The following is a 102434-nucleotide window of genomic DNA, read 5'->3' as shown; positions in this document are numbered from 1 at the left end:
AGTGCGCCCCTATGGGGCGAAATCAATGCCACCTGCTATGCAGGTGGTTTTTTACGGCTAATCCGTTACAACCTTACCGGATCGATATGCCAGATATGGTCGGCATACTCCTTAATCGTGCGGTCGGAAGAGAAGTAGCCCATATTGGCGATATTCAGCATCGCTTTATTGGCCCACTCCTCCGGATGACGGTACAGCTCATCCACCTTATCCTGACAATCCACGTAGCTACGGTAATCCGCCAGAACCTGATAGTGGTCGCCGAAGTTAATCAGCGAATCCAGCAGGTCACGGTAGCGTCCCGGCTCCGATGGGCTGAACAGGCCGGTGCCGATCTGCGTCAGCGCCTGGTGCAGCTCTTCATCCTGCTCATAGTAATCACGCGGTTTGTAGCCGTTAGCCCGCAGGGCTTCAACCTCTTCCGCCGTATTACCGAAGATAAAGAAATTATCCGCCCCGACGTGCTCCTGCATCTCAACGTTAGCCCCGTCCAGGGTACCGATGGTTAACGCGCCGTTAAGCGCGAACTTCATGTTGCTGGTACCGGACGCCTCCGTCCCCGCCAGCGAGATCTGCTCGGAGAGATCCGCTGCCGGAATGATGAGCTGCGCGAGGCTTACGCTGTAGTTAGGAATGAACACCACTTTCAGCTTATCGCCAACGTCCGGATCGTTATTCACCACCGCCGCGACGTCATTGATTAAATGAATAATATGCTTCGCCATGTAGTAAGCCGAAGCCGCCTTGCCGGCGAAGATATTCACGCGCGGTACCCACTCGGCGTCGGGATCGGCCTTAATGCGATTGTAGCGGGTGATCACATGCAGCACGTTCATTAGCTGGCGTTTGTACTCGTGAATACGCTTGATCTGCACATCGAACAGGGCTTTCGGGTTGACCACCACGTTAAGCTGCTGGCCGATGTAGTTCGCCAGCCGCTGCTTGTTTTCCAGCTTGGCCTGGCGCACCGCCTGGTTAACCTTCGGAAAGTCAATATGCTGCTCCAGCTCCTTCAGCTGGCTTAAATCCGTACGCCAGGTGTGGCCGATATTTTCATCCAGCACTTTCGACAGCGGCGGATTCGCCAGCGCCAGCCAGCGGCGCGGAGTGACGCCGTTCGTGACGTTGGTAAAGCGCATCGGGAAGATTTTGGCAAATTCGGCAAACAGCGACTCGACCATCAGCCGGGAGTGCAGCTCCGACACGCCGTTGACCTTGTGGCTTACCACCACCGCCAGCCACGCCATGCGTACGCGACGCCCGTTAGACTCGTCGATAATCGACGTACGGCCCAACATCGCCGTATCGTTGGGATACTGCTCCTGCAGGGTCTTCAGGAAGTAGTCGTTAATCTCGAAAATAATCTGCAAATGGCGCGGCAGGATTTTACCTAGCATATCGACGGGCCAGGTCTCCAGCGCTTCGCTCATCAGGGTATGGTTGGTATAGGAGAAGACCTGGCAGGTCACCTCGAACGCCTCATCCCAGCTAAACTTATGCTCATCAATCAGCAGGCGCATCAGCTCCGGAATCGACAGCACCGGGTGCGTGTCGTTGAGGTGAATCGCGATTTTGTCCGCCAGATTGGCGTAGGTTTTATGCAGCTGGTAGTGACGGCTGAGGATATCCTGTACCGTCGCCGACACGAGGAAATACTCCTGGCGCAGGCGCAGCTCGCGCCCGGAATAGGTGGAGTCGTCCGGATAGAGCACCCGCGACACGTTCTCAGAGTGGTTTTTATCTTCCACCGCCGCGAAGTAGTCGCCCTGGTTGAATTTACCGAGGTTGATCTCGCTGCTGGCCTGCGCGCTCCACAGACGCAGCGTGTTGGTAGCGTCGGTGTCGAAACCCGGGATGATCTGATCGTAGGCTTCGGCAATAATCTCTTCGGTCTCCACCCAGCGGGAATGTTTACCTTCCTGCTGAATGCGGCCGCCGAAGCGCACTTTGTAGCGCGTATTGTGGCGCTCGAACTCCCACGGGTTGCCGTACTCCAGCCAGTAGTCCGGGGACTCTTTCTGCCGCCCGTCGACGATATTCTGCTTAAACATCCCGTAGTCGTAGCGAATACCGTAGCCGCGGCCCGGCAAACCCAGCGCCGCCAGCGAGTCGAGGAAGCAGGCAGCCAGACGACCAAGACCGCCGTTGCCCAGGCCCGGGTCGTTCTCTTCGTCAATCAGCTCTTCAAGATTCAGCCCCATCTCTTCCAGCGCGCTGTTCACGTCCTCATAAATACCGAGCGATAGCAGCGCGTTGGACAAGGTACGGCCAATCAAAAACTCCATCGACAGATAGTAAACCTGGCGCACTTCCTGAGAGAGCTGCGCCCGGTTTGAACGCAGCCAGCGCTCGACCATGCGATCGCGAACGGCGAACAGCGTGGCGTTGAGCCATTCATGTTTGTTAGCGATAGCCGGATCTTTGCCGATGATAAACATCAGCTTATAAGCAATAGAGTGCTTTAACGCCTCAACGCTCAGGGTGGGTGATGAGTAGCTAAAAGGTACATTCATAGCTTTGGCTCCTGGTTACAGCAAGCGTTGATAAAGTTCGCGGTAAGAATTTGCGGCAACCTGCCAGCTAAAATCCATATTCATCGCCTGACGCTGGACGTAGCGCCAGAGCGACGGGCGCGACCACAGGACGAATGTACGTCGAATAGCCCGCAGCAGCGACAAAGCGTTGCTATCTTCAAAAACAAAGCCGGTAGCCATACCGTCGGCGAGATTCTCCAGCGAGCAATCGGACACGGTGTCCGCCAGTCCGCCGGTACGCCGCACCAGCGGTAGCGTGCCGTACTTCAGGCCGTACAGCTGGGTTAAGCCGCACGGTTCAAAACGGCTGGGCACCAGAATCACATCGGCGCCGCCCATAATGCGGTGCGAGAAGGCTTCATGGTAGCCAATCTGTACGCCGACCTTGCCCGGATGCTCGGCCGCGGCGGCCAGGAAGCCCTCCTGCAGCACCGGATCGCCCGCCCCCAGCAGCGCCAGCTGACCGCCCTGCTCCAGCAGGCCCGGCAGCGCCTCAAGCACCAGGTCGAGCCCCTTCTGGCTGGTCAAACGGCTGACAACGGCAAACAGCGGCGCTTTGTCATCCACCTTCAGCCCCATGGCGATTTGCAGCTGGCGTTTGTTTTCCGCTTTTTCTTCCAGCCGATCGCGATCGTAGCGCGCGGCCAGCAGCAGGTCGCTTTCCGGATTCCAGATATGGTCATCCACCCCGTTGAGGATCCCGGAGAGGCGGCCCTCATGCTGCCGCTGACGCAGCAGCCCTTCCATGCCGTAAGCGAACTGCGGCTCGGTGATTTCGCGCGCATAGGTCGGGCTGACCGCCGTAATATGGTCGGCGTAGTAGAGCCCCGACTTCAGAAAGGAGATCTGGCCGTTAAATTCAAGGCCATGAACGTTATAGAACGACCACGGCAGCTCAATGTCGTTCATATGCCACGAGTAGAACATCCCCTGGTAGGCCAGGTTATGCACCGTAAAGACCGACTTAGCCGGGTGGCCGCGCGCCGCCAGGTAGGCCGGGGTCAGGCCCGCATGCCAGTCGTGGGCGTGAACAACGTCAGGGCGCCAGAAAGGATCCAGGCCGCAGGCCATCTCGCTACCGACCCATCCCAGCAGCGCAAAGCGCAGCACGTTGTCGGTATAGGCGTGCTGATTAGTATCGTGATAAGGGCTCCCTGGGCGATCGTAGAGATGCGGGGCATCAATCAAATAGATGCCCACGCCGTTAAAGTGACCGAACAGCAGAGTGATGCGCCCGGCAAACGTCTCGCGGCGCGTCACCACCTGCGCATCCGTCACGCCGCGGCGGATATCAGGAAACGCGGGCAGCAGTACGCGCGTGTCGACGCCCCCGGCAATTTGCGCTGCAGGCAGCGCGCCGATCACATCCGCCAGTCCACCGGTTTTTAACAGCGGGAACATCTCTGAACATACATGTAATACCTGCATTAGCGCTCCTGTGGATACCCCAATTTCCGCAGCATGTCGCGGGTGACCAGCACGATACCTTCCTCCGAGCGGTAGAAACGGCGTGCATCCTCTTCCGCGTTCTCCCCAACAACCATACCTTCAGGGATCACGCAGGCGCGGTCAATAATGCAGCGACGCAGGCGGCACGAACGGCCAACCCAAACCTCTGGCAACAAGACTGCCGAATCAATATTACAGAATGAATTCACCCGCACGCGCGGGAACAGCACCGACTGCACAACCACCGATCCGGAGATAATACAGCCGCCTGAAACCAGCGAGTTCAGGGTCATCCCGTGGCTGCCCGAGCGGTCCTGGACGAATTTTGCCGGAGGCAAAGGCTCCATATGGGTGCGAATCGGCCAGTTCTGATCGTACATGTCCAGTTCCGGGGTCACCGAAGCCAGATCGAGGTTGGCTTTCCAGTACGCTTCCAGGGTCCCGACATCACGCCAGTAGGGCTCAGACTGCGGATCGGACTGCACGCAGGAGAGCGGGAAAGGATGTGCATAAGCCATGCCAGCTTTGGTGATTTTCGGAATGATGTCTTTACCAAAATCGTGGCTGGAGCTTTCATCGCTGTCGTCTTCTTCCAGAAGCTCATAAAGGTAATCCGCGTCAAAGACATAGATACCCATACTCGCCAGCGATTTGCTGGCATCGCCCGGCATCGCAGGCGGATTAGCCGGTTTTTCGACGAAATCGATAATCTTATCGCTCTCGTCCACCGCCATGACCCCGAACGCCCGTGCTTCTTCAATAGGCACCGGCATACAGGCCACGGTGCAACGCGCGCCTTTTTCGACGTGATCGATAAGCATGCGCGAGTAGTCTTGTTTGTAAATATGGTCGCCCGCGAGGATAACGACGTACTCCGCCTTGTAACGACGAATGATGTCGAGGTTCTGCGTCACCGCATCCGCCGTGCCGCGATACCAGTTTTCCCCCTGCATCCTTTGCTGGGCGGGCAGCAGGTCAACAAACTCGTTCATCTCTTCATTGAAGAACGACCAGCCGCGCTGGATATGCTGCACCAGCGTATGCGATTGATACTGGGTGATGACGCCGATGCGTCGAATGCCTGAGTTAATACAGTTAGATAACGCAAAATCGATAATGCGGAACTTGCCGCCGAAATGGACAGCAGGTTTCGCGCGTTTATTGGTCAGATCCTTCAGACGGGTACCACGTCCCCCGGCAAGGATCAGCGCAACGGATTTGATCGGCAACTGACGCGCCAGCATCAATGGATCGTTCTTTTCTACCCCAACCATAATTAACTCCTTTTTTACTCCCCAGCTTGCCTGCCCTTCTCGTCGCGCCGCCGCTTCGAGACCAACCGGAAGCCCCGAGGTTACGACCTTTGAAATACGCACACTCCGTGCGCGGGCCCATGCCAGACAGCTATAGTGACCGGATTATCCTCTCCGGCGAAAGGTGGAATGGCGCGCCATTCCCCCGCGGGTAAAACCATCTCTGCCACCTCGGCGGTGGCGTTGAGCGCCATCAGCCAGCGATCGGACAATATGATCTGCATACGCGGCGCACCGTGCTGCCATTCATCGGCGGACAGCGGCTGCGCATGTTGGTTTAACCAGCGAACGCTGCCGTCTCCCTCCTGCCACCAGCGATTCTCGGTTAAAGCCGGAACGCGCTGGCGCAGATGAATTAACGCGGCGGTGAACGCGGTCAGCCCGCGGTTAGTATGGTTCCAGTCCAGCCAGGTCAACGCATTGTCCTGACAGTAAGCATTGTTGTTGCCATGCTGGCTGTGACCGTGTTCGTCACCCGCCAGCAGCATCGGCGTTCCCTGCGCCAGCAGTAAAGTCGCCAGAAGAGCGTGAACGCTGGCACGGCGCCGTTCAATCACGGCAAGACTCCCTTCTAATCCTTCTATACCATGATTGTTGCTGTAGTTATTGTTAGTCCCATCGCGATTCTCCTCCCCGTTTGCCTCATTATGTTTCTGATTGAAACAAACGCAGTCGCGCAGGGTGAAACCATCGTGCGCGGTGACCAGGTTAACCGCCGCCGAAGGCGCTCTGCCGTTACGCTGAAAAACGTCGCTGGATGCGGCAAAACGCTGAGCGAAGTCGCCCAGCGAGACGTTCTGCTGCAGCCAGAATCGACGCGCGGTATCGCGGAAATGGTCGTTCCACTCGGCGAACAGCGGCGGAAAGTTACCCACCTGGTAGCCGCCCGGGCCGATATCCCAGGGTTCCGCGATCAGCTTGACCTCAGCCAGACGCGGGTCGTTACGGATGGCCTCAAACAGCGGCGCATCCTGACGAAACGCCGGCGTCCGCCCCATCACCGAGGCGAGGTCGAAACGAAAGCCGTCAACGTGGCACTCGTCAACCCAAAAGCGCAGGCACTGGCGGGCATACTCCACCACGCCGGGGTGGCTGAGGTTGAGGGTGTTCCCGCAGCCGGTCCAGTTGTGGTAATCGCCGTCTTCCCTGATCCAATAATAGCTACGGTTATCGATTCCGCGCAGGGAGAAGGTCGGCCCTTCCAGGTCTATCTCCGCGCTATGGTTCAGCACCACGTCAAGGATCACTTCGATGCCCGCCGCATGCAGCGCTTTTACCGCATCGCGAAACTCGTTTAACGCCTGCTCCGGCGCGATGGCGTAGCGCGTGTCGAGGGCGAAAATCGCCAGCGGGTTGTAGCCCCAATAGTTGCTTAACCCCATCCGCTGAAGGCGCGGTTCGCTGGCGAACTGCGCCACCGGCATTAACTCTAGTGCAGTAATGCCCAGCATGCGGAAGTAATCGATCATCACCGGATGACCGAGCGCTTTATAGGTGCCGCGGACATTCTCCGGCAGATCGGGGTGCAGATACGTCAGCCCCTTGACGTGGGCTTCATAAATCACCGTCTGGCCCCACGGCGTGCGCGGCGGCTTATCGCCGCGCCAGTCGTAATGCAGGTCGATCACCCGCGACTTCGGCGCTATCGCCGCGCTGTCGCGACGATCGGGAACGCGATCGCCGCCGTGGAGACGTTCATCGTCAGGCAACCCGCCGTCTACCTGATGGCAGCAGGGGTCAAGCAGCAGCTTCGCCGGGTTGAAGCGGTGCCCTTGCGTTGGGTCCCAGGGCCCGTGGACGCGGTAGCCGTAGCGCAGGCCAGGCCCGACATCGGCGAGCCAGCCGTGCCAGATATCGCCGCTGCGCGCGGGCAGGTCGACGCGTCGCTCATTGCCCTGCTCGTCAAACACGCAGAGTTCCACCCGCTCCGCGTGGGCGGAAAAGAGCGCGAAATTCACGCCCTTACCGTCGTAGCTGGCCCCTAAAGGCGCGGGCTGTCCTGCCGCGAGTGCGATCATTGCGCCTCCCGCACCAGCCACACCGTCGCCAGCGGAGGCAGCGTAATGGAGAGGGAGTGTTCACGACCGTGGCTGGCGATCGGGTCGCTCTCAACGACGCCGCCGTTGCCGGTGTTGCTGCCGTGGTAATGCATGGAGTCGGTGTTGAGCTCTTCACGCCAGCGGCCGGGCTGGTTGATGCCAAAACGGTACTCATGACGCGGGACCGGGGTGAAGTTGCTGGCGACGATAATTTCATTGCCCGCCCTGTCGCGACGAACAAAGATAAATACCGAACGCTCATGGTCGTCCACCACCAGCCATTCGAAGCCGTAGGGATCGAAATCCAGCTCGTGCAGCGCTTTATGGTGACGATAGGTATGGTTGAGGTCGCGCACCAGCCGCTGGACGCCGTGGTGCCAGTTATCGCCGCCCTCCAGCAGATGCCAGTCGAGGCTTGCGTCGTGGTTCCATTCGCGTCCCTGAGCAAACTCATTGCCCATAAACAGCAGCTTTTTACCCGGGAAGGCAAACAGCCAGCCGTAGTAGGCGCGCAGGTTAGCGAACTTCTGCCAGGCGTCGCCCGGCATGCGGTCGAGTAACGATTTTTTGCCGTGCACCACTTCATCATGAGAGAGCGGCAGGACAAAGTTTTCGGTGTAGTTGTAGAGCATACCGAAGGTCATCTTGTCGTGATGATGACGGCGATGCACCGGGTCCAGCTTCATGTAGTCGAGGGTGTCGTGCATCCAGCCGAGGTTCCACTTGAACCAGAAACCCAGCCCGCCGGTGGAGGAAGGACGGGAAACGCCGGGAAAATCGGTCGACTCTTCCGCCATGGTTACCGCGCCCGGCGTCTGTTCGCCCAGCACGCGGTTGGTATTGCGCAGAAACTCAATCGCTTCAAGGTTTTCCCGACCGCCGAATTCGTTCGGCACCCACTCGCCCTGCTTGCGGCTGTAGTCGCGATAAATCATCGACGCCACCGCATCAACCCGCAGCGCGTCAATGCCGAAGCGTTCGATCCAGTACAGCGCATTGCCGACCAGGTAATTGCTGACCTCGCGGCGGCCGTAGTTGTAAATCAGGGTGTTCCAGTCCTGATGGTAGCCTTCGCGCGGGTCGCTATGTTCATACAGCGAGGTGCCGTCAAACGAGGCGAGCGCAAAATCATCCGCCGGGAAATGACCGGGCACCCAGTCCAGAATAACGTTAAGCCCCGCGGCGTGCGCGGCGTTGATAAAGTAGCGGAAATCCTCCCGGGTACCGAAGCGACGGGTGGGCGCGTACAGCCCGGTCGGCTGGTAGCCCCAGCTGCCGTCAAACGGATGCTCGTTAACCGGCAGCAGTTCGAGGTGGGTAAAGCCCATCCATTTGGCATACGGGACCAGCTGGTCGGCAAGCTCGCGATAGCTCAGCCAGAAGTTATTATCGGTGTGGCGGCGCCAGGAGCCGAGGTGTACTTCATAAATCGAGATCGGCGCATCAAACTGGTTAGCCTGCTTGCGCTCCGGCGGCTGTGCGACCTTTTCCGGCAGCCCGCAGATGAGCGAGGCGCTCTCCGGACGCATTTGCGCTTCAAAAGCGTAAGGGTCGGACTTCACCCGCAGGTTGCCGTGGGCATCGATAAGCTCGAATTTATACAGCTGGCCGTTCAGCGCGCCGGGAACAAACAGCTCCCAGATGCCGGACTCTTTACGCAGGCGCATCGGGTGGCGGCGGCCGTCCCAGTAGTTAAACTGGCCGACGACCGATACCCGGCGGGCATTCGGCGCCCATACGGAGAAACGCGTACCGACCACGCCGTCCATGGTATCGGCATGCGCGCCCAGCGTTTCATAAGGACGCAGATGCGTGCCTTCCGACAGCAGCCAGACATCGAGATCCTGCAACAGCGGACCAAAACGGTACGGGTCATCAATCAGGTTCTGCTGCCCGTGCCAGGTGACGGCCAGCTGATAGCGAAAAGGATTTTTACGACGCGGCAGAACGCCGCTGAAGAAACCGCGCGAGTCGAGGCATTCCAGCTTGCCGACTTTGCGTCCGGTTTTTGGTTCAATGACCCACACATCGGTGGCATCGGGTAATAATGCACGAACTTCCAGCCCGGCGTCGGTGTAATGCATGCCAAGCACGGAAAAAGGATCCGCAAAATGGCCGGCGATAAGCGCATTAATCACGTCCTTATCAATACGATTAGACATGGTTTCATCCTGTTGTAGGTGTCGCCCTTTCCTGTATCCGGCGACTTTTTTTTGACCTGAACGGCGCAGCACGTTATGCGTCCCCCTGCTCCGTCCCACCTTCAGGTAAGGAGACATCGTGACTCCTTACTTAAAGCATAGCCAAGGCTGAGTTACCTCCGTTGGGAAAAATCTAACATTCGCGTTTACTCCTTGTATTACGCAAAAAAAAGGGGTGTTTCAACACCCCTTTTCTCATCTTGTGACGACTACGCCAGCTGTCTTAGCATGCGGCGGAGCGGCTCGGCGGCCCCCCACAGCAGCTGGTCACCAACGGTGAAGGCCGACAGATACTCCGGCCCCATGTTCAGTTTACGCAGGCGACCCACCGGGGTGGTCAGGGTGCCGGTAACGGCAGCCGGAGTCAGCTCACGCATGGTGATATCACGATCGTTCGGTACCACTTTGGCCCACGGGTTATGCGCGGCCAGCAGTTCCTCAACGGTCGGAATAGAAACATCTTTTTTCAGCTTGATGGTGAACGCCTGGCTATGGCAGCGCAGCGCGCCAACGCGAACGCACAGGCCGTCTACCGGAATCGGTGAGGCGGTCGCGAGAATTTTGTTGGTCTCCGCCTGGCCTTTCCACTCTTCACGGCTCTGGCCGTTATCCAGCTGTTTGTCGATCCATGGGATCAGGCTGCCCGCCAGAGGAACGCCAAAGTTGTCTACCGCCAGCTCGCCGCTGCGGGTCAACGAGGTGACCTTGCGTTCAATATCCAGGATCGCGGAAGCCGGATCCGCCAGCTCAGCCGCAACATGGCTGTGCAGCTGGCCCATCTGGGTCAGCAGCTCGCGCATATGCCGCGCACCGCCGCCGGAAGCCGCCTGATAAGTCGCCACGCTAACCCACTCAACCAGATCCTGAGCAAACAGGCCGCCGAGAGACATCAGCATCAGGCTGACGGTACAGTTGCCGCCGACAAAGGTTTTAACGCCGTTGTTCAGACCGGCGGTGATAACGTCCTGGTTCACCGGGTCGAGAATGATGATGGCGTCGTCTTTCATGCGCAGCGAAGAGGCGGCGTCAATCCAGTAGCCCTGCCAGCCGCTTTCACGCAGCTTCGGGTAAATATCGTTGGTGTAATCGCCGCCCTGACACGTGACAATAATGTCCAGCGCCTTCAGTGCTTCCAGATCGAATGCATCCTGAAGCGTGCCACCGGTACTGCCACCAAAGGATGGAGCAGGTTGCCCCAGCTGGGAGGTGGAGAAAAAAACAGGGCGAATGGCATCAAAATCGCGCTCTTCAACCATGCGTTGCATGAGGACAGAGCCGACCATTCCGCGCCAGCCGATAAAACCAACATTTTTCATAACGTATTCCTGCGAGGTGTGTGCTGTTTGTTCCAGGCCAGTTTCCTACTGGTTAGTCCTTCACATTACAAAATGCAGCTAAAGTCGCAAGTGAAATTAATCAATGATTGCCAGGCAATCAGTAACGTAACTAATTTTGCATAGCGGCAGCCGTCGCTGGCCCCCCGGAATACCCTAATAATTATCAGGGAATTTATATCGCGAAGGAAATATTTTCCGCCGCTATTTTATTGATCAGGATTATGGATTACGGCAGAAATTCGGTTGTTTTGCTCTTGCTAACCAAACCGGTTAAAGCCAGGCGTGGCGCGGGTTTGTGAGCCGTATGACGTTTATCGTATTTCTGATAGTGGCAGATCGGGAGAGGGGTAAAGCTAAGGGTTTTCGATATAAGTAGAGCGGAAAAATTAACCCGGCATCGCCTCGCTCCGCCGGGTGTTTCACTTTGTCGTTTAGCTCAATAGCGTAAACGCAATCATGCCGACAATCGCCCCGACGGTGCCGAGGATGGTTTCCATCATCGTCCAGGTCTTCAGCGTTTGCGCTTCGGTCGCGCCGGTAAACTTACCGAACAGCCAGAAGCCCGCGTCGTTAACGTGGCTGACGACAATAGAGCCGCCGGCGATGCAGATAGAGAGCGCCGCCATCTGCGCGCCGCTGTAGTGCAGCTGTTCGATAACCGGCATCACCAGCCCAACGGCCGTCAGACAGGCAACGGTCGCGGAGCCCTGAATAATACGCACCGCCGCCGCCAGCACGAAGCAGGTGATAGCAATCGGCAGGCCCATGCCGGTCAACGCTTCGCCGAGGGCAGGACCGACGCCAGAGTCGACCAGCACCTGTTTGAACACGCCGCCCGCACCGATGACCAGCAGGATAATGCCCGCAGGCTGGAGCGCATGACCGCAAATCTCCATCACCCGATCTTTGGCCATCCCCTGACGTACCGCAAGGCCATAGATAGCCACCAGGCACGCCACCAGAATCGCGGTAAACGGATGGCCGATAAACTCAAACCATTCGTAGGCGGTAGAGCCTTCCGGCACAAAGCGCGCGGCGATGGTTTTCAGGCCAACCAGCACCAGCGGCAGCAGAATCAGCGACAGGCTGAAGCCGAATGACGGCATTTTGCCTTCGCCGAGGTGCGGCTCGCTAATATCGTCCGGAATATGCAGCTCAACGTAACGGCTGATAAAGTTACCCCACAGCGGTCCGGCGATAATCATCCCCGGGATCGCGGCGCACAGGCCAATCAGGATCATCCAGCCAAAGTCGGCGTGCATCTGCGAGGCCAGCAGCATCGGCGCGGGCCCCGGCAGCAGGAACGCGGCCGCAGCGGCTACGCCAGCAAACAGCGGGATCACCAGCTTCACCAGGTTGGTGCCGGTGTGGCGCGCCATTGAGAAAGCCACGCTGATCAGCAGCACGATCGCCACTTCGAAAAACAGCGGCAGCGCGCAGATAAGTCCGGCCAGGCCTATCGCATAGTGGGCGCGATTGTGGCCGAAAGATTTCAGCATCTTCACGGCAATCTGGTCGACCGCGCCGGTTTCATGCAGGATCTTACCGAACATAGCCCCCAGCGCGACGACGATAGCCAGAAAGCCCAGCGTGCCGCCCATGCCTTTTTCCATCGTCGCCGCGATCTTGTCCAACGGCATTCCGGAAAAAAGCCCTGCTCCAATAGAAACCACCATCAAAGCCACGAAGGCATGCATACGCGCCTTCATCACTAAAAACAGCAGCAGCAAAACGGAGCCGACTGCTGTTAAAACAAGCGTTAATGTACTCACTATTTACTGCCTTTGTTGATCACCTCAATGGTGCTGGCGACCACGCCTTCCAATGACTGGTCGATATCGACGATTAAAACATCGTTTTCATCCGCGCCCGGTTCCTGCAGCGTTTCAAACTGCGTGACCAGCATCTGAGTTTTAAAGAAGTGGCCTTTACGCGCCTTCAGACGTTGTTCGATAACCTCGAAGTCGCCTTTCAGGTAGATAAATGAGAGGTTCGGGTTACCTTTACGCAGGATGTCGCGGTAGCTCTTTTTCAGCGCGGAGCAGACAATCAGCGACACTTTATTGGTACGCTGCATGGCAAACGCGGCATCGTTCAGCGCCTGCAGCCACGGGGTGCGGTCATCGTCATTTAACGGTTCGCCGGAAGCCATCTTGTTGATGTTGCTGCGCGGATGCAGAAAGTCGCCGTCGAGAAACGCGGCGTGCAGTTGATGCGCCACTTCGCTGGCGACAGCGGATTTGCCGCTGCCGGAAACGCCCATCAGGACATAGATGTGGTGATCATGGTTAGTCGTGCTCAAAGCTTCCTCCCACTGGACACATACGCGCAGCCTGGCAGCGTTTAACGGCGTGGAATACTGGCGTACAGGTTAATTGTTACGGGTAACTGTTATCGGTAACATTGTCATGCCGGAGTTGTGGAGAAGCAATAACCATTCGTGCCAGATGTGAATATGTGTGATCTACTTCAAATTTGTCAGTTTAAATAGATCCGCCCGGTGACAATGTGAAACCTAAATCTAACATCTTAGGCGTCACCGCTTCACCGCGAATACGCGCCAGCAGTCGTTCAGCACCAATCCGCCCCATCCGCTCGCGCGGCGTCAGCACGCTGGCCAGACGCGGCTCCATCACCTGGCCGATATCGTGGCCGTGGAAACCGGCAATCGCCATATCGTCAGGGATTTTAAGCCCCAGCCGCTGGCACTCAAACGCCGCGCCGACCGCAAGGTCATCGTTGGTACAGAAAATGCCGTCAAGCTGCGGATATTCGCGACGCGCCTGGCGCATCAGCTCAATCCCCGATGAATAAGAGGAAGACTGCTCAACCATCACGCTGTAGGGCGTCATTCCGGCATCAAGCATCGCCTGCTCATACCCCTTCTGTTTGATGATAGTACGTTCATCAAGACGTGCGCCAAGATAGGCAACGTGACGATGGCCATGATTGATAATCGCCGCGGTCATCTGCCGGGCCGCTTCAAAGTTATCAAAGCCGACGGCGATATCGAGGCACGGCGACTGGCTGTCCATCAGCTCCACAACCGGGATACCCGCCACTTCAATCATCTTCAGGGTGCGCGGCGTATGGGTTCGTTCGGTAAGGATCAGGCCGTCAATATTCCAGGAAAGCATGGATTCCAGGCGTTTTTCTTCCATTTCCGGCTTATAGCCGTAGTGCGCCAGCATCGTCTGGTAACCGAAAGAGTCGGTCACGCTTTCAATACCGCGCAGCACTTCTGAGAAAACCTGGTTAGTTAACGAGGGCAGCAGCACGCCAATAGCGCGGCTGGTGGCATTCGAGAGGATGTCGGGGGCGCGATTAGGAATATAACCCAGTTCATCGAGAGCAACGGCTATCTTGCCACGCAGCGCTTCGGAAACCTGTTCCGGGTTACGTAAGTAGCGACTGACCGTCATTTTGGTCACGCCGACAAGATCGGCTACATCCTGAAGTACGGGTCTTTTCTTTTTCATCGTCCTGACTGCGATCAACGGGGAAACATTTTCTCAGTTTATCACGGACAAAGCGCAACCTTCCCTAACATCAGGGAAGGTTGCGCAATTTATTTAGACCCGATCGGAGAACGATCAGACGGGCGGCAGATCGAACAGCAGAATTTCGCTATCGCCGTCGGCGTGTACGGAAATCGCCTGCTCGTCCCAAATGGCCAGGCCATCGCTGGTGGTGGCCTTCGTTCCGTTGATGGTGACGTCACCTTTCACCACCTGGATCCACACCCGCCGTTCAGCGGCAATCTGGTGCACCGACTGCTCGTCTTTCAGCAGCGCCCAGCGGTACAGTTCCATATCCTGGTACACCTTCAGCGAACCTTCGCGGGCATCCGGCGAAAGTACCAGCTGTTTGCCCTGCGCGGCGTCAAAGCGGCGCTGTTCGTAGCGCGGCGTGATGCCATTTTTTTCCGGCATAATCCAGATCTGGTACAGATGCAGTTTTTCCGTGTTGCTTGGGTTGTACTCCGAGTGACGAATCCCGGTACCCGCACTCATGATCTGGAACTCACCCGCCGGCACCTGCTCTTTATTCCCCATGCTGTCCTGGTGCTCAACGGCCCCTTCCAGCACGTAGGTCAGAATTTCCATATCTTTATGCGGATGGGTACCGAAGCCCTGGCCTGCATCAATCACGTCGTCATTGATCACCCGCAGCGCCGAGAAGCCCATAAAGTTAGGGTCGTAATAGTTCGCGAAAGAGAAAGTATGCCAGGAATCCAGCCAGCCGTGGTTAGCGTGGCCGCGTTCGTTAGCTTTGCGTAAGTAGATCATGTTGCACCCCCGTATGTTTTCGATGGGATAAGTGTGGACCCAATCCCCTGGCGATCATAGAGGGTGAAAATTGACTCCTCTGTTCAAAAAATATGAACGAGTGCAGAGGAGCCATGAGGGCTTATCGGGTAAGGGTAATTGTGGCCGGAGATGGCTGTTCAAAGCCGCGTTCGAGGATCTCCAGATTCGTGAGAACGTCAGATTCCTTGACGAAATTTGGCTGACCGTTAACGAGGGTTTCATACAGCGAATCATAGACCCGCCCATAGTCGCCGGTTTCAAGCGGGATCTCTTCCCGTACGGTTTCGCCCGCCTCATTGACGTACTCCAGCAGACCAACCGTCTCGTCCGCGCCGAATCCCGGCTCGCCCGGCATAATATTGGCCTTCAGGCTGGTCTCCTGCTGGTCGATACCGTATTTAATAAACGACCCTTTATGACCATGGACGATGAATTTTGGATAGGGCAGCTTCACCAGATGGCTGGTTTTGACAATCGCCTTCAGGTTGCCGTAGAACAGCTGGGCCTCAAAGGTATCGTCCGGATTGGCCTTGTTGCGCAGGCTACGGATGTCGTAAGAGACATGGTCAGGGCGACCGAACAGGGAGATAATTTGGTCCAGGGTATGGACGCCCAGGCCGTAAAACGTGCCGTCCTGAGGCAGGCCGGGTTTCCCTCCATCTACCGGGCGATAGTTGTCAAAATGGTTTTCAATCTCGACGATCTCGCCCAGCTTTCCGCTCTCAATCACTTTCTTCGTGGTCAGGAAGCAGGAGTCGAAGCGACGATTCTGGTACGGCGTGACCGTCAATCCCTTGCTTTTCGCCAGGGCGAATAGCGTTTTTGCCTCATCAAGGGTCGGGGTAAAGGGCTTTTCGACCAGTACATTTTTGCCCGCCTCCAGCGCCCTTTTGGCATAGGCAAAATGACTGTCCGCGTGGGTGCACACAATCACCAGCTTGACCTGCGGATCGTTAAGCACTTCGTCGAGGTCGCTGGTGAAGTGAATATGCGAGTATGCCGGTGCCTGTTCCTCTGGCTTTGCGCTGCGGCGAAAGATATGCGCCACGTGCCAGCGGTCTTTTCGGTGCAGGACATAGGGAAGATGATAGCGGGTGGTGCTTTTGCCGAATCCAATAAATGCGCAGTGCAAAGTCATAACGCGGTCCTTTGTTAGGTCTCTGCTATTAACCATAGCGCAAGCTGGCTGCGAACTTAACCCCTTCAATAAGTGTGCCAAATTCTTAAATGTAAAATTTAACGCTCAAATTCATTGACCCTACGGCCTGAATTCTGGATAAGAGGGCCCTCGGGAAAAGAACGTTTTTTATCCAGCGCGTGGGAGCATGACGCCGCATCGCGCTCGCCGTTTCCCAAAACACGATGACTAAAGGAGTAGCCATCTCGTTCGTATGGAAAGCAAGTATATCGCCCTGAATAGCGCCCTTCTCTTTTGGCTGCTTGGCCTGATGGCCTGGTGCTGCGAATCCACGTATCTGGCCTGGCTATCGGGCTCTTTCTCCTTGTCATCTTTCGTTTTTCATTTTCAATATCATCGGATTAACCATATGTTTAAAAAGAATAAAAACGTTGAAGCGACGCCACAGACGGTGGCTACGCCGGTACTCAACAGCGCATCCCCGTTAGCCGTTTCCCGCAAACCTGCCGCCACGGTTATCGCCAGCGGCATCCGCTTTGACGGCAATATTATCGCCGAGGGAGATGTCGATATTTACGGTACCGTAAGCGGCAATATCGACGCCGAAGAGAGCCAGATTAAGATTATGGCCGGAGGCCTGGTCGAGGGAAATATCACCTGCCGCGAGCTGATTATCGACGGCTGCATCCTCGGTCAGTGCCGCAGCGAGACGATTGAAATCGATAAGAACGGCCAGGTCACCGGCACGTTGGCCTACCGCACGCTGGCCATTAACAAGGGCGGCGTTTTTTCCGGCCAGGCAGAGCTGCTGCCTGCGGCGGCAGATAAGAGCAACGTGGTGGGGTTTATCGCGGATACCGCGGCTGAAACCAAAAACAGAGCAGACAGACACGCCGCAGAAGCGGCGCAGTAGCGTCTTCGGGTGCAGGCTGAAAAAAAGCAAAAAAAAAAGCCAGCACCCGGCTGGCTAAAGTAATACTGGAAGCAATGTGAGCAATGTCGTGCTTTCAGGCTTTCCGCAAGGGTCTCCCTGAATGCAGAGCAATAATAATCATTCTCATTCGCACTTGTCCACCTCTTTTTGCAAAAAATAGGCGTTGCTCCCTTTTTTAAAGTCAGCGATCTTTAAGGGGACGATTAACTCAAAAAGGAAAATGAAGAATGAGCGACATAGTGATACGCCATGCCGAAGCCAAAGATTACGACACAATCCGTCAGATCCATGCTCAGCCGGAGGTATATCACAATACGCTACAGGTTCCTCATCCTTCCAGCCATATGTGGCACGAGCGACTAACCGACCGACCGGGCGTCAAACAGCTGGTCGCCAGCATAGATGACCAGGTCGTGGGACACCTCGCCATTGAGGTTATCCAACGCCCGCGCCGGAGCCACGTCGCCGATTTCGGCATTTGCGTGGATTCACGATGGCACAATCGCGGCGTTGCCAGTGAGCTGATTCGCACCATGATCGACATGTGCGACAACTGGCTCCGCGTTGACCGTATTGAGTTGACGGTGTTTGTGGATAACGCTCCCGCGGTGGCGGTGTATCAGAAATTAGGCTTTGAAATTGAAGGGACGGGGAGAAAGTATGCCCTGCGCAACGGCGAATATGTCGATGCCTACTTTATGGCGCGGCTGAAGGGGTGACGCTCAACTAACCCTCTCCCGGCAGGGAGAGGGTCGGAGTGAGGGTAAACCTAATACCCTGCCGTTAAATCATCCGGGGAACGCGGATCGGATGCGCCGTACAGCGTGCCGTCCGGGCCAACCATAATACTCTGGGTGCTGCCCATCGCCTCTTTCACCGCCACTTTCTGCCCTTTGCTCTCCAGCAGCTTCAGCGTATCCGGGCTAAATCCCTTCTCTACCCGCAGTTCGTCCGGCAGCCATTGATGATGGAAGCGCGGGGCGTTGGTGGCTTCCGCGACGTTCATTCCGAAATCAATGGTATTCACCACCATCTGCAGGACGGTGGTGATAATGCGGCTGCCGCCGGGGCTACCGGTCACCAGCCAGGTTTTGCCATCTTTCACCACAATCGTTGGCGACATCGACGACAGCGGACGTTTTTTCGGCTCGACGGCGTTGGCGTCACCGCCCACCAGCCCGTAGACGTTTGGCACGCCGGGTTTAGCTGAGAAATCATCCATCTGATTATTCAACAGAATGCCGGAGTTCCCCGCCACGATGCCGGTTCCAAAGGTCGTATTCAGCGTATAGGTCACGGCAACGGCGTTACCGTCCTTATCCACCACCGAGAAATGGGTGGTCTGATTGCTTTCATACGGCGCCAGCTTACCGGGGCGAATCTGGCTCGACGGCTTCGCCTTATTGATATCAATCTGCTCAGCAATCGATTTGGCGTACGCTTTGCTGGTCAGCGCCTGCCACGGCACCTTGACGAAGTCCGGATCGCCAAGGTATTCCGAACGGTCGGCATAGGCGTGCTTTTCGGCTTCCGCCATCACCTGCATGGCGTCGGCGCTGCCGAAGCCGTACTTATGCATATCGAAGTTTTCGAGGATATTCAGGATCTGCACGATATGAATGCCCCCGGACGATGGGGGCGGCATTGAGAACACCTGATAGCCGCGATACTCGCCGCTCACCGGCGTACGTTCGACCGCTTTGTAATTCGCCAGATCCGCTTTGGTGATAAGCCCGCCGTTATTCTTCATCTCAGCGGCAATCTGGTCGGCAATCGCGCCTTTATAGAAGGCATCCGGCCCCAGCTCGGCAATCAGCTCCAGGCTTTTCCCCAGCTGTTTTTGCACCAGCTTATCGCCCTTTTTCAGCGGCTCGCCGTTTTTCCAGAAGATAGCCCGGCTGTTGGCATGGTCGGGGATCACTTCGCTGCCGTAGGTTTTCAGGTCGTCGGCCAGCGCATCATTTACCGTGAAGCCCTCTTCGGCCAGCTTAATCGCCGGGCGAATCACTTTGTTGAGCGGCATTGTGCCGTATTTTTCCAGCGCGAGGGAGAACCCGGCGACGGTGCCCGGCGTGCCGGAAGCCAGATGCGAGGTCAGCGATTTCTTGCTGTCCGGGTTGCCCTGATCGTCGAGAAACATATCCCGGGTGGCCTGTTCCGGGGCCATCTCGCGGAAGTCGATCGCCGTGGTATTACCGTCTTTGGTCCGCAGCATCATAAACCCGCCGCCGCCGATATTACCGGCCTGCGGATGGGTGACCGCCAGCGCGTAGCCCACCGCCACGGCGGCATCGACCGCGTTGCCGCCCTGACGCAGAATATCCACGCCTACCTTCGTTGCCAGCGCGTCCACCGAGGCCACCATCCCCTGCTGAGCGCGGACCGGGTGAAAAACATCTTCCTCTACGCCATAAGATACCGGCGGAGGGGCGGGATCTGCCGCGACGGTAAAACTGCCGCCCGCCAGCAACGCAGCGATGACCACCTGACGCCAGAGCGTTGTTTTTATCATTGTCATACTCCTGAATGATGTTTTTATTTATCCATAATCCTGGATGATAAGTCTTAAAAAATCATTGTTGCGCCGGAAAGGGAGTAAACTTAAGCGATCCCACGAAGTGAGGAGAGAACAATGAAAGCAATGTTATATCTGGCGGCGCTGCTGCCGCTGAGCGTCATGGCGCAGCCGATCAATATCGACAATAACCCCAATCAGCCGGGGTACGTGGTGCCCAGCCAGCAGCGGATGCAAAATCAGATGCAGACCCAGCAAATGCAGCAGCAAAACAATCTTAAGCAGAGTATTCAAAGCCAGTCGCGCGCGCAGCAGCAGCATCTTCAGACGCAGTTGAATAACGATCGGCAGCGGGTACAGCAGAATAACAATCTGACCCGTGAGCAGCCTCTCCCTAACACCAACGGTGGGATGCTGCAGCGCCAGACGACCCCGTAAGGGCCGCCTGACGCAGAAGCGGATTACGCCGGGAAATTGGGGCCGATGACGTCAATCGCATCGGTGCAGATGCTGTCCACGCCCCAACGCAGCAGCTCGGCGGCGCGCTGCGGTTTGTTAACGGTATAGACCAGAATATGCAGGCCCGCGGCCTTCAGGCTCGCCACGTGCGCTTCATCCAGCAGCTTATGGTTGAGGTGAATAGAGACGCAGCCGAGACGCGCGGTCAGTTCGCGCCAGTCGTTGCGCCACTCATCCAGCAGCAGCCCGCGCGGCAGTTCGGGCACCGCCTCCTGCGCGGCTTCCAGCGCATCAACGTCAAACGATGAGAGCAGCGGCGGCGTCATCTCCTGCCACAGCTCACGCGCCGCCAGCGCCACCGCTTTGCCGGTCAGCGGCCCGGTGCCGGTGGTCGGTTTAATTTCGATATTGGCCATCATGCCGTGCTGACGGCAGCGGTCGGCCACCTCGCTCAGCAGCGGCAGCGGCTCGCCTTTGAACTCGCCGCTGTACCAGCTGCCGGCATCCACTTTTAGCAGATCGTTCCACGCCAGTTCGCCCGCCACGCCCCAGCCGTTGCTGGTGCGTTCGAGATTGTCATCGTGCAGTAAAAAAATCTGCCCGTCTTTCGATAACTTAGCGTCAAACTCAATCATCGTATGGCCGTAACGAGCGCCGGTATCGATGGCCGCCAGGGTATTTTCCGGGGCCAGTTTACCGCCGCCGCGGTGGGCGACGATATGAGGATAAGGCCAGTGACTCATGCGCGTTGTCCTGTTTCACTATCAAAAAGATGCAGACTTTCCTGCGGCAGATGCAGCCACAGGGTGCTGCCCGCCTGCGGACGCTGCTGGTGCGGCAGCCGGACCACCAGCTTTTGCTCGCCCCAGCGCCCGTGGGCGAGGTTATCGGCACCTAAAATTTCCAGCGTATCCATCACCAGCGGTACGCCACCTTCCGCCTCGGAGCTTAATGCAAAATGTTCCGGACGGATACCCAGGGTCATCTTACGCCCGGCATAGCGGCGATGCTCGCTGTTGATGGGTAAAAGCATCCCGCCCTCAAGCTCGAAGCGGCTACCGTCGTCGCTGACCCGGCCTTCCAGCAGGTTCATTGCCGGGCTGCCGATAAAGCTCGCCACAAAGCGGCTGGCCGGTTTTTCGTAGACCTCGACCGGCGTACCAATCTGCTCGGCGATACCTTTATTCATCACCATCACCCGCTGCGCGAGGGTCATGGCTTCCACCTGATCGTGCGTCACGTACAGCGAGGTGGTTTTCAGCCGACGGTGCAGCTGCTGCAGCTCCAGACGCATCTGCACGCGCAGTTTGGCATCGAGGTTGGAGAGCGGCTCATCAAACAGGAATACCGCCGGGTCGCGCACGATAGCCCGCCCCATCGCCACGCGCTGGCGCTGGCCGCCGGAGAGTTCGCGCGGACGGCGCTTCAGCAGGCCATCCAGCTCCAGAATGCGCGCCGCTTCCTGGACACGTTCGGCAATTAATCCTTTACCTAAACCGCGAATTTTCAGGCCCCACGCCATATTCTCTTCCACGCTCATATGCGGGTAGAGGGCGTAGTTCTGGAACACCATCGCAATACCGCGATCTTTCGGTTCCATTTCGGTGACGCGCTTGCGGTCGATCCAGATATCGCCGCTGGTGACCCGCTCCAGGCCCGCCACCATGCGCAGCAGGGTTGATTTTCCGCAGCCCGAGGGGCCCACCATCACAATAAATTCGCCGTCCGCGACGTCCAGCGTCAGCGGCTGGATCACCTGGGTTTTGCCATCCCAGCTTTTGGTTACTGCCTGTAGCTTAAGTCCTGCCATTTTATTTCTCACTATCCACTAAACCACGCACAAACGCGCGCTGCATGGCTAAAACGATGACAACCGGAGGAATCAGCGTGAGCAGCATCGCCGCCATCACCTGATTCCACTGCGTGGTACCCTGGCCGATGGCGATCATCCCTTTGATGCCCGCGACCGCCGTGCCGAGATTCACGTCGGTAATGATCAGCAGCGGCCACAGATACTGGTTCCAGCCGTAGATAAAGGTGATGACGAACAGCGCCGCCAGGTTGGTTATCGACAGCGGCAGCACGATGTCGCGGAAGAAGCGCATCGGCGACGCGCCGTCGATACGTGCGGCCTCTATCAGCTCGTCCGGCAGGGTCATAAAGAACTGGCGGAACAGGAAGGTGGCGGTCGCCGAGGCCATCAGCGGCAGCGTGAGCCCGGCATAGCTGTCGAGCATTTTCAGGTTGGCGATCACTTCCACCGTCGGGAAAATACGCACCTCAACCGGCAGCATCAGCGTGATGAAAATCATCCAGAAGAACAGGTTGCGCAGCGGAAAACGAAACCAGACGATGGCGAAAGCGGAGAGCATCGAGACCGTAATTTTGCCCACCGTGATGCCGAAGGCCATGATGAAGCTGTTGAGCATCATCAGCCAGAACGGCGCGCTATTGGCCCCTACGCCGTTCACCCAGATAAATTTCATATTTTCGAGCAGATGCCCGCCGGGAATCAGCGTCATCGGCGTATCAAAAACCGCTTTACTGTCCAGCGTCGCCGCGACAAAGGCGACATACAGCGGGAACAGAATGACCGCGATCCCTAAAATCAGCATGGTGTGGCTGAAAATCGTCAGCCCGCGTCGATTCTCAATCATTGGTAGCGCACCTTTCGTTCAACGTAGCGGAACTGCACCACCGTCAGAATAATGACGAGGAACATCAGCACCACCGACTGGGCGGCGGAAGCGGAAAGGTCGAGCCCGGCAAAACCTTCACGATAGATCTTATAAATCAGCGTTGTCGTCGCCTGAACCGGCCCGCCGCCGGTTGCGGCATCGATAACCGGGAAGGTATCGAAGAAGGCGTATACCAGGTTCACCACCAGCAGGAAGAAGCTCACCGGGGCGATCAGCGGTAGCGCCAGTCTGAAGAAGCGGCGAACCGGGCCGGCGCCGTCAATCGCGGCGGCTTCTACCAGCGAGCGGGGAATAGATTGCAGCGCGGCGAAGAAGAACAGGAAGTTGTAACTAATCTGCTTCCAGACCGAGGCGAAAACCACAAGGAACATCGCCTGACCGCTGTTCTGCGCGTGGTTCCAGTCGTAGCCCATCTCACCGAGGAGATGCGTAATCAGCCCGCGTCCGGGGTTGAACAAGAAGATCCATAGCACCGCCGCCACCGCGGGCGCAACGGCATAGGGCAGGAGCATCAGCGTCTGATAGAAGCGGCTGCCGCGCACCACGTAATCCACCAGCGCGGCGAAAAACAGCGAGATCAGCAGGCCGCTGACGGTAACCATTGTGCTGAACTTAATGGTGGTCCAGAAGGAGTCCAGGTAGTACGGGTCCTGGAAGAGGGCTAAAAAGTTATCCAGGCCAACAAACTGGCTGGAGAGCCCAAACGGATCGACGCTCTGCAGTGAATACCACAGCGCTTCGCCCGCGGGCCAGATAAAAAAGATGACGGTGATAACCAGCTGCGGCGCGACCAGCACATAGGGCAGCCAACGCGAGCGGAACACCGGACGGGATGATGACATAGTTAAACTCTGAGTTGGTTTCCCCTCATCCCGGCCCTCTCCCTAAACGGACAAGAGTGAAAAAACGGCTCCGGGCGGTCCCCTCTCCCGGCCGGGGAGAGGGTGAGGGGCTGGCTATAAGATTACGACCTGGTTGACTGCTCGAAACGGCGCAGCAGCTGATTACCGCGCTCAACCGCGGCGTCCAGCGCCTGCTGAGGCGTTTTCTTCCCGGTCCATACGCTTTCCAGTTCTTCATCCACGATGGTGCGAATCTGCGGCATATTGCCCAGGCGCAGACCTTTGGTGAACGGCAGCGGCGGCTTGTTCAGCATCTGGCGCGTCGCGATATCGGCACCGGGGTTCTTATCATAGAAGCCCTGTTCGCGGGTCAGGTTGTAAGCGGCGGTGGTAATCGGCAGATAGCCGGTTTTCTGATGCCATTCGGCGGCGTTTTCCGGCTTAGTCAGGAAATCGAGGAATTTGGCGACGCCGGTATAGGTTTCTTTGTCTTTACCCTGCATCACCCACAGGCTGGCCCCGCCGATAATGGCGTTTTGCGGCGCGCCCTTCACGTCGGCGTCGTACGGCATCATCCCTACGCCATAGTTGAACTTCGCGTACTGGCGAATATCCGCGAGGGAGCCGGAAGAGGCGGTGGTAATGGCGCAGTCGCCGTTATAGAACTTCTCGGTGGATTCGTCTTTACGCCCGAAGTAGCTGAAGTCGCCTTTCTTGTTCAGTTCTTCGAGCAGAGCGATATGCTTCACCTGCTCCGGCTTGTTGAACTCCAGTACCGCATCGGTACCGTCGAAGCCGTTGTTTTTGGTCGCCACCGGCAGGCCGTGCCAGGCGCTGAAGTTTTCAATCTGAATCCAGCCCTGCCAGCCGCTGGCGTAGCCGCATTTCATCCCGGCGGCTTTCAGCTTCGCGGTATACGCCGCCAGATCCTGCCAGGTTTTCGGCGGCTGTTCCGGATCTAATCCGGCTTTTTTAAAGGCGTCTTTGTTGTAGTACAGCACCGGCGTGGAGCTGTTAAACGGCTGGGAGAGCAGATGGCCGGTTTTGGAGTCGGTGTAATATCCGGAGACGGTTGGCACGAACTGCGTTTCATCAAACTGAATGCCCGCATCGCTGAACACCTGATAGACCGGCTTAATCGCCTTCGAGGCCATCATCGTCGCGGTGCCGACTTCGTAAACCTGCAGAATAGCCGGCGCGTTGCCGGTACGGAAGGCGGCGATGCCGGCGCTCAGGCTCTGCTCATAGTTGCCTTTATACACCGGAACAATTTTGTAGTCCGGGTTGGCTGCGTTGAAACGTTGCGCCAGTGAATCAACTTCTTTACCCAACTCCCCTTCCATCGAGTGCCAGAACGGGATAGTGGTTACCGCCAGGGCTTGTCCGGCAAATGCCAGGCTGAGCGCCAGTCCTAAAGCTGTATGTCGTAACGATATCATCGGTTATCTCTCTTGTTGTTCCGGATGCGCGATTTCACGCGTTTTATGTTCGCGGGGGTAACATGACATGCTCGAATGACAGAAAAATAACTATTGCATTACAAAAATATTACAATAAATTGGCAAAAACATGATGAAACGGTGAAAAAAAAGTGGCAGGGAAATGGCAAAGCGAAAAAGAGAGGCGGCGCAGGCTACAGATAAGCGGGGATCTGTAGTTAAATAGGGGGCGTTAAACAGCACTCTCCGGCGAGCCGTCATAAGGAAAAATATGAAGACGCTTCATAAACCCACCGAACGCGTTTTACTCATTCTGGAAACCTTAGCCAACGCGGACGGAATGACGCTTTCCGAGCTATCGCTCAAAACGGATATTTCGAAGGGAACCATTTTCCCGATCCTCAAATCGCTGCAGTACCGGAAATATATCAGCCACGACGATCGCAACGGCATATATACGCTGGGGATCTCGTGCGCGGTTCTGGCCAGCTCAACGGTGGAAAAAGAGTTCTGGCTGAAAACGATCAATAGCGAAATGCACGCGGTGGTCAATGAATGCAATGAAGTTTGCCAGCTCGGCATTCTGGATGACGCCTGGGTGCTCTATGTTGATAAAGTTCAGGGCGACCAAACCGTGCAGCTGGTCTCTAAGGTAGGGACTCGCCTTCCGGCAATCTGCTCTGCCCTGGGCAAGGCGCTGCTGCATAAGCACCGCGACGAAGAGATCCTCGAGCTCTATCCGCAGGGTTTTCCTTCCGTTACCGCCCGCAGCGTAACGAATATGGCTCAGCTTCGTCAGCAGCTGGAATGGGTCGCCGCCAACGGTTATGCCATGGACGATCGGGAAATCAACGACGATACCATCTGCTTTGCCGTTCCCCTGCTGCAGAAAGGCATTATTCTGGCGGCGATCAGCGTCTCATTGCCCTCTTTCCGCGCCAGCGATGAAAAAACGCAGCAGGTTATTCGCGCGTTAAAAGAGGCAAAGGGTCGTATCGAAAGCGTGCTGAATAAGCTGCCTGATATTAAAAATTACTGATTTATTCGCCCACGATGCCGTCGGAATTGTGATTACCCACACAATACCGATATTTAATGATCCGCCGTGACGCCCGTCTCTTCTGCATAATTCCCTATTTATTCATTGAGTTAATCAACTATCCATCCGCCTTTTACGCCATTTGACTTCACGTCGATGGCGTGTTTACTTATGTTTAATCGCAAATACAAACAGTGTTTGTATATACGAACAACAAAGAGGTTGAATATGCAAAGTCGTTATATCACCCCGGCAATAACGGTTTTTGATGAGCAGGGCAGGCTGGATCCTGACGGAAATTTTCGCCTGTACGATTTTATTAAAAACAGCGTATCGGGATTTGTCGTCATGGGCAGTACCGGCGAGTTTTTCTCGCTGGATATGAAAACATCCCGTCAGATAATTCAAATGGCGGCAGAGTTCCCGCGCGAGGGAATAAAGGCCTATGCGGGTACCAGCCGCATGGATATTGACGAGTGCGTAGAGCTGGCAAACTATGCAGATGAGTGCGGGCTGGATGGCGTCATGATTATCAGCCCGTGGTACTTCCGCCTGACTGATGAAGGCATTTATACATTTTATAGCCAGATTGCCCGCCGCACCGCCGCCAAAATATTCATCTATAACTTTCCGGAGCGCACCGGCTATTCCGTCTCGCCGGAGGTCTGTTTACGACTCGCCAGCGAGTTCCCAAACATTGTCGGTCTTAAAGACACCATTCCGGACACCAATCACACGTCGCAGGTGATTCGCCAGGTAAAATCTGAACTACCGTATTTTGAAGTCTATGCCGGTTATGACAATAACTTCGCGCACAATGTCCTGGCGGGGGGCGATGGATGTATTGGCGGGTTATCCAATATTTGCCCTGAAATATTCCGCGACTGGATGCAGGTATTTAACGATAACGATGTGCAGCAAATTTCGCGGTATCAGCAAAAAGTGGATGGGTTAATGGATATTTACGCGGTTAACGATCCGTTCATTCCAACATTTAAAAAAGCGTTACAGCTGCGCGGAATTATTCAGTCCGACCGCTGCACGCCACCGTTTAGCTCGCTCGCCACCTGCCAGACCGAAAGTATTCTGCGGATACTTTCCCGCGCTGGTATTGAAATTAATGCCTGACCCCCACGCGGAGGTATTATGAAAACCATCACAGCTTACGACAATCCGGCCCTCAATTCCGCGATTACCAAATCATGGAAGCGCCTGGTGCCACTGATGTTTATTTTGTACTTCATCGCCTTTATCGACAGGGTGAACGTGGGATTCGCCAAAGAGGCGATGCAGGTGGATATTGGGCTCTCCAATTCCGCCTTCGCCCTCGGCGCGGGGATCTTTTTCGCCGCCTATGCGCTGTTTGGTATTCCCGCTAACCTGATTCTGAATAAAATCGGCGCGCAAAAATGGTTAAGCATCACCACCGCGCTGTGGGGCGTTCTCTCTGCCCTCACCGGACTGGTGCAGACGGAAACCCAGTTTATTGTTCTGCGCTTTTTACTGGGGTTAGGCGAAGCCGGTTTTTATCCCGGTATTCTGCTGCTGGCCTCCATCTACTTTCCCAATAAAGTTCGCGCCTCCGTCGTCGGTATCTTCGTGCTCGGCGTGCCGCTGGCATTAACCTTAGGCTCGCCCATCTCCGGGGCGCTTCTGGAAATGCACGGCTTCCTCGGCAAACCCGGCTGGTTCTGGATGTTCTTTATCGAAGGCATTCCGGCGGTCATCATGGGGATCTTCGCCTGGTTCTGGCTTGATGATACGCCGGCCAAAGCGCGATTCCTGAACGACGAAGAGAAAAAGGCGCTGATTGCTCAGCTTCAGCAGGAGCAGCGGCAGACGGAAACCAGCAGCGTCGGCACCGCCCTGAAAAGCCTGAAAGTCTGGCACCTGGCGCTGATCTACGGCACCATCCAGATCAGCGTTTATGGGCTGATGTTCTTCCTGCCTTCGCAAGTCGCCTCGCTAATGGGCTCCACGCTCGGCTTTAAGGAGTCGCTGGTCGCCGCCATTCCGTGGGCCTGCTCCGCCGTCGGCGTCTATTACATTCCGCGTCTGGCGGACAAAATGCCGGCCCGTCGGGTGCTGATTTCAGTCATCTGTATGCTGGCGGCGGCGCTGGGGCTGTTTGTTTCTGCCTGGTCCGGCCCGGTACTCGCCATTGCCGCGCTCTCGCTGTCGGCCATCGGCTTTCTCTCCGTGCAACCTATCTTCTGGACTTTCCCGGCGCAGATTGTGTCAGGCTCGGCGCTGGCCGCCAGTATCGGCTTTTGCACCACCATGGGCGCATTTTGCAGCTTCCTCGCGCCGCTGATTCGCGTTGAGGTCGATGCCTTCTTCGGCAACGATTCGGCGGGTCTGGTCGCCCTGTCGCTCATCACCGTCTGCTGCGCGCTGCTGATTGCCGCCCTTGCCGCTAGAAAAGCGACAAACGGCGTCGCGGTCCCCCATCACTAAGTCCTGATGCGCTTATAACAAAGGATAATGAACATGCAGACCATCTTAAAAATTGACCCTACCGATAACCTGATCGTTGCGCTGCAGGACTTACGCAAAGAGCAGCGGGTTCACTGGAACGATGAAGCCTACGTTCTGCGTAGCGATGTCAAAGCCAAACATAAATTCGCCATCGAAGATATTGCGCCCGGCGATATCGTGTCGCTGTACGGCGTACCGGTCGGCAAAGCGACGCGCCCCATCACCCGCGGCGAAGCCATTACCACTGAGAATATCAAACACTACGCGGCCCCGGTTTCGCTTGACGACGTCGCGCCCTATGACTGGCAGCAGCCGGATGTTTCCGCCTGGCAGCAGCGGACTTTCAAGGGGATCGTGCGCGAAGACGGCCGGGTCGCCACCGCGAACTACTGGCTGGTCATTCCGCTGGTATTCTGTGAAAACCGCAACGTTCAGCGCGTCACCGATGCGCTGAACGACGCCCTCGGCTACGCCAATAACGGCCTGAAAAACTTTGCTCGCCAGGTGACGTCGGCAGGGGCATTAAACGATACCCGGCATCTGCCCTTCCCGCATCTTGACGGCATCCGCTGTATTACCGTCAATTCCGGCTGCGGCGGCGCCACCTCGGACAGCATGACGATGTGCGACGTGCTGGCCGCCTATTCCGATCATCCTAACGTTCTTGGCGTGACGGTCTTCGCCCTCGGCTGTGAAAAAGCGCGAATTGTTGATTTCAACGCCGCGCTGGCGAAGCGCAACCCGAATTTCAACAAACCGATTATTTACTTCAGGCAGCAGGACTGGAGTAGCGAAGAAAAAATGATGCAGGATGCGTTGACCGAAACCTATAACGCGATCCGCGAAGCCCCCGTCGCCGAGCGGCAGGACGTCCCGCTCTCCCACCTCAAAATCGGCGTCAAGTGCGGCGCTTCTGACGGGTTCTCGGGGATCAGCGCTAACCCGGCGATGGGCGAAGTGTCGGATCGTCTTGTCGCCCTCGGCGGCGCGTCGGGGCTGGCGGAATTCCCCGAGCTGTGCGGCGCGGAAGGGGATATCGTGCAACGCTGCGCGACCCGCGAGCTGAAAGAGAAGTTTTTGTCGCTGATGAAAAACTATGAGCATGTCGCGAACTTCTTCGGCACCACCATCGCCGATAACCCCAGCCCGGGAAACATTGCCGATGGGCTGATCACTGACGCCATCAAATCCGCCGGCGCGGCGAAAAAAGGCGGCAGAGCGCCGGTAAGCGCGGTATGCGACTACGCCGAACCGATGGGAGAAAGCGGCCTTTCGCTGGTCTGCACGCCGGGCAACGATGTGGACGCGGTAACGGGCCTGGTCGCGGCGGGGTGCAACGTGGTGATCTTCTCAACCGGGTTGGGTACGCCGACGGGGAACCCTATCGTTCCGGTGCTTAAGGTTTCAACCAACTCCGCGCTGGCGAAAAAGATGCCGGATATTATCGATTATGACTGCGGGCCGATTATCGAAGGCACGCCGCTGGCGGACATCGCCGACGGCCTGTTTGAGAAAATCATCGCTACCGCCAGTGGGACCTGGCGCACCAAAGCGGATGCGCTCGAACAGTATGATTTTATGCTGTGGAAACGCTCTCTGGAGCTGTAGGAATCAAGTAAAACGCCCGGCAGATGCCGGGCGTTTTGTCTTCACTACCCGCCCAGATAGGCGCTGCGTACCGCTTCATTCGCCAGCAGCGCGTCGCCAGTATCCTCAAGCACCACGTGACCGTTTTCCAGCACGTAGCCGCGGTCGGCCAGCTTCAGCGCCTGGTTGGCGTTCTGCTCGACGAGGAAGATGGTCATTCCCTGCTCGCGCAGCTGTTCGATGGTATCGAAGATTTGCTGAATGATAATCGGCGCCAGACCGAGCGAAGGCTCATCCAGCAGCAGCAGGCGCGGCTGGCTCATCAGCGCGCGCCCGATAGCCAGCATCTGCTGCTCGCCGCCGGACATGGTGCCCGCCCGCTGAACCCGGCGCTCATGCAGGCGCGGAAACAGCTCATACACCCATTTGATGCGGGTCTGGAACTGGTCGCGGTCGGCAAAAAAACCGCCCATCGCCAGGTTCTCTTCCACCGTCATCCGCGAGAAAACGCGGCGTCCTTCCGGCACGATCGCCACCGCTTCGCGCATGATTTTCGCCGTCTGCCAGTCGGTAATATCTTTACCGTCGAAAACCACGCGGCCGCTGGAGGCGCGCGGGTCGCCGCACAGGGTACCCAGCAGCGTGGTTTTCCCCGCGCCGTTGGCGCCAATCAGGGTGACAATCTCTCCCTGATTGATATGCAGACTGACGTTGTGCAGCGCCTGGATTTTGCCGTAATGCGCGCTGACGTTGTCAAAAGATAACATCACTTTTTCCATCTTATGCGTCACCACCATTATGCTTCACCTAAATAGGCGCGGATCACGTCCGGGTTGTTGCGGATCTCTTCCGGCGTACCGTTGGCCAGCGGCGTGCCCTGGTTTACCACGTAAATACGATCGGAAATGCCCATCACCAGCTTCATATCGTGCTCAATCAGCAGGATGGTGGTGTTGTGATGGCTGCGCAGCTCGACGATCAGCTCGTCCAGCTCTTTGGTCTCTTTCGGGTTTAGCCCCGCCGCGGGCTCATCCAGCATCAGGATTTCCGGCTGGGTCACCATACAGCGGGCAATCTCCAGACGGCGCTGGTCGCCGTAGGCCAGGTTACTGGCCTGCCGGTTGGCGTGCTCAAGCAGGCCAATACGTTCAAGCCAGGTCGCGGCACGGTCCAGCGCTTCGCTCTGGGCGCGGCGGAAGGATGGCGTCTTCAGCAGGCCGGAGAAAACCCCGGTTTTCAGCTGCTGATGCTGCGCCACCAGCAGGTTTTCAATCACCGTCATTTCGCGGAACAGACGCACGTGCTGGAACGTTCGCACTACACCCATGCGGGCAATCTGCTGGCCCGGCAGCCCTTCCAGATGCTGGTCACGCAGCATAATGGTGCCGCCGGTTGGCTTATAGAAACCGGTCAGACAGTTAAAAACGGTGGTTTTGCCCGCGCCGTTAGGGCCGATAAGCGAAACGATTTCCCGCTCGCGCAGCTCCAGCGACACGTTGTTGACCGCCAGCAGGCCGCCAAAACGCATCATCAGACCGTTTACGGATAATAATGGCTGACTCATGCCTGCTCTCCTTCTTTGGCCTGCCCATTTTTCAGCTTCAGCTGCGGACGGGTCATCGGCAGAAGCCCCTGCGGACGCCAGATCATCATCAGTACCATCAGCGCACCCAGCATCAGCATGCTGTATTCATTGAAATCACGCATCAGCTCGCGCGAGACCACCAGCAGAACCGCCGCCAGGATCACCGCGAACTGGGAGCCCATACCGCCGAGAACCACAATCGCCAGCACAAAGGCCGACTCGGCGAAGGTAAAGGATTCCGGGCTGACGAAGCCCTGACGGGCGGCGAACAGGGTGCCGGCAAAACCGGCAAACGCGGCGCTGATGGTAAAGGCGGTCAGCTTGATGCGCGTCGGGCTGAGGCCCAGCGAGCGGCAGGCAATCTCATCTTCGCGCAGCGCTTCCCACGCGCGGCCCAGCGGCATACGCAGCAGGCGATTAATCACGAACAGGCTTAACACCACCAGCAGCAGAGCGACCAGGTAGAGGAAAATCACGCGATCGGAGGGATCGTACTTCACGCCGAAGAAGTTGCTGAACGTATCCCAGCCGCCTTCGCGGGCGCTGCGGCTGAATTCAAGGCCGAACAGCGTCGGTTTCGGGATCTGGCTGATGCCGTTCGGGCCACCGGTTATTTCGGTGTTGTTAAGCAGCAGGATGCGCACGATTTCGCCAAAGCCAAGCGTGACAATCGCCAGATAGTCGCCGCGCAGGCGCAGGACCGGGAAGCCAAGCAGGAAGCCCGCCGCCGCCGACACCAGCCCCGCCAGCGGCAGGCAGGTCCAGAAGCCCAGACCGTAATAGTGGTTCAGCAGCGCGAAGGTGTAGGCGCCGATGGCGTAGAAACCGCCGTAGCCCAGCACCAGCAGGCCGGAAAGCCCCACCACCACGTTAAGGCCCAGGCCGAGGATGATATAGATCATCGTCAGGGTAGCGATATCCACCGTCCCGCGCGACACCATAAACGGCCACGCCACGGCGATAACCAGCAGGGCGATCAGGAACAGCTTCTGTTTTACCGTCGAACCGTCGATAGCCGGCAGAATAAACTTCGGCCCGGAGACGTTCTTCATGGTTTTCTGGAAAACGGGACGCAGCAGCTGGAAGAAGAAAACCACTGCGGTACCGATATAGATCCACTGCCAGCGGATATCGGCGGCGGTATCCACCACCAGCTTCGTGCCGTCAAGCTCCAGCTGCACGCCCATAAAGACGCCCGCCAGGATAAAGAACATCACCGCGGACAGCAGCGCCATCGCAAAATGCATCGGTTTCATACTTTTTCTACCTCCGGACGGCCCAGGATACCGGTAGGCATCACCAGCAGAACCAGGATCAGCAGCGCGAAGGAGACCACGTCTTTATATTCCGTACTGAGATAGGCAGAAGAGAGCGCTTCGGCGATACCGAGGATCAGCCCGCCGATCATCGCCCCGGGAATGCTGCCGATGCCGCCCAACACCGCGGCGGTGAAGGCCTTCATCCCGGCCATAAAGCCGATGTACGGGTTGATTACGCCGTAGAACTGACCGAGCAGAACGCCGGCAACCGCCGCCATTGCCGCGCCGATCACAAACGTCAGCGCAATCACCCGGTCGGTGTTGATGCCGAGCAGACTGGCCATTTTCAGGTCTTCAGCGCAGGCGCGGCAGGCGCGCCCCATGCGGGAATAGCGGATAAACAGCGTCAGCGCCAGCATGGCGATAAACGTCACGACCCAGATAACCAGCTGCATGGTGGTGATGGTGGCGGTGAAGTTATCGCTGCTGCCTACCGTCCACTGGCCGTTGAACAGGCTCGGCAGCGCGACATCGCGCGAACCTTCCGTCAGGCTGACGTAGTTTTGCAGGAAGATGGACATCCCGATGGCGGAGATCAGCGCAATCAGGCGTTTTGAGCTGCGCACCGGCCGGTAGGCCACGCGTTCGATACTCCAGCCGTAGGCGCTGGCAATCACGATAGCGCCGACGAATCCGGCGGCAACCAGCAGCCAGCTGGTATCGATACCCATCATCATCAGGGCGGCAATGATCATGAAGGAGACGTAGCTGCCAATCATATAGACCTCGCCGTGGGCGAAGTTGATCATACCGATAATGCCGTACACCATGGTATAGCCGATGGCAATCAGCGCGTAGGTGCTTCCCAGCGTGACGCCGTTAAACATCTGCTGCAGAAAATAGAGAAACTGCTCGGACATAAGGTAACCTTTTTCTACCCGCCCGCTTTGCACGGGCGGTGGGATAACTTGTCTTATGGCTTATTTCGCGAGGGTGGATGACCCGTCAGCGTGCCACTGGAAGACACCAAATTCAAATCCCTTCAAATCGCCTTTTTCGTCCCAATTCAGCGGCCCAATCACGGTTTTCGCGCCGTGAGCTTTTAGATCTTTGATTAAATCCAGCGGCTCCTGGCTTCCGGCCCGGTCCATCGCCTGCGCCAGCGACTGCACGGCGGCGTAGGTGATCCAGACATACGGACCGCTCGGGTCTTTCTTCTCGGCTTTGAGCGCGTCAACGATAGCGCTGTTGGCCGGGTCCTGGTCATAGCGTTTTGGCATCGTCACCAGCATGCCTTCCGCCGCATCGCCCGCGATGTTGGACAGCGACGCGTTACCCACGCCTTCCGGGCCCATAAACACGGTTTTCAGGCCCACGGAGCGCGCCTGGCGCAGCATCTGGCCCATTTCCGGGTAGTAGCCGCCGTAGTAAACGAAGTCGATATTCTCTTTTTTCAGGCGCGCCAGCAGCGCGGAGAAGTCTTTTTCACCGGCGGTAATGCCGTCGAAGAAGACGATATTCGCGCCGCCTTTTTTCAGGCTATCCTGGACGGAACGCGCCAGGCCTTCGCCGTACTGCTGCTTATCATGAATGATAGCAATACGCTGCGGCTTGACGGTTTCCATGATGTATTTTGCGGCGGTCGGCCCCTGCGAAGAGTCCAGACCGGCGGTACGCATGATGTACTGATAGCCGCGCTGGGTCAGCTCCGGGTTGGTCGCGCCCGGGGAGATCATCAGAATGCCTTCATCTTCATAGATATCGGATGCCGGCTGGGTGGAAGAAGAGCAGAGGTGGCCGATAACGTACTGAATGCCGTCATTGACGATTTTGTTCGCCACCGCAACGGCCTGTTTCGGGTCGCAGGCGTCATCGTACTCCACGGCAACCAGCTTATCGCCCTTGATGCCGCCCTGGGCATTAATATCTTTGATCGCCTGACGCGCGCCGTTGAATTCCATATCGCCCCACTGGGCTACCGGGCCAGACATCGCGCCAACAACGGCGACCTTAATATCTTTGGCAAAAGCCGCCTGGGACATCGCCAGTGCGACTAACCCCGCGATAACCGTTTTCGCGTTCCTTTTCATGCTGCAGAACCCCGTTCGTGATGTGGTGTAAATATTTTGTATTTTTATGGTTAAAAAGCATTCTGTACTTTTATTAAACAACGCTACTTTTACCATTATCTTTAATGGTTTAGCGAGGTTTTTTGCCTGAATACAGAGTAAAATCTCTATTTTTCAGGCGATTAAGCAAAGATAATATTCTGTATTTGCTGGAAGATAAACAAAAAAAGTCCAGTAAACAGCATAAAATAACGATACATAAGGCGGAATAAAACGCTACATTTTAGGTTAAAATTCTGCTTATTTTTCGATCCATGATGAATTGCTCTACCCTGCTCCTTCCAGGAAAACGAATCCCCTGATGAACAGGCAAAAAACGGCGCTCCGCCTGGCGGGGAATTTGGATACACTAACGCCTCTGTTTTGACTGGACCCTCGCGTATGAAACTGACCATTATTCGTTTACAGCACTTCAGCGATCAGGATCGCATCGACTTAGGTAAAATCTGGCCGTCGCAGGATCTCGCGGCGCTGGCTCTGGATGAGAGCCATCGTATTTATGCCGCCCGCTTCAATGAGCGCCTGCTGGCCGCGGTTCGCGTAACGCTAAACGGCGTTGAGGGCGAACTCAGCGCGCTGTGCGTGCGTGAAGTGACCCGCCGTCGCGGCGTCGGACAGTATTTAGTGGAAGAGGTGCTAAGGGATAACCCGGAAATCAGCAGCTGGCGCATCGCGGATGCCGACGCGGAAGACCGCGGCGTGATGGCGGCGTTTATGCAGGCGCTGGGCTTTAACGCGCAAACCGGCGGTTGGGTAAAAAAGCAATAAATCGGCCGAAAGAAGGCTGAACATTCCCGGGTTGCGGCGTAACGCCTTACCCGGGCTACAAAAAACCAGACCGCACCAGCCTGTAGCCCGGGTAAGCGCAGCGCGACCCGGGAAGAAACCGCACCAATGCATCAACCCCGGCGCATTCCCCGGGTTGCGGCGTAACGCCTTACCCGGGCTACCGACTAAAAAAGGCAACTTACGTTGCCTTTTTGCTTTTACCTTTCTCCTCACCTATGCGAAGAGGCAAGGATCAACTGATTTAACCAAGAATTTCGCGTTGCAGAAAGGCGTCAAGACCCGAAATCCCCGGGAGCTTACATCAGTAAGTGACCGGGGTTGAGGGGCGCAGACAACGCATCTGCGGCGTGAAAGGCGCAGGTTAAATTATTTGGCGTCGGTCGCCGTACCATTAGCATGCCAGGTAAACACGCCGAACTCGAAGCCCTTCAGATCGCCCTTCTCGTTCCAGGTGAGCGGCCCCATTACGGTGTCGACCGTTGCGCCCTTCAGGTATTTAGCGATTTCAGCCGGATCTTCAGACTGATTCAGGCCTGCTTGCAGCGACTGCAGCGCGGCATAGGTGGTCCACACGAACGCGCCGCTTGGATCCTGTTTCTTCGCTTTGATCGCATCCACAATCGGTTTGTTCGCCGGAACCTGATCGTAGTTCTTCGGCTTGGTGACCAGCATACCTTCCGCAGAAGCGCCCGCGATGTTAGACAGCGACACGTTCGCTACCCCTTCCGGCCCCATAAACTGCGTTTTCAGGCCAGCGGCGCGAGACTGACGCAGGATCTGCCCCATCTCCGGGTGGTAGCCGCCGTAGTAGACGAAGTCGATATTCTCTTTCTTCAGACGCGCCACCAGGGTAGAGAAGTCTTTCTCACCGGCGGTGATACCGTCAAAGAACACCACGTTAGCACCGCCCTTCTTCAGGTTATCCTGTACCGCGCGGGCCAGGCCCTCGCCATACTGCTGTTTGTCGTGGACAATCGCGATGCGCTGCGGCTTCACTTTTTCCAGGATGTATTTGGCAGCGGTTGGCCCCTGATCGGAGTCCAGACCGGTGGTGCGCAGAATCAGATGATAGCCGCGAGCCGTCAGCTCCGGCGCGGTGGCCGCCGGGGTGATCATCAGCACGCCTTCATCTTCATAGATATCAGACGCCGGCTGGGTGGAAGAAGAGCACAGGTGACCGATAACGTATTTGATACCGTCGTTAATCACTTTGTTAGCGACGGCAACCGCTTGTTTCGGGTCACAGGCGTCGTCGTATTTTACCATCTGCAGCTTATTGCCTTTGATACCGCCTTTGGCGTTGATATCGGCAATGGCCTGCTCTGCGCCAGTAAACTCCTGGTCACCGTACTGCGCTACCGGACCGGACATCGCGCCAACGACGGCGACTTTGATATCTTCGGCCATTGCCGCACCGCTCATGATTAAGGCAATACATCCTGCCAGTAACGCTTTACCCTTCATATTCATCCTGAGGCTCCCCATTATTATGGTTTTTGCATTTGTTGTGATGTTGTTTATTAGCGCATTATTCTAATTAGACACATAAGAAAAGCATATGATAGTTAGATTAGGGTCTGCCGCCTGCGCTTTTGCAGCACACTATGCTAAACATACCGTCATTCAGGAGAATTGGAAACGATAAAATTGCGGAGTATGTAACAGATAAGTGACAAATAAAAACCCGCGCCGGAATAAACCGAACGCGGGGGCATGAGCAACGCGACTACCAGCCCGCAGGCAGGTAGCCAAAGGCCGAAGCGATGGCGTAGGCGGCGCTGCAAAGATAGAGCAATACGATGAAGATCTGGATTAAGGGATGCGTGATTAGCGCCGGGCAGGTCCAGCCGGGGGTGATGTCACCCTGCCGACGCGAGCCTTTGAGGATCAGGATCGGCATGATAGATAAAATCACCCCGCTAAATACCCCGGCAAAATAGAGCGCGTTCACGAAGGACACCATCCCGCTATAGGCCAGAATAAAAGGCGGCACGGCGACCACTAACAGCACCTTAAAGCGTTTGAACGGCTGCTCGTCGTTGCCCAGGCGAAACTGATCGAAAATATTGGTCAGGAAGCTTCCGCCCAGCCCCCAATAGGAGGTCAGCATCGCGCAGAGCGCAAAAAGATTTGCCGAGAAGAAAGCCCACTCGCCGAGCGCCCTGCCCCAGGAAATGGTTGCCACATCAGAAATATTATCCAGCCCGCTTAATGCAATCACCGAAAGCGGGACCAGCGCCAGCAGGCAAAAGGTTAATAACATCCCCACCATAATGGCCTTCGGCAGCTTCTCCGGTTTATCGGCGAAGCCGCGCGCCATTTCCGGCACGATATACTGCGCGGAGAAGCAGAACGCGACCACATTAAACACTGGCACCATATACAGCCAGTTACCTTCAAGTAAATAACTCACGCTCGCGGTTTCTTTCAGCAACGTCGCGGCAACCAAAATGGTTATCATAACGACCATGCCGATACTGATGAATTTCTCACCCCGGCCAATCGCCTTCAGGCCAAGATAAAGCACCCCGGCCGCCGGAATAAAAAACAGTGCGCTGCCCAGGGCAGGCGAGATGCCGAATAACGAATGCAGGAGTTTACCGCTGCCGGTCATATAAGCCGTCAGCGCGCCGACGCTGTTGACGCAAACGGAGAGGAACATCATCAATGCCCCGAAGCGGCCAACATAACGCTGCGACAGGCCGCTGAGCTGTAAATGCTTGCGGGTACGCAGCGTCGACTCTGCGACATAGAGCATGGTAATAGTCGTCAGGCTACCGACAACAACGAGCCAAAACAGCAGCGGCAGAAAGCCCGCTTTGCTGGAGGCATAGGCGATGGATAGCACCCCAGCACCGATATTGGTGCCGACGATCATCGACACGCCTTCGATGAAACTGAGGGATTTTGCAGGTACAGCGGTACGTTCCCGGCTCGTCAGAACCGAAGAAAAGGTGGAGTTGTCAGACATAATATTTTCCGTTTTATTCCGGCAACGTGCGCCGCCGGAAAAAAGGTGATATCAGGGTGAAATACCACTCACGCTGAGCATGAATAACCAGACTGCGGCTTCCTGTTTCTGTTGGGCTTCCCTACCGCCGCAGATGGATGTAAGACTGACTAGCCCTTCAGCACGCGGGCCAAAATATCCAGCGCCTTCGTAAACTGCGCATCCGGAATCGTTAACGGATAGAGGAAGCGAATAACGTTGCCATAGACGCCGCAGCTCAGCAGCAGCAGGCCGTTCTCCTGGGCTTGTTGCTGGATTTGACGGGTGATCTCCGCCGACGGCTCGCCGGTTTGCGGATCGTTAAACTCCACCGCCACCATCGACCCCTGGCCGCGTACGTCAGCAATCGCCGGGCAGCTTTGACGCGCCTGATTCAGCACCTCTTTCAGATGGCTGCCTAAGCGCTCAGCGCGCTGGCACAGCTGTTCTTCTTCAATCACGTCCAGCACCGCGTGCGCCGCCGCGACCGCCAGCGGGTTACCGGCATAGGTGCCGCCCAGACCGCCCGGCGCAGGCGCATCCATCACCTCGGCGCGACCTACCACGCCGGAGAGCGGGAAACCGCCGGCCAGGCTTTTGGCCATCGTCATCAGGTCAGGCTTCACATCATAGTGCTGCATCGCAAATAGCTTGCCGGTGCGCGCAAAACCGGTTTGTACTTCATCGGCAATCAGCAGAATGCCGTGGGTATCGCACAGCGCGCGCAGCGCCTGCATAAACTCAGGCGGGGCAACGTTAAAGCCGCCTTCCCCCTGAATCGGCTCCAGCACAATCGCCGCCACCTGATCGGCCGCGATATCGGCTTTGAAAATGCGCTCCAGGCTCTTCATCGCGTCGGCGGTGGTAATGCCATGGGCGGCGTTAGGGTAGACGGCGTGATAAACCGAGCCCGGGAACGGGCCGAAACCAATCTTGTAAGGCGCCACTTTGCCGGTCAGCGCCATGGTCATAAACGTACGGCCGTGGAAGCCGCCGCCGAAGGTAATCAACCCCGGACGGCCGGTATAAGCGCGCGCGATTTTCACCGCGTTTTCAACGGCTTCCGCCCCGGTGGTAAAGAACGCCGTTTTTGCCGGACCGTCAATCGGCGCCAGTTCGTTAATCCGCTCGGCCAGCGTGACATAGCTTTCGTACGGGACAATCTGGTAAGCCGTGTGGGTAAAGGCCTGCAGCTGTTGTTCAACGGCGGCAACGATTTTGGGGTGGCGATGGCCGGTATTCAGCACCGCGATGCCGGCGGCGAAATCGATCACCTCATTCCCTTCAACATCCCACAGCGTAGCGTTCTCCGCTTTCTCAACAAAGTAGCTGCACATCACCCCTACGCCGCGCGGAGTCGCCTGCTGGCGACGCTGATTCAGTTCTGAACTTTTCACCGAGAATCTCCTGTCATGTGTGTCACGTTATCGCAACAAATCCGAAACTATGTCGTTTATTTACACAGGATTTGGCCCTATAATCGAGTACCAATTCAGATTATCTGAGGGATCCAATTGCGTTCGCTTATCGCAGACCTGGTGCTGGTCAGATTGCAGAAAGAAACCGATCCGCTCCTGCACAAGCGCCTTTACAAGGCGATTCGCCACGCCATTCTGGATGGTTCTCTCCCGCCCCATAGCCGCCTGCCCCCTTCACGGGATCTGGCGGGAGAGCTGAAAATGTCTCGCAACACAATTTTAACAGTTTACGAACAATTGCTGGCTGAGGGGTATGTCGTGTCCCGTCGCGGCAGCGGAACATTCGTCGCGAAAACGCTGCCCGATATGTTTCTTCCAACCAGCAGCGCCAGTGAAAGCAGCCCTGCGCCAGCAGCCAGCGCGCCCATCTCCCGACGCGGCCAGCATCTGCTGGGGCACATCAGCGCCAGCCCGCGTCAGTGGGGGGCATTTATCCCCGGCGTACCGGACGTCAATGCGTTTCCCCACCCGCTGTTCAGTAAAATCCAGGCGCGTATCAGCCGCCGTCCAAAACCCGAACAGCTCAGCTATAGCTGTAACGGCGGAACGGCCGAGCTGCAGCACGCGTTGGTGGACTATCTGAGAGTAGCGCGCGGCGTTCAGTGCCAGGCAGATCAAATTCTTATTACTGAAGGGATCCATCAGGCTATCGACCTGATCACCCGCATGCTGTGCGACCGCGGCGATCTCGCCTGGGTGGAGGAGCCGTCCTACTGGGGCATTCGCCATGTGCTGGCGATGAATGAAGTGCGGGCCGAGCCCGTGGTGGTTGATGCCAGCGGCCTGTGCCCGCCCGAAAGCATAGCCGAAGCCCCGCGGCTGATCTTCGTTACGCCATCCCATCAGTACCCCCTCGGCGCGGTAATGAGCCTTGAGCGCCGACAGCGCCTGCTCACCCTGGCCCATCAGCACGGCAGCTGGATTGTGGAAGATGATTACGACAGCGAGTTTCGCTTTTCCGGTCAGCCGATCCCGGCGCTACAGGGCTTAGTCCCCGAAGCGCCGGTGGTCTACGTCGGTACGTTCAGTAAAACGCTCTACCCGGGGCTGCGGCTGGGCTACGTCGTGCTGCCTCGACCATTGGCGGCTGAACTCAAAAACGCCCACGCCGAGCTCTACCGCGGCGGCCATTCGCTTATCCAGCTGGCGCTGGCGGAATTTATCAACGCCGGTCATTACTCGGCGCATATTCGCCGCATGCGCCTGCTCTACAGCCGCCGTCGCGTCTTTTTGACCGAGCTGATTCAGCGGCACTGCGGGCCGCACGCGCTGTCGGACTTCAGCGATAATGCCGGACTGCATTTGATCCTGAATTTGCCGGATGAGGCGGATGACGTGGCGATTGCCCGCGATGCCAACGCGCGCCATATTTTAGTGCGTCCGCTGTCGCGCTATTACCTGACGGCGCAGCGGAAGAAAGGGCTGTTGATGGGTTTTGCTTCGCAGCCGGAAACGCAGATGGAACCGGCGTTCAACGTCCTGCTTGAGTGTTTGAAAATGCACTGCCCGCAGGCGCTGGCGGAGGCAGAAAAACAAAACGCCCCATCGTAATGTGGGGCGTTATCGGGGGACTGGCGCTCAGATTAGGCTTCGATAGCGGCGCGCAGTTTTTTCATGGCGTTCTTTTCAAGCTGACGTACACGTTCAGCCGACACGCCGTAGCGGTCTGCCAGCTCCTGCAGCGTGGACTTGTTGTCTTCGTCCAGCCAGCGGGCGCGGATGATGTCCTGGCTACGTTCGTCAAGACCCTGCATCGCGTCGGTCAGCTTGTTTGCCGCCTGCTCTTCCCAGTTATCGTCTTCAATGCCGTCGGCAAAGTTAGACGTTTTATCCTGCAGATAGAGCACCGGCGCCATCGGCTGGCTATCGGACTCGTCATCCGACGACATGTCGAAGGTCATGTCCTGCGCCGCCATACGTGACTCCATCTCACGCACGTCTTTGCTCGACACGCCCAGCTCGCGGGCCACCATTTCGACTTCATCCTGGTTAAACCAGCCCAGACGCTGCTTGGTTTTGCGCAGGTTAAAGAACAGCTTACGCTGTGCTTTCGTGGTCGCGACCTTCACGATACGCCAGTTACGCAGCACGTATTCATGAATTTCCGCTTTGATCCAGTGCACGGCGAAGGAAACCAGACGCACGCCCACTTCCGGGTTAAAACGGCGCACGGCTTTCATCAGGCCAATGTTGCCTTCCTGAATCAGATCCGCCTGCGGCAGGCCATAGCCCGAGTAGTTACGAGCAATATGAACAACAAAGCGCAGGTGAGACAGGATCAGCTTTTTCGCTGCTTCCAGATCGCCCTGGTAATGCAGCTTTTCAGCAAGCTCCCGCTCTTCATCAGCCGATAACATCGGCCAAGTGTTAGCAGCCCGGATGTACGATTCCAGGTTACCAACGGGGGCTAAGGCTAAAGTTTGCATATCTTTGGTCATTCAAATCCTCTCAATCGATATCTTCTGGCATCTTTCTGTCCTCACAACGGAGCAACAAACATGCCAGCATTGATGAGCAACGAGAATATCACTCACATTAGTATCAGACAGTGATTTTATCCACAAGTTCCATGCAATGATGTGAATAGATTACGCACAAAATGTGACATGGTTATGAAGTTTAGGGAAGCGTCGACAGGGACTCTTTCCCTGCAGAGAGATATTCAGTGCAGGGAAAGATTATACCAGATTTTTACTACTCGGGAGTAAAGTGACGTAAATGTTGAACGGTTGCCAGCCAGGCGGCGACCCAGCCAATCATCGAGCAAACAATCAGCATCAGCAGGCACTCGTCAAAGCCTAAGCCGCTGAGTTCAAACTGCGTGCCGAAGACTTTCGCCACTTCGGTGACCGCCGACGACAGGCGCATGACCATAATTTCCGACAGGATCAGCGACAGAAACGCGCCGGAGAACCCCAGCAGCGCCCCACCGTAAAGGAACGGACGCAGAATAAAGCCGTCGGTCGCGCCAATCAGTTTCTGCACGTTAATGGTATCGCGGCGGGCGAAGATGCTCAGACGCACGCTGTTGCCGATCACCAGGAAGACCGCCGCCACCATCAGTACGCCGATCATCGCCGAAACGCGTCCGACCAGCCCGGTCAGCGACGAGAGCCGCGCAAACCAGCTGTCATCCATACGCACTTCATCAACGCCCTGCACGTGGCTCACGCGGTCGCGCAGCGTGTTCAGCGCTTCAACGCTCTGGAAATCAATCTTCGGCACCACGATCGCCACCGCCGGCAGCGGGTTCTCTTCCAGCATATCCAGCGCGCCGCCGAAGCCTGACCAGTTGCGGAATTCGCCAAGGGCTTCATCGCGCGACAGATAGTTAACCTTCTCGACGCCCTGCTCCGCCTGCAGCTGGCCGACTACCCGAGCAGCGGCGTCGTCATCCAGCGTTTTTTCCAGATAAACGGTGATTTGCGGCGTGGGATAATACTGCGACGCCGCGGTGCTGACGTTTTTGTAGACCATGTAGCACACGCTTGGCAGGGTCAACGAAATGGCGATCACCATCACCGTCAGAAACGTCGCCAGCGGCGTGCTTTTCAGATCCTGTACCGCGCCGTGCCAGGCGTAGCGCACCTGTTCATTGAATACGTTGCTCTTGCGGGAAGCCGGATTCGGCGCCGCTTTTGGCCGCTTCGACGCATTGCGCCCGCCGCTACCGCCCGCTCCGCCCGCATTGCGGAAACGGTCGAATCGATTGCCGAATCGGCGAATGTGGTTCATTGCCTCGCGCTTATTCACCGATGTGGCCTCCATGCATATGCCCCTCGCTGAGGGACAGGACGCGGTACGGACGACTGGAGATAAGCCCCAGGTCATGCGTCGCCATCAGCACCGTCACCCCAACGCGGTTAAACTCTTCAAACAGACGTAAGATCCCTTCCGACAGCGCCTCGTCGAGGTTACCTGTCGGTTCATCCGCCAGCAGGACCGCAGGTTTGTTCACCACCGCGCGGGCGATGCCCACGCGCTGTTGTTCCCCGCCTGAAAGCTGAATCGGCAGGTTTTTCGCTTTGTCCAGCAGCCCGACTTTATCCAGCGCCGCCGAGACGCGACGACGGATATCATCCCCGCTGGCGCCGGCGATAATCAGCGGGATCGCTACATTATCGTAAACGGTTCGGTCCATCAGCAGATGGTGGTCCTGGAAAATCATGCCAATCTGACGGCGCAAAAACGGCACCTCGCGGCTTTTCAGGCGGCTAATATCATGGCCGCCGAAAAGGATTTTGCCGGCGCTGGGCCGTTCGATACCGCAGATAAGCTTCAGCAGGGTACTTTTCCCCGCGCCGGAATGGCCGGTCAGAAACGCCATCTCGCCCGCCTGCAGGTGGAACGTCACCCCCTGCAGCGCTTGTCTCCCACCGAGATAGGCTTTGCTGACTTGTTCAAAGCGAATCATTTTTAATCCTCTCGGGCAAAAAGTGCCTCAATAAAGTCGCCCGCATTAAACGGACGCAGATCTTCAATACGTTCGCCAACACCGATGTAGCGAATCGGAATACCGAACTGATCGGCAACCGAGAAGATAACCCCGCCCTTGGCGGTCCCATCCAGCTTAGTCAAGGTAATACCGGTCAGTCCAACCGCCTCATGGAACAGTTTGGCCTGGCTAATCGCGTTCTGCCCGGTGCTGGCGTCAATGGTCAGCATAACTTCATGCGGCGCATCGACATCGAGTTTTTTCATGACGCGGACAATCTTCTTCAGCTCTTCCATCAGGTGCGATTTATTCTGCAGACGACCCGCGGTATCGGCAATCAGGACGTCAATATTGCGCGCCTTCGCCGCCTGGATGGCGTCGAAAATGACCGATGCCGAATCCGCGCCGGTGTGCTGGGCAATCACCGGAATATTGTTGCGCTGCCCCCAAACCTGGAGCTGCTCAACCGCCGCCGCGCGGAAAGTATCCCCCGCCGCCAGCATCACCGACTTGCCCTGCTGCTCGAACTGACGCGCCAGCTTGCCGATGGTGGTGGTTTTACCGACGCCGTTGACGCCGACCATCAGAATCACAAACGGCGTTTTGCCTTCTACGTTCAGCGGCTCATCCACTTTCGCCAGAATATCGCCCATCTCTTCTTTCAGCAGGCCGTACAGCGCCTCGGCGTCGCGCAGCTGCTTGCGGCTGGCGTCGTTGGTAAGACGCGTGATGATCTTACGCGTGGTTTCCACGCCGACATCGGCAATCAGCAGCTGCTCTTCCAGCTCTTCAAACAGATCATCGTCGATTTTCTTACCGCGGAACAGACTGATAAATCCGGAACCGAGGTTCTGTTTGGTTTTTACCAGGCTGCGTTTGAGGCGGGCGAAGAAACCTTCTTTGGTCGGTTTTTCCTGCTCTAACGGCGTCACGACTGTTTCGTCCGGCACCACTTCAACGGCGTTTTCTGCCGCATCGGCCACCGCCAGAGCCTGTGCTTCCAGCTCTTCATCGGTGATATCGGCCTCAGCCTCTTCTACCGTTTCGTCTGGTTCCGGCTGGTCAACGGCGGTTTCTTCAATAACTGCCGTTTCCGGTTCGGTAATGACCTCTTCCGGCGTCTGTTCAGCGACGGCTTCAGCCACTACCGGCTCGGCGATGACCTCTTCCACCAGCGGCGCAGCGACCGTCTCTTCAACCGCGGGCTGCTCCGCTATCTCCTCAACCGCCGGGGAGTCGACAACCGCCTGCGGCTGTTCGCTCTCCACAACCTGCTCGGTCACCTCAACCACCTCGGCGGCAAAGGCTTCGGCATCCTGTTTCTCTGTCGCAGTGGCGTCGACCGTTTCCGGCGCAACCGCAGGCGCTTCGCTTTCCTGAGCCGGTTCTTCAACCTCTTGCTGGGCTTCTACTTTTTGTTCTGTTTCGCTTTCCTGCGCCTGTTCTTTTTGACCAAAGCCCAGCCAGGAAAAGAAGCCACGTTTTTTGTCTTTCGCCATTTGCGACTACACTCCTCGCTGTTAATTCATGGCACAGCTTCGGCCAGTAGGTAGCGGAAGCTGAAAAATGATGAAATTAGTCGGATAGTCTACCACTTAACTTAACTCGCATCACCGCCCCCGGATTAAGGTTTCGTCAACCGCCGCCGATCGTTAGAATAGCAGCCCGGAAGTTGAGACTTGAGCAAAGAGATGAAGAAACCAAACCACGCGGGCAGCGGCCAGATCCGTATTATCGGCGGGCAATGGCGGGGCCGTAAACTCCCGGTGCCGGAGAGCCCGGGTCTGCGCCCGACCACCGACCGGGTGCGCGAAACGCTATTTAACTGGCTGGCGCCGTCGATCGTTGACGCGAACTGCCTCGACTGCTTCGCCGGCAGCGGCGCGCTGGGCCTTGAAGCCCTCTCCCGCTATGCGGCCAGCGCCACGCTGCTGGAAATGGAACGCGGCGTCGCGCAGCAGTTGCAAAAAAATCTGGCGACCCTCAAAGCCAGCAACGCTAAGGTGGTCAATACCAATACTTTAGCGTTTCTTGCTCAGGCGGGCACGCCGCATCACATCGTGTTTGTCGATCCCCCGTTTCGTAAAGGACTGCTTGAAGAGACGCTAAAGCTGCTGGAAAACAACGGCTGGCTTAGCGATGAAGCGCTTGTCTACATTGAGAGTGAAGTCGAAAACGGTTTACCGCCGGTGCCGATGAACTGGCACGTCTATCGTGAAAAAGTGGCCGGACAGGTCGCCTACCGTCTCTATCAACGTGAGGCCCAAGGAGAAAACCATGCTGATTAATTTTGGCCGCTTGCTGATGCTGTGCGTGTGGGCGTTTTTATTGCTGAACCTGTTTCAACCGTTCCCAAAACCGCTGAACATCTTCGTTAACGTGGCGCTGATCTTTATGATTCTGATGCACGGCCTGCAGCTGACGCTGCTCAAGGCGACGCAGACGAAAGAGATGCCGCCGCTGGGGCGCTTCGAGCAGATTCGTATTTTCATCTTCGGCGTGTTCGAACTGGTCGCCTGGCAGAAAAAGCTCAAGGCGACCCTGAAGAAGAAGTAATGCCAGGAAAAGGTTCAGGGGTCTGGCGTAAAGCCCATAAACCGCGAACCTTTATAGCTCAGGACGCCCTTATCGCCGACGCTTAGCGCATGATACTGCGGCGCCTGCAGACGAAAAACCACTTCCAGCCCGCCGCTTTCCGGCCTGAAGCTTGCTTCATAACGCATTTCGCTACCGGCAGGCGCCACCGTCTGCTGGCGCGAACGGCGATCGTTAATCACCTTCTCCCGCTTATTGCTCACCACCACCCGTTTTTGCAACAGCGGCGCGGCATCGTTATCCATTTTTTCCCGACGCTGCTGCACATAGCGATACGACGCGGCAATCGCAATGATGGCAACGGCAACCATAAAAAACAGCGGAACTTTACTCATTCACCTTGCCCCCAGGAATTATCAGGAATAAGCATACTGTGGCTTGATTATCATTGTCATCTTCCTCTGCAAACCACTACACTGAGATTCAGTACTGTAAGTACAATCACTTACGTAATGATAACAGATACAGGGACTTACTATGCTTTGGTCATTTATTGCTGTCTGTTTCTCCGCATGGCTTTACGTCGATGCGTCCTATCGTGGGCCTGCCTGGCGTCGCTGGGTGTTTAAACCCGTCACGCTGATCCTGCTTCTGTTACTGGCCTGGCAAGCGCCGATGTTTAACGCCATCAGCTATCTGGTGCTGGCCGGGCTTTGCGCCTCGCTGGTCGGCGATGCGCTGACCCTGCTGCCGCGGCAGCGGGTAATGTACGCCGTGGGGGCGTTCTTTCTCTCGCATCTGCTCTACACCATCTGGTTTGCCAGCCAGCTGACGCTATCTTTCTTCTGGCCGCTGCCGCTGGTGCTGCTGATCCTCGGCGCGCTGCTGCTGGCGATTATCTGGACGCGTCTGGAAGAGATGCGGATGCCGGTGTTTACCTTTATCGCGATGACGCTGGTGATGGTCTGGCTGGCCGGGGAGCTGTGGTTCGCCCGCCCGACGGATACCGCCCTGTCCGGCTTCGCTGGCGCTGCATCCCTGCTGCTCGGCAACGCGGTCTGGCTCATCAGCCATTATCGCCGCCGCTTCCGCGCTGACAACGCGATCTCCTCGGCATTTTACTTCGCCGGGCACTTCCTGATCGTCCGCGCGCTCTATTTGTAATTAAGCGCTTGACTCTGGAGTCGACTCCAGAGTGTATCCTGCGGGTAATGAGAAAATTATCATTACCCGGAGGGTCCTATGTCGGCTCCAGAATCGCAGGATAAAAAAGTCCCACACTTCTCATCGTTAAAATTTACCCCCGCCGCGCAGCCTTCTGAAAACTGCTGCGCGGACCACGCCTGCAGCAGCGAAACCGCCGCTGAAAACGATGCGCTGAGTCACGCGCGCTTTAGCTGGCTGGTAGAAGGCATGGACTGCGCGGCCTGCGCCCGCAAGGTCGAAACCGCCGTTCGCCAGGTGCCGGGGGTCAGCCAGGTGCAGGTACTGTTCGCCACCGAAAAGCTGCTGGTCAACGCCGAGGGCAATGTCCGCCCGCAGATCGAAAGCGCCGTGCGCGCCGCGGGCTATCAGCTGCGTGATGAAAACGCGCCACGGGCAGAGGAGCCCACCTCGTGGCTGCGCGAGAATCTGCCGCTCCTCACCCTCGTCGCCATGATGGCGCTCAGCTGGGGGCTGGAGCAGTTCAGCCCGCCTCTGGGCGAAATCGCCTTCATCGCAACTACGCTGGTAGGCCTGTGGCCGGTCGCCCGGCAAGCAATACGCCTGATCAAAAGCGGAAGCTGGTTCGCCATTGAAACCCTGATGAGCGTCGCAGCCATCGGCGCGCTGTTTATCGGCGCCACCGCCGAAGCGGCGATGGTCCTGCTGCTGTTCTTAATCGGCGAACGTCTTGAGGGCTGGGCCGCCAGCCGCGCGCGGCAAGGCGTCAGCGCCTTGATGGCGCTGAAACCCGACACGGCAATCCGCGTGCGCGACGGCGTGCGTGAAACCGTAGCCCAGCGCGACCTGCGTCCCGGCGACGTGATTGAAGTCGCCGCCGGAGGCCGCCTGCCCGCCGATGGTCAGTTGCTCTCGCCCTTCGCCAGCTTCGATGAGAGCGCGCTAACCGGTGAATCCGTACCGGTGGAGCGTAACGCCGGGGAACGCGTGGCGGCCGGCGCGACCAGCGTCGATCGTCTGGTACAACTGACGGTGATCTCCGAACCGGGCGACAGCGCTATCGATCGCATCCTTAAGCTGATTGAAGAAGCGGAAGAGCGCCGCGCGCCGATTGAGCGCTTTATCGATCGCTTTAGCCGCATCTATACCCCGGCGATTATGGTCGTCGCGCTGCTGGTGGCCATTGTTCCGCCGCTACTGTTTGCGGGCGCATGGCTGCCGTGGATCTATAAAGGTTTAACGCTGCTGCTGATTGGCTGTCCGTGCGCGCTGGTGATCTCAACCCCGGCGGCGATTACCTCCGGGCTGGCGGTGGCGGCGCGTCGCGGCGCGCTGATTAAAGGCGGCGCGGCCCTGGAGCAACTGGGCCGCGTGCGCCAGGTGGCGTTTGATAAAACCGGCACCCTGACCATCGGCCAGCCGCGCGTCACCGCGGTGATGACGACCGCAGACATCGGCGAAAACGATCTGCTGGCGCTGGCGGCCGCCGTGGAGCAAGGCTCCAGCCACCCGTTAGCCCAGGCCGTCGTACGTGAGGCGGAGCAGCGCCAGCTGGTCATTCCACCGGCAAGCGGCCAGCGCGCGCTGGCCGGATCCGGCATTGAGGCGCAGGTTGAAGGACGTCAGGTGCTGATTTGCGCCGCGGGTAAAAATCGCGATCCACAGTACGATGAACCTATTCAGCAGTTGGAGAGCGCGGGGCAAACCGTGGTGCTGGTGATGCGCGATGAGGCGCTGCTGGGGATTGTGGCGCTGCGCGATACGCTACGCGATGATGCTCGCCAGGCGGTGGATGAACTCCATCAGTTAGGCGTTCAGGGAATCATACTGACCGGCGACAATCCGCGCGCGGCGGCGGCTATCGCCAGCGAACTGGGGCTGGCGTTCCGCGCCGGGCTGCTGCCTGCGGATAAAGTGCAGGCGGTGATGGCGCTCAACACCGAGTCTCCGCTGGCCATGGTCGGCGACGGGATCAACGACGCGCCGGCGATGAAAGCGGCGACCATTGGCATCGCGATGGGCAGCGGCACCGACGTCGCTCTGGAGACCGCCGATGCGGCATTGACGCATAACCGTCTCACCGGACTGGCGCAGATGATTTCGCTGGCGCGCGCCACTCACGCCAATATCCGGCAGAATATCGCTATCGCGCTGGGTCTGAAGGGGATTTTCCTCGTCACCACCCTGCTCGGCCTCACCGGCCTGTGGCTGGCGGTGCTGGCGGATACCGGGGCGACGGTGCTGGTCACCGCTAACGCGCTGCGGCTGTTACGTAAGAAGTAGGGACAATACCCGGGGGCGGCGCTTGACGCGCCTTGCCCGGGCTACAGGTTCGTGCGGTCTGGTTTTTTGTAGCCTGGATCAGTGGCTTTTACGGATCAGATAGCGGTACGGCAGCGCCTCGGTTTCCTGCGCCAGCAGCTCATGCTCCATAAAGCGGCAGAAACCGGGAATATCGCGGGTCGTCGCCGGATCGTCGGCCACGATTAGCAGCGTCTCGCCCACCGGCATCGTGCGCACGGTCTTGCGCACCATCATCACCGGTTCCGGGCAACGAAGCCCCTGCGCATCAAGCGTATGGTCAGGGCTGGAGAAAAGTTCGCTCATTTTCATCTCACATTAACAAAACGGCCCTAGTTTACCCCCAGTTCGCCAGTACGCAAGCCAGGTTAACGTTTGCGCGAAAAACAACCATTGCAATACGCTCGCAACGCAGTATCATGCAGCCGTTTTTATTGGGTTCCCTCACCCCAACCACTAAAAAGGTCACAATATGAGTCCGTTTACTACCGTACAGCGTAAAAAAGCGCTGATCTGGCTATCGCTTTTCCATCTGCTGGTCATCACTTCCAGTAACTATCTGGTGCAGCTGCCGATCTCCATCTTTGGTTTTCATACCACCTGGGGCGCATTCAGCTTTCCGTTTATTTTCCTCGCCACCGACCTGACGGTGCGGATTTTCGGCGCTCCGCTGGCGCGACGCATTATCCTCGCGGTCATGATCCCGGCGCTGGTTATCTCCTACGGGGTTTCCGCGCTGTTCTATATGGGCGAGTGGCAGGGGTTTGCCGCATTAACCAGCTTTAACCTGTTTGTCGCCCGTATCGCCGCCGCCAGCTTTATGGCCTACGCGCTGGGGCAAATCCTCGACGTCCACGTCTTTAACCGCCTGCGTCAAAACCGCCGCTGGTGGCTGGCGCCCACGGCATCCACCCTTTTTGGTAACGTCAGCGATACGCTGGCCTTCTTCTTTATCGCCTTCTGGCGCAGCCCGGACCCGTTTATGGCGGCGCACTGGGGCGAAATCGCCATCGTCGACTACTGCTTCAAGGTGCTGATTAGCATCGTATTCTTCCTGCCGATGTACGGCATGTTGTTGAATATGCTGCTGAAAAAACTGGCAGATAAATCTGATTTATCCGCATTGCAGCCAGGTTAAGAGTACTCACGAAACGATGTGATAAGATAAGCGAATGAGCCGTTAATGGCCGTTTATCGAAAGGAAGATGTCAATGCGCAATTTGGTTAAATATGTCGGTATTGGCCTGCTGGTTGTGGGTCTTGCGGCCTGTGATAACAGCGATACAAAAACGCCGACTGCCGGGGCTGCTGCGGAAAGCAACGCCAGCGGGCAACCTATTAGTCTGCTGGATGGCAAACTGAGCTTCTCCCTGCCAGCCGGTATGACCGACCAGAGCGGCAAGCTGGGCACCCAGGCCAACAATATGCACGTCTATTCTGATGCCACCGGCCAGAAAGCGGTGATCGTGATTGTGGGTGACAATACCAACGAGGAGCTGGCGGTGATGAGCCAGCGTCTGGAAGAGCAGCAGCGCAGCCGCGACCCGCAGCTGCAGGTCGTGAGCAATAAATCCATTGAGATCAAAGGCCACACGCTGCAACAGCTGGACAGCATCATCTCCGCCAAGGGTCAGACCGCCTGGTCTTCCGTCCTTCTCGGCAAGGTTGATGACAAACTGCTGACGCTGCAAATCACATTGCCAGCGGATAACCAGCAGCAGGCGCAGACCGAAGCGGAAAACATTATCAACACCCTCGTCATCCAGTAACTACTGGCCTGACGCCGCGGCCTCCGGTTCACCGACCGGGGGCCGTTTTTTAACCGCCATCCCAGCAGCAGCGCCACCGCAACCAGCCCCGCCGTCGCCAGATAGATCGATGAAATGCCCGCCCACGCCATCAGCAGCCCGGCAAGCGGACCGGTGATCCCCAGCGAGAGATCCATAAATACCGTGTAGGTTGCCAGCGCCGACCCCTGGTTCTGCTGCGGTACGGCCTTCACCGCCACCACGCCAAGCGCCGGGAACACCAGCGAAAAACCGGCTCCGGCAAAGAAAGTGCCGATTTTCGCCATCAGCGGCGTCTCCGCCAGGCCCACTAACAGCAGCCCAATAATTTCGACGACAAAACAGAGCATCGCCACGTTCAGCCCGCCGAGGCGGTTAATTCCGTTGGGGAACAGCAGCCGGGTGCCGACAAAGGCGCAGCTAAACAGCGTCAGGGCGAAGGCCGCGCCGTCCCAGCCTTTAGCATCATAAAACAGAGTGATAAAGGTGGCGATAACGCCAAAACCCGCCGAAGCCAGCGCCAGCGCCATGCCGTAGAGCCAGACGCGCCCCAGCACCGCGCGAAACGACATCGCTTTACCCTTGCCCGCTTTGACCGCCGCCCGCGGCAACGCGCACAGCACGGCCACCAGCGCGACCGCCATAATGGTCAACGCCAGCCCGTGCAGGCCAATCAGCGAGTAACAGAGCACGCCGAGCGGCGCGCCCATCGCCATCGCTCCGTAGGTGACAATGCCGTTCCAGGAGATAACTCGCCCGATATGCAGCGAACCGACTACCCCGACGCCCCACAGCGTGGAGCCGGTTCCCGCGAAGCTCTGCCCGATGCCGAGGATAATCCGGCCAAGGCACAGCAGCGCCAGGCTAACCACGGGCAAGCCGCCGAAGAGCGCCGCCAGCAGATAGCCGAGTCCGCTAAGAAAGCAGCCGCACAGGCCGAAAATGACGATCTTTTTTGGCCCCAGCAGATCGGCATAGCGCCCGGCGTGAGGGCGGCTGAGCAGCGTAGCGAAGTACTGGAGGCTAATCACCAGCCCGGCCCAAAAGGCGCTAAACCCCATCACATCATGAACGTAGCCGGGCAATACCGCCAGCGGCAGGCCAATGGTCAGGTAGCTGGCAAAGTTAAAAATCACGACAGAGACAATCCGCAGATTGAGGCGCAATCCATTAAGCGCCGGTTCGGCGACGGTTTCGGGCATCGGGTTCCACCAGATTTTTACAACTGTGTTTCATTTCTACCACGCCACACGTTATAAATCAGCAGCCAGATTAGGATTCCTGGCAGCAAGCCAGCCGCTACACTTAGAGCCTATCCCACCAGGCGTTATTGTCGCAGGCAGTTTGAACACGGACAGCGCACAGAAACCGGAGCGTACACGGAGTACGTGAGGATTGACTCGCTACGCTCGCCCTCCGGGCCGCCCTGAAGGGCGTTCAAAATACTTTCGTATTTTGTCGAGCACTGCCCGTGTTCAAAATGGCAAGTAAAATAGCCCTAATGGAGTGGGCTCTTAATGAAAATCATAGAAAGGAAGAGTGAATGACAACCCCTCAGCCCGATAAAACGGGCATGCATATTCTGCTCAAACTGGCGTCACTGGTGGTTATCCTCGCCGGTATTCACGCCGCGGCAGATATCATCGTGCAGCTATTACTGGCGCTGTTCTTCGCCATTGTCCTCAACCCTCTGGTCACCTGGTTTATTCGCCGCGGCGTGCGTCGCCCGGTCGCCATTACTATCGTAGTGGTGGTGATGCTGATCGTGCTCACCGCGTTAATTGGCGTACTGGCCGCGTCGGTTAACGAATTTGTCGCCATGATGCCAAAATATAATAAAGAGCTGACGGCAAAAGTCCTGCGGCTGCAGGAGGCGCTGCCCTTTTTGCATATTCATATGTCCCCGGAGCGTATGCTGCAACGCATAGACTCCGACAAGCTGATGACGTTCACGACCACCCTGATGACCGGGCTGTCCGGCGCCATGGCCAGCGTCGTTCTGCTGGTTATGACGGTGGTATTTATGCTTTTTGAAGTCCGGCATGTGCCCTATAAACTCCGTTTTGCCCTCAACAACCCGCAAATCCACATCGCCGGTCTTCATCGGGCGTTAAAAGGCGTTTCGCATTATCTGGCGCTGAAAACGCTGCTCAGCCTGTGGACCGGGGTGATTATCTGGTTAGGGCTGATGCTAATGGGGGTGCAGTTTGCGCTGATGTGGGGCGTGCTGGCTTTTCTGCTGAACTATGTGCCTAACATTGGCTCGGTGATTTCCGCCGTCCCGCCGATGATCCAGGCGTTACTTTTTAACGGATATTATGAATGCCTGCTGGTCGGCGCACTCTTTTTAGTCGTGCACATGATTATCGGCAATATTCTCGAACCCCGCATGATGGGCCACCGGCTGGGCATGTCTACGCTGGTGGTTTTCCTCTCGTTGCTGGTCTGGGGATGGCTGCTTGGACCGGTGGGAATGCTGCTGTCGGTACCGTTAACCAGCGTGTGTAAAATATGGATGGAGACCACCAGGGGCGGCAGTAAGTTAGCCATCCTGCTCGGGCCCGGGCGCCCCAAAAGCAGGCTACCGGGCTAGCCCTGCCGCTTCACCGGCCAGAAGATCGTCAGCACCCCGGCGACAATCAGCAGCACGCCCAGCAGCGATTGCCAGTGGAAAGGTTCATGCCAGCCGGGGAGCCAGATGGCGGCGGCCCATACCAGGATGTAGCTCAGGCTCAGCAGCGCGTAGGCTTTCGCCAGCGGCAGTTGATGCAGAGCGAAGTACCAGCAGACCATCGACAGCAGGTAACCCATAAGCCCGAACGCCAGGCCAAACGTGCCCGCACGCAGATGCAGCAGATGGTTGAGGAAGGTGAATATCTCCGTCAGCGGCGGGAGCTCGACCATCGAGCTGCGCAGCAGCAGCTGCGCGCCGCTCGCCAGGCCGACGCTGAATAACGCCCAGATTAAGCCCATCAGATACGGCTCCCGAGAATAACGATCCCAACGACGATGAGTCCCACGCCAAACCAGTGGCGACGCGCGACCGGCTCGCGCCAGATCCCCCACGCCGCCAGCGTCACCCAGACGAAGTTCAGGCTCAGCATGGGATAGGCGATGCTGACCGGGATCGACTGCAGCACGCTAAGCCACAGCAGCATGCTGCAGCCGAGAGAGAGCAGCGCGAGCCCCAGCCAGCCAAGGATATGGTACCCGCGCCGCCCGGATTTGGGCGGGCGGGTCGCCTGTTTCTGGCACAGCTGTCCGGCGCAGCTCAGCAGGCTGGCGAAAACCAGACAGATCCAGACGCTCATTGCGGCAGATACTGGATATACACCACGCGCCCAAGCTCGTAGGAGCTATCCGGTTTCGGTAGCGCTAAATCAGCCATACTTTCTCCTTTATCCATCAGCAGAACCAGCGAGACGGGGCCCTGTTGGCGGTGCGTCGCTAGCCAGTCAGCAAAATGGGCTTGATCGACAAACTGGTGCTGCGCGTCCGGCCAGGAGAGACCGTACTTCAGCTCGCCCTGCTTGTCGAACAGAATGATATCGCTGCGCTTGAGCTCCCACGACAGCCCGCCGGCGATACCGACGTTATTGGTCAACACGTAGCGGCTCGGGGTCAGCGATTCGCTGACGATATCCACCAGGAACTGCGGCTGCTTGCTGTCGATCACCCGATCCGGGATAGCGAAGCCCACCAGCAGCGCCAGCCCGAGCGGGCAGCAGGCGGCGAGGGTCCAGCGGCGGCCGTTGTCCTTCATCGCCATCCAGCCCATCAGCGCCCAGCAGCCAAATATCAGCGCCGCCAGCAGGCACTTATAGAGCTCAATATGGCTCCATACCGGCTTGTGCATAAAACCCCACGGCGAAACCACCAGCACGGCGACCAGGCCAATCAGGCCAAAGGCCAGGTTGATCGCGCCGTTAATTTTCAGCGCCTTCGCCCCCGCCTTCGCCGCGTCCAGCGCGTAGCGCGCCATCAGAATCGACAGGGGAGCAAAACAGGGCAGGATATAGGTTGGGAGTTTACCCTTAGCAATGCTGAAGAACAGGAACGGCATCGCCACCCATCCGAGCAAATAGAGCGCACCGCGCGACTCATCGCGTTCGGTCCAGCCGCGCTTGAGCGCACCCGGCAGCAGCGCCAGCCACGGCAGGCTGCCGGCAATCAGGAACGGAATGTAGTACCAGAACGGCGCTTTATGCTGGGCATCTTTTTCCGCGAAACGCTGGATATGCTCCACCCAGAAGAAGTAGCGCCAGAAGTCCGGCTCGCGTTTGGCGATGGCAAGACCCCACGGCAGCACCACCAGCGCGCAGACGCCCACCGCCAGCCAGCCGTAAGTCAACACTTCGCGCCAGCGCTTACGCGCAATCACCCACGGTAGTACCCCGACCACCGGCACCGCCAGCGCGAGGAAGCCTTTGGTCATCACCCCCATCCCGCAGGCCACGCCGAGTAAAACATAGCCGAGAATTTTGCCGCCGTGGCTTTGGGCCTGCGCCGCGCCCCAGAAGCTGCACATCGCCAGCGCCATCCACATGGTGATCATCGGGTCGAGCACCGCGTAGGTGCCGATACCGTAGACCAGCAGCGCGGTCAGGAAGATCGCCGGTGACAGGATCGCGACGCGTTTATCGCGGAAAAGACGCCATGCCAGCCAGGCAACCAGCAGAGCGGTGACGGTAATGGAAAACACCACCCCAAAGCGGACGGCAAAATTATTGTGGCCGAATAGCCACTGGCCGATGCTGTTGATCCAGTAACCGGCAATGGGCTTTTCAAAGTAGCGCAGCCCGAGGAAATGCGGCACCACCCAGTCGCCGGTCGCCAGCATTTCGCGGCTGATCTCCGCGTAGCGGGTTTCATCAGGCTGCCAGAGCAGGCGGAAGTTAAGCGGCAGTAAATAGTAGAGGACAAAAAGGGCGACCAGAGAGGCGCCGTAGCGAATGCTTTTCATCAAACACCCGAATTGAGTAATTGTTCACGTCCAAGCCAGCCTTCCCGGCCGGCCAGTTCACCACGAACCACTTTACCTCGCGGCAGCACGCTAAAATCGGCGGGCAGCAGCTGGCTTAGCGGGCAAAACCGGATCTCTTCCTGTGCGGCCATGGTCAGCAGTTCATCAAACTGCTCCGCGAAGGCGATGCCTTCCACTTCGGCATGGATGGTATAGACCGGCATCCCCGCGTCGCGATGGATGCAGTCCAGCAGATAGCGGTTGAAGCCCGCACTATCCACCGCGTTGCCCACCACTTCATCCCAGGTCGGTAAGGTTACCGGGATCTGCACGGTTCCCGGCGCGCCGTTCCCCAGCTGCGGCAGAAAAGGCCCGGTCCCCCGGCAGTCGCTGTTATAAAGGAAATCGAAAGCCTCTTTGGCTTTGATCACCCGCTGATCGGCACGCCAGCCGGCAACGGCGGAACAGGTTACCGGGCGACCGATAATCCGCTCCAGCTCCAGCAGCCCGCGTTCAACCTCCAGCGTCAGCCTTTCCTGCGGCCAGACGCCGCTCCACGCCTGCCAGCTATAGTGATCCCAGGCGTGCAGGCCGACTTCATGCTCCTGCGCGGCGGCGCGGATAACGTCCTCATTCCCGGCGCCGATCCTGCGCCCTGGCCAGGCGGTACCGGCCAGCAGGATATCCCAGCCGTACAGCGACGCGGCCTTTGAGCGCAGCATCTTCCACAGAAACTTCGGTTTTATCAGGCGCCAGATATGGCGCCCCATGTTGTCCGGCCCGACGCTGAAAAAGAAGCTTGCCTGAATCCCGTGCTGGCTCAGCAGAGCCAGCAGCCGCGGGACCCCGTCCCGCGTGCCGCGAAAGGTATCGACATCTATGCGTAAGCCGACCTGTTTCATGATTTTCCGCTGTCCGTCAGCTCAACCGTGCGCAGGAAGAAGTCCAGGGTGTGTTCCACGGTCTCTTCCATTTCCACCGTTGGCACCCAGTTCAGGCAGCGCTTCGCGTTGCGAATGCTCGGCTTACGATGTTCGACGTCCTGGTAGCCTTTACCGTAGTAATCGCTGCTTTCCACTTCGCGGAACCCGGCAAACGGCGGGAAGCGGTCGCGCAGCGGATGGCGTTCAAAGCAGGCCAGCAGCATTTCCGCCAGCTCTTTGATACTCGCTTCGTTATCCGGGTTGCCGATGTTGATGATCTGCCCGTCGCAGCGGCCGTCTTTGTTCTCAATGATGCGGAACAGCGCTTCGATACCGTCGCTGATATCGGTAAAACAGCGTTTCTGCTTACCGCCCTCAATCAGCTTGATCGGCGAACCTTCAACCAGGTTCAGGATCAGCTGGGTGATGGCGCGAGAGCTACCGATGCGCGCGGCGTTGAGGTTATCGAGGCGCGGCCCCATCCAGTTAAACGGACGGAACAGGGTAAACTTCAGGCCGTTCTTATCGCCGTAGGCCCAGATCACGCGGTCCAGCAGCTGCTTGGAGACCGAGTAGATCCAGCGCTGTTTGTTAATCGGCCCGACCACCAGATTGGAGGTATCTTCATCGAAGTTATTGTCGGTGCACATGCCGTACACTTCCGAGGTCGACGGGAAGATGATGCGCTTATCGTATTTCACGCAGTCGCGGATAATCTTCAGGTTCTCTTCGAAATCCAGCTCAAACACGCGCAGCGGGTTGCGGGTATATTCGATTGGCGTGGCAATCGCCACCAGCGGCAGGACCACGTCGCACTTCTTAATGTGGTACTCGATCCACTCGGAGTGGATGCTGATATCGCCTTCAACGAAGTGGAAGCGCGGGTTGTCGAGGAAGCGGCTGATAGCGTCGGAGCCAATGTCCAGGCCGTAAATCTCGTAGTTGTCGTCCTGCAGCAGACGCTCGGTCAGGTGGTTGCCGATAAAGCCGTTCACCCCGAGGATCAGCACGCGGGTACGGCGCTTAATCGCCACCACCGGTTTGCTGCTCAGCACCGCGCCGGCAACCAGGCCAAGCGCCTGCGCCAGCTGCGTACCCTGCATATAAACGCCGCGCTCGGTCTGCCCGGTAACGATTTCTAACGCCCCTTCCTGGCAGGCGACCACCAGCGGCGCAACGGAGATCACCGTCCCCGCTTTGGCGGCGGCCAGATCGTGGCGCACGCGGGATTTCCAGACGATAAACTTGTTCGCGCCGGCGTAGCCGAACGCGCCCGGCCACGGATCGGAGACCGCACGGACGAGGTTGTGCAGCGTCTGGGCCGAGCGTTCCCAGTCGAGGCGACCGTCTTCCGGCGTACGGCGACCGACGTAAGTCGCCTGGCTTTCATCCTGGGCGCGCTCTTCGGTTTTGCCGTCGCGGATGGCGGGCAGCGCCTGAGCCAAAAGTTCCGACGCCGCGGAACAGAGCTTACGGTGCAGCGCCAGCGCCGCGTCATCCGCGCCGATCGCGACGCTTTTCTGCGCCACGATATTGCCGGCATCGGCGCGGTTAACCATACGGTGCAGCGTCACGCCGGTTTCGCTTTCGCCGTTCACCAGCACCCAGTTCAGCGGCGCGCGGCCGCGGTATTTTGGCAGCAGTGAACCATGCAGGTTAAAAGCCCCCTGCGGCGCAATATTCAAAATGTCATCGCACAGCAGGTTGCGGTAGTAGAACGAGAACAGCACGTCCGGTTTAATCTCACGGATACGTTCGATCCACAGCGGATGATTCACATCTTCCGGCGCCCATACCGGGATGCCTTGCTCAGCGGCAATACGCGCCACGGAGCCAAAAAAATGGTTTTCGCCAGGGTTATCCGGATGGGTAAAAATAGCGGCGATGTCATAACCGGCATCCAGCAGAGACTGAATACCTGCACAACCCATATCGTGATAAGCGAAGACTACGGCTTTCATGAACGATCTTCCTCTTGAGATGCCGTTTCCGGCTGGCGAACAACACGTTGAATAAAGTAGCGGGGGCGGGCGCGGACATCGTTATAGATGCGGCCGATATACTCCCCGAGCAGGCCCATCCCGACGAACTGGGCGCCGATAAACATAAACAGCACCGCGAACAGCATGAACACCCCTTCCGCCGCCCACTGGGGACCAAACACCAGACGCAGCACCACCAGCATCAGGCCGAAGGCGAAGCCCAGCAGAGCGATGACGCTGCCGAACAGGCTCAGCAGGCGCAGCGGCGTGGTGGTCAGGCAGGTCACCAGGTCGTACATCAGGTTAATCAGGCGCATAAAGCTGTATTTGGAATCGCCGAATTCGCGCTCGGCGTGCATCACCGGGATCTCAACCGCCCGGCGGGCAAAAGTGTTCGCCAGAATCGGGATAAACGTACTGCGCTCATGGCAGTTGAGCATCGCGTCGATGATATGGCGGCGATAGGCGCGCAGCATGCAGCCATAGTCGCCCATCGCTTTACCGGTGGTGCGCTGGATCAGGCGGTTGATCATCTTCGAGGCGCTTTTACGGAAGAAGGTGTCCTGGCGGTTCTGGCGCACGGTACCGACCACGTCGTAGCCCTCGTCGGCCTTCTCGACCAGGCGCGGGATCTCTTCCGGCGGGTTTTGCAGGTCGGCATCAAGGGTAATGATCAGGTCACCGGTAACGTGGCTGAAGCCCGCCATAATCGCCGAGTGCTGGCCATAGTTGCGGTTCAACAGGACCGCCACCACGTGGCTGCCTTCGGCCTCGGCGGCTTCGGTGAGCATTCGCGCCGAGTCGTCGCTGCTGCCGTCGTCGACCAGCAGAATTTCATATTGCCGTCCGAGCGTCGCGCAGGCGGTGTCGGTGCGGCGGATAAGCTCCGGCAGGCTCTCCTGTTCGTTATACACAGGAATAACGACCGAGACCTTTTTCACGGGAGGATAGCTAAACATATCAACGTCCTGACAGCTGGTGCAGTGCGGAAATGACCCGAGTGACATCGTCATCGGTCATATCCGGGAACAACGGAATGGAACAAATGCGCGCGCTGTTCCATTCCGTATGCGGCAATGAAACTTCAGGGAAACGCTCGCGGTAATACTTTTGCGTATGGGCCGCGCGGAAGTGCAGGCCGGTGCCAATGCCCATGGCCTTCAGTCTTTCCATCAGCGCATCGCGGCTGATGCCGCAGGCGGCTTCGTCAACGCGGATAATAAACAGGTGCCAGGCGTGCTGATGCTCCCACGACGGCGCCACCAGCGGCCTGAAGGGCGTATCCGCCAGCTCGCGCAGATAGCGTTGCGCAATGGCGGCGCGGCGCTGATTGGCGTGGGCGAGCTTATCCAGCTGCACCAGCGCCAGCGCGGCGTTGATATCCGCGAGATTGTATTTAAAGCCCGGCGAAATCACCTCCGCCTGCGGGGCGCGGCCCAGGGTCTGGCGGTCATAAGCGTCAACGCCGAGGCCGTGGAACTTCAGGCTGCGAATGCGCGCGGCCAGTTCGTCATCGTCGGTCACCACCAGCCCGCCTTCGGCGCAGGTCATATTCTTGATCGCATGGAATGAGAAAATGGCGGTACCGCGCCACCCGACGTGGCGGCCTTTGTAGTACGTCCCCGCCGCGTGGGCGGCATCTTCAATCACCGGAATAGCGTGACGCTCGCCAATCGCGCGAATGGCGTCAATATCCGCCGGTGCGCCAGCATAGTGCACAGGGATAATGGCTTTGGTTCGCGGGGTGATTGCCGCTTCAACCGCTTCGGGGGTAATCATCAGGTTATCGGGATCGACATCGATCATCACCGGGGTCGCGCCGAGCAGGCAGATCATGTTCAGCGTGGAGACCCAGGTCTGGGAAGGGGTGATCACTTCATCGCCCGCACCGATACCCAGCCCCATCAGCGTGACGTGCATGCCGCCGGTCGCCGAACTGACGGCGATGGCGTGACGGTTGCCGGTTAACGTGCAGAACGCCTCTTCCAGCGCCTGATTTTTCGGTCCAGTGGTGATCCAGCCCGATTGCAAAACTTCACGCAGCGCAGCCAGCTCTGCGTCGCCCATCGACGGGCGCGAAAACGGCAAAAAATCGCTCATCATGTTCCTGTTCTGTGAATGACCCGCGAAAAACCGGGTCGATAAGAAATATCCTGCACCTGCTGACCTAAACAAAATGAAAATGAAAGCGAAATCAGCCCGATGGCGCATTTCATTATTTTGTATTCAGATGTTATTAAATTTAGTCAGATTTGCTTAGGATAATATTAAGAAATTAATATTAATTAGATATGCATGATGATTTTGTTAAAAATCATTGAGATAGAGTGGGATTTATCGCAGAAAAAGGCGCTATAGCGTTCCCGCCGGACGGAGAAATAGCGGGAACGCATTGGCGAAAAGTAAACGGATGCTCAACCAGATTCCAATAAGCTATCTTTAAACATCGTTCAGCAAATATAAAAAATCCAGTCGAATCACGAAACTATTTCAAAATGATTACAGGTTGGCAGGAAAGTTGTCAGGTAATTCATTAGCCGGGCAATTAATCACTTCGTCATTATCCGCGCCGCAATCGCGCACAAAAGTGATGGTGGCAAACTCATCAATCACTTCTGTCGGATAAGCCGGACCGGCTTCACGATAAGAGACCATCAGCGGAATATGATCGTTCTGGAAGCAGACGGTTTTCTCCGGGTTATTCATTACCCAGCGCGGGAAAAAGATGGTGCCGTGAAACAGTTTGTCGCCGAGGTTAACGATCAGGCTCACGTCGGTACCGGTCGGTTCGGTCCAGGAAATTTTGTAGATGCTTTCGCCGACGCGAACGATGTAAGCCTGCTGATCTTTCACCCAACGATTCGCGACGATACCGCTGTGAATACGATAATCCAGGGTGGTGCCGTTTTTAACGTAAATTTCGTAGTTCCAGCCATTATCGTAGGTATAAACCAGATGTTTGCCGATAAAACCGCTCAGGTCATGTTTGTCGAATGTGCTCATAATCTGTTCTCCTCTGTTTGTTGAGAACAAGCATACTGCTTTAAAAAATCGATGAATAACGCTATGTTTGGATTAAACTCATTCACTTTTTAGATGGATTATGCACAAGACTACGCTGGAACAATGGGCGCTGCTGGAGAAAGTTGTCGAGCTGGGTAGCTTCGCGAAGGCGGCGGACGAGACCCACCGCAGCCAGTCGTCGGTGAGCTATAATCTCGCGCTGTTGCAGGAGCGGCTGGGCGTCACGCTGCTGACGCCATCGGGCCGTCGCGCGGTGCTGACCCCGGCAGGCGAGCTGCTGCTCGGCCAGGTTAAGCCGCTGCTGCAGGCCTTCTCTTATGTCGAAACCCATGCAGCCACCCTGCGAGACGGCGCCCGGACCCGGCTGGATCTGGTGGTCGACAGCATTTTCCCACGCCAGCGGCTGTTCGCCATTCTGCGCCAGTTTCAACAGCGTTACCCGCAAACTCAGGTCAGGTTGACCGAAGTGCTGGAAAACGTTGAGGAAGAGCATCCGGCCCGCACCGAGGCGGACGTGATGGTGCTGACCCGCCGTCAGGATATTACCGGCCGCGGCGAATGGCTGATGAACATTGATTTTGTCGCCGTCGCCCATCGCGATCATCCACTCTCCGCGCTGGCGGGGCCGCTGGACGACAGCGCGCTGGCCCCCTGGCCGCTGGTGCGCATCGCCGACCGCAGCAACGACCCGCAATCTTCCCGCGATGCATGGACGTTTTCCACTATTGATGCCGCCATCGATGCGGTGCTGTATCAGGTCGGGTTTGGCTGGCTGCCGGAAGAGCGCATTGGCCCACAGCTTCAACAAGGGGTGCTGAAGGCGCTGCCGCTGGGACACGGCGCGCGGCGGGCAACGCCGCTGCACCTGATCGTTAAGCGTGATTTAACACCTATTGATGAGCAGGTCGCCACGCTGCTGGATCTGTTCAGAGCGCCCTGATGGGCTTGTTTACCCGGCTCGCGCTGCGCTTAGCCGGGCTACAGATTCACTGCGGTCTGCTCCCGGGGGCGGCGCTTAACGCGCCTTGCCCGGGCTACAGGTTCCCCGCCGTTTGCGAGCCGGTAGCCCGACAGATGCGCAGCATCGCCTCCGGGAAATTCAGCCTCTCTGCGCGCTGCTCCCGGGGGCGGCGCTTATCGCGCCTTGCCCGGGCTACAGGGTCCCCGCCGTCTGTGGTCTGGTAGCCCGGACAGATGCGCAGCATCGCCTCCGGGAAATGTGCCGAAGCTGATGCTTCCCGGCTTGCGCTGCGTTTAGCCGGGCTGCAGGCGGGTTCGTAAACTCATACAGCCAAAAGAGATATACCGTTTTCTTATACTTTCAGGCCCGATATTGATCCAGCTTACGCCGAAAGTATGATGAATCATTAAAATCGTCATACTTTCCTGTCGCTGAGAAAAAGCCTTGTCTATTATCCGCACCACCCTGCTGGCGCTATTCGCCTGCGCCCCGTTGCTGGCCTGCGCCGCGTCCAATGAAATCACCACCGCCTGGCCGGTCAACGTGGGGCCGCTCAACCCGCACCTCTATACGCCCAACCAGATGTACGCCCAGAGCATGGTCTATGAGCCGCTGGTAAAGTATCAGGCGGATGGCTCGGTAAAACCCTGGCTGGCAAAAAGCTGGACCCACTCGGCGGACGGCAAAGTCTGGACCTTCACCCTGCGCGATGACGTGACATTTTCCAACGGCGAAGCGTTTGACGCCCATGCCGCCGCGGAGAACTTCCGCGTGGTGCTCGATAACCGCCAGCGCCACGCCTGGCTGGAGCTGGTCAATCAGATTGTCGATGTCAAAGCGCTCAGCCAAAACCAACTGCAAATCACCCTGAAAAGCGCTTACTACCCGTTCTTACAGGAGCTGGCGCTGCCGCGCCCTTTCCGCTTTATCGCCCCGTCGCAGTTCAAAGACAATGAGACCCTACACGGCATTAAAGCGCCGATTGGCACCGGCCCGTGGGTACTGAAGGAATCAAAACTCAATCAGTACGACGTGCTGGTGCGTAACGATCGCTACTGGGGCGAAAAGCCGCAGATTGAAAAAATTACCGTCAAGGTGATCCCGGACCCGACGACCCGCGCGGTGGCCTTTGAAACCGGCGATATTGACCTGCTCTACGGCAACGAAGGGCTGCTGCCGCTCGACACCTTCGACCGCTTCAGCCACAACCCGGCCTACCGTACCCAGCTTTCCCGCCCGATAGAGACGGTGATGCTGGCGCTGAACTCCGCCAAAGCCCCCACCAACGAGCTAGCGGTGCGCGAAGCGCTGAACTTTGCGGTGAATAAAAAATCGCTGATTGATAACGCCCTGTACGGCACTCAGCAGGTGGCCGATACGCTGTTCGCCCCCACCGTGCCCTATGCCGATATTGGCCTGACGCCGCGCCGGTACGATCCGCAGCAGGCAAAGGCGCTGCTGGAAAACGCGGGCTGGGTCCTGCCTGCGGGTAAGGATATTCGCGAGAAAAACGGCCTGCCGCTGCGCGTTGAGCTGTCGTTTATCGGTACCGACGCGCTAAGCAAATCAATGGCGGAAATCATTCAGGCCGATATGCGCCAGGTTGGCGTGGACGTGGCGCTGGTCGGCGAGGAAGAGAGCAGTATTTATGCCCGCCAGCGCGATGGTCGCTTCGGCATGATTTTCAACCGTACCTGGGGTGCACCCTACGATCCGCACGCCTTTATGAGTTCGATGCGCGTACCGTCGCACGCCGATTTTCAGGCGCAGCAGGGATTAGCCGACAAACCGATTATTGATAAAGAAATCGGCGAGGTGCTGAAAACCACCGACGAAACGCGGCGTCAGGCGCTGTACAAAGACCTGCTGACCCGACTGCACAACGATGCGGTCTATCTGCCCATCAGCTACGTCTCGATGATGGTGGTCGCCAGACCGGAGCTGGGGGCGATTCCCTACGCGCCGATCGCGTCTGAAATTCCGTTTGAACAGATTAAGCCGGTGAAACCCTGATGTTACGTTACGCGATGCGGCGGGTCGCGCTGCTGATACCGATGATCTTCGCCGCCTCGGTGATTATCTTTTTAATGCTGCGCCTGGGCACCGGTGACCCGGCGCTGGACTATTTGCGCCTGTCAAACCTGCCGCCGACGCCGGAGATGGTGGCCTCAACCCGCGCGATGCTGGGGCTGGAGCGGCCGCTTATCGTCCAGTACGGCAGCTGGCTGTGGCAGGCGCTGCATCTGGATTTTGGCGTTTCGTTCGCCACCCAGCGTCCGGTGCTGGATGACATGCTGAGCTTTCTGCCCGCCACGCTGCAGCTGGCCGGCGCCGCGCTGGTGCTGATCCTCCTCACCTCCGTACCGCTGGGCATCTGGGCGGCGCGGCACCGCGACCGTCTGCCGGATTTTATTGTGCGGATCATCGCTTTTCTCGGCGTGTCGATGCCCAACTTCTGGCTGGCTTTCCTGCTGGTGATGTTCTTTTCGGTTTATCTGCAATGGCTGCCGGCGATGGGCTATGGCGGCTGGCAGCACATCATTCTGCCGGCGGTGTCGATCGCCTTTATGTCGCTGGCGATCAACGCCCGCCTGCTGCGCGCCAGCATGCTGGAAGTCGCCGGGCAGCGTCACGTAACCTGGGCCAGACTGCGCGGCCTGAACGACAGGCAAACCGAGCGCCGCCATATTCTGCGCAACGCCTCGCTGCCGATGATTACCGCCGTGGGGATGCATATCGGCGAGCTGATTGGCGGCACGATGATTATCGAGAATATCTTTGCCTGGCCCGGCGTGGGCCGCTACGCCGTCTCGGCGATTTTTAATCGCGATTATCCGGTGATTCAGTGTTTCACCCTGATGATGGTGATCGTTTTTGTGGTCTGTAACCTGATGGTTGATCTGCTGAACGCCGCGCTGGACCCGCGCATTCGCCGCCATGAAGGAGCGCGCTCGTGAACTTTTTCCTCTCTTCACGCGGGTCCGTCCGCATTTCTTTGCTTATCATCGCCCTGCTGGCGGTCGTTGCGCTCACCAGCCAGTGGTGGCTGCCGTACGATCCGCAGGCGATCGATCTGCCTTCGCGCCTGCTGCCGCCCGGCAGCCAGCACTGGCTCGGTACCGATCATCTGGGGCGCGATATCTTCTCGCGTCTGCTGGCGGCGACCCGCGTATCGCTCGGCTCGGTGATGGCCTGCCTGCTGCTGGTGCTGGCGCTGGGACTCCTCGTCGGGGGCTGCGCCGGGCTTATCGGCGGCCGCGTCGATCAGGCCACCATGCGCGTCGCGGATCTGTTTATGACTTTCCCGACCTCAATCCTCTCTTTCTTTATGGTGGGGGTACTGGGAACCGGGCTGACCAACGTAATTATCGCCATCGCCCTGTCGCACTGGGCGTGGTATGCGCGGATGGTGCGCAGCCTGACAATCTCCCTGCGCCAGCGCGAATTTGTGCTCGCCGCGCGGCTTTCCGGCGCGGGACACGTGCGGGTATTCGTCGACCATCTGGCCGGCGCGGTCATTCCGTCGCTGCTGGTGCTGGCGACCCTGGATATCGGGCATATGATGCTGCACGTCGCCGGGATGTCGTTTCTCGGCCTCGGCGTCACCGCGCCAACCGCCGAGTGGGGGGTGATGATTAACGACGCCCGCCAGTATATCTGGACCCAGCCGCTGCAAATGTTCTGGCCAGGACTGGCGCTGTTTATCACCGTCATGGCCTTCAACATGGTGGGCGACGCGCTGCGCGATCGCCTGGATCCTCATCTGATCGCGGAGCACGCCCACTAATGCCGCAACAAATTACACTGCAAAACATCGTCTTACAGGCCGAGCGTCCGCTGGTGCACGGCGTATCATTGACGCTCAAACGCGGGCGCGTGCTGGCGCTGGTTGGCGGCAGCGGCAGCGGAAAATCGCTAACCTGCGCGGCGGCGCTGGGCATTTTGCCTCCCGGCGTACGGCAAACGGCGGGGATGATCCTCGCCGACGGCCAGCCGGTCTCCCCCGGCGAGCTGCGCGGCAGCAAAATCGCCACCATTATGCAGAATCCGCGCAGCGCCTTTAATCCGCTGCACACCATGGCGACCCACGCGCGGGAAACCTGCCGGGCATTGGGTAAACCCGCAGACGACGCCACGCTTACGGCGGTACTGGAAGCCGTTGGGCTGGAGGAGGCGCAGCGCGTCCTGAAGCTTTATCCGTTCGAGATGAGCGGCGGCATGCTGCAGCGGATGATGATTGCCATGGCGCTGCTGTGCGAGGCGCCGTTTATCATTGCCGATGAACCCACCACTGACCTGGACGCCGTGGCCCAGGCGCGCATTCTCGATCTGCTGGCAGGTGTTATGCAAAACCGTGGGCCCGGGATGCTGCTGGTCACTCACGATATGGGCGTCGTGGCGCGGCTGGCGGACGATGTGGCGGTGATGGATAGCGGCTGCATTGTGGAACAGGGGGATGTCGAAAGCCTGTTCAACGCTCCGCAGCACAGCATCACCCGCAGCCTGGTGGCGGCGCATCTCGCCCTCTACGGACTGGAGCTGGCCTGATGACATTACTGAGCGTATCCGCGATAACCCATCAATATACCGATTCAACGGTGCTAAAAGAGGTCTCTTTAGCGCTAAAAAGCGGTGAAACCGTTGCCCTGCTGGGACGCAGCGGCTGCGGGAAAAGCACCCTGGCGCGCCTGCTCGTTGGCCTGGAACCCCCCACTCAGGGCAGCGTCTGCTGGCGGGGAGAACCGCTCTCCCGGCTCAATCGCGCCAAGCAAAAGGCGTTCCGTCGGGATATTCAGATGGTATTTCAGGATGCCATCAGCGCGGTGAATCCGCGTAAAACGGTACGCGAGATTTTGCGTGAACCCATGCGACATCTGCTGTCATTGACGAAAGCGCAACAGCTGGCCCGGGCAAGCGACATGCTCAGGGCGGTGGATCTCGATAATAGCGTGCTCGATAAGCGCCCCCCTCAGCTGAGCGGCGGACAGCTACAGCGCGTCTGCCTGGCGCGAGCGCTGTCGGTTGAGCCGCAGCTGCTGATCCTTGATGAGGCGGTGTCTAACCTCGACCTGGTGCTCCAGGCGGGCGTCATTGGTCTGCTCAAAAAGCTTCAGCGACAGTTTGGCACCGCCTGTCTGTTTATCACCCACGACTTACGTCTGGTGGAGCGTTTTTGCCAGCGGGTGATGGTGATGGATGAGGGGCAAATCGTTGAGACGCAGGTCGTGGGCGACAAATTAACGTTTTCTTCCCACGCCGGTCGCGTGTTACAAAATGCGGTACTTCCCGCCTTTCCCGTGCGCCGTAATAAGGTTTAAAACAGATGCAACGTATCACGATTACTCTTGATGACGATTTACTCGACACGCTGGATAGCCTGAGCCAGCGCCGCGGCTATCATAATCGCTCCGAAGCCATCCGCGATATTCTGCGCGGCGCGCTGGCCCAGGAAAGCGCTCAGGAGCACGGCACCCAGGGCTTCGCGGTACTCTCCTATGTTTATGAACATGAGAAGCGAGATTTAGCCAGCCGTTTAGTCTCCACCCAGCATCACCACCACGACCTCTCCGTCGCCACCCTCCACGTACATATCAACCATGACGACTGTCTGGAAATCGCCGTGCTGAAAGGCGATATGGGCGACGTTCAGCATTTTGCCGATGACGTTATCGCCCAGCGCGGCGTGCGCCACGGCCATTTGCAGTGTTTGCCAACGGAGAAGGAGTCACCCCACTCATAGCCGTGGGATGCGATAAATGACTCTTTAACGCGCGATCGGGGCTAACGCCATTATGGCGACTCGTTGGCCCATGCGCCTCGTATCGGTTTTGCCAGCAGGGCAAGAACGGCAATCATGCTGATTTCAATCGAAAACGACCAGCAAATATGTCCGAGGGTTTCGCTCCACAGCTCGTAGCCATTCAGGTTCCACAGCCACCCGGTTTCCCCGTTTAAATAGGCGGGATGCCTGAAGCCCAGCGCGGGAATGAGGAAGCCGTGCATAACGAGAGTAATAATCAGACCATAGGCCGCGCCGTACCAAAGCCGGATTTTCGGCCAGTACGCGGAAATGAAGACATAGAGAAAGGCAAAAGCAAAGCTGAACAGCCAGTGGTAAAGCATGACGGCGCCGGGGATTGTCACCCCCTGATAAACGTAGTCCAGCGAGTGTGAATTAATGCCAAGCCAGCCGAGCCAGGCATCGATATGCGCCGCCGGGGGCGATATCTCGCCCGCCACGCGGGGCGGCATATTAGCTTCCGTTCCCGACTTCACCAGAGAGCTGATGAACCCTCCAATGAGCGTCGTCCAGATAATAACCTGAAGATTAATCCTGTTTTTCAACATAACAGCGTTCCTCTTAAATATCGCTTATACGATGGGTCACCTCAGTTTTTTCAACCAACAATCTCGCGGGAAATAGCATTTATAACGCATCCATTGCTAAGTATAGTTTGAAAAAATTTTGTTCACCCTAAGAGGGGAAAATCCCCGTATCGCCCTGATCGCAATAAACTTTCGCCTTTTCTCAACAATTAATAAACCACATGAATTATATGCTTGGTTAATCATCTCTCTTCGCGAATAATCAGGCCTCATTTAACGATCTCGTTATGGCGAGGCTCCTGCATAAACATAAGTTACCGCCCTGTTGGTATCGAGAGAGACCACTCAGGGAAATACAGGCTTCCATCGAATCAAGGTGTTGCCAAGGTAACTTCTGACGGCGTTCATGCCGGGCAGATACGTTGTGCAGTGCTAAAACCAGGACGTAGGGATCTGCCTGTGCTCATCCTGTCTTGTTCGCCCCTATGAGTGATTTTTTATAGGGAATTACACCATGTCTTCCATTCAACTGTGCGCCGCACATCAGGCTACCGCAGCGTTCGACGGCGACGCGATCGCCCAGTACATGCGTACCGATTTCATTACCCTGCCGGAACATTTCAGCGTTCATGAAGCGCGTGAGCTGTTCGTTTCTCAGCTGGCCAGCGATGAGATCCCCGGCCAGGTTTTTGTCGTCGCCGGGAAAAAACTGCGCGGCAGTTTATCGATTAAAAAGCTGCTGCAGGAGAGCGATACCGCCCAGTCCATTCGTTATTTAATGGACAGCTGCCTGTTTCGCGTCAGGCCTGACGACCCGCGGCCGCAGGTGGTCGCCGAACTGGCCGAGCGCGGGCTCGACCTCGTGCCGGTGGTCGAAAAGGGCGAGCTGGTCGGCTGCCTGATGGAAAAAGAGATCGCGCATCTGCTGGAAGATGACGTGACCGAGGATGCCCAGCGTCAGGGCGCGACGCTGCCGCTGGAAAAACCCTACCTGGAAACCAGCCCGTGGGCGCTGTGGAAAAAACGTTCGGTATGGCTGCTGCTGCTCTTTGTCGCCGAAGCCTATACCAGCAGCGTGTTGCAGCATTTTGAGGAAGCGCTGGAGTCGGCGATTGCGCTGGCCTTTTTCATTCCGCTGTTGATTGGTACCGGCGGCAATAGCGGGACGCAGATCACCTCCACCCTCGTGCGTTCCATGGCGCTCGGCGAGGTGCGGCTGCGCGATATGGGGCGCGTAATCCGTAAAGAGATCTCAACCTCGCTGCTGATTGCCATTACGCTCGGCCTGGCGGGCTGCCTGCGCGCCTGGATGATGGGCATCGGCATGGAGATCACCCTGATTGTCAGCCTGACGCTGGTATGCATTACCCTGTGGAGCGCGGTGGTGTCTTCGGTGATCCCCCTGACGCTCAAACGCGTCGGCATCGACCCGGCTGTGGTTTCAGCGCCGTTTATCGCCACCCTTATCGACGGTACCGGACTGATTATCTACTTCAAAATTGCCCAGTATTTCCTGGGGCTGAACTGATTATTTTGCCCGGCGGGAAGGACTTGCCGGGCTGTTTTATTCCCGCCCGAATATCCGCAATCGCATTAAGCAATCTCAGTAACTCTGGAGCAAGCCGATAAAAAGCGTGTCCTTTTTCCGTTAAGATAACTTTTCTGATATTCCTGCCGCGCTTAATCAGGTTGAAACCCAGTTCATTTTCAAGCGCACATACGCTGGTTGTTATCAACGAAGGCGCAATACTCAGCCGCTGCGATACAAAATGAATACTCCCCTCCCGAACCATAAGCATGAATATCTCCACCTGTGATTTATTCATTGCCGAAACCTCTCCAGATTAACCTTTGGCTTACGTTTTAAGTTGTCCACCGGGCAATGTCAATCGCTACAAGAAAATGCTCTCCGTATATAAATAAAATAAAGTGTGAAGCTCACCATTCGCACATTTAATTATGCATTTCAGCCATTTCATAATTAAATAACCGGCCTCACTTCGGCGTTCAGGTATGTGAAGAACATCACCACAACTCGTTGACAAAAAAAACAAAATACACATAAATATCAAAACATTACAAAAAAAATCCATCTTGCATGAAGGTATGGCACACGCCATGCAATTACCTCCACGTAATCAACACTGGAGATAGTTAAATGACGTACAAAATTTTACTCCCGCAGGAAATCATGGCAGAAGGGAGAGAATATCTGGAAAGCCGCGGTTATCAACTGATTAACGGCTCAGGGATGGAAGAAGAAGATATCATTCGCGACATCGTCGATTGCGACGGTATTATCGTCCGCCTTTCAAAAATGTCCGACCGCGTATTTGAAGCGGCTAAAAAGCTGAAAGTCGTTGCGCGTCACGGTGCCGGTTACGATACGGTCGATCTGGCGTCGGCTAAACGTCACGGCGTCGTCGTATTAAATGCGCCAATTGCTAACAGCATGTCCGTTGCCGAACTGGCCATATTTTATATGCTGCACTGCTCGCGTAATTTCAAGCTGGTACAGGAAAAGATGCTTGAAGATTATTACTGGGCAAAACTGCGCACGCCAAAAGTGGAGCTGGATGGAAAAACGCTGGGTTTAATTGGCGTCGGGAATATCGGTTCACGCGTGGCAATCAAAGCGCTGCATGGCTTTAATATGAAAGTTATCGCCTATGACCCGTATAAAACCCAGCAGCAGATCCCCGAAGGCGTAGAGCTTACCAACGATTTTGACCGTATTTTCAAAGAGAGCGACTTCGTTTCTCTGCACTGTCCGACGACGGCGGAAACCACCGATTTTGTCGGAGAGAAACAGTTTTCCATGATGAAGCCTACCGCCTATTTCATTAATACCGCACGCGGAAAGCTGGTTGATGAAAAAGCGCTGTATCACGCCTTGAGCACCCACGCTATCGCCGGGGCGGGCGTGGATGTTTTAAAGAAAGAGCCGTTTGATGCCAACGACCCGATTTTCTCGCTAAGCAATATCGTGATTGCCCCGCATATTGGCGCCGCCACCATTGAAGCGACCGACAGAGCCTCACTCCATTCCGCGATTGGCATTGATGAAGTCTTATCCGGTAAGAAACCGTCCTGGCCGGTCCCGGGTTTTTAAGGAGAAAAAAATGACTATTGGTAACCGTATTTTTTTAAAGCGTCCGACCTGCAGCGTCGATCTTCTTAAAGAATTTGAACAGCTCCCGGCGGCGAATATTGCTGACACCATGAACCGTATTGCCGTTCTGGGTAACGGCATTAAACGTATCTCTTCGCCGAAAAAGCCGATTATGGCGGGGTTCGCCATCACCGTGAAAGTCCGCGCGGGCGATAACCTGATGCTGCACGCCGCGCTGGATATGGCGGGTGAGAACGATGTGATTGTCGTCTCCAACGAAGGCGACCGTTCGCGGGCATTAATGGGCGAAATCATGGTGGCCTATGCCCACTGCATGAAAAAAATCGCCGGTATCGTGCTGGACGGGCCTATCCGCGATATCGATGCGCTGTCGGTTCTCGATTTTCCGCTGTTCGCTACCGGCTCCAACCCCGCAGGCCCGTTTAAACAAGGTCCAGGGGAGGTGAACACGCCGATCGCCGTTGGCGGCGTCGCGGTTTGTCCGGGCGACCTGATCGTCGGCGACGCGGATGGCGTGATTGTTATCCCCCTCGGCGACGCAGAAGCCGTACTGAATAAAGCCAAAGATTATGCAAAATTCGATGCCAGCAAAGTAGAGGCCGCCAAAAACGGCACCGCGAATCGCCTTTGGGTCAAAAAATCACTGGATGAGACCGGCGTTGAGTTTATCGACGACGTGTATCGTTAATTTGATTAAATAATATCAGGCCGCGGCGCCCTGACGGGCCGTGGCTTTAAAGCAAAGGTAATAAAAATGCTTTATTTAAAACTCTTGCCCATTATCTTTTTCCCCGTTTTATTTTGGATAATACCGCACCCGGAAGGCGTCTCCGCACCGACCTGGCATATGGTTGGCATCTATCTGGCGATGCTGTGCGGGCTGGTTTTGCGCCCGTTTACCGATGCGGTCATTATGCTGATTATTCTCGGGTTTGCCTCTCTGGTTCTCGACCCCGCTCCCCTGTTTGCCGGTTTTGGCAGCCCTATGGTCTGGTTTATTATCAGCGCCTTTATTATTTGCAAAGCGTTTGTTATTACCGGACTGGGTAAACGTATCGCCTATCTGCTGCTAAAACGCTATGGAAAAAATACCCTCACCCTGGGTTATCTGATGATGGTGACGGATACCGTACTGGCCCCGGCAACGGGTTCAAATATGTCCCGTTCGGGAGGCATTACCTATCCCATCTTCAGGAACATCGCCGAAGCGCTGGGCTCGAAGCCCGACGACGGTAGCCGCAAAATCGGCGCCTATCTGACCATCCTGATGTACGTCGTCTCAATGGGAACCTCCAGCCTGTTTCTGACGGGGATGGCGACCAACTCAATTACCGTCTCGCTGGCCAACGAGATCATGAAGGTGAATCTCGAATGGATGACCTGGTTTAAAGCCGCCGTGGTGCCAGCCGGACTGGTGCTGCTGCTCGCGCCGTGGATACTGTATAAAATCTACGCGCCGGAACTGAAAGTTATCGATAACGTCAATGAAATTGCCGAGAAGGGCCTGCGTGAGCTGGGTCCGGTAAAACGTGAAGAGAAGCTGCTGATCGTGTTCTTTGTCCTGGGCGTGCTCGGCTGGATGACGGGTTCCATCACCGGCATCGCCTTTATTCCCGTCGGCCTGGCGTTCCTCGCCTGTCTGCTGCTTTTCGGCGTGCTGAGCTGGAATGACGTGGTGAGCGAAAAATCGGCCTGGCAGACCTTCGTCTGGTATGGCGCGTTTTATGGCTGTGCGGTTGCCCTATCAAAAGGCGGGTTCTACGTCTTTCTGGTGGACGTTATCAAAAACTATCTCGACCTGTCGCATCTCAATGAAATCAGCGCGATTGCCGTGCTGGTCTTTATCAGCCTTGCCGTCCGCTATTTCTTTGTCTCGAACAGCGCGTTCGTCGTCTCTTTCTATCCGGTACTCTTTACCCTGGGAATGACGACCCAGGCGCACCCGATGTACGTGGCGCTTTCTCTGGCTTTCTCCGCAGGCTATGGCGCACTGCTGACGCACTACGGCAACGGCGCGGGCGTATTTACGTTCTCCAGCGGCTACGTCCCGCAAAAAACGTTCTGGATGCTGGGCACCATCATGGTGGTGGTCAACGTATTAATCTTCTTCCTGATCGGTATTCCTTACTGGAAGTTTATCGGCATTTAACAGGAGCATAAAATGAAACTGGATATTCTGATTAAAAACGGTCTGGTCGCCGATCTCGAAGGTCATGATTATATTAATCGTAATATTGGCGTTATCGGCGATCGCATCGTGGACTTAAATACCGTTGGCGATTTGCAGGCCGAAACGGTGATTGATGCCGCGGGTTGTATCGTGCTGCCTGGCTTAATCGACTTCCATGGTCATGTTTTTCACGGCGGGACCGCCATCAGCGTCAACCCTGACATCGTATGCTTGCCCAACGGGGTCACCAGCATGGTCGATGCTGGCAGCAGCGGCTGGGTGAATTATCAGCTTTTTCGCAATAGCGTGATTCATCCTGCCATGGTGAAAATCAAAAGCTATTTGAACGTGGTCAACGTCGGGCTTTCCACCCTCGGGGGCGGGCCGACCGGGTATCTGGAAAATACCAATCCGGCGAATTACAACGAGGAGAAAATCGCCCAAACGCTGAATAGCAACAGAGACAATATTCTGGGATTGAAACTACGCTACAGCCAGGATATCGCCAAAGGGAAACAGTACGCCAGCGACCCTCTTCTCTCTACCGTCTCCCTGGCGCGTAAACTGGATACCACGATTTGCGTTCACGTCACGGACTCTCTTCTCTGCGCCGATGAACTGATCCGCTATTTTAATGCCGATGATATTTACGCCCACTGCTTCCACGGTACCGGCCACTCGATTCTTAATGAACAGGGCGAGGTCTATGCGGCAATAAAAGAGGCGCAGACCAGAGGGGTTATCTTCGACTGTTCAAACGGCGTGGCCCACTTTGATTTTCACGTTGCCAGAACCGCCATGGAGCAGGGATTTTATCCCGATATCATCAGCACCGATCTCACCCTGAGAAATAGCTTACGGACGGATAAGGTCTACAGTCTGCTCCACGTCATGTCGAAATATCTCAACATGGGAATGTCCTTCTTCGATATCGTTCGCGCGGTAACCGCCACGCCGGCCCGCTTAATGAAAATGCAGGGACAAATTGGTACCCTGGCGCCCGGCGCTTTTGCTGATATTTCTATTGTTAAGCTGCGAAAAGAGAACGTCATTTTTGAAGATACCCACGGGGTCAAACTCGAAGGTGACCGTTATATCGATAACTGCGCTACCTTATGCAACGGTCAAATTGTCTACCGCCGCCTGCGTTTCTAATCACTAATGACATAGCCTTACGCATTTGCTATGCGTAAGGCTTTTATTCTTAATATCGTATTATATGACCACCCTCATTGATTCTCCCTGTGCTCGCCATATAATAAACATTGCAAACCCAGAACACCTGAGCGAATAATATATGAAGAATAATGAAATTGTCATTTTTTCAGTTTCCAAAACAATAACCCAACGCATCATGAATGTTCTTATTGAGAGGAAGCTCGATGTTCCGGTATATGAATTTCGTTATTCTGACGTTCTCGATAAAGCGAATGAGATGATCCAGTCCGGCGCTAAGATAATTATTAGCCGAGGCGGCACCGCCGCCCTCCTGCGTAACAATATTAGTATCCCGGTCATTGAGATCGCCCATGATTTTCACGGCGTTTATCGCATTTTACAACAGGCCAAAATCAAATCACAAAAAATCGCCGCGGTTGGTTTCCCCCAATTTTGTAATGCCTTACGTCATTATCAGAACATGACTAACGAAGAGTTTAAAATTTGCCAGGTATACAACCACAATGATATTGAAAACGTTATAAAAAATCTTTCAGAGAACGATTACCATACGGTCATCGGCGGCCTTACGGTTGCTGAAATGGCTAAAAAATATAACCTCAATGCTATTATGGGAGACGCCGATAATATTTCGATTGAGCAGGCCATCAATGAAGCTTATAGCTTATTAAAATATCTCAACCGAGAAAATACCAAGCTCATCATGAGCCACGCCGCGCTGAATCAAGCACGTGAGGGCATCATGTGTATTGATCAGTTGGGTGAGATCATAAATATTAATGCTATCGGCCTGAGCTTATTCCAGTGTCATGTCGGAGATAAAATATTCAAAAAAGAGGCATTTAAAGATATTTACCCCAGTATTATTAACGAATTAGATATTAAAGAACAGGCCGTTGATATTAACGGCCAAACTATTTTTATTTCCATACGTCATTTTTCCAACCGCCAAACATCTTATAGCATTATTACAGGATTAAACCAGGAGAGTTCACTTTGGCAAAATAGTATCAGCAAAAAAAGTAAACTCCGCGGTTTTTCCACAACCTGGTCTTTCGACGACATTATTGGCCAGTCTCCGGCGATACGCGATGTAATAAAAAAAGCTAAACTGTGCGCCCGCCACGAACTTCCCATTCATATTTTGGGCGATACCGGCACAGGTAAAGAGCTTTTCGCTCAGAGTATTCATAACCATAGCGCCAGAAGCCACGGCCCTTTTATCGCGATTAACTGCGCGGCCATTCCCGAGAGCATTCTGGAAAGTGAACTCTTTGGCTATGCCGACGGCGCATTTACCAGCGCGCGCAAGGGCGGAAAACCGGGGGTGTTTGAAATGGCGATGAACGGCACGGTGTTTATCGATGAAATCAGCGAAGCGCCGTTATCGGTACAGGTTAAGCTGCTGCGCGTGTTACAAGAGAAGCAATTCTCTCGTCTCGGCGGCGATACGCTGATCACCGCCGATTTTCGCCTGATCACCGCCAGCAATAAAGATCTGCGCCAGCTCGTCGCCAGCGGTGAGTTCAGGCAGGATCTGTATTATAGAATCAATATTCTTGAGTTGAGTCTACCGGCCTTACGCCAACGACCGGGCGATATCATGTTGTTGATTCAGCACCTGCTTTATCAGCAAGGTAAGCAAATCACATTTACCCCCGACGCGGTGGATTTTTTGCATCGCTATAGCTGGCCTGGCAACATTCGTGAACTTCAGGCGGTTATCTACCGGCTCATCGTCCTGCTGGACATCGATCGAGTGAGCAAAGACGTTTTGCTGCAGATCGGTCAAATTTCACCGGATGACGCCAACGAGAGCTCTCAATTCCCGGCCGCGGGCGTGGCATCAGATGAAACCGATTTATTAAAGAAACAAGAGAAACGGCTGATTACCCATGTCATAGAAAAAACCGACGGGGACAGAACCAAAGCATCGGTGATGCTCGGCATCAGCCCCACGACCCTGTGGCGCAAATTAAAGCAGCACAATATCAGCGGATAAGGCGGAGCCGGGTCCGCTGATACAGAGCAGGCGGTTATTTCTGTTCCGCTAAAGCCTGCGCGCATGCCCAGGCTGACGCCCACGCCCACTGGAAGTTATAGCCTCCCAGCCAGCCGGTGACGTCCATCACTTCGCCGATAAAGTACAGACCGGGCACCTTGCGGGCCTCCATGGTGCGCGAAGAGAGTTCGTTGGTGTCGACGCCGCCGAGGGTCACTTCCGCCGTGCGATAGCCTTCGGTGCCATTCGGCTGGACTCGCCACGCGGTCAGCGTCTCAACCAGCGCCTGCTGCTCGCGAACGTTAAGCTGTTTCAGGGTGACGTCCGGCAGTTGCCCCAGCTGCTGCAGGCACTCGACCAGCCGCTTTGGCAGCTGCATTGCCAGGGTGTTCTTCAGGCTCTGATTGGGATGCGCCGCGCGCTGCTCGTTAAGGAAGTCATCAAGATGGCAATCCGGCAGCAGATTGATGCTGACGAACTCTCCCGGCTGCCAGTAGCTGGAAATTTGCAGTACCGCCGGCCCGGACAGCCCGCGGTGGGTAAAGAGCAGATTTTCCCGGAAGACGGTCCCGTTTTCCGCCGTGATGGTGGACGGCACCGAGACCCCGGAAAGCACCTGCAGCTGTTCGAGCAGCGGCTTATGCAAGGTAAACGGCACCAGGCCCGCGCGGGTCGGTAGCACCTTCAGGCCAAACTGCTCGGCGAGCTTATAGCCAAACGGCGAGGCGCCCAGGCCGGGCATGGATAACCCGCCGGAGGCAACCACCAGCTTTTTCGCCGCCACCGTCTCGCCGTTAAGCTGTAGCGTATAGCCCTCATCATCCCGCTCTACGCTGATAATTTCGCTACGCAGGCGAATGTGTACGCCGCCTTTTTCGCACTCGGCCAGCAGCAGGTTAACGATTTGCTCGGCGGAATCATCGCAGAAAAGCTGGCCCAGGGTTTTCTCATGCCAGGCGATACCGTGTTTGCTAACCAGATCGATAAAGTCCCACTGGGTGTAGCGCGCCAGCGCAGATTTGCAAAAATGCGGGTTTTGGCTGAGATATGCCGCGGGTTCGATATACATGTTAGTAAAGTTGCAGCGGCCACCGCCAGACATCAGGATCTTCCGCCCGGGCTTTTTGCCGTTATCGAGCAGCAGCACCCGACAGCCTGCCTGCCCCGCCTGCGCTGCACAAAACATTCCCGCCGCTCCGGCGCCGATTACGATGGCATCAAACCTTTCCACACAACATTCCTCATATCCCGATTGTCGGGAATTGTAAATTTTTCATTCTGGTCGCACCAGACTGAAAAAAACAGATTTGCGTACCTCATTGAAAGATATAGGAATACTCCCAACAAGGTAAAACTTAAACAGGAAGAAAATCAAAAAAAGTCTATATTTCACTTTGCCCGCGCCGCGAAAGTCACTGATAATGCGCCGCGTTCATGTCCTCAAAATGGCGTAACGTCCTATGGTACATTTATTTGCCGGTCTGGATTTACATACCGGGTTACTATTATTGCTTGCTCTGGCTTTCGTGCTTTTTTACGAAGCGATCAATGGTTTTCATGATACCGCAAACGCGGTTGCAACGGTGATTTACACTCGCGCAATGCGGTCGCAGCTTGCTGTGGCGATGGCGGCTCTTTTTAACTTCTTCGGCGTTCTGTTGGGCGGTCTCAGCGTAGCCTATGCCATCGTGCATATGTTGCCGACCGACCTGCTGCTTAACATGGGTTCAGCACATGGCCTCGCCATGGTCTTTTCCATGCTGCTGGCGGCAATTATCTGGAACCTCGGCACCTGGTACTTCGGCCTTCCGGCCTCCAGCTCGCACACCCTGATCGGCGCGATCATCGGTATTGGTTTAACCAATGCCCTGATGACCGGTACGTCGGTGGTGGACGCGCTGAACATCCCGAAAGTCATGGGTATTTTTGGCTCGCTGATCGTCTCGCCAATCGTTGGCCTGGTCGTAGCGGGCGGCCTGATTTTCATTCTGCGTCGCTACTGGAGCGGAACCAAAAAACGCGCCCGTATCCACCTGACTCCAGCCGAGCGTGAAAAGAAAGACGGCAAGAAAAAGCCGCCGTTCTGGACGCGTATTGCGCTGATTCTGTCCGCCATTGGCGTCGCGTTCTCCCACGGCGCGAACGATGGTCAGAAAGGCATTGGCCTGGTGATGCTGGTGCTGATCGGCGTGGCTCCGGCTGGCTTCGTGGTCAATATGAACGCTTCCGGCTACGAAATCACCCGTACCCGCGATGCGGTCAACAACGTGGAAACCTTCTTCCAGCAGCGTCCTGAGCTGTTGAAAAAAGCGACCGGCGCCGAGCAGCTCATCCCGTCTCCGGACGCAGGGGCTGCCGCAAACGGCGAGTTCCACTGCCACCCGGCAAACACCATCAACGCGCTTGACCGCGTGAAGACGATGCTGACCGGTACCGAAAGCTACGACACGCTCTCCGTGGAACAGCGTAGCCATCTGCGCCGTATTATGCTCTGCATCTCCGACACCACTGACAAAGTGGCTAAGCTGCCGGAAGTGAATGCTGACGATAAGCGTCTGCTGAAGAAGCTGAAAACCGACATGCTGAGCACCATCGAGTACGCGCCAATCTGGATTATTATGGCGGTTGCGCTGGCGCTGGGTATCGGCACCATGATCGGCTGGCGTCGCGTGGCGACCACCATCGGCGAGAAAATCGGTAAGAAAGGGATGACCTACGCACAAGGTATGTCAGCTCAGATGACCGCCGCCGTATCGATTGGTCTGGCGAGCTATACCGGTATGCCGGTTTCCACCACCCACGTGCTCTCCTCCTCGGTAGCGGGGACGATGCTCGTTGATGGCGGCGGTCTGCAGAAGAAAACTGTCACCAGCATCCTGATGGCCTGGGTACTGACCCTGCCCGCGGCGATTCTGCTGTCCGGCGCGCTGTACTGGCTCTCGCTGCAGATTATTTAAGCGAATATCAGAAACAAGAAAGATAAACGGGTCAGGAAACTGGCCCGTTTTTTTTGTATCGTGAAGCTAGTGCCAGATAGCCAGGGCAATCATGCTGACCACCACCAGGCCGCATAGCGCGCTGGTGAGAATAAACTGCCGACGAACCCGCTCGCAGCGGCGGATAAATTCATCGTCGTGGTGATCGCGGTAGCGCTGGGCGTAGATGTACCACACCAGGCGCACCTGTTTGCCGGGCTGCCCGTGCGACGTAAAAAAACCGCCGCCGTCGACATATTGATAGAGCAAAGGGTCACAACCACGTAGCACAACAAGCAATGCACGCAGCGACGAGAAGTAGCGTGCCATATTCACTACACATACGATACACAGGGCCCAAAACAGCGCAACAGTGCTGATCATACCTCCTCCCCGGCGACCCGTCCTCGGAGGCTCCCTCCGGGACTACCGCTCCCCAATATCAAACCGACTGTACTGTGAAAGAGTGCGATTCCGATCACGTTTATTTATCCGACCGGCTCATTAAATAGTGTAGGAGATCAGTTAATTTTTTTACCACAACGTTAATCATTATCAATGCATAAGTCGGATATATTTGTTTAACTATTCGCTGAACAAGGTGGATTGACGGATCGCGAGGGGCGCTATAAGGTAGAAATATCTTCTACAATTAGGTCCTTAAGGACTCCCCCCCGCGAATGTAGCACGCAGGACGCGGGCGAAGCGGCAGCGCTGGCTGTCAGGTCCAACGGTCATCGACAACTTATGGAAGGAGTAACACCATGGCTTACAAACATATTCTTATTGCAGTAGACCTGTCCCCGGAAAGCAAAGTACTGGTAGAAAAAGCCGTTTCTATGGCCCGCCCCTACAATGCAAAAGTTTCCCTGATCCACGTGGATGTGAATTACTCCGATCTCTACACCGGCCTTATTGACGTCAATCTGGGCGACATGCAGAAACGCATCTCCGAAGAGACTCACCACGCGTTAAGCGAGCTGTCCACCAACGCGGGCTATCCGATCACTGAGACCCTGAGCGGCAGCGGCGATCTTGGCCAGGTGCTGGTTGATGCGATTAAAAAGTATGATATGGACCTCGTGGTTTGCGGTCACCATCAGGACTTCTGGAGCAAACTGATGTCCTCGGCTCGTCAGCTCATCAACACCGTTCACGTGGATATGCTGATTGTCCCGCTGCGCGACGAAGAAGACGAATAACAGGCCGTTATTTCATTTCGCTGATGACCAACGCCCGCCAACGCGGGCGTTTTTATCCCCCCCGCCGCAAAAGCATATAAATCCAAATAATCGCCACAATGCCAGGTTGATCAACCATTTCAAAAGCAATATAGCCATATAATAATTCGCCAAAATAGATAAACATCATATCATTACGCAAAATTAACCTTTTTCAGCGCGTTTTGGCATACGCGTTCATACTTTTCCGGACAGGACTTAAAGGCGAAGAAAGATGAATTCAACCGCACCGACAGGCTTGCTGCAGCAACCTCGCCCATTCTTCATGATCTTCTTTGTGGAACTATGGGAGCGATTTGGCTATTACGGCGTTCAGGGGATCCTGGCCGTTTTCTTTGTTAAACAGCTCGGTTTTTCTCAGGAGCAGGCGTTTATTACCTTTGGCGCGTTTGCCGCGCTGGTATATGGCCTTATCTCCATCGGCGGCTATGTTGGCGATCACCTGCTGGGTACGAAACGTACGCTGGTTCTGGGCGCGATTGTGCTTGCCGCAGGCTACTTTATGACCGGCCTGTCGCTGCTCAAACCCAATCTGATTTTCATCGCGCTGGGGACTATTGCGGTGGGTAACGGCCTGTTTAAAGCTAACCCGGCGAGCCTGCTGTCCAAATGCTATCCGCCAAAAGATGCCCGCCTGGATGGCGCCTTCACGCTGTTTTATATGTCGATCAATATCGGTTCGCTGCTGTCGCTGTCGCTGGCGCCGGTGATTGCCGACAAGTTCGGCTATGCGGTAACCTACAACCTGTGCGGCGCCGGTCTGATCGTCGCCCTGCTGGTTTACTTCGCCTGTCGGGGTATGGTGAAAGATATCGGCTCTGAGCCGGACCACAAACCGCTGAGCCTGCGCAATTTGCTGTACGTGCTGGCCGGTACGGTGGTCATGATTTTTCTCTGCGCCTGGCTAATGCATAATGTCAAAATCGCCAATCTGGTGCTGATTATCCTCTCAGTGGTGGTGACGATTTTCTTCTTCCGCGAGGCCTTCAAGCTGGATAAAACCGGGCGCAACAAAATGTTCGTCGCCTTTATCCTGATGCTGGAAGCGGTGCTGTTTTATATTCTGTACGCGCAGATGCCCACCTCGCTCAACTTCTTTGCTATCAATAACGTTCACCATGAAATACTTGGTTTCGCGATTAACCCGGTGAGCTTTCAGGCGCTAAACCCGTTCTGGGTGGTGGTGGCCAGCCCGATCCTCGCCGCTATCTACACGCGTTTGGGCAATAAGGGCAAAGACCTGACTATGCCGATGAAGTTTACCCTTGGCATGTTCCTGTGCGCGCTGGGTTTTCTGACGGCTGCCGCGGCGGGAATGTGGTTTGCCGACGCCCAGGGGCTGACCTCGCCGTGGTTTATCGTTCTGGTCTATCTGTTCCAGAGTCTGGGGGAACTGCTGATTAGCGCCCTGGGGCTGGCGATGGTTGCCGCGCTGGTGCCGCAGCATCTGATGGGCTTTATTCTTGGGATGTGGTTTTTAACCCAGGCGGCCGCGTTCCTGCTGGGCGGCTACGTAGCGACCTTCACCGCCGTACCGGATAATATTACCGACCCGCTACAGACGCTGCCGATTTATACCGATGTCTTCAGCAAAATTGGCCTGGTGACCCTGGGCGTAACGGTGGTCATGGCGATCATGGTGCCGTGGCTGAACAGGATGATTAATACAAAAAGCGCGTAAAAACGGTGCGGTCGACGAGGTTTCCCGGATTGCGGCTAACGCCTTATCCGGGCTACAGCCCCCCCAGATCGCAAGAACCCGTAGCCCGGGCAAGGCGCATCGCGCCGCCCCGGGAACAGAGCGCAGAGTGGCAGAATTTCCCGAAGGCGATGCTGCGTATCTGTTCGGGCTACCAGACCCGCAGACGGCGGTGAACCCGTAGCCCGGGCAAGGCGCATCGCGCCGCCCCCGGGAGCAGAGTGCAGAGTGGCCGAATTTCCCGGAGGCGATGCTGCGCATCTGTCCGGGCTACCGGCCTACAGACGGCGGTGAACCTGTAGCCCGGGCAGGCGCAACGCGCCACCCTCGGGGAAAGGGCCCTGACGCAGGTTGCTTACCCCTGCGGCTCAATCGCCGTTCCGGCATAGATATCAAACCGGTGGCCTTTGGTCACCACCGCGTTAGGCGTCGCCACATCCGCCAGCGGCGGCGCGTAGTCCGGGCGCTTAACCACCACCCGTTTGGTCGCCAGCTGACGCGCCGGCGCCAGCAGACCGTCGGCGTCTAAATCCGGCCCCACCAGCGACTGAAATACCCGCATCTCTTTCTTCACCAGCGCGCTTTTCTGCTTATGCGGAAACATCGGGTCGAGATAGACCACCTGCGGACGCGGGGTGATATCGGTCAGCGCCGTCAGGCTGGAAGCGTGAATCAGCCGCAAACGCTCCTGTAACCAGGGGCCGATTTCAGCGTCGGCGTAGCCGCGCGCCAGGCCATCGTCGAGCAGCGCGGCAACCACCGGGTTACGCTCCAGCATCCGCACGCGACAGCCCACGGAGGCAAGAACAAAGGCATCCCTTCCCAGACCGGCGGTCGCATCGACCACATCCGGCAGATAGTCACCTTTGATTCCCACCGCTTTTGCCACCGCCTCGCCGCGGCCGCCGCCGAACCTGCGCCGGTGGGCCATGGTCCCGCCGACAAAATCAACAAAGATGCCGCCAAGCTTCGGTTCATCGCGCTTGCGCAGCTCAAGATGCGCCGGCGTCATCACCAGCGCCATCGGGTTGTCCTCATCCTGCTCCAGCCCCCAGCGGTCAGCCAGAACAGATAAGGCGCCGTCTCCGGCGCCCGTTTCATCAATTAAACAAATTTTCACAACAGGATTAACTCTTAATGCCGTAATGCTCAAGCATCGCGTCCAGCTGCGGCTCGCGACCGCGGAAGCGTTTGAACAGGACCATTGGCTCTTCCGAACCGCCGCGGCTAAGGATGTTGTCGAGGAACGACTGGCCGGTTTCGCGATTGAAGATACCCTCCTCTTCGAAGCGCGAGAAGGCATCCGCCGCCAGGACGTCGGCCCATAGATAGCTGTAATAACCCGCTGCGTATCCGCCGGCGAAAATATGGCTGAAGGCGTGCGGGAAACGGCCCCACGACGGCCCGGGGATCAGCGCCACCTGCTGCTTAATTTCCGCCAGCGTTTCGAGGATTTTCGCGCCCTGCTGCGGGCTGAACTCCGCATGCAGGCGGAAGTCGAACAGGCCGAACTCCAGCTGGCGCAGAATAAACATCGCCGCCTGGTAGTTTTTCGCCGCCAGCATTTTCTCCAGCAATTCCTGCGGCAGCGGTTCGCCGGTTTCATAGTGGCCGGAGATAAAGGCCAGCGCTTCCGGCTCCCAGCACCAGTTTTCCATAAACTGGCTCGGCAGCTCGACCGCATCCCACGGTACCCCGCTGATGCCGGACACGCCGGCGGTGTCGATACGGGTCAGCATATGGTGCAGACCGTGGCCAAACTCGTGGAACAGGGTGATCACTTCATCGTGGGTGAACAGCGCCGGCTTACCGTTGACGGGACGGTTAAAGTTACAGGTCAGATAAGCGACCGGCTTTTGCAGCGAGCCGTCAAGCTTGCGCATCTGGCCAACGCAGTCATCCATCCACGCCCCGCCGCGTTTATGTTCGCGAGCGTAGAGATCGAGATAGAAGCTACCGCGTAGTTCATTTTTTTCATCGTACAGCTCGAAGAAGCGCACCTCCGGATGCCAGACGTCCACATCGGTACGCTCTTTCGCGGTAATACCGTAAATACGCTTAACCACCTCGAACAGGCCGTTAACCGCTTTGTTTTCCGGGAAGTAGGGGCGCAGCTGTTCATCGCTGATGCTGTAAAGATGCTGCTTCTGTTTTTCGCTGTAGTAAGCGATATCCCACGGCTGCAGTTCATCCACGCCGAATTCGGCTTTGGCGAAGGCGCGCAGCTGGGCCAGCTCTTTCTCACCCTGCGGACGGGCGCGTTTCGCCAGGTCGGTCAGGAAGTCGAGCACCTGCTGCGGATTTTCGGCCATTTTGGTCGCCAGCGACTTGTCGGCAAAGCTGTCAAAACCCAGCAGCTGCGCCAGCTCGTGGCGCAGGGCGAGGATTTCCGCCATTACCGGGCTGTTGTCCCATTTTCCGGCGTTCGGCCCCTGGTCGGAGGCGCGGGTGGAATAGGCGCGATACAGCTCTTCACGCAGCGCCTGATTGTCGCAGTAGGTCATTACCGGCAGATAGCTCGGGATATCCAGGGTCAGCAGAAACCCTTCCTGCTCTTTGGCTTCAGCCTGGGCTTTCGCTGCGGCAAGCGCGCTTTCCGGCATGCCGGAGAGCTCAGATTCATCGGTGACCAGCTTGGTCCAGCCCATGGTCGCGTCGAGCACGTTGTTGCTGTACTGATTGCCCAGCTCGGAGAGGCGGGCGGCGATTTCGCCGTAGCGTTTCTGCTGCTCTTTCGCCAGGCCAATACCGGAGAGTTCAAAATCGCGCAGCGCGTTATCTACCGCTTTTTTCTGCGCGGTATTCAGGGTGGCGTAATGGTCGCCGTCGCGCAGGTCGCGGTACGCTTTGTACAGGCCTTCATGCTGCCCAACCCAGGTGCTGTACTCCGAAAGCAGCGGCAGGGTCTGCTCGTAGGCTTCGCGCAGTTCCGGACTGTTTTTGACCGAGTTCAGGTGGCTGACCGGGGAAAAAATACGCCCCAGCACGTCGTCTACTTCCGCCAGCGGCTGGCAAAGATTTTCCCAGGTATACGGCGCCCCTTGCGCCACCGCGCGCTCTACCGCCGCCCGGCAATCATCCAGCGCTTTAGTGACCGCGGGGACCACGTGCTCGGGTTTGATGGCAGAGAATGGCGGTAATGAAAAAGGCGTCAGTAATGGATTGGTCATATGCGCAGTCCTGTTGAATTGGGTGAATGAAGCGCGCGTCCGGCGCTATAGCATGAGATCTAGAATGGGGGATAGTTTGCTGAATTTCAATGTCAGGCGCCGCGCGCAGGCGGGTATTACTGCGATAAGTCTGGCCGTTGTGGCCAGAGCGCATAAAAAAGCCGGGTTCGCCTCGCGGCGACCCGGCTCGTTTTAGGCTGACAAGCAGCTTATACCACCATCCCCAGCAGCAGACAGCCTACCAGGCCGCACACTGAGATAATGGTTTCCAGCACCGACCACGACTTAATGGTCTCGCCGATGGTCAGGTTGAAGTATTCCTTAAACAGCCAGAAGCCCGGGTCGTTAACGTGGGAGAAGATAACGCTGCCGGAGCCAACGGCGATCACCATCAGTTCCGGGCTCACGCCGGTGGTGGCGATCAGCGGCGCGGCGATACCGCCCGCGGTGATCGCCGCAACGGTGGCGGAACCCAGCGCGATACGCAGTACCGCAGCAATCGACCATGCCATAAACAGCGGGGACATATTGGATTCATGCATGATAGAAGCAATGTATTTATCCATGCCGCTATCGACCAGCACCTGCTTGAAGGCGCCGCCGCCGCCGATGATCAGCAGCATCATGGCGATAATTTTGATCGAGGAGGTCAGCGTATCGTTAATCTGCTCCATGGAACGACCGCGGTTAAGACCGAAGGTGAACATGGCGATCAGTACCGCGATCAGCGTGGCCATGACCGGGTCGCCGAAGAATTCCGCGATCGGCAGGAAGGCATGACCTTTCGGCAGAACCATTTCGGCCACGGCGCGCATAGCCATCAGAATAACCGGTACCAGAGAGGTCCAGACGCTGACGCCGAAGCCCGGCATCTCTTCCTCAGTGAACGTTTTCGGGTTATGCAGGCCTTCCGGAATCGGCTTATCGATACCTTTCAGGAAGCGTGCGTAAACCGGCCCCGCAAGGATAACCGTCGGGATCGCCAGAATCGTACCGAACAGCAGGGTTTTACCCATGTCGGCATGGAAAATAGTGGCAATGGCAGTCGGGCCCGGGTGCGGAGGCAGGAAACCGTGCGTGACGGAGAGCGCGGCCGCCATCGGGACGCCGATATAGAGCAGCGGGATACCGGCGGATGCGGCGATGGTAAAGACCAGCGGCAGCATCAGTACGAAGCCCACTTCATAGAACAGGGCGAAGCCGACGGTAAAGCCGGTGAGCACAACCGCCCATTGAATATGTTGTTTACCAAATTTGGCAATCAGCGTGGTGGCGATACGCTGCGCGCCGCCGCAGTCCGCCAGCATTTTACCGAGCATCGCGCCGAAGCCCATGATCAGCGCGAGGCTGCCGAGGGTTCCCCCAACGCCGTTTTTGATGGAGACGATAACTTTATCCAGAGGCATACCCTGCATGAGCCCGACGGCAAGTGCCACCAGAACCAGAGCGATAAACCCGTTCAGCTTGAAACGGATCATCAGCAACAATAACAGGGCAACCCCGATAGCAACGATGACTAATGGCATGATTTACCTGGCCTTAATTTGTTATGGGTAACGTCATAGTTTCAACATTGACTTCATCCGTTCCGACCGGAACAAAAAATGTCTGACGCCGTAGAAGCTGGCTTTATCCTTACCCAGAGAAAGGATAGCTGGCTATTTTTTTATCTGTGGCGCCTGAAGCGAATGATACGGGTAACATATGAAGTTTGAGAATCACCTGGGCGGTGAAAATTTCAAATATGAGACTTAAGTCATACTCTTTCCCGGGTTTCTGCCGGGTCGCTTAGCGGGAAATGTTGCGCGGTAACATGAGGGGAGTCGCCCGGCCGCGAAAAGGCAGCCGGGCGGGGAAATCAGTAGTAGGAGTGCTCGCCGCGCTGGTGTTCAGTCAGATCGCGTACGCCTTTCAGTTCCGGGAACTCGTTCAGCATCTGCTTCTCGATCCCCTCTTTCAGCGTCACGTCAACCATCGAACAGCCGTTGCAGCCGCCGCCGAATTGCAGAATCGCCAGGCCATCGTCGGTGATTTCCATCAACGTGACGCGCCCGCCGTGGCCGGCCAGCTGCGGGTTAATCTGCGACTGCAGCAGGTACTCAACGCGCTCCATGAGCGGGGCATCGTCGGACACTTTGCGCATCTTGGCGTTTGGCGCTTTCAGCGTCAGCTGGGAGCCCAGCTGGTCGGTAACAAAATCGATTTCAGCGTCTTCCAGGTACGGCGCGCTAAGCTCATCGACGTAGGCGGTGAGTTGCTCAAACTTCAGCGCGGTATCGGAATCTTCCACCGCATCCGGTGGGCAGTAGGACACGCCGCACTCGGCGTTAGGGGTGCCGGGATTGATCACAAATACGCGAATTTGTGTCCCTTCTTCCTGATTTGCCAGCAGTTTGGCAAAGTGCGCTTGTGCAGCATCGGAAATACGGATCATAGCGTTGGCCTAATAGTTGACTATTTTACTGGGTTATTATACGCCCATCAGCAGGGGTCTACAAGGTACGGCATATACACCATACCTGAACCGTCGCGGCGCCGTTTCGCAAAAGCAGGCGGGATATCTCGGCGACGGTGCTTCCGGTTGTGACGACATCATCCACAATGGCGATATGGTGGCCCTGGAGCGACAATTCAAGCTGGAAGGCGTTTTTCAGGTTCCGTTTGCGCAATCTGGCGCTGAGCTGATGCTGGGTGGCGGTGCGGCGCCGGCGGGTTAGCGCATCGCTGCGCCAGGCGCAGTCCAGCCAGCGGGAGAGCGGTCGGCACAGCAGATCGCTCTGATTAAATCCCCTCTTCCACTGACGACGCTGCCAGAGCGGCACGCTAATTATCCGGTCCGGGCGGGGAAGATCCCGACGCTGGCGAATGCGCAACAGCAGCAGACGCGCCAGCGCCGGGGCCAGCTCGGGCCGCTTATTGAATTTCAGTTGGTGAATCAGGCCGCTCAGCGGCGGTCGATAGTCATTCACCGTCACCAGCCGCTGCCACGGCGGCGGTTTTTGCAGGCAGCGCCCGCAGGGCAGCGTGCTTGATTGGGCCGGCAGGCCGCACTGCGGGCACAGCGGTTCAGACGCCAGCAGCGCCGACGCGCATCGCGAGCAGATCCCCCAGCTGGCGATGGCCAGCGGCATTTGGCATAGCCAGCATAAGCTGTGTGCTGTTAGCATATTTCCCCCTCGATTGGTGGAAAGAGAACAGTAACTGATGAAAACGATCGCGTGGCAGACCACGGGCGAAGGAAATTGTCATCTTGTGCTGCTGCACGGATGGGGGCTGAATGCCAAAGTGTGGGATTGCATCACGCCGCAGCTGGCTTCGCATTTTACGCTGCACCTCGTCGACCTGCCTGGCTATGGCCGCAGCGGCGGCTTTGGCGCGATGTCGCTGGAAGAGATGGCCCAGCGGGTGCTGGAAAACGCGCCGGAGCGCGCTATCTGGCTGGGCTGGAGCCTCGGCGGGCTGGTGGCCAGCCAGGTCGCGTTATCCCATCCCGATCGCGTGCAGGCGCTGGTCACCGTGGCCTCTTCCCCCTGCTTTAGCGCTCACGACAGCTGGCCCGGGATTAAGCCCGACGTGCTGAGCGGGTTTCAGCAGCAGCTGAGCGAAGATTTTCAACGCACCGTCGAACGCTTTCTGGCGCTGCAAACCCTGGGTACCGAAAGCGCGCGTCAGGATGCGAGAGCGCTGAAGAGCACGGTGCTGTCGCTACCGATGCCGTCGCCGGAGGTTTTAAACGGCGGGCTGGAGATCCTCAAAACCGCCGATTTACGCCAGCCGTTGACCGCCCTCGACATGCCTTTTTTGCGCCTGTACGGTCGGCTGGACGGTCTGGTACCGCGTAAAATCATTCCGCTTCTCGATGCACTGTGGCCCAAAAGCACGTCGATTGTCTTCGATAAAGCCGCCCATGCGCCGTTCATTTCACATCCGCAGGCGTTTTGCGCTCCGCTGATCGAGCTGAAGCGTGAGATCGATAAATTTTTTTAGCGGGACGTGGTAAAAACGCTGGGTGCAGCAATACTTAGGTTGTTGCGGGGGTTGACTATTTCACGCTGGCCCCGTGACCTAAAAAAAACAACCTAATGGAGAGTAGAGGCTATGAAACTTGTTACAGGAATTGTTGCATCTCTGGTGATTGGCTCCCTGTCCTTCGGCGCGTTCGCCGCCAAGGAAATTCAAAAAGACGAAGTGGCTAAGTTGAACCTGACCAAAATCGGTTCGATTACCACCTCCAGAACAACCTCTCCGATGGATGCAAAGCGCGATCTGTCGAAAAAAGCGGATGAGCTGGGCGGCACCTATTTTGTGGTGATTGCAGGCGAGAAGAACGAGAAAACGGTTCACGCTAACGCGGACGTCTACAAGTAAGCCAGAAAGCGGGTCTCAGGACCCGCTTGCGGTATATGCCGCAGTCGGTTCCCGGAGGCGGCGCGTTGCGCCTGTCCGGGCAACCCACCCCAGAACCGTACAAATCTGTGGTCGAATCTCCCGGGTCGCGGCGTAAACGCCTTACCCGGGCTACCAAGCCCAAAACCGCACAAACTCGTAGCCCGGATAAGGCGTTAGCCGCAATCCGGGAAACCTGCCTTCACAGCCCAATCAGCGCAGCGACCACCACTCCCGCAGGCAGGCTTTGCCTTCCGGGCAGCTTTTACAGCTGCCGGAGAGGCAGCCATCGGCATCTTCGGTCACTTTCACCGCTTTCCCCATCGCTTGCAGGCGGCCCAGCATGGCGTCAATCAGCGGCTGCGGCGTATTCAGGCGGACGCTGAGCTGCTTTGCCTCCATCCTCCCCTGCAGGGCCAGCATATCGCGGACTTCAATTAATGACGCCATCATCGCTCCTTAGTGGCAATCGCCCGCCGGACTCTGGCAGCAGGTGGACGGCGTTTTGCGCGTCGCCAGCAGCGAGACGTCCACCCGGCTACGCGCTCTGCGCAGCAGGCCAAAGATCACGATATTGAACAGCACCACCGCCAGAATGCACACCAGGCTATAGCGCGGATGCTGGCTAAAGCTGACGGTCTGGTAGTACAGCGTAGAGAGCGAGTAAGCGATATTCAGCCCCCACAGGACGGAGAACATCATCCAGCCGCGGCTCGACTCGCGGGCAATCGCCCCCATTACCGAGATGCAGGGAATATAGAGCAGGACAAAAATCAGGTAGCTGTACGCCGCAGCGGCGCTACCGAATTTGCTGCCCATGACGCCCATCGCGCCGGTTGCCATTTCGCCGTCGCCTTTACTGGCTTCGATAGGGTTGGCCAGCACGCTCAGGCTGAACGTATCTTTCAGGCTCTGCCAGGTCTCGTCTACCGCGGCCAGCAGCTCATCGCCGAGGCTAAACGTCTGCGGATTAAACGCTTCGTTCTGGATATCTTCGGCGGTGTAGAGGGTGTTCAGCGTCCCCACCACCACTTCCTTGGCCATCGCGCCGGTGAACAGCCCGACGGTCGCCTGCCAGTTATCCTCATGTACGCCAATCGGTTTAAATACCGGGGTAATCACCCGGCTGACCGACGCCAGCGCCGAGTCGTTGATGTTATCGACGATCTTACCGCTCAGCGAGAAGCTGTTCAGCGCGCTGAGGAAGATACTGACGATAACGATCACTTTACCCGCGCGCAGGACGAAGCCTTTCAGACGCTGCCAGGTCTGGATAATCAGGCTCTTCACGTGCGGAACGTGATACACCGGCAGCTCCATCACGAACGGCGACGCTTCACCGCGCATAATGGTATGCTTCAGCATCAGTCCGGTCGCAATCGCCATCACGATCCCCAGTACGTACAGCGAGAAGACCGCCAGCGCGCCGTTCTGGCCGAAAAAGGCGGCGGCGAAGACGGCGAAAATCGCCAGCCGCGCGCCGCAGGACATAAACGGCGCCATCATAATGGTCATCAAACGTTCGCGCGGCGCATCAAGCGTACGCGCGCCCATCACCGACGGAACGTTGCAACCAAAACCGACGATTAACGGCACGAAGGATTTCCCCGGTAGCCCCAGCGCCTGCATCAGGCGGTCCATTACAAACGCCGCCCGCGCCATATAGCCAGAGTCTTCAAGGAAAGAGAGGAACAGGTACATCATGCCGATCTGCGGTACCAGCGGCAGTACGGTATTGATACCGCCGCCAATCCCCTGGGCGAGGAACACCGTCAGCCAGTCCGGGAAATGCAGGGTATAGCCAACCCACTGAATACCGTGGATAAAGATAGCCACGGAACCGGCATCAAAAATGGGCTGCAGCGCGCCGCCGATATTAATCGCCAGCAAGAACATCAGGTACATAACGAACAGGAAGACCGGCAGGCCGAGGAAGCGGTTGAGGATCACTTTATCCATCGCCGCGGTAAAGCGGCTGGGCTCGGCGGTAAGGGTGTTACTGACCGCATCGCAAATGGCGGCAATGCTTTGGTAACGGGCATCGGCGATATGCAGCGCGGGGTCATCCATCTCTTCGCTCAGGTGCGCCAGGGACACGTCCAGCTTGTGGGCAGCGTCACCGGCGTAGGCGCGGCTGTAAATATCGCCTTCAAGCATCTGTAAACCCAGCCAGAGACGCTGGCGCTGCGGAATATCCGCGGCCATGGCCTGCGCCAGCTTGTCCGCCTCCCGCAGCAGCGGCTGCGGATAGTGCACCAGTTCAATAGCCTGGTTCTGCTGGTGGCGATCGATCGCCATTTTTAAGGCCTCGATACCGCGCCCGCGGGTGGAAACCAGCGGGATCACCGGGCACCCGAGACGCGCGGCCAGCGCGTCGACATCGATGCGGATCTTCTGTTTTTCCGCGATATCGAGCATATTCAGCGCGACCACGCAGGGGATGCCAAGCTCCAGCAGCTGCAGCGTCAGATAGAGGTTACGTTCCAGATTGGACGCATCGACCACGTTAATCAGCATGTCGGCGTCGCCGCTGAGAATATAGTGGCAGGCAATCTGCTCATCCAGCGAGGTTTGCGAGGAGATGGTGGTCAGGGAATACGTGCCCGGAAGGTCTACCAGCGTGACCTGATGATCGGTGGTGTTGAAACCACCCTCTTTGCGTTCAACGGTCACTCCCGCCCAGTTACCGACGCGCTGGCGCGCGCCGGTGAGCTGATTGAACAGCGTGGTTTTACCGGAATTAGGATTACCAATTAAGCCAAGGGTTAATTTTTTCATATTCATACTCTTAGTGCCGGTCAGGCATTATTGTGCAACCGCTTCCAGCTCAATTAACGCAAGATCCTTTTTACGTAATACCAGGCTAACGCGTCGGGTTTCAATATGAATAGGGTCGCCGAGCGGCGCCACGCGAACCACATTGAAAGAAGAACCCGGCAGCATCCCGAGGGACAGCAGCTTCTGCCGATACGCCGGACTAATATCGCGGGAGAAACCGGTGATTTTCCACGCACTATCAGGTGTAAATTGCATAGGACCTACTTGTTTATCGCCAACTGAAAAGAGAGTTTTCCGTATGCGCCGGAGACGCGGCGCCAGGGACCGTAGCTAACGAAGAAGAAAAAATACTCAATGCAAATAATGATAATGAGAATAGTTTTTATCATCAATACATATAATGCGGCCGTTTCGCTTTTTAAAGAGAAAATTGAGCTTTTGTTGATATTGAGCAAACTCTTTTTTCTCGCCGTCGCGGAGGTGATGATTATTCTTAATGACTAAATGTTTAATTAAAGTTTCGATAGTTAACGAAATGAAAATAATAATATCGCCGTCCGTAATTCGCGCTTATTACGACGTTATAAGAAAATACTGATGCTTGTTTGCACAATATGGCGAATGCCGGAAGAAATGCGGCCCCTTAGCAAAAGGGGCCGGAAAGAATTAACGTTTTTTACCCATTGCCGCCGCCAGCGCATCCATCATCGCGCTGTTGCCCGCAGGCTGCGCCTCGCGACCGCGAGGTTTAGCGGCCTTCGCCGCCGGGCGGTTGCCCTGAGGACGATCGTTACCGCCGCCGCGGCGCGCGTTGCTGTCGCCAGGCTGTTCGTCCAGACGCATCGTCAGCGCGATGCGCTTACGCGGCAGGTCGACTTCCATCACTTTCACCTTCACGATATCGCCCGCTTTGACCACCGTGTGCGGGTCTTCAACGAACTTATTCGACAGGGAAGAGATATGCACCAGGCCGTCCTGATGAACGCCGATATCGACAAACGCGCCGAAGTTGGTGACGTTGGTCACCGCGCCTTCGAGGATCATCCCCGGCAGCAGGTCGTTCATCGTCTCTACGCCATCGGCGAACTGGGCGGTTTTAAACTCAGGGCGCGGGTCGCGGCCCGGCTTCTCCAGCTCTTTGATGATGTCGGTCACCGTCGGCACGCCGAATTTCTCATCGGTGAAATCAGCGGCTTTCAGATGACGCAGTTCGCTGCTGTTGCCCATCAAATCTTTCAGCGCCTGCTGAGTCGCCGCCAGAATGCGCTCCACCACCGGATACGCTTCCGGGTGCACGGTTGAAGCGTCCAGCGGGTTGTCGCCGTGGTTGATACGCAGGAAGCCCGCGCACTGTTCAAAGGCCTTCGGCCCCAGACGGCTGACCTTCAGCAACTGCTGGCGATTCTGGAACTGGCCGTTCTCATCGCGCCAGGAGACGATATTCTGCGCCATCATGCGGGTCAGACCGGCGACGCGGGTAAGCAGCGGGACGGAAGCGGTATTCAGATCGACGCCGACGGCGTTTACGCAGTCTTCCACCACCGCGTCCAGCTTACGCGCCAGCTGGGTCTGGCTGACATCGTGCTGATACTGGCCGACGCCAATGGATTTCGGATCGATTTTCACCAGTTCGGCCAGCGGGTCCTGGAGACGACGGGCGATAGAGACCGCGCCGCGCAGGGAAACGTCGAGATCCGGGAACTCCAGCGCCGCCAGCTCGGAGGCGGAGTACACGGACGCGCCCGCTTCGCTGACGATGACCTTCTGCGCGGTCACTTTCGGGAACTGCTTCTGCACGTCGAGGAAGAAGCGCTCGGTTTCACGCGAGGCGGTACCGTTGCCGATCGCCACCAGCTCAACGTTGTACTTTTCACACAGCGCGGCAACCGCCACCGCCGCTTTTGCGGCCTGGCCGGTATGCGGGTAGATGGTATCGGTAGCCACCAGCTTCCCGGTACCGTCAACGACGGCGACTTTGACGCCGGTGCGCAGGCCCGGATCGAGGCCCATGGTGGCGCGCAGCCCGGCCGGCGCGGCCATCAGCAGGTCGTGCAGGTTGCGGGCAAAGACGTTAATGGCTTCATCTTCCGCGCGTTCGCGCACGGTCCCCATCAGCTCGGTTTCGAGGTGCATCAGCACCTTGATACGCCACGTCCAGCTCACCACGCCCTTACGCCAGCCGTCCGCCGGCGCGTTATTCAGGCGCAGGCCGAGATGGTCGATAATGATTTGCTCGCCGTGGCTCTCTTTCGGCGGCTCGTCGAACTGCGGGTCGGCGTTTAAAGAGAGCTGCAGCACGCCTTCGTTGCGGCCGCGGAACATCGCCAGCGCCCGGTGCGACGGGACGGTGGAGATCGGTTCATGGTGATCGAAGTAGTCGCGGAATTTCGCCCCTTCCTCTTCTTTACCGCTGACGACGGTCGCCACCAGGTGGGCGTTTTTCCACAGATAGTCGCGCACTTTCGCCAGCAGGCCCGCGTCTTCAGCAAAGCGCTCCATCAGGATATAGCGCGCGCCGTCGAGAGCGGCTTTTGTGTCCGCTACGCCGTTGTCGGCGTCGATATATTTAGCGGCTTCGGTTTCCGGGTCGTGAGAGGGTTCGTTCCACAGCAGATCGGCCAGCGGTTCCAGCCCGGCCTCAATGGCGATCTGCCCGCGCGTGCGGCGCTTCGGCTTGTACGGCAGATAGAGATCTTCGAGCTCGGTTTTACTCAACGTCCCGTTGATGGCTTTTTCCAGCGCCTCGGTCAGCTTGCCCTGCTCGCCGATGGACTTCAGGATCGCCTGACGACGGTCTTCAAGTTCACGCAGATAGCCCAGGCGGGTTTCCAGATTACGCAGCTGCGTGTCATCCAGACCGCCGGTGACTTCTTTACGATAGCGTGCGATAAACGGCACGGTATTCCCTTCATCAAGCAGGCGAACGGCAGCTTCTACCTGTTCAGCCCTGGCCTGAAGTTCACCCGCAATAATGCGGCAGAGCGAATCATTCATCATCGGTTTAATTCATCTTTAGGATCAAAAATCAGGGGGATAGTTATACGGACTGGCACGCTAAAATGCCAGCCGCGACCCAAGCCTCTCGGAATGTTCCGGACCTATTTGGCTTTGACGTATTCAATTTCGTTCACGTACCAGGCCGCCTCGCCCGCGGGGGTGTTCACGATGGCTAAATCACCGACCTCTTTTTTCAGCAGCGCGCGCGCCATTGGCGAATCAATGGAGATGTAGTCGTTGCGGCCAAAGATTTCATCGTAGCCGACAATCCGGAAGCGCTTCGTCTCGCCCGCATCGTTTTCAATCTCCACCCACGCGCCGAAAAAGACCTTACCCTCCTGCTGCGGCGAATAATCGACGATTTTCAGCTGCTCAAGGCACTTGGTCAGGTAGCGCACCCGGCGGTCGATTTCACGCAGGCGCTTTTTATTGTATTGGTAATCGGCGTTTTCACTGCGGTCGCCGAGGCTCGCCGCCCAGGTCACCTTTTTGGTGACTTCCGGACGTTCTTCGCGCCACAGGGTATCCATCTCTTTCTTCAGTTTTTCATACCCTTCACGGGTGATCAGCGGCGTTTTCATCGAAGGTTCCGGCTCCTGATTACAGATCTTTGTGCAATGCTGCGCACAATTCGTCGCACGTCATCATACCAACAGGATAAATAATGTGTCTTATGCTTAAATGTATACTTAAGCTGCTGTTAAATATGCTTTGTAACAATTTAGCCTGGAATATATACCAGATTTCGCTGGTGGGCGACCCGGGCTTTTTTGAGAATACGTACTGACAATTGCAGTGAACCTTTGGGAGTATAAACAATGCAAGAGAATTATAAGATTCTGGTTGTCGATGACGACATGCGCCTGCGTGCGCTACTCGAACGTTATCTGACCGAGCAGGGCTTCCAGGTTCGTAGCGTGGCGAACGCTGAACAGATGGATCGCCTGCTGACCCGTGAATCCTTCCACCTGATGGTGCTGGATCTGATGCTGCCGGGCGAAGATGGCCTGTCCATTTGCCGCCGCCTGCGCAGCCAGAGCAACCCGATGCCGATCATTATGGTCACGGCGAAAGGGGAAGAAGTTGACCGTATCGTGGGCCTGGAAATCGGCGCCGACGACTACATCCCAAAACCGTTCAACCCGCGCGAGCTGCTGGCCCGTATCCGCGCCGTACTGCGCCGTCAGGCTAACGAACTGCCGGGCGCGCCTTCGCAGGAAGAAGCGGTTATCGCCTTTGGTAAGTTCAAGCTGAACCTCGGCACCCGCGAGATGTTCCGCGAAGATGAGCCTATGCCGCTGACCAGCGGTGAATTCGCGGTACTGAAAGCGCTGGTGAGCCATCCGCGCGAACCATTATCCCGCGATAAGCTGATGAACCTCGCTCGCGGCCGTGAATATTCGGCCATGGAGCGCTCCATCGACGTACAAATCTCCCGCCTGCGCCGCATGGTGGAAGAAGATCCGGCGCATCCGCGCTATATCCAGACCGTTTGGGGCCTGGGCTACGTTTTCGTCCCGGACGGCTCTAAGGCATGAAACGCGTGCGCTTTTCGCCGCGAAGCTCGTTTGCCCGCACCCTGTTACTGATCGTCACCCTGCTGTTCGCCAGCCTGGTGACGACCTATTTAGTGGTGCTGAATTTCGCGATCCTGCCCAGTCTCCAGCAGTTTAATAAGGTTCTGGCCTACGAAGTGCGTATGCTGATGACCGATAAACTCCAGCTGGAAGACGGCACTCAGCTGGTGGTGCCGCCGGCGTTTCGCCGCGAGATTTACCGCGAGCTGGGCATTTCGCTCTATTCCAACGAAGCGGCGGAAGACGCAGGCCTGCGCTGGGCGCAGCATTATGAATTCTTAAGTCAGCAGATGGCGCACCAGCTCGGCGGGCCAACCGAAGTGCGGGTCGAGGTAAACAAAAGCTCCCCCGTGGTGTGGCTGAAAACCTGGCTTTCTCCCAATATCTGGGTGCGCGTACCGCTGACCGAAATCCACCAGGGCGACTTCTCGCCGCTGTTCCGCTACACCCTGGCTATCATGCTGCTGGCGATTGGCGGCGCCTGGCTCTTTATTCGTATTCAGAACCGACCGCTGGTCGACCTGGAGCACGCGGCGCTTCAGGTCGGGCGAGGGATTATTCCCCCGCCGCTGCGCGAATACGGCGCATCGGAAGTGCGATCGGTGACCCGCGCCTTTAACCACATGGCGGCTGGCGTGAAGCAGCTGGCGGATGACCGCACGCTGCTGATGGCCGGGGTGAGCCATGATTTACGCACTCCCCTTACGCGTATCCGTCTGGCGACGGAGATGATGGGCGAAGAGGACGGCTACCTCGCCGAGTCGATTAATAAAGATATTGAAGAGTGTAACGCCATTATCGAGCAGTTTATCGACTACCTGCGCACCGGCCAGGAGATGCCGATGGAGCTGACGGACCTTAACGCGGTGCTGGGGGAAGTGATTGCGGCGGAGAGCGGCTACGAGCGAGAAATCGCCACCGACCTGCAGCCGGGCGAGATCCCGCTGCGCGTGCATCCGCTCTCCATCAAGCGCGCGCTGGCGAATATGGTGGTCAACGCCGCCCGCTACGGCAACGGCTGGATTAAAGTCAGCAGCGGCAGCGAGGGGAACCGGGCCTGGTTCCAGGTGGAAGATGACGGTCCGGGAATTAAACCGGAGCAGCGTGAGCATTTGTTCCAGCCGTTCGTGCGCGGCGATAGCGCCCGTACGATTAGCGGGACCGGCCTCGGCCTGGCTATCGTTCAGCGCATTATCGATAACCATAACGGTAAGCTGGAACTTGGCTCCAGCGAACGCGGCGGATTATTAATTCGCGCCTGGCTGCCGGTGCCGATGCAGCGCGCCCTGCCCGCGATAAAGCCCGCCAAAGAGATCTAATTCTGCCGGTACGCCCGCATTAAAACACCCGGCGGCGCCACGCTGTACGCCGCCGCATTGCCCTTGTATCCCGGAGAGGTGCGCCAGCACCGCCTCCGGACTGCACCAGGTTTAATGCGCTTTATTCGCCATCGCATACGCCGCTGGCAAATTCAGCCGCTGCCAGAACTGCTGCGCGTCGTTATCACCGGAAAGCGGATACCCTGCGGGCAACGCCGTTCTGACCATCAGCGCCCGACGCTGCGCGGCGGACAGATTCGGCAGCGCAGCCTCCAGCAGCACTTCAGCCCCTTGCGGCACCTTCAGACTCTGTTTTTCGCCCTTCTGCTGCGGCAGATCGTAGGTCATGGTAAAGCGATAAAACGCGACCATCGCCGGGTCGCGATACGGATCGTCTTTCGCAGGCACTTTCGCGCACTCCGCCAGCGTCGTGCCGCACTCTTTCTCCAGCGCGGTACGCAGCTGGTCGCGGGCCTCATTAAACAGCCCGCGATACTTCGCGTCATTCAGGTAGTGGGCGACATTGCGCTGCGCCACCATCCGCGAACCCATCACGTCCAGCGGATAGTGCACGCCCAGCACGATGCGCGAATAGCCATAGCGGGCGCCGCGCGTCACCAGCGCGTCGAAGCGCTCCGGGATCATCTCCGCCATCAGCAGAGCGTCGGTATAGCCGGTGTTGGTGTGCCCGCTCGGAAACGAGCCGCCGTCGGCGGTATAGGGCTTATTGTCCTTAACGACCACATCGTCCGGCACCAGATGGATGGTATTGCCCTGAATCAGGAACGGGCGCGGGTTATTGAAGTGCTTTTTCGCCGCCCCGGTACTCACTTCCGAAGCTTTGATCAGCGCCGCCGCCTTACC

The 102434-nt window shown here is 57.0% G+C and carries 90 protein-coding genes, 1 pseudogene and 1 riboswitch (1 of these 92 only partly in view); of the genes and pseudogenes, 36 read left to right on the top strand and 55 right to left on the bottom strand.

Annotated elements, in window-relative coordinates:
• Positions 1-65: 65 nt before the first annotated feature.
• From glgP to SIK97_RS04315, 11 genes are all read right to left on the bottom strand, one after another.
• Positions 66-2513, bottom strand: coding sequence for a glycogen phosphorylase (glgP, locus tag SIK97_RS04365; protein ID WP_004854983.1), 2448 nt, complete (start codon positions 2511-2513; stop codon positions 66-68).
• Between the two features lie 15 nt (positions 2514-2528).
• The gene (gene glgA / locus SIK97_RS04360; protein WP_032751556.1) at positions 2529-3962 is read right to left on the bottom strand and encodes a glycogen synthase GlgA; all 1434 of its coding nucleotides are present in this window, start codon (positions 3960-3962) and stop codon (positions 2529-2531) included.
• On the bottom strand, positions 3962-5257 hold the full coding sequence (glgC, locus tag SIK97_RS04355; RefSeq protein WP_004106488.1) for a glucose-1-phosphate adenylyltransferase: 1296 nt from the start codon (positions 5255-5257) through the stop codon (positions 3962-3964). The genes glgA and glgC overlap by 1 nt, the downstream gene beginning before the upstream one ends.
• Before the next feature lie 80 nt (positions 5258-5337).
• A complete protein-coding gene (glgX, locus tag SIK97_RS04350) occupies positions 5338-7314 on the bottom strand; it encodes a glycogen debranching protein GlgX (protein WP_057173350.1) in 1977 nt (658 codons plus the stop codon).
• The gene (gene glgB / locus SIK97_RS04345; protein WP_032751560.1) at positions 7311-9497 is read right to left on the bottom strand and encodes a 1,4-alpha-glucan branching enzyme; all 2187 of its coding nucleotides are present in this window, start codon (positions 9495-9497) and stop codon (positions 7311-7313) included. Before glgB ends, glgX begins: the two co-directional genes overlap by 4 nt.
• Positions 9498-9745: 248 nt before the next feature.
• Positions 9746-10852, bottom strand: a complete 1107-nt coding sequence (gene asd / locus SIK97_RS04340; RefSeq protein ID WP_004854992.1) for an aspartate-semialdehyde dehydrogenase — start codon at positions 10850-10852, stop codon at positions 9746-9748.
• Between the two features lie 452 nt (positions 10853-11304).
• A complete protein-coding gene (gene gntU, locus SIK97_RS04335) occupies positions 11305-12645 on the bottom strand; it encodes a gluconate transporter (protein ID WP_014227075.1) in 1341 nt (446 codons plus the stop codon).
• A complete protein-coding gene (gene gntK, locus SIK97_RS04330) occupies positions 12645-13175 on the bottom strand; it encodes a gluconokinase (RefSeq protein WP_004854998.1) in 531 nt (176 codons plus the stop codon). Before gntK ends, gntU begins: the two co-directional genes overlap by 1 nt.
• A 181-nt stretch (positions 13176-13356) precedes the next feature.
• Positions 13357-14352 carry a gluconate operon transcriptional repressor GntR gene (gene gntR / locus SIK97_RS04325; protein ID WP_004106498.1) on the bottom strand — a complete coding sequence of 332 codons (996 nt, stop codon included), beginning with the start codon at positions 14350-14352 and terminating at the stop codon, positions 13357-13359.
• A 114-nt stretch (positions 14353-14466) separates the two neighbouring features.
• Positions 14467-15162: a pirin family protein gene (locus tag SIK97_RS04320; RefSeq protein WP_025107853.1), complete on the bottom strand. Its 696-nt coding sequence runs from the start codon at positions 15160-15162 to the stop codon at positions 14467-14469.
• Between the two features lie 121 nt (positions 15163-15283).
• Positions 15284-16321 carry an oxidoreductase gene (locus tag SIK97_RS04315; RefSeq protein ID WP_032751563.1) on the bottom strand — a complete coding sequence of 346 codons (1038 nt, stop codon included), beginning with the start codon at positions 16319-16321 and terminating at the stop codon, positions 15284-15286.
• A 253-nt stretch (positions 16322-16574) separates the two neighbouring features.
• Between SIK97_RS04315 and SIK97_RS04310 the strand changes: the two genes are divergently transcribed.
• Together SIK97_RS04310 and yhhY are read left to right on the top strand one after the other, a co-directional pair.
• Complete coding sequence (locus SIK97_RS04310; RefSeq protein ID WP_032751565.1) at positions 16575-17234, top strand: bactofilin family protein; 660 nt, start codon at positions 16575-16577, stop codon at positions 17232-17234.
• Between the two features lie 248 nt (positions 17235-17482).
• Positions 17483-17974 (top strand): N-acetyltransferase, encoded by a 492-nt coding sequence (gene yhhY, locus SIK97_RS04305; protein ID WP_032751567.1) that lies wholly within the window; start codon positions 17483-17485, stop codon positions 17972-17974.
• Positions 17975-18024: 50 nt separating this feature from the next.
• Here yhhY and ggt read toward each other — a convergent pair whose 3' ends face one another.
• Positions 18025-19767: a gamma-glutamyltransferase gene (gene ggt / locus SIK97_RS04300; protein WP_032694233.1), complete on the bottom strand. Its 1743-nt coding sequence runs from the start codon at positions 19765-19767 to the stop codon at positions 18025-18027.
• A 120-nt stretch (positions 19768-19887) separates the two neighbouring features.
• Between ggt and SIK97_RS04295 the strand changes: the two genes are divergently transcribed.
• Positions 19888-20208: a DUF2756 family protein gene (locus SIK97_RS04295; protein WP_014227081.1), complete on the top strand. Its 321-nt coding sequence runs from the start codon at positions 19888-19890 to the stop codon at positions 20206-20208.
• 23 nt (positions 20209-20231) lie between these two features.
• Here SIK97_RS04295 and ugpQ read toward each other — a convergent pair whose 3' ends face one another.
• From ugpQ to ugpB, 5 genes are all read right to left on the bottom strand, one after another.
• A complete protein-coding gene (gene ugpQ / locus SIK97_RS04290) occupies positions 20232-20972 on the bottom strand; it encodes a glycerophosphodiester phosphodiesterase (protein WP_047722852.1) in 741 nt (246 codons plus the stop codon).
• Positions 20969-22039, bottom strand: coding sequence for a sn-glycerol-3-phosphate import ATP-binding protein UgpC (locus SIK97_RS04285; RefSeq protein WP_025107858.1), 1071 nt, complete (start codon positions 22037-22039; stop codon positions 20969-20971). The genes ugpQ and SIK97_RS04285 overlap by 4 nt, the downstream gene beginning before the upstream one ends.
• Position 22040: 1 nt before the next feature.
• On the bottom strand, positions 22041-22886 hold the full coding sequence (ugpE, locus tag SIK97_RS04280) for a sn-glycerol-3-phosphate ABC transporter permease UgpE (protein WP_047722851.1): 846 nt from the start codon (positions 22884-22886) through the stop codon (positions 22041-22043).
• Positions 22883-23770, bottom strand: coding sequence for a sn-glycerol-3-phosphate ABC transporter permease UgpA (gene ugpA, locus SIK97_RS04275; RefSeq protein ID WP_004126134.1), 888 nt, complete (start codon positions 23768-23770; stop codon positions 22883-22885). Before ugpA ends, ugpE begins: the two co-directional genes overlap by 4 nt.
• Positions 23771-23892: 122 nt before the next feature.
• Complete coding sequence (gene ugpB, locus SIK97_RS04270; RefSeq protein WP_004855028.1) at positions 23893-25209, bottom strand: sn-glycerol-3-phosphate ABC transporter substrate-binding protein UgpB; 1317 nt, start codon at positions 25207-25209, stop codon at positions 23893-23895.
• A 271-nt stretch (positions 25210-25480) separates the two neighbouring features.
• On the opposite strand from ugpB, the gene SIK97_RS04265 reads away from it, so the two are divergent.
• From SIK97_RS04265 to SIK97_RS04250, 4 genes are all read left to right on the top strand, one after another.
• Positions 25481-26248 (top strand): IclR family transcriptional regulator, encoded by a 768-nt coding sequence (locus tag SIK97_RS04265; protein WP_014839703.1) that lies wholly within the window; start codon positions 25481-25483, stop codon positions 26246-26248.
• Between the two features lie 228 nt (positions 26249-26476).
• Positions 26477-27376, top strand: a complete 900-nt coding sequence (locus SIK97_RS04260) for a dihydrodipicolinate synthase family protein (RefSeq protein ID WP_047722849.1) — start codon at positions 26477-26479, stop codon at positions 27374-27376.
• Positions 27377-27394: 18 nt separating this feature from the next.
• Complete coding sequence (locus SIK97_RS04255; RefSeq protein WP_032751571.1) at positions 27395-28705, top strand: MFS transporter; 1311 nt, start codon at positions 27395-27397, stop codon at positions 28703-28705.
• A gap of 33 nt (positions 28706-28738) precedes the next feature.
• Positions 28739-30334: a UxaA family hydrolase gene (locus SIK97_RS04250; RefSeq protein ID WP_032751573.1), complete on the top strand. Its 1596-nt coding sequence runs from the start codon at positions 28739-28741 to the stop codon at positions 30332-30334.
• Between the two features lie 44 nt (positions 30335-30378).
• Here the strand turns inward: SIK97_RS04250 and livF are convergent, their stop codons facing one another.
• The 5 genes from livF to livK are packed head-to-tail and all read right to left on the bottom strand — an operon-like array spanning position 30379 to position 35247.
• Complete coding sequence (gene livF, locus SIK97_RS04245; RefSeq protein ID WP_004126158.1) at positions 30379-31092, bottom strand: high-affinity branched-chain amino acid ABC transporter ATP-binding protein LivF; 714 nt, start codon at positions 31090-31092, stop codon at positions 30379-30381.
• A gap of 17 nt (positions 31093-31109) precedes the next feature.
• Positions 31110-31877, bottom strand: a complete 768-nt coding sequence (livG, locus tag SIK97_RS04240; RefSeq protein ID WP_004855045.1) for a high-affinity branched-chain amino acid ABC transporter ATP-binding protein LivG — start codon at positions 31875-31877, stop codon at positions 31110-31112.
• On the bottom strand, positions 31874-33154 hold the full coding sequence (gene livM / locus SIK97_RS04235; RefSeq protein WP_032751575.1) for a branched chain amino acid ABC transporter permease LivM: 1281 nt from the start codon (positions 33152-33154) through the stop codon (positions 31874-31876). The genes livG and livM overlap by 4 nt, the downstream gene beginning before the upstream one ends.
• Positions 33151-34077 carry a high-affinity branched-chain amino acid ABC transporter permease LivH gene (gene livH / locus SIK97_RS04230; protein WP_014227088.1) on the bottom strand — a complete coding sequence of 309 codons (927 nt, stop codon included), beginning with the start codon at positions 34075-34077 and terminating at the stop codon, positions 33151-33153. Before livH ends, livM begins: the two co-directional genes overlap by 4 nt.
• 60 nt (positions 34078-34137) lie before the next feature.
• Complete coding sequence (gene livK, locus SIK97_RS04225; RefSeq protein ID WP_032751577.1) at positions 34138-35247, bottom strand: high-affinity branched-chain amino acid ABC transporter substrate-binding protein LivK; 1110 nt, start codon at positions 35245-35247, stop codon at positions 34138-34140.
• A 420-nt stretch (positions 35248-35667) separates the two neighbouring features.
• Here livK and panM point away from each other — a divergent pair, with 420 nt between their 5' ends.
• Positions 35668-36054 (top strand): aspartate 1-decarboxylase autocleavage activator PanM, encoded by a 387-nt coding sequence (gene panM, locus SIK97_RS04220; RefSeq protein ID WP_032751578.1) that lies wholly within the window; start codon positions 35668-35670, stop codon positions 36052-36054.
• Between the two features lie 387 nt (positions 36055-36441).
• On the opposite strand, the gene livJ is transcribed toward panM, so the two are convergent.
• The 3 genes from livJ to SIK97_RS04205 all read right to left on the bottom strand — a co-directional run bounded on the left by livJ (position 36442) and on the right by SIK97_RS04205 (position 40461).
• Positions 36442-37545, bottom strand: a complete 1104-nt coding sequence (gene livJ / locus SIK97_RS04215; protein WP_025106851.1) for a branched chain amino acid ABC transporter substrate-binding protein LivJ — start codon at positions 37543-37545, stop codon at positions 36442-36444.
• Positions 37546-37801: 256 nt separating this feature from the next.
• Positions 37802-39046 carry an aromatic amino acid transport family protein gene (locus tag SIK97_RS04210; protein ID WP_047722847.1) on the bottom strand — a complete coding sequence of 415 codons (1245 nt, stop codon included), beginning with the start codon at positions 39044-39046 and terminating at the stop codon, positions 37802-37804.
• Between the two features lie 149 nt (positions 39047-39195).
• Positions 39196-40461, bottom strand: coding sequence for a 4-aminobutyrate--2-oxoglutarate transaminase (locus tag SIK97_RS04205; protein WP_032751581.1), 1266 nt, complete (start codon positions 40459-40461; stop codon positions 39196-39198).
• 117 nt (positions 40462-40578) lie between these two features.
• Here SIK97_RS04205 and SIK97_RS04200 point away from each other — a divergent pair, with 117 nt between their 5' ends.
• Positions 40579-42093: a PLP-dependent aminotransferase family protein gene (locus SIK97_RS04200; RefSeq protein ID WP_032751582.1), complete on the top strand. Its 1515-nt coding sequence runs from the start codon at positions 40579-40581 to the stop codon at positions 42091-42093.
• Positions 42094-42125: 32 nt separating this feature from the next.
• On the opposite strand, the gene rpoH is transcribed toward SIK97_RS04200, so the two are convergent.
• The 4 genes from rpoH to ftsY form a co-directional block, all read right to left on the bottom strand.
• Positions 42126-42980, bottom strand: a complete 855-nt coding sequence (gene rpoH / locus SIK97_RS04195; protein WP_004106554.1) for an RNA polymerase sigma factor RpoH — start codon at positions 42978-42980, stop codon at positions 42126-42128.
• A 256-nt stretch (positions 42981-43236) separates the two neighbouring features.
• Positions 43237-44295, bottom strand: coding sequence for a permease-like cell division protein FtsX (gene ftsX / locus SIK97_RS04190; protein WP_025106848.1), 1059 nt, complete (start codon positions 44293-44295; stop codon positions 43237-43239).
• Positions 44288-44956 carry a cell division ATP-binding protein FtsE gene (ftsE, locus tag SIK97_RS04185; protein WP_004106557.1) on the bottom strand — a complete coding sequence of 223 codons (669 nt, stop codon included), beginning with the start codon at positions 44954-44956 and terminating at the stop codon, positions 44288-44290. The genes ftsX and ftsE overlap by 8 nt, the downstream gene beginning before the upstream one ends.
• A 2-nt stretch (positions 44957-44958) precedes the next feature.
• Entirely contained in the window at positions 44959-46476 is a 1518-nt protein-coding gene (gene ftsY, locus SIK97_RS04180; protein WP_032751583.1) for a signal recognition particle-docking protein FtsY, read from the bottom strand.
• 192 nt (positions 46477-46668) lie between these two features.
• Between ftsY and rsmD the strand changes: the two genes are divergently transcribed.
• Both rsmD and SIK97_RS04170 read left to right on the top strand, forming a co-directional pair.
• The gene (gene rsmD / locus SIK97_RS04175) at positions 46669-47265 is read left to right on the top strand and encodes a 16S rRNA (guanine(966)-N(2))-methyltransferase (RefSeq protein ID WP_014227097.1); all 597 of its coding nucleotides are present in this window, start codon (positions 46669-46671) and stop codon (positions 47263-47265) included.
• Positions 47255-47533 (top strand): DUF1145 family protein, encoded by a 279-nt coding sequence (locus SIK97_RS04170; RefSeq protein ID WP_004106574.1) that lies wholly within the window; start codon positions 47255-47257, stop codon positions 47531-47533. Before rsmD ends, SIK97_RS04170 begins: the two co-directional genes overlap by 11 nt.
• Before the next feature lie 14 nt (positions 47534-47547).
• Here SIK97_RS04170 and SIK97_RS04165 read toward each other — a convergent pair whose 3' ends face one another.
• Positions 47548-47907, bottom strand: coding sequence for a DUF2500 domain-containing protein (locus SIK97_RS04165; protein ID WP_025106846.1), 360 nt, complete (start codon positions 47905-47907; stop codon positions 47548-47550).
• A 142-nt stretch (positions 47908-48049) separates the two neighbouring features.
• On the opposite strand from SIK97_RS04165, the gene SIK97_RS04160 reads away from it, so the two are divergent.
• Complete coding sequence (locus SIK97_RS04160) at positions 48050-48676, top strand: lysoplasmalogenase (protein ID WP_004855080.1); 627 nt, start codon at positions 48050-48052, stop codon at positions 48674-48676.
• Between the two features lie 78 nt (positions 48677-48754).
• The gene (zntA, locus tag SIK97_RS04155; RefSeq protein ID WP_032751584.1) at positions 48755-50959 is read left to right on the top strand and encodes a Zn(II)/Cd(II)/Pb(II) translocating P-type ATPase ZntA; all 2205 of its coding nucleotides are present in this window, start codon (positions 48755-48757) and stop codon (positions 50957-50959) included.
• A gap of 78 nt (positions 50960-51037) precedes the next feature.
• On the opposite strand, the gene tusA is transcribed toward zntA, so the two are convergent.
• Complete coding sequence (gene tusA, locus SIK97_RS04150; protein WP_004106582.1) at positions 51038-51283, bottom strand: sulfurtransferase TusA; 246 nt, start codon at positions 51281-51283, stop codon at positions 51038-51040.
• A 166-nt stretch (positions 51284-51449) separates the two neighbouring features.
• Between tusA and SIK97_RS04145 the strand changes: the two genes are divergently transcribed.
• Positions 51450-52115 (top strand): 7-cyano-7-deazaguanine/7-aminomethyl-7-deazaguanine transporter, encoded by a 666-nt coding sequence (locus tag SIK97_RS04145; RefSeq protein WP_025106844.1) that lies wholly within the window; start codon positions 51450-51452, stop codon positions 52113-52115.
• A 73-nt stretch (positions 52116-52188) separates the two neighbouring features.
• Positions 52189-52746: a DcrB family lipoprotein gene (locus tag SIK97_RS04140; protein ID WP_004855087.1), complete on the top strand. Its 558-nt coding sequence runs from the start codon at positions 52189-52191 to the stop codon at positions 52744-52746.
• Here the strand turns inward: SIK97_RS04140 and SIK97_RS04135 are convergent.
• Positions 52695-53966, bottom strand: a pseudogene (locus SIK97_RS04135) (MFS transporter); the annotation flags it as partial. The gene SIK97_RS04140 and the pseudogene SIK97_RS04135 sit on opposite strands and share 52 nt — an antisense overlap.
• A 341-nt stretch (positions 53967-54307) precedes the next feature.
• Between SIK97_RS04135 and SIK97_RS04130 the strand changes: the two are divergent.
• The gene (locus tag SIK97_RS04130) at positions 54308-55357 is read left to right on the top strand and encodes an AI-2E family transporter (RefSeq protein WP_009654337.1); all 1050 of its coding nucleotides are present in this window, start codon (positions 54308-54310) and stop codon (positions 55355-55357) included.
• Here the strand turns inward: SIK97_RS04130 and arnF are convergent.
• The 8 genes from arnF to SIK97_RS04090 form a co-directional block, all read right to left on the bottom strand.
• Positions 55354-55737, bottom strand: a complete 384-nt coding sequence (arnF, locus tag SIK97_RS04125) for a 4-amino-4-deoxy-L-arabinose-phosphoundecaprenol flippase subunit ArnF (protein WP_057173351.1) — start codon at positions 55735-55737, stop codon at positions 55354-55356. The genes SIK97_RS04130 and arnF overlap by 4 nt on opposite strands.
• A complete protein-coding gene (arnE, locus tag SIK97_RS04120) occupies positions 55737-56075 on the bottom strand; it encodes a 4-amino-4-deoxy-L-arabinose-phosphoundecaprenol flippase subunit ArnE (protein WP_057173352.1) in 339 nt (112 codons plus the stop codon). Before arnE ends, arnF begins: the two co-directional genes overlap by 1 nt.
• Positions 56072-57727 (bottom strand): lipid IV(A) 4-amino-4-deoxy-L-arabinosyltransferase, encoded by a 1656-nt coding sequence (gene arnT, locus SIK97_RS04115; protein ID WP_032719969.1) that lies wholly within the window; start codon positions 57725-57727, stop codon positions 56072-56074. The genes arnE and arnT overlap by 4 nt, the downstream gene beginning before the upstream one ends.
• Complete coding sequence (arnD, locus tag SIK97_RS04110) at positions 57727-58629, bottom strand: 4-deoxy-4-formamido-L-arabinose-phosphoundecaprenol deformylase (RefSeq protein ID WP_057173353.1); 903 nt, start codon at positions 58627-58629, stop codon at positions 57727-57729. Before arnD ends, arnT begins: the two co-directional genes overlap by 1 nt.
• On the bottom strand, positions 58626-60611 hold the full coding sequence (arnA, locus tag SIK97_RS04105) for a bifunctional UDP-4-amino-4-deoxy-L-arabinose formyltransferase/UDP-glucuronic acid oxidase ArnA (protein ID WP_046877708.1): 1986 nt from the start codon (positions 60609-60611) through the stop codon (positions 58626-58628). Before arnA ends, arnD begins: the two co-directional genes overlap by 4 nt.
• Entirely contained in the window at positions 60608-61591 is a 984-nt protein-coding gene (arnC, locus tag SIK97_RS04100; RefSeq protein WP_004126208.1) for an undecaprenyl-phosphate 4-deoxy-4-formamido-L-arabinose transferase, read from the bottom strand. The genes arnA and arnC overlap by 4 nt, the downstream gene beginning before the upstream one ends.
• A 1-nt stretch (position 61592) precedes the next feature.
• The gene (arnB, locus tag SIK97_RS04095; protein ID WP_004855110.1) at positions 61593-62732 is read right to left on the bottom strand and encodes a UDP-4-amino-4-deoxy-L-arabinose aminotransferase; all 1140 of its coding nucleotides are present in this window, start codon (positions 62730-62732) and stop codon (positions 61593-61595) included.
• A 399-nt stretch (positions 62733-63131) separates the two neighbouring features.
• The gene (locus SIK97_RS04090) at positions 63132-63638 is read right to left on the bottom strand and encodes a phenolic acid decarboxylase (protein WP_025106840.1); all 507 of its coding nucleotides are present in this window, start codon (positions 63636-63638) and stop codon (positions 63132-63134) included.
• Positions 63639-63735: 97 nt separating this feature from the next.
• Here SIK97_RS04090 and SIK97_RS04085 point away from each other — a divergent pair, with 97 nt between their 5' ends.
• The 7 genes from SIK97_RS04085 (at position 63736) to nikR (ending at position 70357) form a co-directional block, all read left to right on the top strand.
• On the top strand, positions 63736-64596 hold the full coding sequence (locus SIK97_RS04085) for a LysR family transcriptional regulator (RefSeq protein WP_014227126.1): 861 nt from the start codon (positions 63736-63738) through the stop codon (positions 64594-64596).
• 465 nt (positions 64597-65061) lie between these two features.
• Positions 65062-66630, top strand: a complete 1569-nt coding sequence (nikA, locus tag SIK97_RS04080) for a nickel ABC transporter substrate-binding protein (protein ID WP_047722844.1) — start codon at positions 65062-65064, stop codon at positions 66628-66630.
• Entirely contained in the window at positions 66630-67574 is a 945-nt protein-coding gene (nikB, locus tag SIK97_RS04075; protein WP_032751595.1) for a nickel ABC transporter permease subunit NikB, read from the top strand. The genes nikA and nikB overlap by 1 nt, the downstream gene beginning before the upstream one ends.
• The gene (nikC, locus tag SIK97_RS04070) at positions 67571-68404 is read left to right on the top strand and encodes a nickel ABC transporter permease subunit NikC (protein ID WP_004855132.1); all 834 of its coding nucleotides are present in this window, start codon (positions 67571-67573) and stop codon (positions 68402-68404) included. Before nikB ends, nikC begins: the two co-directional genes overlap by 4 nt.
• Complete coding sequence (nikD, locus tag SIK97_RS04065) at positions 68404-69165, top strand: nickel import ATP-binding protein NikD (RefSeq protein WP_014227131.1); 762 nt, start codon at positions 68404-68406, stop codon at positions 69163-69165. The genes nikC and nikD overlap by 1 nt, the downstream gene beginning before the upstream one ends.
• Positions 69165-69935, top strand: a complete 771-nt coding sequence (gene nikE / locus SIK97_RS04060; protein WP_049080825.1) for a nickel import ATP-binding protein NikE — start codon at positions 69165-69167, stop codon at positions 69933-69935. Before nikD ends, nikE begins: the two co-directional genes overlap by 1 nt.
• A gap of 5 nt (positions 69936-69940) precedes the next feature.
• Entirely contained in the window at positions 69941-70357 is a 417-nt protein-coding gene (gene nikR, locus SIK97_RS04055; RefSeq protein ID WP_025106836.1) for a nickel-responsive transcriptional regulator NikR, read from the top strand.
• Positions 70358-70407: 50 nt separating this feature from the next.
• Here the strand turns inward: nikR and SIK97_RS04050 are convergent, their stop codons facing one another.
• Complete coding sequence (locus SIK97_RS04050) at positions 70408-70965, bottom strand: YagU family protein (protein WP_025106835.1); 558 nt, start codon at positions 70963-70965, stop codon at positions 70408-70410.
• 253 nt (positions 70966-71218) lie between these two features.
• Positions 71219-71402: riboswitch (M-box (ykoK) riboswitch) on the top strand.
• A gap of 56 nt (positions 71403-71458) precedes the next feature.
• On the opposite strand from SIK97_RS04050, the gene SIK97_RS04045 reads away from it, so the two are divergent.
• Complete coding sequence (locus SIK97_RS04045; RefSeq protein WP_057173354.1) at positions 71459-72472, top strand: magnesium transporter; 1014 nt, start codon at positions 71459-71461, stop codon at positions 72470-72472.
• On the opposite strand, the gene SIK97_RS04040 is transcribed toward SIK97_RS04045, so the two are convergent.
• Positions 72438-72770, bottom strand: a complete 333-nt coding sequence (locus SIK97_RS04040) for a LysR family transcriptional regulator (RefSeq protein ID WP_025106834.1) — start codon at positions 72768-72770, stop codon at positions 72438-72440. The genes SIK97_RS04045 and SIK97_RS04040 overlap by 35 nt on opposite strands.
• A 332-nt stretch (positions 72771-73102) precedes the next feature.
• Between SIK97_RS04040 and SIK97_RS04035 the strand changes: the two genes are divergently transcribed.
• The 5 genes from SIK97_RS04035 (at position 73103) to SIK97_RS04015 (ending at position 79428) form a co-directional block, all read left to right on the top strand.
• Positions 73103-74056 carry a hydroxyacid dehydrogenase gene (locus SIK97_RS04035; RefSeq protein WP_025106833.1) on the top strand — a complete coding sequence of 318 codons (954 nt, stop codon included), beginning with the start codon at positions 73103-73105 and terminating at the stop codon, positions 74054-74056.
• Between the two features lie 10 nt (positions 74057-74066).
• The gene (locus SIK97_RS04030) at positions 74067-74765 is read left to right on the top strand and encodes an RraA family protein (protein ID WP_057173355.1); all 699 of its coding nucleotides are present in this window, start codon (positions 74067-74069) and stop codon (positions 74763-74765) included.
• Positions 74766-74831: 66 nt separating this feature from the next.
• The gene (locus SIK97_RS04025; RefSeq protein WP_004126262.1) at positions 74832-76226 is read left to right on the top strand and encodes a DASS family sodium-coupled anion symporter; all 1395 of its coding nucleotides are present in this window, start codon (positions 74832-74834) and stop codon (positions 76224-76226) included.
• A gap of 12 nt (positions 76227-76238) precedes the next feature.
• The gene (locus SIK97_RS04020; protein ID WP_057173356.1) at positions 76239-77402 is read left to right on the top strand and encodes a metallo-dependent hydrolase; all 1164 of its coding nucleotides are present in this window, start codon (positions 76239-76241) and stop codon (positions 77400-77402) included.
• A gap of 142 nt (positions 77403-77544) precedes the next feature.
• Complete coding sequence (locus SIK97_RS04015; RefSeq protein WP_057173357.1) at positions 77545-79428, top strand: sigma 54-interacting transcriptional regulator; 1884 nt, start codon at positions 77545-77547, stop codon at positions 79426-79428.
• A gap of 34 nt (positions 79429-79462) precedes the next feature.
• Here SIK97_RS04015 and SIK97_RS04010 read toward each other — a convergent pair whose 3' ends face one another.
• Entirely contained in the window at positions 79463-80659 is a 1197-nt protein-coding gene (locus SIK97_RS04010) for an NAD(P)/FAD-dependent oxidoreductase (protein ID WP_014227139.1), read from the bottom strand.
• A 229-nt stretch (positions 80660-80888) separates the two neighbouring features.
• On the opposite strand from SIK97_RS04010, the gene pitA reads away from it, so the two are divergent.
• Entirely contained in the window at positions 80889-82385 is a 1497-nt protein-coding gene (gene pitA, locus SIK97_RS04005; RefSeq protein ID WP_014227140.1) for an inorganic phosphate transporter PitA, read from the top strand.
• Between the two features lie 66 nt (positions 82386-82451).
• On the opposite strand, the gene uspB is transcribed toward pitA, so the two are convergent.
• Positions 82452-82787 carry a universal stress protein UspB gene (uspB, locus tag SIK97_RS04000; protein ID WP_004855171.1) on the bottom strand — a complete coding sequence of 112 codons (336 nt, stop codon included), beginning with the start codon at positions 82785-82787 and terminating at the stop codon, positions 82452-82454.
• A 380-nt stretch (positions 82788-83167) separates the two neighbouring features.
• On the opposite strand from uspB, the gene uspA reads away from it, so the two are divergent.
• Complete coding sequence (uspA, locus tag SIK97_RS03995) at positions 83168-83605, top strand: universal stress protein UspA (protein ID WP_004126268.1); 438 nt, start codon at positions 83168-83170, stop codon at positions 83603-83605.
• Positions 83606-83858: 253 nt separating this feature from the next.
• Positions 83859-85325, top strand: coding sequence for a dipeptide/tripeptide permease DtpB (gene dtpB / locus SIK97_RS03990; RefSeq protein ID WP_025106828.1), 1467 nt, complete (start codon positions 83859-83861; stop codon positions 85323-85325).
• 373 nt (positions 85326-85698) lie between these two features.
• Here the strand turns inward: dtpB and rsmJ are convergent, their stop codons facing one another.
• From rsmJ to gntX, 5 genes are all read right to left on the bottom strand, one after another.
• Positions 85699-86463 carry a 16S rRNA (guanine(1516)-N(2))-methyltransferase RsmJ gene (gene rsmJ / locus SIK97_RS03985; protein ID WP_014227143.1) on the bottom strand — a complete coding sequence of 255 codons (765 nt, stop codon included), beginning with the start codon at positions 86461-86463 and terminating at the stop codon, positions 85699-85701.
• 7 nt (positions 86464-86470) lie between these two features.
• The gene (prlC, locus tag SIK97_RS03980; RefSeq protein ID WP_014839726.1) at positions 86471-88513 is read right to left on the bottom strand and encodes an oligopeptidase A; all 2043 of its coding nucleotides are present in this window, start codon (positions 88511-88513) and stop codon (positions 86471-86473) included.
• A gap of 209 nt (positions 88514-88722) precedes the next feature.
• Positions 88723-90039, bottom strand: a complete 1317-nt coding sequence (gntT, locus tag SIK97_RS03975) for a gluconate transporter (protein WP_004134706.1) — start codon at positions 90037-90039, stop codon at positions 88723-88725.
• A 332-nt stretch (positions 90040-90371) separates the two neighbouring features.
• Positions 90372-90947 carry a Fe-S biogenesis protein NfuA gene (gene nfuA / locus SIK97_RS03970; RefSeq protein ID WP_004106660.1) on the bottom strand — a complete coding sequence of 192 codons (576 nt, stop codon included), beginning with the start codon at positions 90945-90947 and terminating at the stop codon, positions 90372-90374.
• Positions 90948-91005: 58 nt separating this feature from the next.
• On the bottom strand, positions 91006-91680 hold the full coding sequence (gene gntX, locus SIK97_RS03965) for a DNA utilization protein GntX (RefSeq protein WP_032694208.1): 675 nt from the start codon (positions 91678-91680) through the stop codon (positions 91006-91008).
• 37 nt (positions 91681-91717) lie between these two features.
• Here gntX and bioH point away from each other — a divergent pair, with 37 nt between their 5' ends.
• Complete coding sequence (gene bioH / locus SIK97_RS03960) at positions 91718-92500, top strand: pimeloyl-ACP methyl ester esterase BioH (RefSeq protein ID WP_032751608.1); 783 nt, start codon at positions 91718-91720, stop codon at positions 92498-92500.
• 111 nt (positions 92501-92611) lie between these two features.
• On the top strand, positions 92612-92881 hold the full coding sequence (locus SIK97_RS03955) for a YdgH/BhsA/McbA-like domain containing protein (RefSeq protein WP_014227147.1): 270 nt from the start codon (positions 92612-92614) through the stop codon (positions 92879-92881).
• 231 nt (positions 92882-93112) lie between these two features.
• Here SIK97_RS03955 and feoC read toward each other — a convergent pair whose 3' ends face one another.
• From feoC to greB, 5 genes are all read right to left on the bottom strand, one after another.
• The gene (gene feoC / locus SIK97_RS03950) at positions 93113-93349 is read right to left on the bottom strand and encodes a [Fe-S]-dependent transcriptional repressor FeoC (protein WP_014227148.1); all 237 of its coding nucleotides are present in this window, start codon (positions 93347-93349) and stop codon (positions 93113-93115) included.
• A gap of 9 nt (positions 93350-93358) precedes the next feature.
• Entirely contained in the window at positions 93359-95677 is a 2319-nt protein-coding gene (gene feoB / locus SIK97_RS03945) for a Fe(2+) transporter permease subunit FeoB (protein WP_032751986.1), read from the bottom strand.
• A gap of 27 nt (positions 95678-95704) precedes the next feature.
• A complete protein-coding gene (gene feoA, locus SIK97_RS03940) occupies positions 95705-95932 on the bottom strand; it encodes a ferrous iron transporter A (protein WP_004126281.1) in 228 nt (75 codons plus the stop codon).
• A gap of 411 nt (positions 95933-96343) precedes the next feature.
• On the bottom strand, positions 96344-98674 hold the full coding sequence (locus SIK97_RS03935) for a Tex family protein (RefSeq protein WP_032751610.1): 2331 nt from the start codon (positions 98672-98674) through the stop codon (positions 96344-96346).
• A gap of 101 nt (positions 98675-98775) precedes the next feature.
• A complete protein-coding gene (greB, locus tag SIK97_RS03930) occupies positions 98776-99255 on the bottom strand; it encodes a transcription elongation factor GreB (protein WP_004106676.1) in 480 nt (159 codons plus the stop codon).
• Between the two features lie 237 nt (positions 99256-99492).
• Between greB and ompR the strand changes: the two genes are divergently transcribed.
• Both ompR and envZ read left to right on the top strand, forming a co-directional pair.
• A complete protein-coding gene (gene ompR, locus SIK97_RS03925; protein WP_001157751.1) occupies positions 99493-100212 on the top strand; it encodes a two-component system response regulator OmpR in 720 nt (239 codons plus the stop codon).
• Positions 100209-101570: a two-component system sensor histidine kinase EnvZ gene (gene envZ, locus SIK97_RS03920; RefSeq protein ID WP_014227153.1), complete on the top strand. Its 1362-nt coding sequence runs from the start codon at positions 100209-100211 to the stop codon at positions 101568-101570. The genes ompR and envZ overlap by 4 nt, the downstream gene beginning before the upstream one ends.
• Positions 101571-101681: 111 nt before the next feature.
• Here envZ and SIK97_RS03915 read toward each other — a convergent pair whose 3' ends face one another.
• Positions 101682-102434: the 3' portion of an acid phosphatase gene (locus tag SIK97_RS03915; protein WP_047722838.1), read on the bottom strand. Its footprint extends 519 nt past the window's final position; 753 of the gene's 1272 nt are visible here — the last part of the coding sequence; its start codon lies beyond the right edge, outside the window; the stop codon is at positions 101682-101684.

Source organism: Klebsiella sp. JN_Kp126, assembly GCF_033843325.1.
Taxonomy (GTDB): Bacteria; Pseudomonadota; Gammaproteobacteria; order Enterobacterales; family Enterobacteriaceae; genus Klebsiella; species Klebsiella michiganensis.
This window is presented reverse-complemented; position numbering and strand designations above follow the sequence as displayed.

Excerpts from the sequence above, each read along its gene's own strand:
- glgP (WP_004854983.1), bottom strand. The coding sequence starts at position 2,513 with ATGAATGTACCTTTTAGCTACTCATCACCCACCCTGAGCGTTGAGGCG.
- glgA (WP_032751556.1), bottom strand. The coding sequence starts at position 3,962 with ATGCAGGTATTACATGTATGTTCAGAGATGTTCCCGCTGTTAAAAACC.
- glgC (WP_004106488.1), bottom strand. The coding sequence starts at position 5,257 with ATGGTTGGGGTAGAAAAGAACGATCCATTGATGCTGGCGCGTCAGTTG.
- glgX (WP_057173350.1), bottom strand. The coding sequence starts at position 7,314 with ATGATCGCACTCGCGGCAGGACAGCCCGCGCCTTTAGGGGCCAGCTAC.
- glgB (WP_032751560.1), bottom strand. The coding sequence starts at position 9,497 with ATGTCTAATCGTATTGATAAGGACGTGATTAATGCGCTTATCGCCGGC.
- asd (WP_004854992.1), bottom strand. The coding sequence starts at position 10,852 with ATGAAAAATGTTGGTTTTATCGGCTGGCGCGGAATGGTCGGCTCTGTC.
- gntR (WP_004106498.1), bottom strand. The coding sequence starts at position 14,352 with ATGAAAAAGAAAAGACCCGTACTTCAGGATGTAGCCGATCTTGTCGGC.
- SIK97_RS04320 (WP_025107853.1), bottom strand. The coding sequence starts at position 15,162 with ATGATCTACTTACGCAAAGCTAACGAACGCGGCCACGCTAACCACGGC.
- SIK97_RS04315 (WP_032751563.1), bottom strand. The coding sequence starts at position 16,321 with ATGACTTTGCACTGCGCATTTATTGGATTCGGCAAAAGCACCACCCGC.
- SIK97_RS04310 (WP_032751565.1), top strand. The coding sequence starts at position 16,575 with ATGGAAAGCAAGTATATCGCCCTGAATAGCGCCCTTCTCTTTTGGCTG.
- yhhY (WP_032751567.1), top strand. The coding sequence starts at position 17,483 with ATGAGCGACATAGTGATACGCCATGCCGAAGCCAAAGATTACGACACA.
- ggt (WP_032694233.1), bottom strand. The coding sequence starts at position 19,767 with ATGATAAAAACAACGCTCTGGCGTCAGGTGGTCATCGCTGCGTTGCTG.
- SIK97_RS04295 (WP_014227081.1), top strand. The coding sequence starts at position 19,888 with ATGAAAGCAATGTTATATCTGGCGGCGCTGCTGCCGCTGAGCGTCATG.
- ugpQ (WP_047722852.1), bottom strand. The coding sequence starts at position 20,972 with ATGAGTCACTGGCCTTATCCTCATATCGTCGCCCACCGCGGCGGCGGT.
- SIK97_RS04285 (WP_025107858.1), bottom strand. The coding sequence starts at position 22,039 with ATGGCAGGACTTAAGCTACAGGCAGTAACCAAAAGCTGGGATGGCAAA.
- ugpE (WP_047722851.1), bottom strand. The coding sequence starts at position 22,886 with ATGATTGAGAATCGACGCGGGCTGACGATTTTCAGCCACACCATGCTG.
- ugpA (WP_004126134.1), bottom strand. The coding sequence starts at position 23,770 with ATGTCATCATCCCGTCCGGTGTTCCGCTCGCGTTGGCTGCCCTATGTG.
- ugpB (WP_004855028.1), bottom strand. The coding sequence starts at position 25,209 with ATGATATCGTTACGACATACAGCTTTAGGACTGGCGCTCAGCCTGGCA.
- SIK97_RS04265 (WP_014839703.1), top strand. The coding sequence starts at position 25,481 with ATGAAGACGCTTCATAAACCCACCGAACGCGTTTTACTCATTCTGGAA.
- SIK97_RS04260 (WP_047722849.1), top strand. The coding sequence starts at position 26,477 with ATGCAAAGTCGTTATATCACCCCGGCAATAACGGTTTTTGATGAGCAG.
- SIK97_RS04255 (WP_032751571.1), top strand. The coding sequence starts at position 27,395 with ATGAAAACCATCACAGCTTACGACAATCCGGCCCTCAATTCCGCGATT.
- SIK97_RS04250 (WP_032751573.1), top strand. The coding sequence starts at position 28,739 with ATGCAGACCATCTTAAAAATTGACCCTACCGATAACCTGATCGTTGCG.
- livF (WP_004126158.1), bottom strand. The coding sequence starts at position 31,092 with ATGGAAAAAGTGATGTTATCTTTTGACAACGTCAGCGCGCATTACGGC.
- livG (WP_004855045.1), bottom strand. The coding sequence starts at position 31,877 with ATGAGTCAGCCATTATTATCCGTAAACGGTCTGATGATGCGTTTTGGC.
- livM (WP_032751575.1), bottom strand. The coding sequence starts at position 33,154 with ATGAAACCGATGCATTTTGCGATGGCGCTGCTGTCCGCGGTGATGTTC.
- livH (WP_014227088.1), bottom strand. The coding sequence starts at position 34,077 with ATGTCCGAGCAGTTTCTCTATTTTCTGCAGCAGATGTTTAACGGCGTC.
- livK (WP_032751577.1), bottom strand. The coding sequence starts at position 35,247 with ATGAAAAGGAACGCGAAAACGGTTATCGCGGGGTTAGTCGCACTGGCG.
- panM (WP_032751578.1), top strand. The coding sequence starts at position 35,668 with ATGAAACTGACCATTATTCGTTTACAGCACTTCAGCGATCAGGATCGC.
- livJ (WP_025106851.1), bottom strand. The coding sequence starts at position 37,545 with ATGAATATGAAGGGTAAAGCGTTACTGGCAGGATGTATTGCCTTAATC.
- SIK97_RS04210 (WP_047722847.1), bottom strand. The coding sequence starts at position 39,046 with ATGTCTGACAACTCCACCTTTTCTTCGGTTCTGACGAGCCGGGAACGT.
- rpoH (WP_004106554.1), bottom strand. The coding sequence starts at position 42,980 with ATGACCAAAGATATGCAAACTTTAGCCTTAGCCCCCGTTGGTAACCTG.
- ftsE (WP_004106557.1), bottom strand. The coding sequence starts at position 44,956 with ATGATTCGCTTTGAACAAGTCAGCAAAGCCTATCTCGGTGGGAGACAA.
- ftsY (WP_032751583.1), bottom strand. The coding sequence starts at position 46,476 with ATGGCGAAAGACAAAAAACGTGGCTTCTTTTCCTGGCTGGGCTTTGGT.
- rsmD (WP_014227097.1), top strand. The coding sequence starts at position 46,669 with ATGAAGAAACCAAACCACGCGGGCAGCGGCCAGATCCGTATTATCGGC.
- SIK97_RS04170 (WP_004106574.1), top strand. The coding sequence starts at position 47,255 with ATGCTGATTAATTTTGGCCGCTTGCTGATGCTGTGCGTGTGGGCGTTT.
- SIK97_RS04165 (WP_025106846.1), bottom strand. The coding sequence starts at position 47,907 with ATGAGTAAAGTTCCGCTGTTTTTTATGGTTGCCGTTGCCATCATTGCG.
- SIK97_RS04160 (WP_004855080.1), top strand. The coding sequence starts at position 48,050 with ATGCTTTGGTCATTTATTGCTGTCTGTTTCTCCGCATGGCTTTACGTC.
- zntA (WP_032751584.1), top strand. The coding sequence starts at position 48,755 with ATGTCGGCTCCAGAATCGCAGGATAAAAAAGTCCCACACTTCTCATCG.
- tusA (WP_004106582.1), bottom strand. The coding sequence starts at position 51,283 with ATGAGCGAACTTTTCTCCAGCCCTGACCATACGCTTGATGCGCAGGGG.
- SIK97_RS04145 (WP_025106844.1), top strand. The coding sequence starts at position 51,450 with ATGAGTCCGTTTACTACCGTACAGCGTAAAAAAGCGCTGATCTGGCTA.
- SIK97_RS04140 (WP_004855087.1), top strand. The coding sequence starts at position 52,189 with ATGCGCAATTTGGTTAAATATGTCGGTATTGGCCTGCTGGTTGTGGGT.
- SIK97_RS04130 (WP_009654337.1), top strand. The coding sequence starts at position 54,308 with ATGACAACCCCTCAGCCCGATAAAACGGGCATGCATATTCTGCTCAAA.
- arnF (WP_057173351.1), bottom strand. The coding sequence starts at position 55,737 with ATGGGCTTAATCTGGGCGTTATTCAGCGTCGGCCTGGCGAGCGGCGCG.
- arnE (WP_057173352.1), bottom strand. The coding sequence starts at position 56,075 with ATGAGCGTCTGGATCTGTCTGGTTTTCGCCAGCCTGCTGAGCTGCGCC.
- arnT (WP_032719969.1), bottom strand. The coding sequence starts at position 57,727 with ATGAAAAGCATTCGCTACGGCGCCTCTCTGGTCGCCCTTTTTGTCCTC.
- arnD (WP_057173353.1), bottom strand. The coding sequence starts at position 58,629 with ATGAAACAGGTCGGCTTACGCATAGATGTCGATACCTTTCGCGGCACG.
- arnA (WP_046877708.1), bottom strand. The coding sequence starts at position 60,611 with ATGAAAGCCGTAGTCTTCGCTTATCACGATATGGGTTGTGCAGGTATT.
- arnC (WP_004126208.1), bottom strand. The coding sequence starts at position 61,591 with ATGTTTAGCTATCCTCCCGTGAAAAAGGTCTCGGTCGTTATTCCTGTG.
- arnB (WP_004855110.1), bottom strand. The coding sequence starts at position 62,732 with ATGAGCGATTTTTTGCCGTTTTCGCGCCCGTCGATGGGCGACGCAGAG.
- SIK97_RS04085 (WP_014227126.1), top strand. The coding sequence starts at position 63,736 with ATGCACAAGACTACGCTGGAACAATGGGCGCTGCTGGAGAAAGTTGTC.
- nikB (WP_032751595.1), top strand. The coding sequence starts at position 66,630 with ATGTTACGTTACGCGATGCGGCGGGTCGCGCTGCTGATACCGATGATC.
- nikD (WP_014227131.1), top strand. The coding sequence starts at position 68,404 with ATGCCGCAACAAATTACACTGCAAAACATCGTCTTACAGGCCGAGCGT.
- nikE (WP_049080825.1), top strand. The coding sequence starts at position 69,165 with ATGACATTACTGAGCGTATCCGCGATAACCCATCAATATACCGATTCA.
- nikR (WP_025106836.1), top strand. The coding sequence starts at position 69,941 with ATGCAACGTATCACGATTACTCTTGATGACGATTTACTCGACACGCTG.
- SIK97_RS04050 (WP_025106835.1), bottom strand. The coding sequence starts at position 70,965 with ATGTTGAAAAACAGGATTAATCTTCAGGTTATTATCTGGACGACGCTC.
- SIK97_RS04045 (WP_057173354.1), top strand. The coding sequence starts at position 71,459 with ATGTCTTCCATTCAACTGTGCGCCGCACATCAGGCTACCGCAGCGTTC.
- SIK97_RS04040 (WP_025106834.1), bottom strand. The coding sequence starts at position 72,770 with ATGAATAAATCACAGGTGGAGATATTCATGCTTATGGTTCGGGAGGGG.
- SIK97_RS04035 (WP_025106833.1), top strand. The coding sequence starts at position 73,103 with ATGACGTACAAAATTTTACTCCCGCAGGAAATCATGGCAGAAGGGAGA.
- SIK97_RS04030 (WP_057173355.1), top strand. The coding sequence starts at position 74,067 with ATGACTATTGGTAACCGTATTTTTTTAAAGCGTCCGACCTGCAGCGTC.
- SIK97_RS04025 (WP_004126262.1), top strand. The coding sequence starts at position 74,832 with ATGCTTTATTTAAAACTCTTGCCCATTATCTTTTTCCCCGTTTTATTT.
- SIK97_RS04020 (WP_057173356.1), top strand. The coding sequence starts at position 76,239 with ATGAAACTGGATATTCTGATTAAAAACGGTCTGGTCGCCGATCTCGAA.
- SIK97_RS04015 (WP_057173357.1), top strand. The coding sequence starts at position 77,545 with ATGAAGAATAATGAAATTGTCATTTTTTCAGTTTCCAAAACAATAACC.
- pitA (WP_014227140.1), top strand. The coding sequence starts at position 80,889 with ATGGTACATTTATTTGCCGGTCTGGATTTACATACCGGGTTACTATTA.
- uspB (WP_004855171.1), bottom strand. The coding sequence starts at position 82,787 with ATGATCAGCACTGTTGCGCTGTTTTGGGCCCTGTGTATCGTATGTGTA.
- uspA (WP_004126268.1), top strand. The coding sequence starts at position 83,168 with ATGGCTTACAAACATATTCTTATTGCAGTAGACCTGTCCCCGGAAAGC.
- dtpB (WP_025106828.1), top strand. The coding sequence starts at position 83,859 with ATGAATTCAACCGCACCGACAGGCTTGCTGCAGCAACCTCGCCCATTC.
- prlC (WP_014839726.1), bottom strand. The coding sequence starts at position 88,513 with ATGACCAATCCATTACTGACGCCTTTTTCATTACCGCCATTCTCTGCC.
- gntT (WP_004134706.1), bottom strand. The coding sequence starts at position 90,039 with ATGCCATTAGTCATCGTTGCTATCGGGGTTGCCCTGTTATTGTTGCTG.
- nfuA (WP_004106660.1), bottom strand. The coding sequence starts at position 90,947 with ATGATCCGTATTTCCGATGCTGCACAAGCGCACTTTGCCAAACTGCTG.
- gntX (WP_032694208.1), bottom strand. The coding sequence starts at position 91,680 with ATGCTAACAGCACACAGCTTATGCTGGCTATGCCAAATGCCGCTGGCC.
- bioH (WP_032751608.1), top strand. The coding sequence starts at position 91,718 with ATGAAAACGATCGCGTGGCAGACCACGGGCGAAGGAAATTGTCATCTT.
- SIK97_RS03955 (WP_014227147.1), top strand. The coding sequence starts at position 92,612 with ATGAAACTTGTTACAGGAATTGTTGCATCTCTGGTGATTGGCTCCCTG.
- feoC (WP_014227148.1), bottom strand. The coding sequence starts at position 93,349 with ATGGCGTCATTAATTGAAGTCCGCGATATGCTGGCCCTGCAGGGGAGG.
- feoB (WP_032751986.1), bottom strand. The coding sequence starts at position 95,677 with ATGAAAAAATTAACCCTTGGCTTAATTGGTAATCCTAATTCCGGTAAA.
- feoA (WP_004126281.1), bottom strand. The coding sequence starts at position 95,932 with ATGCAATTTACACCTGATAGTGCGTGGAAAATCACCGGTTTCTCCCGC.
- SIK97_RS03935 (WP_032751610.1), bottom strand. The coding sequence starts at position 98,674 with ATGATGAATGATTCGCTCTGCCGCATTATTGCGGGTGAACTTCAGGCC.
- greB (WP_004106676.1), bottom strand. The coding sequence starts at position 99,255 with ATGAAAACGCCGCTGATCACCCGTGAAGGGTATGAAAAACTGAAGAAA.
- ompR (WP_001157751.1), top strand. The coding sequence starts at position 99,493 with ATGCAAGAGAATTATAAGATTCTGGTTGTCGATGACGACATGCGCCTG.
- envZ (WP_014227153.1), top strand. The coding sequence starts at position 100,209 with ATGAAACGCGTGCGCTTTTCGCCGCGAAGCTCGTTTGCCCGCACCCTG.